This is a genomic window from Chitinimonas lacunae (assembly GCF_042650885.1).
Classification (GTDB): domain Bacteria; phylum Pseudomonadota; class Gammaproteobacteria; order Burkholderiales; family Chitinimonadaceae; genus Chitinimonas_A; species Chitinimonas_A lacunae.
In genome coordinates, this window is the sequence record NZ_JBHSBU010000001.1 from 4,562,816 (window position 1) to 4,676,700 (window position 113,885).

Annotated in this window: 105 protein-coding genes and 3 tRNA genes (2 of these 108 running past the window's edge); 77 read left to right on the forward strand and 31 right to left on the reverse strand. The window is 62.0% G+C overall.

The window, feature by feature from the left end; all coding sequences use genetic code 11:
• The 23 genes from ACFOW7_RS19550 to ACFOW7_RS19660 all read left to right on the forward strand — a co-directional run.
• Positions 1-21 carry the end of a sensor histidine kinase gene (locus ACFOW7_RS19550; protein WP_378167590.1) on the forward strand. Its footprint begins 1,671 nt before the window's first position, so only the last 21 of its 1,692 coding nucleotides appear in the window; its start codon lies off the left edge, out of view; it ends in the stop codon at positions 19-21.
• 502 nt (positions 22-523) lie between these two features.
• Entirely contained in the window at positions 524-1,069 is a 546-nt protein-coding gene (locus ACFOW7_RS19555) for a GNAT family N-acetyltransferase (protein WP_378167592.1), read from the forward strand.
• 168 nt (positions 1,070-1,237) lie between these two features.
• Positions 1,238-1,768 carry a GNAT family N-acetyltransferase gene (locus ACFOW7_RS19560; protein WP_378167594.1) on the forward strand — a complete coding sequence of 177 codons (531 nt, stop codon included), beginning with the start codon at positions 1,238-1,240 and terminating at the stop codon, positions 1,766-1,768.
• A 268-nt stretch (positions 1,769-2,036) separates the two neighbouring features.
• Positions 2,037-2,762 (forward strand): 30S ribosomal protein S2, encoded by a 726-nt coding sequence (gene rpsB, locus ACFOW7_RS19565; protein ID WP_378167596.1) that lies wholly within the window; start codon positions 2,037-2,039, stop codon positions 2,760-2,762.
• Between the two features lie 97 nt (positions 2,763-2,859).
• Positions 2,860-3,717 (forward strand): translation elongation factor Ts, encoded by an 858-nt coding sequence (gene tsf, locus ACFOW7_RS19570; protein ID WP_378167598.1) that lies wholly within the window; start codon positions 2,860-2,862, stop codon positions 3,715-3,717.
• Between the two features lie 180 nt (positions 3,718-3,897).
• Positions 3,898-4,611: a UMP kinase gene (gene pyrH, locus ACFOW7_RS19575; protein ID WP_378167601.1), complete on the forward strand. Its 714-nt coding sequence runs from the start codon at positions 3,898-3,900 to the stop codon at positions 4,609-4,611.
• 119 nt (positions 4,612-4,730) lie between these two features.
• Positions 4,731-5,288, forward strand: a complete 558-nt coding sequence (gene frr / locus ACFOW7_RS19580) for a ribosome recycling factor (RefSeq protein ID WP_378167603.1) — start codon at positions 4,731-4,733, stop codon at positions 5,286-5,288.
• 20 nt (positions 5,289-5,308) lie between these two features.
• Positions 5,309-6,070 (forward strand): polyprenyl diphosphate synthase, encoded by a 762-nt coding sequence (gene uppS / locus ACFOW7_RS19585; protein ID WP_378168070.1) that lies wholly within the window; start codon positions 5,309-5,311, stop codon positions 6,068-6,070.
• Entirely contained in the window at positions 6,064-6,879 is an 816-nt protein-coding gene (locus tag ACFOW7_RS19590) for a phosphatidate cytidylyltransferase (protein WP_378167605.1), read from the forward strand. The genes uppS and ACFOW7_RS19590 overlap by 7 nt, the downstream gene beginning before the upstream one ends.
• A 20-nt stretch (positions 6,880-6,899) precedes the next feature.
• Positions 6,900-8,084: a 1-deoxy-D-xylulose-5-phosphate reductoisomerase gene (ispC, locus tag ACFOW7_RS19595; protein ID WP_378167607.1), complete on the forward strand. Its 1,185-nt coding sequence runs from the start codon at positions 6,900-6,902 to the stop codon at positions 8,082-8,084.
• Positions 8,085-8,087: 3 nt separating this feature from the next.
• A complete protein-coding gene (rseP, locus tag ACFOW7_RS19600) occupies positions 8,088-9,440 on the forward strand; it encodes an RIP metalloprotease RseP (protein WP_378167610.1) in 1,353 nt (450 codons plus the stop codon).
• 102 nt (positions 9,441-9,542) lie between these two features.
• Positions 9,543-11,885 (forward strand): outer membrane protein assembly factor BamA, encoded by a 2,343-nt coding sequence (gene bamA / locus ACFOW7_RS19605; RefSeq protein ID WP_378167612.1) that lies wholly within the window; start codon positions 9,543-9,545, stop codon positions 11,883-11,885.
• A gap of 21 nt (positions 11,886-11,906) precedes the next feature.
• Positions 11,907-12,398, forward strand: a complete 492-nt coding sequence (locus ACFOW7_RS19610; RefSeq protein WP_378167614.1) for an OmpH family outer membrane protein — start codon at positions 11,907-11,909, stop codon at positions 12,396-12,398.
• Between the two features lie 14 nt (positions 12,399-12,412).
• Positions 12,413-13,477 (forward strand): UDP-3-O-(3-hydroxymyristoyl)glucosamine N-acyltransferase, encoded by a 1,065-nt coding sequence (gene lpxD / locus ACFOW7_RS19615; protein ID WP_378167617.1) that lies wholly within the window; start codon positions 12,413-12,415, stop codon positions 13,475-13,477.
• Complete coding sequence (fabZ, locus tag ACFOW7_RS19620) at positions 13,474-13,926, forward strand: 3-hydroxyacyl-ACP dehydratase FabZ (RefSeq protein ID WP_449252240.1); 453 nt, start codon at positions 13,474-13,476, stop codon at positions 13,924-13,926. Before lpxD ends, fabZ begins: the two co-directional genes overlap by 4 nt.
• 8 nt (positions 13,927-13,934) lie before the next feature.
• Positions 13,935-14,711: an acyl-ACP--UDP-N-acetylglucosamine O-acyltransferase gene (lpxA, locus tag ACFOW7_RS19625; protein ID WP_378167619.1), complete on the forward strand. Its 777-nt coding sequence runs from the start codon at positions 13,935-13,937 to the stop codon at positions 14,709-14,711.
• A gap of 6 nt (positions 14,712-14,717) precedes the next feature.
• Positions 14,718-15,890, forward strand: a complete 1,173-nt coding sequence (gene lpxB / locus ACFOW7_RS19630) for a lipid-A-disaccharide synthase (RefSeq protein ID WP_378167621.1) — start codon at positions 14,718-14,720, stop codon at positions 15,888-15,890.
• Positions 15,887-16,480, forward strand: a complete 594-nt coding sequence (gene rnhB, locus ACFOW7_RS19635) for a ribonuclease HII (RefSeq protein ID WP_378167623.1) — start codon at positions 15,887-15,889, stop codon at positions 16,478-16,480. Before lpxB ends, rnhB begins: the two co-directional genes overlap by 4 nt.
• A 102-nt stretch (positions 16,481-16,582) precedes the next feature.
• Positions 16,583-17,443, forward strand: coding sequence for a flagellar motor stator protein MotA (gene motA, locus ACFOW7_RS19640; RefSeq protein WP_378167625.1), 861 nt, complete (start codon positions 16,583-16,585; stop codon positions 17,441-17,443).
• Between the two features lie 9 nt (positions 17,444-17,452).
• Positions 17,453-18,352, forward strand: a complete 900-nt coding sequence (gene motB / locus ACFOW7_RS19645) for a flagellar motor protein MotB (protein ID WP_378167627.1) — start codon at positions 17,453-17,455, stop codon at positions 18,350-18,352.
• The gene (locus tag ACFOW7_RS19650) at positions 18,349-19,068 is read left to right on the forward strand and encodes a class I SAM-dependent methyltransferase (protein WP_378167629.1); all 720 of its coding nucleotides are present in this window, start codon (positions 18,349-18,351) and stop codon (positions 19,066-19,068) included. Before motB ends, ACFOW7_RS19650 begins: the two co-directional genes overlap by 4 nt.
• Positions 19,053-20,453, forward strand: a complete 1,401-nt coding sequence (locus ACFOW7_RS19655) for a hypothetical protein (RefSeq protein ID WP_378167631.1) — start codon at positions 19,053-19,055, stop codon at positions 20,451-20,453. Before ACFOW7_RS19650 ends, ACFOW7_RS19655 begins: the two co-directional genes overlap by 16 nt.
• A 209-nt stretch (positions 20,454-20,662) precedes the next feature.
• Positions 20,663-21,439 carry a TrmH family RNA methyltransferase gene (locus ACFOW7_RS19660; RefSeq protein ID WP_378167633.1) on the forward strand — a complete coding sequence of 259 codons (777 nt, stop codon included), beginning with the start codon at positions 20,663-20,665 and terminating at the stop codon, positions 21,437-21,439.
• 222 nt (positions 21,440-21,661) lie between these two features.
• On the opposite strand, the gene ACFOW7_RS19665 is transcribed toward ACFOW7_RS19660, so the two are convergent.
• The 3 genes from ACFOW7_RS19665 to ACFOW7_RS19675 all read right to left on the reverse strand — a co-directional run bounded on the left by ACFOW7_RS19665 (position 21,662) and on the right by ACFOW7_RS19675 (position 24,506).
• Positions 21,662-22,579, reverse strand: coding sequence for a DMT family transporter (locus ACFOW7_RS19665; protein WP_378167635.1), 918 nt, complete (start codon positions 22,577-22,579; stop codon positions 21,662-21,664).
• A 219-nt stretch (positions 22,580-22,798) separates the two neighbouring features.
• Positions 22,799-23,566: a phytanoyl-CoA dioxygenase family protein gene (locus ACFOW7_RS19670; RefSeq protein WP_378167637.1), complete on the reverse strand. Its 768-nt coding sequence runs from the start codon at positions 23,564-23,566 to the stop codon at positions 22,799-22,801.
• A 115-nt stretch (positions 23,567-23,681) separates the two neighbouring features.
• A complete protein-coding gene (locus tag ACFOW7_RS19675; RefSeq protein ID WP_378167639.1) occupies positions 23,682-24,506 on the reverse strand; it encodes a carbonic anhydrase in 825 nt (274 codons plus the stop codon).
• Positions 24,507-24,607: 101 nt separating this feature from the next.
• Here ACFOW7_RS19675 and ACFOW7_RS19680 point away from each other — a divergent pair, with 101 nt between their 5' ends.
• The 11 genes from ACFOW7_RS19680 (at position 24,608) to ACFOW7_RS19730 (ending at position 33,549) form a co-directional block, all read left to right on the forward strand.
• Positions 24,608-25,126 (forward strand): PilZ domain-containing protein, encoded by a 519-nt coding sequence (locus ACFOW7_RS19680; RefSeq protein WP_378167641.1) that lies wholly within the window; start codon positions 24,608-24,610, stop codon positions 25,124-25,126.
• Positions 25,107-25,778 carry a uracil-DNA glycosylase gene (gene ung, locus ACFOW7_RS19685; RefSeq protein ID WP_378167644.1) on the forward strand — a complete coding sequence of 224 codons (672 nt, stop codon included), beginning with the start codon at positions 25,107-25,109 and terminating at the stop codon, positions 25,776-25,778. The genes ACFOW7_RS19680 and ung overlap by 20 nt, the downstream gene beginning before the upstream one ends.
• 271 nt (positions 25,779-26,049) lie before the next feature.
• A complete protein-coding gene (locus ACFOW7_RS19690; protein WP_378167646.1) occupies positions 26,050-28,317 on the forward strand; it encodes a S8 family serine peptidase in 2,268 nt (755 codons plus the stop codon).
• Between the two features lie 451 nt (positions 28,318-28,768).
• Entirely contained in the window at positions 28,769-29,395 is a 627-nt protein-coding gene (locus ACFOW7_RS19695; RefSeq protein WP_378167648.1) for a DedA family protein, read from the forward strand.
• Positions 29,396-29,492: 97 nt separating this feature from the next.
• Positions 29,493-30,719, forward strand: coding sequence for an aspartate kinase (locus tag ACFOW7_RS19700; RefSeq protein WP_378167650.1), 1,227 nt, complete (start codon positions 29,493-29,495; stop codon positions 30,717-30,719).
• A 75-nt stretch (positions 30,720-30,794) separates the two neighbouring features.
• Positions 30,795-30,888, forward strand: a tRNA-Ser gene (locus ACFOW7_RS19705).
• 6 nt (positions 30,889-30,894) lie between these two features.
• A tRNA-Arg gene (locus ACFOW7_RS19710) sits at positions 30,895-30,971 on the forward strand.
• Positions 30,972-31,012: 41 nt separating this feature from the next.
• Positions 31,013-31,089: transfer RNA gene (locus ACFOW7_RS19715), tRNA-Arg, on the forward strand.
• Between the two features lie 536 nt (positions 31,090-31,625).
• A complete protein-coding gene (locus ACFOW7_RS19720; RefSeq protein ID WP_378167652.1) occupies positions 31,626-32,330 on the forward strand; it encodes a MotA/TolQ/ExbB proton channel family protein in 705 nt (234 codons plus the stop codon).
• A 2-nt stretch (positions 32,331-32,332) separates the two neighbouring features.
• A complete protein-coding gene (locus ACFOW7_RS19725; RefSeq protein WP_378167654.1) occupies positions 32,333-32,782 on the forward strand; it encodes an ExbD/TolR family protein in 450 nt (149 codons plus the stop codon).
• Positions 32,783-32,802: 20 nt separating this feature from the next.
• Positions 32,803-33,549, forward strand: a complete 747-nt coding sequence (locus ACFOW7_RS19730) for an energy transducer TonB (RefSeq protein WP_378167657.1) — start codon at positions 32,803-32,805, stop codon at positions 33,547-33,549.
• A gap of 38 nt (positions 33,550-33,587) precedes the next feature.
• Here ACFOW7_RS19730 and ACFOW7_RS19735 read toward each other — a convergent pair whose 3' ends face one another.
• Entirely contained in the window at positions 33,588-33,740 is a 153-nt protein-coding gene (locus ACFOW7_RS19735; protein ID WP_378167659.1) for a hypothetical protein, read from the reverse strand.
• Positions 33,741-33,880: 140 nt separating this feature from the next.
• Between ACFOW7_RS19735 and ACFOW7_RS19740 the strand changes: the two genes are divergently transcribed.
• The 6 genes from ACFOW7_RS19740 to ACFOW7_RS19765 all read left to right on the forward strand — a co-directional run bounded on the left by ACFOW7_RS19740 (position 33,881) and on the right by ACFOW7_RS19765 (position 42,260).
• On the forward strand, positions 33,881-35,704 hold the full coding sequence (locus ACFOW7_RS19740) for an ABC transporter substrate-binding protein (RefSeq protein ID WP_378167661.1): 1,824 nt from the start codon (positions 33,881-33,883) through the stop codon (positions 35,702-35,704).
• A 61-nt stretch (positions 35,705-35,765) separates the two neighbouring features.
• Positions 35,766-37,760 (forward strand): M3 family metallopeptidase, encoded by a 1,995-nt coding sequence (locus tag ACFOW7_RS19745; protein ID WP_378167663.1) that lies wholly within the window; start codon positions 35,766-35,768, stop codon positions 37,758-37,760.
• Positions 37,757-38,695, forward strand: coding sequence for an ABC transporter permease (locus ACFOW7_RS19750; protein WP_378167665.1), 939 nt, complete (start codon positions 37,757-37,759; stop codon positions 38,693-38,695). Before ACFOW7_RS19745 ends, ACFOW7_RS19750 begins: the two co-directional genes overlap by 4 nt.
• 11 nt (positions 38,696-38,706) lie before the next feature.
• A complete protein-coding gene (locus ACFOW7_RS19755) occupies positions 38,707-39,738 on the forward strand; it encodes an ABC transporter permease (RefSeq protein ID WP_378167668.1) in 1,032 nt (343 codons plus the stop codon).
• Between the two features lie 16 nt (positions 39,739-39,754).
• The gene (locus ACFOW7_RS19760; RefSeq protein ID WP_378167670.1) at positions 39,755-41,434 is read left to right on the forward strand and encodes an ABC transporter ATP-binding protein; all 1,680 of its coding nucleotides are present in this window, start codon (positions 39,755-39,757) and stop codon (positions 41,432-41,434) included.
• A 223-nt stretch (positions 41,435-41,657) separates the two neighbouring features.
• Positions 41,658-42,260, forward strand: coding sequence for a peroxiredoxin (locus ACFOW7_RS19765; RefSeq protein ID WP_378167672.1), 603 nt, complete (start codon positions 41,658-41,660; stop codon positions 42,258-42,260).
• A 184-nt stretch (positions 42,261-42,444) separates the two neighbouring features.
• Here the strand turns inward: ACFOW7_RS19765 and ACFOW7_RS19770 are convergent, their stop codons facing one another.
• From ACFOW7_RS19770 to ACFOW7_RS19795, 6 genes are all read right to left on the reverse strand, one after another.
• Positions 42,445-43,224, reverse strand: a complete 780-nt coding sequence (locus tag ACFOW7_RS19770) for an ABC transporter permease (protein WP_378167674.1) — start codon at positions 43,222-43,224, stop codon at positions 42,445-42,447.
• A gap of 15 nt (positions 43,225-43,239) precedes the next feature.
• Entirely contained in the window at positions 43,240-43,902 is a 663-nt protein-coding gene (locus ACFOW7_RS19775; protein WP_378167676.1) for an energy-coupling factor ABC transporter permease, read from the reverse strand.
• 310 nt (positions 43,903-44,212) lie between these two features.
• Complete coding sequence (locus ACFOW7_RS19780; protein ID WP_378167678.1) at positions 44,213-45,124, reverse strand: ATP-binding cassette domain-containing protein; 912 nt, start codon at positions 45,122-45,124, stop codon at positions 44,213-44,215.
• A 102-nt stretch (positions 45,125-45,226) separates the two neighbouring features.
• Positions 45,227-45,868 carry an alpha/beta hydrolase gene (locus ACFOW7_RS19785; protein WP_378167680.1) on the reverse strand — a complete coding sequence of 214 codons (642 nt, stop codon included), beginning with the start codon at positions 45,866-45,868 and terminating at the stop codon, positions 45,227-45,229.
• Positions 45,869-45,876: 8 nt separating this feature from the next.
• Positions 45,877-46,185: a (2Fe-2S) ferredoxin domain-containing protein gene (locus tag ACFOW7_RS19790; protein ID WP_378167683.1), complete on the reverse strand. Its 309-nt coding sequence runs from the start codon at positions 46,183-46,185 to the stop codon at positions 45,877-45,879.
• A 26-nt stretch (positions 46,186-46,211) separates the two neighbouring features.
• Positions 46,212-47,303: a hypothetical protein gene (locus tag ACFOW7_RS19795; RefSeq protein ID WP_378167685.1), complete on the reverse strand. Its 1,092-nt coding sequence runs from the start codon at positions 47,301-47,303 to the stop codon at positions 46,212-46,214.
• A 400-nt stretch (positions 47,304-47,703) separates the two neighbouring features.
• Between ACFOW7_RS19795 and ACFOW7_RS19800 the strand changes: the two genes are divergently transcribed.
• The 26 genes from ACFOW7_RS19800 to ACFOW7_RS19925 all read left to right on the forward strand — a co-directional run bounded on the left by ACFOW7_RS19800 (position 47,704) and on the right by ACFOW7_RS19925 (position 79,331).
• Positions 47,704-48,765, forward strand: a complete 1,062-nt coding sequence (locus ACFOW7_RS19800; RefSeq protein ID WP_378167687.1) for a cell division protein ZipA C-terminal FtsZ-binding domain-containing protein — start codon at positions 47,704-47,706, stop codon at positions 48,763-48,765.
• 25 nt (positions 48,766-48,790) lie between these two features.
• On the forward strand, positions 48,791-50,869 hold the full coding sequence (gene ligA / locus ACFOW7_RS19805) for an NAD-dependent DNA ligase LigA (RefSeq protein ID WP_378167689.1): 2,079 nt from the start codon (positions 48,791-48,793) through the stop codon (positions 50,867-50,869).
• Positions 50,870-50,878: 9 nt separating this feature from the next.
• On the forward strand, positions 50,879-51,760 hold the full coding sequence (galU, locus tag ACFOW7_RS19810; protein WP_378167691.1) for a UTP--glucose-1-phosphate uridylyltransferase GalU: 882 nt from the start codon (positions 50,879-50,881) through the stop codon (positions 51,758-51,760).
• The gene (locus ACFOW7_RS19815; RefSeq protein ID WP_378167693.1) at positions 51,760-52,224 is read left to right on the forward strand and encodes a GNAT family N-acetyltransferase; all 465 of its coding nucleotides are present in this window, start codon (positions 51,760-51,762) and stop codon (positions 52,222-52,224) included. The genes galU and ACFOW7_RS19815 overlap by 1 nt, the downstream gene beginning before the upstream one ends.
• A gap of 10 nt (positions 52,225-52,234) precedes the next feature.
• A complete protein-coding gene (locus ACFOW7_RS19820; RefSeq protein WP_378167695.1) occupies positions 52,235-52,981 on the forward strand; it encodes an S-methyl-5'-thioinosine phosphorylase in 747 nt (248 codons plus the stop codon).
• Entirely contained in the window at positions 52,971-53,513 is a 543-nt protein-coding gene (locus ACFOW7_RS19825; protein WP_378167697.1) for a peptide deformylase, read from the forward strand. The genes ACFOW7_RS19820 and ACFOW7_RS19825 overlap by 11 nt, the downstream gene beginning before the upstream one ends.
• A gap of 45 nt (positions 53,514-53,558) precedes the next feature.
• Entirely contained in the window at positions 53,559-54,554 is a 996-nt protein-coding gene (locus ACFOW7_RS19830; RefSeq protein ID WP_378167699.1) for an NAD-dependent 4,6-dehydratase LegB, read from the forward strand.
• 5 nt (positions 54,555-54,559) lie between these two features.
• Entirely contained in the window at positions 54,560-55,741 is a 1,182-nt protein-coding gene (locus ACFOW7_RS19835; protein WP_378167702.1) for a LegC family aminotransferase, read from the forward strand.
• The gene (gene neuC, locus ACFOW7_RS19840; protein WP_378167705.1) at positions 55,728-56,888 is read left to right on the forward strand and encodes a UDP-N-acetylglucosamine 2-epimerase; all 1,161 of its coding nucleotides are present in this window, start codon (positions 55,728-55,730) and stop codon (positions 56,886-56,888) included. The genes ACFOW7_RS19835 and neuC overlap by 14 nt, the downstream gene beginning before the upstream one ends.
• Complete coding sequence (neuB, locus tag ACFOW7_RS19845; RefSeq protein WP_378167707.1) at positions 56,860-57,954, forward strand: N-acetylneuraminate synthase; 1,095 nt, start codon at positions 56,860-56,862, stop codon at positions 57,952-57,954. The genes neuC and neuB overlap by 29 nt, the downstream gene beginning before the upstream one ends.
• Before the next feature lie 506 nt (positions 57,955-58,460).
• The gene (locus ACFOW7_RS19850) at positions 58,461-59,072 is read left to right on the forward strand and encodes a NeuD/PglB/VioB family sugar acetyltransferase (protein WP_378167709.1); all 612 of its coding nucleotides are present in this window, start codon (positions 58,461-58,463) and stop codon (positions 59,070-59,072) included.
• Positions 59,069-60,118 carry a nucleotidyltransferase family protein gene (locus tag ACFOW7_RS19855; RefSeq protein WP_378167712.1) on the forward strand — a complete coding sequence of 350 codons (1,050 nt, stop codon included), beginning with the start codon at positions 59,069-59,071 and terminating at the stop codon, positions 60,116-60,118. The genes ACFOW7_RS19850 and ACFOW7_RS19855 overlap by 4 nt, the downstream gene beginning before the upstream one ends.
• A complete protein-coding gene (locus ACFOW7_RS19860) occupies positions 60,115-61,020 on the forward strand; it encodes a Gfo/Idh/MocA family protein (RefSeq protein WP_378167714.1) in 906 nt (301 codons plus the stop codon). The genes ACFOW7_RS19855 and ACFOW7_RS19860 overlap by 4 nt, the downstream gene beginning before the upstream one ends.
• A complete protein-coding gene (locus ACFOW7_RS19865; protein WP_378167716.1) occupies positions 61,013-61,735 on the forward strand; it encodes an acylneuraminate cytidylyltransferase family protein in 723 nt (240 codons plus the stop codon). Before ACFOW7_RS19860 ends, ACFOW7_RS19865 begins: the two co-directional genes overlap by 8 nt.
• Before the next feature lie 165 nt (positions 61,736-61,900).
• Positions 61,901-62,848 carry an SDR family oxidoreductase gene (locus ACFOW7_RS19870; protein ID WP_378167718.1) on the forward strand — a complete coding sequence of 316 codons (948 nt, stop codon included), beginning with the start codon at positions 61,901-61,903 and terminating at the stop codon, positions 62,846-62,848.
• Between the two features lie 216 nt (positions 62,849-63,064).
• Positions 63,065-68,176, forward strand: a complete 5,112-nt coding sequence (locus ACFOW7_RS19875; RefSeq protein WP_378167720.1) for a glycosyltransferase — start codon at positions 63,065-63,067, stop codon at positions 68,174-68,176.
• Positions 68,177-68,560: 384 nt separating this feature from the next.
• A complete protein-coding gene (locus ACFOW7_RS19880) occupies positions 68,561-70,138 on the forward strand; it encodes a flagellin N-terminal helical domain-containing protein (RefSeq protein WP_378167722.1) in 1,578 nt (525 codons plus the stop codon).
• A gap of 80 nt (positions 70,139-70,218) precedes the next feature.
• On the forward strand, positions 70,219-70,602 hold the full coding sequence (locus ACFOW7_RS19885; protein ID WP_378167724.1) for a flagellar protein FlaG: 384 nt from the start codon (positions 70,219-70,221) through the stop codon (positions 70,600-70,602).
• A gap of 53 nt (positions 70,603-70,655) precedes the next feature.
• Positions 70,656-73,025 (forward strand): flagellar filament capping protein FliD, encoded by a 2,370-nt coding sequence (fliD, locus tag ACFOW7_RS19890; protein WP_378167726.1) that lies wholly within the window; start codon positions 70,656-70,658, stop codon positions 73,023-73,025.
• A gap of 33 nt (positions 73,026-73,058) precedes the next feature.
• Positions 73,059-73,538 carry a flagellar export chaperone FliS gene (fliS, locus tag ACFOW7_RS19895; RefSeq protein ID WP_378167729.1) on the forward strand — a complete coding sequence of 160 codons (480 nt, stop codon included), beginning with the start codon at positions 73,059-73,061 and terminating at the stop codon, positions 73,536-73,538.
• Positions 73,525-73,863 (forward strand): hypothetical protein, encoded by a 339-nt coding sequence (locus tag ACFOW7_RS19900; RefSeq protein ID WP_378167731.1) that lies wholly within the window; start codon positions 73,525-73,527, stop codon positions 73,861-73,863. The genes fliS and ACFOW7_RS19900 overlap by 14 nt, the downstream gene beginning before the upstream one ends.
• Positions 73,864-73,924: 61 nt before the next feature.
• The gene (locus ACFOW7_RS19905) at positions 73,925-74,305 is read left to right on the forward strand and encodes a DUF2802 domain-containing protein (RefSeq protein WP_378167733.1); all 381 of its coding nucleotides are present in this window, start codon (positions 73,925-73,927) and stop codon (positions 74,303-74,305) included.
• Positions 74,302-75,414 (forward strand): flagellar hook-length control protein FliK, encoded by a 1,113-nt coding sequence (gene fliK / locus ACFOW7_RS19910; protein WP_378167735.1) that lies wholly within the window; start codon positions 74,302-74,304, stop codon positions 75,412-75,414. Before ACFOW7_RS19905 ends, fliK begins: the two co-directional genes overlap by 4 nt.
• Positions 75,414-75,740: an EscU/YscU/HrcU family type III secretion system export apparatus switch protein gene (locus ACFOW7_RS19915; RefSeq protein ID WP_378167737.1), complete on the forward strand. Its 327-nt coding sequence runs from the start codon at positions 75,414-75,416 to the stop codon at positions 75,738-75,740. Before fliK ends, ACFOW7_RS19915 begins: the two co-directional genes overlap by 1 nt.
• A 516-nt stretch (positions 75,741-76,256) precedes the next feature.
• A complete protein-coding gene (locus ACFOW7_RS19920) occupies positions 76,257-77,123 on the forward strand; it encodes an NAD(P)-dependent oxidoreductase (protein ID WP_378167739.1) in 867 nt (288 codons plus the stop codon).
• Positions 77,124-77,744: 621 nt separating this feature from the next.
• On the forward strand, positions 77,745-79,331 hold the full coding sequence (locus ACFOW7_RS19925; protein ID WP_378167741.1) for a flagellin N-terminal helical domain-containing protein: 1,587 nt from the start codon (positions 77,745-77,747) through the stop codon (positions 79,329-79,331).
• A 108-nt stretch (positions 79,332-79,439) separates the two neighbouring features.
• Here ACFOW7_RS19925 and ACFOW7_RS19930 read toward each other — a convergent pair whose 3' ends face one another.
• The 5 genes from ACFOW7_RS19930 to ACFOW7_RS19950 all read right to left on the reverse strand — a co-directional run bounded on the left by ACFOW7_RS19930 (position 79,440) and on the right by ACFOW7_RS19950 (position 85,103).
• A complete protein-coding gene (locus ACFOW7_RS19930) occupies positions 79,440-79,943 on the reverse strand; it encodes a hypothetical protein (RefSeq protein ID WP_378167743.1) in 504 nt (167 codons plus the stop codon).
• A 52-nt stretch (positions 79,944-79,995) separates the two neighbouring features.
• The gene (locus ACFOW7_RS19935; RefSeq protein ID WP_378167746.1) at positions 79,996-80,655 is read right to left on the reverse strand and encodes a class I SAM-dependent methyltransferase; all 660 of its coding nucleotides are present in this window, start codon (positions 80,653-80,655) and stop codon (positions 79,996-79,998) included.
• An 88-nt stretch (positions 80,656-80,743) separates the two neighbouring features.
• A complete protein-coding gene (locus ACFOW7_RS19940) occupies positions 80,744-83,260 on the reverse strand; it encodes a tetratricopeptide repeat protein (RefSeq protein ID WP_378167748.1) in 2,517 nt (838 codons plus the stop codon).
• A gap of 19 nt (positions 83,261-83,279) precedes the next feature.
• On the reverse strand, positions 83,280-84,086 hold the full coding sequence (locus ACFOW7_RS19945) for a tetratricopeptide repeat protein (RefSeq protein WP_378167750.1): 807 nt from the start codon (positions 84,084-84,086) through the stop codon (positions 83,280-83,282).
• Positions 84,087-84,179: 93 nt separating this feature from the next.
• Positions 84,180-85,103 carry a hypothetical protein gene (locus ACFOW7_RS19950; RefSeq protein WP_378167752.1) on the reverse strand — a complete coding sequence of 308 codons (924 nt, stop codon included), beginning with the start codon at positions 85,101-85,103 and terminating at the stop codon, positions 84,180-84,182.
• A 397-nt stretch (positions 85,104-85,500) separates the two neighbouring features.
• Between ACFOW7_RS19950 and ACFOW7_RS19955 the strand changes: the two genes are divergently transcribed.
• Positions 85,501-87,837, forward strand: coding sequence for a tetratricopeptide repeat protein (locus tag ACFOW7_RS19955; RefSeq protein WP_378167754.1), 2,337 nt, complete (start codon positions 85,501-85,503; stop codon positions 87,835-87,837).
• 256 nt (positions 87,838-88,093) lie between these two features.
• Here the strand turns inward: ACFOW7_RS19955 and ACFOW7_RS19960 are convergent, their stop codons facing one another.
• Positions 88,094-88,399, reverse strand: a complete 306-nt coding sequence (locus tag ACFOW7_RS19960) for an RnfH family protein (protein ID WP_378167757.1) — start codon at positions 88,397-88,399, stop codon at positions 88,094-88,096.
• A gap of 9 nt (positions 88,400-88,408) precedes the next feature.
• The gene (locus tag ACFOW7_RS19965) at positions 88,409-88,837 is read right to left on the reverse strand and encodes a type II toxin-antitoxin system RatA family toxin (RefSeq protein WP_378167759.1); all 429 of its coding nucleotides are present in this window, start codon (positions 88,835-88,837) and stop codon (positions 88,409-88,411) included.
• 77 nt (positions 88,838-88,914) lie between these two features.
• Here ACFOW7_RS19965 and dnaB point away from each other — a divergent pair, with 77 nt between their 5' ends.
• On the forward strand, positions 88,915-90,324 hold the full coding sequence (gene dnaB, locus ACFOW7_RS19970) for a replicative DNA helicase (RefSeq protein WP_378167762.1): 1,410 nt from the start codon (positions 88,915-88,917) through the stop codon (positions 90,322-90,324).
• A 377-nt stretch (positions 90,325-90,701) separates the two neighbouring features.
• Here dnaB and ACFOW7_RS19975 read toward each other — a convergent pair whose 3' ends face one another.
• Positions 90,702-91,616, reverse strand: coding sequence for a tetratricopeptide repeat protein (locus ACFOW7_RS19975; protein WP_378167764.1), 915 nt, complete (start codon positions 91,614-91,616; stop codon positions 90,702-90,704).
• Positions 91,613-92,383, reverse strand: a complete 771-nt coding sequence (locus ACFOW7_RS19980) for a ParA family protein (protein WP_378167766.1) — start codon at positions 92,381-92,383, stop codon at positions 91,613-91,615. The genes ACFOW7_RS19975 and ACFOW7_RS19980 overlap by 4 nt, the downstream gene beginning before the upstream one ends.
• Before the next feature lie 271 nt (positions 92,384-92,654).
• Between ACFOW7_RS19980 and ACFOW7_RS19985 the strand changes: the two genes are divergently transcribed.
• Positions 92,655-94,445 (forward strand): glycerophosphodiester phosphodiesterase family protein, encoded by a 1,791-nt coding sequence (locus tag ACFOW7_RS19985; RefSeq protein WP_378167769.1) that lies wholly within the window; start codon positions 92,655-92,657, stop codon positions 94,443-94,445.
• A gap of 411 nt (positions 94,446-94,856) precedes the next feature.
• On the opposite strand, the gene nhaR is transcribed toward ACFOW7_RS19985, so the two are convergent.
• On the reverse strand, positions 94,857-95,795 hold the full coding sequence (gene nhaR / locus ACFOW7_RS19990) for a transcriptional activator NhaR (RefSeq protein ID WP_378167771.1): 939 nt from the start codon (positions 95,793-95,795) through the stop codon (positions 94,857-94,859).
• Positions 95,796-95,986: 191 nt separating this feature from the next.
• Between nhaR and ACFOW7_RS19995 the strand changes: the two genes are divergently transcribed.
• The gene (locus ACFOW7_RS19995; RefSeq protein ID WP_378168074.1) at positions 95,987-96,991 is read left to right on the forward strand and encodes a TerC family protein; all 1,005 of its coding nucleotides are present in this window, start codon (positions 95,987-95,989) and stop codon (positions 96,989-96,991) included.
• 112 nt (positions 96,992-97,103) lie between these two features.
• On the opposite strand, the gene ACFOW7_RS20000 is transcribed toward ACFOW7_RS19995, so the two are convergent.
• A complete protein-coding gene (locus ACFOW7_RS20000; protein ID WP_378167773.1) occupies positions 97,104-99,221 on the reverse strand; it encodes a putative bifunctional diguanylate cyclase/phosphodiesterase in 2,118 nt (705 codons plus the stop codon).
• A 7-nt stretch (positions 99,222-99,228) separates the two neighbouring features.
• Between ACFOW7_RS20000 and ACFOW7_RS20005 the strand changes: the two genes are divergently transcribed.
• From ACFOW7_RS20005 to yidD (ACFOW7_RS20015), 3 genes are all read left to right on the forward strand, one after another.
• Positions 99,229-99,909, forward strand: a complete 681-nt coding sequence (locus ACFOW7_RS20005) for a GNAT family N-acetyltransferase (RefSeq protein WP_378167776.1) — start codon at positions 99,229-99,231, stop codon at positions 99,907-99,909.
• The gene (yidD, locus tag ACFOW7_RS20010) at positions 99,906-100,331 is read left to right on the forward strand and encodes a membrane protein insertion efficiency factor YidD (RefSeq protein WP_378167778.1); all 426 of its coding nucleotides are present in this window, start codon (positions 99,906-99,908) and stop codon (positions 100,329-100,331) included. Before ACFOW7_RS20005 ends, yidD (ACFOW7_RS20010) begins: the two co-directional genes overlap by 4 nt.
• Before the next feature lie 219 nt (positions 100,332-100,550).
• Complete coding sequence (gene yidD / locus ACFOW7_RS20015) at positions 100,551-100,949, forward strand: membrane protein insertion efficiency factor YidD (RefSeq protein WP_378167780.1); 399 nt, start codon at positions 100,551-100,553, stop codon at positions 100,947-100,949.
• On the opposite strand, the gene ACFOW7_RS20020 is transcribed toward yidD (ACFOW7_RS20015), so the two are convergent.
• Positions 100,946-101,398 (reverse strand): GNAT family N-acetyltransferase, encoded by a 453-nt coding sequence (locus ACFOW7_RS20020; RefSeq protein ID WP_378167782.1) that lies wholly within the window; start codon positions 101,396-101,398, stop codon positions 100,946-100,948. The genes yidD (ACFOW7_RS20015) and ACFOW7_RS20020 overlap by 4 nt on opposite strands.
• Before the next feature lie 167 nt (positions 101,399-101,565).
• Positions 101,566-102,375 carry a type I methionyl aminopeptidase gene (gene map, locus ACFOW7_RS20025; protein WP_378167784.1) on the reverse strand — a complete coding sequence of 270 codons (810 nt, stop codon included), beginning with the start codon at positions 102,373-102,375 and terminating at the stop codon, positions 101,566-101,568.
• A gap of 294 nt (positions 102,376-102,669) precedes the next feature.
• Between map and ACFOW7_RS20030 the strand changes: the two genes are divergently transcribed.
• Complete coding sequence (locus ACFOW7_RS20030) at positions 102,670-103,281, forward strand: ATP-binding cassette domain-containing protein (RefSeq protein WP_378167786.1); 612 nt, start codon at positions 102,670-102,672, stop codon at positions 103,279-103,281.
• Between the two features lie 277 nt (positions 103,282-103,558).
• Here ACFOW7_RS20030 and hpnE read toward each other — a convergent pair whose 3' ends face one another.
• From hpnE to hpnD, 3 genes are read right to left on the reverse strand one after another with little or no spacing between them, the layout of a single operon-like run.
• The gene (gene hpnE, locus ACFOW7_RS20035) at positions 103,559-104,830 is read right to left on the reverse strand and encodes a hydroxysqualene dehydroxylase HpnE (RefSeq protein ID WP_378167788.1); all 1,272 of its coding nucleotides are present in this window, start codon (positions 104,828-104,830) and stop codon (positions 103,559-103,561) included.
• The gene (locus ACFOW7_RS20040) at positions 104,831-105,280 is read right to left on the reverse strand and encodes a hypothetical protein (RefSeq protein ID WP_378167790.1); all 450 of its coding nucleotides are present in this window, start codon (positions 105,278-105,280) and stop codon (positions 104,831-104,833) included.
• A gap of 19 nt (positions 105,281-105,299) precedes the next feature.
• Positions 105,300-106,136 (reverse strand): presqualene diphosphate synthase HpnD, encoded by an 837-nt coding sequence (gene hpnD / locus ACFOW7_RS20045; protein ID WP_378167793.1) that lies wholly within the window; start codon positions 106,134-106,136, stop codon positions 105,300-105,302.
• Positions 106,137-106,293: 157 nt separating this feature from the next.
• On the opposite strand from hpnD, the gene ACFOW7_RS20050 reads away from it, so the two are divergent.
• On the forward strand, positions 106,294-107,925 hold the full coding sequence (locus ACFOW7_RS20050; RefSeq protein ID WP_378167796.1) for a serine hydrolase: 1,632 nt from the start codon (positions 106,294-106,296) through the stop codon (positions 107,923-107,925).
• Between the two features lie 476 nt (positions 107,926-108,401).
• Here the strand turns inward: ACFOW7_RS20050 and ACFOW7_RS20055 are convergent, their stop codons facing one another.
• Positions 108,402-109,367 (reverse strand): DMT family transporter, encoded by a 966-nt coding sequence (locus tag ACFOW7_RS20055; RefSeq protein WP_378167798.1) that lies wholly within the window; start codon positions 109,365-109,367, stop codon positions 108,402-108,404.
• A 55-nt stretch (positions 109,368-109,422) separates the two neighbouring features.
• Here ACFOW7_RS20055 and ACFOW7_RS20060 point away from each other — a divergent pair, with 55 nt between their 5' ends.
• A complete protein-coding gene (locus tag ACFOW7_RS20060) occupies positions 109,423-110,322 on the forward strand; it encodes a LysR family transcriptional regulator (protein WP_378167800.1) in 900 nt (299 codons plus the stop codon).
• A gap of 72 nt (positions 110,323-110,394) precedes the next feature.
• Here the strand turns inward: ACFOW7_RS20060 and ACFOW7_RS20065 are convergent, their stop codons facing one another.
• The 3 genes from ACFOW7_RS20065 to ACFOW7_RS20075 all read right to left on the reverse strand — a co-directional run bounded on the left by ACFOW7_RS20065 (position 110,395) and on the right by ACFOW7_RS20075 (position 113,165).
• A complete protein-coding gene (locus tag ACFOW7_RS20065) occupies positions 110,395-110,676 on the reverse strand; it encodes a SemiSWEET family sugar transporter (RefSeq protein ID WP_378167802.1) in 282 nt (93 codons plus the stop codon).
• Between the two features lie 2 nt (positions 110,677-110,678).
• Positions 110,679-112,424, reverse strand: coding sequence for an ArnT family glycosyltransferase (locus ACFOW7_RS20070; protein WP_378167805.1), 1,746 nt, complete (start codon positions 112,422-112,424; stop codon positions 110,679-110,681).
• Between the two features lie 144 nt (positions 112,425-112,568).
• On the reverse strand, positions 112,569-113,165 hold the full coding sequence (locus ACFOW7_RS20075; RefSeq protein ID WP_378167807.1) for a CHRD domain-containing protein: 597 nt from the start codon (positions 113,163-113,165) through the stop codon (positions 112,569-112,571).
• Between the two features lie 229 nt (positions 113,166-113,394).
• Here ACFOW7_RS20075 and ACFOW7_RS20080 point away from each other — a divergent pair, with 229 nt between their 5' ends.
• Positions 113,395-113,754, forward strand: coding sequence for a hypothetical protein (locus ACFOW7_RS20080; protein WP_378167809.1), 360 nt, complete (start codon positions 113,395-113,397; stop codon positions 113,752-113,754).
• A 64-nt stretch (positions 113,755-113,818) separates the two neighbouring features.
• Here ACFOW7_RS20080 and ACFOW7_RS20085 read toward each other — a convergent pair whose 3' ends face one another.
• Positions 113,819-113,885, reverse strand: partial view of a cold-shock protein gene (locus tag ACFOW7_RS20085; RefSeq protein ID WP_378167811.1) — the end only. The gene runs 137 nt beyond the window's last position; the window shows 67 of its 204 coding nt (coding positions 138-204); the start codon falls outside the window, past its right edge — the gene reads right to left on this strand; its stop codon occupies positions 113,819-113,821.

Sequence of the window (113,885 nt, forward strand, 5' to 3'; positions counted from 1 at the left end):
ATCGAGAGCGAGCGGGGTTAGCGTTAAAAAATAAATAAATATGAAAGTTATCTGCTAGGTATTTGGTGTTATTTGTGTGAAATGGATAAATATATGCCATTTCATGGCTGTTGCTTCTCCTGACCCGTCCATGGCGCTTCCTGACAACCAATGGTGCAGGCTTGAAAGCGCTTGAGCATCCACGGCTGTTTTCCCAGGTACCGGAGGCTCAGGACACCAGGTGAGCGTGATTGGCGCTTCGGATTCAGCGTGGCGGATTGCCCGCTCATTTGCTACATCGACACTGTGGCGTCCGCCTGCACCGGATTGGGGCGGCGCGACCCATTCTTGTGCGGCCTTGGCTGCCCTGGGTTGGTGTCCATTCCCCATCTGTCTTTCCCATCAATGGTTTAAGAGCCTGGCATGGGGGTTGCTAATGCGGTCGCCGTCGTCCTGTGCGCCGGGCCTCGTTTAGGGGAACGAGCCCGGCGCCGGCGGCTTGTAAGTTTCCTGTCGCCCGCGATCGACCCCGAGGAGCCGAACCATGACCACCACCGTGTCGCTCGACCGTCTGGTCGAGTGTGTCGTGCCTGATCGCTTCAATCATCTCTTGCCCGGACTGGTCGATCTGCTGCGCCAGACGGTTGCCCAGGGCGCCAGCGTAGGATTTCTGGCCCCGCTGGCCGAAGTCGAGGCCGCTGCCTATTGGCGCGGAGTATTGCATGGCCTGGTCGAAGGCGAACGTTGGCTATGGGTCGCCTGGGAAGGCGCGAAGTTACAGGGTGCGGTGCAGCTGGAGCCATGCCGGCGCAGCAATGGCCGCCATCGGGCCGAGGTGCAGAAGCTGATGGTGCAGCCCGATTGTCGTGGCCGCGGCATCGGCCGGATGCTGATGAGCACGCTTGAGCATCACGCCCTGGCCCAGTCGATTTCGCTGCTGGTGCTCGATACCAGTGCAGGTTCGGTGGCCGAGCCGTTTTATCGGGCCAATGGCTATACCTTCGTGGGTGGCATTCCGGACTATGCGGCTGATCCCGACGGCACGCTCAGAGCCAATGCGATCTATTACAAGCCGCTGCGGCGCGACTGAATCGGCAGTACGGAAATTCCAGTTTTCTATCGGTTTTTCGATTTCCGAAAAAACTTTGCAGGAGCTTGTTCCGTAACAAAACTCAAGGGCCGGGATTTTTGTGTTCTGGTCTTTGAGTTGGTCGCAACCTAGTGTTAAGTTCGATGTTTTCGCTCAGCCCCCCTTACCATGTCCGAACTCCTGATCCGTGTCGCCAAGCCAGCTGATGCTGCGGCTTTCCGCGCCTTCTTCTCCCGGCTGGTCGCTGACAACGATTTCATGTTGCCCACGGCCGAGGAGTATTCCCATCGCAACGACCCCGAAATCGCCACCCGGCTGACCCAATTCGCCACCCAGCCCAATCACCGTTTTCTGCTGGCCTGGCTTGGCGAGCGGCTGGTGGGCTTTCTGTCGGTGGCAGGGGGTGCCGCCCACAAGAATCGCGGCTGCGGCCATGTGGTGGTGGCCGTCGATGCAGCGCAGCGTCGCCAGGGCATCGGCCGGGCCCTGTTCGATGCGGCCGAGACCTGGGCGATCAGCGCGGGGCTGTGGCGGCTCGAACTCTCGGTGATGCGCCACAATGAAGCGGCCCGTGCGCTCTACCGGGCGGTCGGCTTTGAGGAAGAGGGGATACGTCGTGCGGCGCTCTACTGGAACGGTCAGGCCGTGGACGAAGTGATGATGGCCAAGCTGCTGCCACTGCCCAAGAGCGATTGCTGAACGGCAAAGGGCAGGGAGTTTGCTGCTTGGCCGCAGGCTGTGGCTTTTCTTCCAAACAGTGTGTCTTTCTGTTTTCCATTTGGTGGCGATCAAAGGTATCGGCACCGCCGGACTTGAGTGCCACGCGCTGATGCCGCTATAATCTTTGGCTAACCCGACCGAGCCTTGGTCGGGTAATTCACACACCCGCGCAGCAAGGGTCCGGCAGGCAAGGCCTGTTCGAGTCGATCGCGGGTGGCGGTGCTAACCCTCGCTTTGGAGCAATCAAATGTCTGTCAGCATGCGCGAAATGCTGGAAGCCGGCGTTCACTTCGGCCACCAAACCCGTTACTGGAACCCGAAGATGGCCCCGTTCATCTTCGGTCATCGCAACAAGATTCATATCGTCAACCTGGAAAAGACCCTGCCGATGTTCGAGGCCGCTCTGGCCTATGTGCGTCGCCTGACCGCCAACAAAGGCACGGTTCTGTTCGTGGGCACCAAGCGCCAGGCTCGTGACATCGTGCGCGAAGAAGCCATCCGCGCCGGTATGCCGTTCGTCGATCACCGTTGGCTCGGTGGCATGCTGACCAACTACAAAACGGTCAAGCAATCGATCAAGCGCCTCAACGAACTGCAAGTTACCCTGGCTGACCCCAACAACGGCTACTCCAAGAAAGAGCTGCTGATGTTGAACCGCGAAGTCGAGAAGCTCGAACGCAGCCTCGGCGGCATCAAGGAAATGGGCGGTCTGCCCTCCGCGATGTTCGTGGTGGACGTCGGTTATCAAAAGGGTGCCATCATCGAAGCCAAGAAGCTCGGCATTCCGGTGATCGGCGTGGTGGATACCAACAACTCGCCCGAAGGCATCGACTATGTGATCCCTGGCAACGACGACTCGGCCCGCGCCATCCGTCTGTACGCCCGTGGCATCGCTGATGCCGTCCTCGAAGGCCGTGCCCAGGCCCTCCAGGAGATCGTTGCCGCGGCCAGCGCCGAGCAGCAAGCCGCCTAAGGAAAAGCGCTGTCATCGCGCTGTTACCTGGACGAGCGAAAAAGGGGCGGACAGCCCCTTTTTCATGCCCTAGCCCAAACATTCAAGGAGTATCGACATGGCGGAAATCACCGCGAAGATGGTAGCCGAGCTGCGTGAAGCCACCGGCCTCGGCATGATGGATTGCAAAAAGGCGCTGGTCGAAGCGAACGGCGATCTGAAGGCTGCTGAAGAGCTGCTGCGCATCAAGGCCGGCAAGAAGCTGGAAAAGATGGCCGGCCGTACCGCCGCTGAAGGCACCGTCGCCGTCTATATCGCCGCTGACGGCAAGTCGGGCGCCCTGGTCGAAGTCAACTGCGAGACCGACTTCGTCGGCAAGGACGCAGGTTTCGTCGCCTTCGCCAAACTGGTCGCTGAAAAGGCCGCCAGCCAGAAACCCGCCGACGTCGAAGCGCTGAACGCCCTGGTCGAAGAAGAGCGTAAGGCCATCATCGCCAAGCTCGGCGAGAACATCAGCGCCCGTCGCTTCCAGCTGTTCCAGACCGCCGGCCAACTGGCTCACTACCTGCACGGTTCCAAGATCGGTGTGGTGGTGGACCTCGAAGGCGGCGACGAGCAACTGGGCAAGGACATCGCTATGCATATCGCTGCTTCCAAGCCGGTGTGCGTGTCGAAGGACGATGTCCCGGCCGAGCTGATCGAAAACGAACGCAAGATCTTCAGCGCGCAAGCCGCTGAATCGGGCAAGCCCGCCGATATCGTCGCCAAGATGGTCGAAGGCCGGATCAGCAAGTACCTGGCCGAAGTCACCCTGCTGGGCCAGCCGTTCGTGAAGAACCCGGACCAGACCATCGAAAAGCTGCTGGCCGAGAAGAAGGCCAAGGTCAATGCGTTCACCATGTTCGTGGTGGGCGAAGGCATCGAGAAGAAAGTGGTGGATTACGCCGCTGAAGTCGCCGCTGCCGCCAAGATCTAAGCAGCACGACGCATGTACTACCGCAACCGCTCGGCCGCAAAGCCGGGCGGTTGTTTTACGCCCGGCGCGCGCATCGGCCTCTTGCGCGCACAAGCGCTTCGGCGCCCGGCGTATCGTCGCCCCTCAGCCGGGCGGCTCTATTCCAACGAGGCTTTTTCCGTATCAAAGTAAAGGTGATCCATGACCCCCATCTATACCCGCATCCTCCTCAAACTTTCGGGCGAAGCGCTGATGGGAGAGGATAGTTATGGCATCAACCGCGCCACCGTCGAGCGCATCGTCGGCGAGATCAAGGAAGTCGCCGGCCTGGGCGTACAGATCGCCGTGGTGATCGGCGGCGGTAATATCTTCCGTGGCGTCGCGCCGGCCGCTGCCGGCATGGACCGTGCCACTGCCGACTATATGGGCATGCTCGCTACCGTGATGAATGCGATGGCAGTCCAGGATGCGATGCGCCAGGCAGGCCTGGTGAGCCGGGTGCAGTCGGCCCTGACCATCCAGCAGGTGGCCGAGCCGTATATCCGTCCCAAGGCGATCCAGTACCTTGAAGAAGGCAAGATCGTGATCTTCGGCGCCGGCACCGGCAACCCCTTCTTCACCACCGATACCGCAGCAGCGCTGCGCGGGATGGAGATGAATGCCGACATCGTGCTCAAGGCCACCAAGGTGGACGGCGTCTATACCGACGATCCGAAGAAGAACCCCGATGCAGTGCGCTACCCGTCGCTGACGTTCGACGAGGCCATCCAGAAGAACCTGAAGGTGATGGATGCAACCGCCCTGGCGCTGTGCCGCGACCAGAAGATGGACATCCGCGTGTTCAGCATCTTCAAGGCTGGTGCGTTGAAGCGCGTGGTACTCGGCGAAGACGAAGGCACGCTGGTACACTGCTGAACCCGCTAAATTCCCTGCCCGGACGAAGTCGTCTTCGTCCGTGTTTCCATTGAACCGGTCGTCCGCCGGCAGGCCCCGCCGCCGGCGGTGCGACGACCCCAGCACAGGAGCGAGAACCCATGATCGCCGACGTGAAAAAGAACGCTGAACAGAAAATGCAGAAATCGGTGGAGAGCCTCAAGGCCACGCTGGGCAAGGTCCGCACCGGCCGTGCCCATACCGGCCTGCTTGACCATGTGATGGTGGAGTACTACGGCAACCCCACCCCGATCGCCCAGGTTGCCAATGTCACCCTGATCGATGCCCGTACCCTCGGTGTGTCGCCCTATGAAAAGAAGATGGCCGGCGCCATCGAAAAGGCGATCCGCGATTCTGACCTCGGCCTCAACCCTGCCTCGATGGGCGATATGGTGCGGGTGCCGATGCCCGCCCTGACCGAAGAGCGCCGGCGTGACCTGATCAAGGTGGTGCGCGGCGAAGCCGAGGATTCGCGCGTGGCAGTCCGCAATATCCGCCGCGATGCCAATACCGAACTGAAAAACCTGCTCAAGGACAAGTCGATCTCCGAAGACGACGAGCGTCGTGGTCAGGACGAGGTGCAGAAGCTGACCGACAAGTACATCGCCGAAGTCGACAAGCTGCTCGCCGCCAAGGAAACCGAGCTTCTGACCGTCTGATCGGACCCCGAGCCGTGGCCCTGTTCAAGAGTTCCACCCGCGACATCCCCGAGGCGGTGGCGGTGCCCCGCCATATCGCCATCATCATGGACGGCAACGGCCGCTGGGCCAAGAAGCGCTTCCTGCCCCGCATGGCGGGGCATAAGCAGGGCGTGGAGACGGTGCGCGAGGTGGTCAAGGCGTGCACCGGCTTCGGGGTCGAATACCTGACCCTGTTTGCCTTCTCCAGCGAAAACTGGCGCCGGCCCGAGGAGGAGGTGTCGTTTCTGATGAACCTGTTTCTCGCCGCACTCGAGCGCGAAGTGGACAAGCTGCACCAGAACGGCATCCGCCTGCGCTTGATCGGCCGGCGCGACCGTTTCTCTCCCGCCATCGTGCGGATGATCGAAAGCGCCGAAGCGCGCACCGCCGCCAATACCAAGCTGACCCTGACCATCGCCGCCGACTACGGCGGCCGCTGGGATATGCTCAACGCCACCCAGTCGCTGCTGCGCGAGCGGCCTGAGCTGGCGCAGCAGGGTTTCGGCGAGGAGGAACTGGCGCCTCATCTGGCCATGGCTTACGCGCCTGAGCCCGATCTGTTTATCCGCACCGGCGGTGAGCAGCGCATCTCGAATTTCCTGTTATGGCAGCTGGCTTATAGCGAGCTGTATTTCACCGAGCTGCTGTGGCCCGATTTCGGCCGCGATGCGCTGCTCGAAGCGATCCATTCCTATCAAAACCGTGAGCGGCGCTTTGGCCGTACCAGTGAACAACTGCGCGGGGAGTCTCCCTCATGCTGAAGACGCGGATATTGACCGCGCTGGCCCTGCTTCCGCTGGTCTTGCTGTGCCTGTTTGTGGCACCGATATGGGGTTGGGGCGCATTTGTTTTACTTGCTTTGTCATTTGGCGCCTGGGAATGGGCGCGTTTGGCACAATTCAATAAAAACGAAACCACAGTTTTTGTGGCCACCTTTGTGGGCCTGGGCGCCGCCGGTCTATGGCTGCCACAGGCGCAGATGTGGCAACTGCCCCTGGCTGGCTTGTCCCTGCTGTTCTGGCTGGCGCTGGTGCCGGCCTGGCTGTGGGGTAAATGGACCCTGCGGCGCAAATGGACCGCCGCCCTGGTCGGCTGGCTGCTGCTGCTGGCGGCACTGCTGGGCTCGGTCTGGCTGCGTCAGCTCAAGAGCGGTGCCTTGGGCCTGCTGCTGGTCCTGGGCATCGCCTGGGTCGCCGATATCGCGGCCTATTTCGCCGGTCGCCGTTTCGGTCGCCGCAAGCTCGCGCCGACTATCAGCCCGGGTAAAAGCTGGGAAGGGGTCTATGGGGCCTTGCTGGCCGTATCGGTCTATGCCCTGGCCCTGCACTATGCCAAGGCGCCGCTGTTCTCGGCGCTGACCCCGTGGTTATTGCTGCCGCTGGTCTGGGTGCTGACCGCCGTCAGCGTCATGGGCGATCTGTTCGAGTCGCTGCTCAAGCGCCAGGCCGGCCTCAAGGACAGCAGCAATCTCTTGCCTGGCCACGGCGGCGTGCTCGACCGTCTCGACAGCCTGATTGCCCTGGTGCCCGTCACCACCGCTTTCCTGCTGTTCGCTTTCTTTATCGTCTGACCGGCCGCCCTGGAGCCCGTATGACTGCTTCCCCCCGCCGCCTTACTGTCCTTGGCTCGACCGGCAGCGTCGGTATCAGCACGCTCGATGTGGTGGCGCGCCATCCCGAGCGCTACCGGATCACGGCCCTGACCGGCAATGGTCAGATCGACCGTTTGGTTGAGCAATGCCAGCGTTTCCTGCCCGCTTACGCCGTATTGGCCGACCCTGAGCGCCTGCCGCTGCTGCGCGACCGGCTGGCCAGTGCCGGACTGGAGCGTATCAAGGCGCTGGCCGGTCCTGAGGCGCTGGAAATGGTGGCCAGCCTGCCGGAGGTCGATGCCGTGATGGCGTCCATCGTCGGTGCGGCAGGAATGCGGCCCACGCTTGCCGCGGCCCGTGCCGGCAAACAGGTGCTGCTGGCCAACAAAGAAACCCTGGTAATGGCCGGCCAGCTATTTATGGATGCCGCCCGCGAAGGCGGCGCCACCTTGCTGCCGATCGACAGCGAGCACAACGCCATCTACCAATGCCTGCCGCAGCCGTTTACGGGTGAAGCCCGCCGTGGAGTGCGCCGTATCCTGTTGACCGCCTCGGGCGGCCCGTTCCGGACCTGGGAAACCGCGCAACTCCATTCGGTGACGCCCGAGCAGGCGGTGCGCCATCCCAACTGGAGCATGGGGCGCAAGATCTCGGTCGATTCGGCCACCCTGATGAACAAGGGGCTCGAAGTGATCGAGGCGCGCTGGCTGTTCGATCTCGAGCGTGAACGGATCTCGGTGGTGGTGCACCCGCAGAGCGTGATCCACTCGATGGTCGAGTATGTCGACGGCTCGGTACTGGCGCAGTTGGGCAACCCCGATATGCGCACGCCGATTGCCTATGGTCTGGCCTGGCCCGAACGCATCGATGCTGGCGTCGCGCCGCTCGATCTGTTTGCCGTGGCCCGGCTCGATTTCGAAGCCCCCGATCTGGTGCGCTTTCCCTGTCTTGGACTGGCCTTCGCCGCGCTCGAGCGCGGCGGGGTGGCGCCGGCGGTGCTCAATGCGGCCAATGAAGTGGCGGTTGAGGCATTCCTGACCGGCCGGCTGGGCTTTACCGCGATTGCCGAGCTCAACGAGGCGGTGCTGGCACGCGACTGGTCGGGCTACGACGCCCTGCAACTCGACGGCCTGGCCGCCGCTGATGCCGAGGCGCGCCGCTTGGCCCGCGCCCGGCTGGACTGATCCATGTTGTTCACCATCGCCGCTTATCTGCTGGCCATCAGCGTGCTCGTGACCATCCACGAGTACGGCCACTACTGGGTGGCCAAACACCGCAATGTCAAAGTGCTGGTGTTCAGCCTGGGGTTCGGCCGGCCCTTGCTGCGCTGGCAGCGCGGCGAAACCGAGTGGCGTCTGTCGGCGATTCCTCTGGGCGGCTATGTACGGGTGCTGGGGCGCGACGAGCAGCCCGAATCGGCGGCCGATCTCAGTCGTAGCCTCGAGCGTCAGCCTGTGCTGTGGCGCATGGCTTTCTATGCCGCGGGGCCGGCTGCCAATTTCCTGTTTGCCATCCTGGTCTATTGGGCGCTGTTCCTGCCCGGCGGCCGGATCGCCCTGCCGCAGATCGGCACGGTGATGCCGGCCAGTCTGGCGGCCCAGGCTGGCTTGGTGGCCGGCGACACCATCCTGCGGATCGACGGGGAAGACATCCGTGGCTGGAAGGACATCCACCTGGGCCTGCTCGAATGTGCCTCGCAGCGCCTGGTCTGCCGGATCGAAGTCAGCCAGGCGCGTGGTGGCACGGCCCTGCGCCAGCTCGATCTGAGCAAGTTGACCGCCGAACAGGTCGATGCCCAGTTAAGCGCCCGGATCGGTCTGAGCCAGGTGATCTATCGACCCGAGGTCGGTGGTCTGGTGGCTGATGAGGTGGCGATACGAGCCGGCCTGCGGGTGGGCGATGTATTCCAGTCGATCGCCGGCCGTCCGACCCCCGATTGGGGCTCGGTCGCCGCCGCCTTGCAGGCACGACCGGGACTACAGACGGAAATCGTGGTACGACGCGGCAAGGAGTTGGCCAATATCGTGCTCGTGCCGCGCAAGACTGCCCGACGCGAGGATGGGCGCGAAGTCGGCTATATCGGCTTCGAGCCGGTGATCGACCGCGAAGCGATGCGTGCCCGTACCCAGGCGGTGGATTTCGGCGTGCTCGGTTCACTGCGCGAGTCGTTGCGCCAGACCTGGGATACCAGCGCACTATCGCTCAAATTGATGGGGCGGATGCTGACCGGCCAGATTTCGGTCAAGCAGCTGTCCGGCCCGGTGTCGATGGCCGAAGCGGCCGGCAAGACGGCTGAACGCGGCTGGGTCGAATATATCAACTACCTGTGCCTGATCAGTATCAGCCTGGGCATTATGAACCTGCTGCCCATTCCGGTGCTGGATGGCGGGCATTTGTTGTATGATTCGGCCGAACTTTTGTCGGGTAGGCCGCTGCCGGACCGGGTCAAGGAACTCGGTTCCTATTTGGGCGTCGGAGTCCTCGCGGCGCTAATGCTGTTTGCCGTGGTGAACGACCTGATACGCCTGACCGGCGGCTGAGTGCTCGCGTCTTGCCCAGGCCGTACCGGCGTCCGGGTCGTTTCAAAGAAAACAACTTTCCAGGCGGCGGCACGGGCTGCGTCCCTACCGCCCGATTCGTTTATGAGACCGAACCACATCACGCTCGCGCTGCTGGCCGCTTTCGGCCTGATTGTTCCGGCCCACGCCTTTGAACCTTTTGTCATCAAGGAAATCCGCGTCGAGGGGATTCAGCGTACCGAAGCCGGTACGGTCTACAACTATCTGCCGGTCAAAGTGGGCGAGCGGGTCGATGACGCCAAGGTCCGCGATGCCATCAAGGCCCTGTTTGCCACGGGCTTTTACAACGATGTGCGGATCGAAGCCGACAAGGGTGTGCTGATCGTCTCGCTCGACGAGCGGCCGGTGATCGCCGAGATTCGTATCGAGGGTGCCAAGGAATTCGAAACCGACCAGTTGATGAAGGCGCTGCGCGAAAACGGTCTGGCCGAATCGCGCACCTTCGACCGCTCGATCCTTGAAGCCGCCGAGCAGGAACTGAAAAAGCAGTACTACAGCCGTGGCAAGTATTCGGTCCAGTTCAAGACCACCGTTACCCGGCTCGAACGCAACCGGGTAGCCATCAGCTTCGATATCTCCGAGGGTCTGGTGGCGCAGATTCGCCAGATCAATCTGGTCGGCAACCAGAGCTTTGGCGACAAGGAACTGCTGGACTACTTCCAGCTCACCACGCCCGGCTGGCTGACCTGGTTCACCAAGAACGACCAGTACTCCAAACCCAAGCTACAGGCCGATATCGAAGCGCTGCGCTCGTTCTACCTCGATCGCGGCTATCTCGAATTCAATATCGATTCGCAGCAGGTGGCGCTGTCGGAAGACAAGAAGGATATCTTCCTCACCGTCAATCTGAGCGAAGGCCAGAAATACACCATCACCGATATCAAGTTCGCCGGCGAACTGATCGTGGCCGAGGCCGAGCTGCGCAAGCTGGTCGATATCAAACCTGGCGACGTCTTTGCCCGCAGCAAGATCAATCAGGCCACCAAGGCGATCAATGATCGGCTGTCCGACGAGGGCTATGCGTTTGCCAACGTCAACGCCGTGCCCGAGATCAACAAGGAAAAGAACACCGCGGCCTTTACCTTCTATGTTGACCCGGGCCGCAAGACCTATGTGCGCCGGATCAATATCAACGGCAATCTGCGCACCCGCGACGAGGTGATCCGCCGTGAGATGCGTCAGCTCGAAGGTGCACCGTATTCGGGCTGGAAGCTGCGTCGCTCGAAGGAGCGGCTCGATCTGCTGGGCTTCTTCTCCGAAGTCACCATCGATACCCCGTTGGTGGCCGACAGCACCGACCAGGTCGATGTCAATGTCACCGTGACCGAAAAACAGACCGGCAATATCAATATCGGCGCCGGTTATTCTCGTGACGACGGCTTTACCATCATCGGCGGCTTCGAGCAGTCGAATATCTTCGGTACCGGCAAATACCTCAAGGTTGACCTCAATACCGGCAAGAGCCGGCAGGTCTACTCCCTGAGCTTCTCCAACCCCTATGCCACGCCCGACGGGGTGGCACGCGGTTTCAGCATCTACAAGACCCGCTACGAGCCCAATGCCACCAACGATGTGGTATCCGAATACGTGGCCAGCGTGATCGGCGGCGAGCTGAACTGGAGTGTGCCAATCAGCGAATACGATGGCATTTCGTTCTCGCTGGCAGCCGACCGCAGCAGCTACAGCATCAGCGAACGCACCAGCGCCACCCTGCGTAAGGAACTCGAACGGGTCGGCAATAACCCTAAAACCTTCCGTGCCAGCGTAGGTTGGGCGCGCGATACCCGCGACAGCGCCCTGTCGCCGACACGTGGCGTGATGCGCCGGCTCGGCGCCAGCGTGGCGGTGCCCGGCAGCGACTACAAGTACTACAAGCTGACTGCCCAGCAGCAATGGTTCTTCCCGCTGAGCAAGGACTTCACCTTCCTGTGGAATATCGAAGGCGGCTATGCCCGGGGCTATGGCGGCGAAGCGCTGCCGTTCACCCAGCGCTTCAATGCCGGCGGCGTCGGTTCGGTGCGTGGCTACGAAACCGCCTCGCTTGGTCCCAAGGAAAGAAACAGCTTCAATGACTACGTTGCCGTCGGCGGCAACCGGACGCTGATCAATAATTTCGAACTGCTGCTACCGGTGCCTGGGCTCAAGAACGACAACAGCACCCGGCTTAGCCTGTTCGTCGATGGCGGTACGGTCTGGGGCGAGGACGAGAAGTTCGACTTCAAGGCCATGCGCTATTCCGCCGGGATTGCCTTCCAGTGGATCGGTCCGCTGGGCCCGATGAAGTTCAGCCTGGCCCGGCCGCTCAATGCCAAGAAGGACTCGATCGCGATCGTCGATGGCAAGGAAACCACGATCAAGGGCGACGAGCTGCGGCGCTTCCAGTTCCAGCTGGGCCGAACTTTCTAATTACCGCGTCGAGGTACTACCGTGAAACGTCTGCTTGTCCTCGTCTTTTCGCTGCTGGCGCTGCTGCCGGTGAGTGCCAACGAACTCAAGGTCGGCTATGTCAATGTCGACCGCATCCTGCGTGAATCGGGCCCGGCGGTCAAAGCGCTGAAGAAGCTCGAAAAGGAATTCTCGATCCGCGACACCGAGCTCAAAAAGCTCGCTGAGCAGATGCGTGCCCGCCAGGCCGAACTCGACAAGGGTGGCCTGACCATGCCTGAAACCGAGCGGCGCAACAAGGAGCGCGAGCTGGTCAAGGTGCAGCAGGATCTGTCGCGTTTGCAGCGTGAATTCCGTGAAGACCTCAATGCCCGCCGCAATGAGGAGCTGGCCGGCATTCAGGAGCGGGTCTACAACACCATCCAGCAGATCGCCCAGACCGAGAAGTACGACGCGATCTTGCAGGAAGTGGTGTATATCAACCCCAAGCTCGACATCACCGAAAAAGTGCTCAAGGCCCTGGCCGACAAATAAAACACGGAGCCGTCTTGCCTTCCCGACCCATATTCCGCCTGTCCGAGCTGGTCGCCCGTCTGGGCGGCGAGCTGCGCGGCGCCGACGTGGCGGTCGGCCAGGTCGGTACGCTCGAGCGTGCCGGTCCTGAGCAGATTGCCTTTCTGGCCAATCCCAAATACCGGCGCCAACTGTCCGATTGCCGCGCCGGCGCCGTTATCCTGTCCGCTGCGGCGGTGGCGGACTGGTCGGGTCCGGCCATCGTCACCAGCGACCCCTATCTGTACTTTGCCCGTGTCTCGGCGCTGTTGAATCCGGTAGTGCGGCCGGCGCCCGGTATCGACCCGAGTGCGGTGGTGGCGGCTTCGGCCGAGGTGGCGGCGGATGCCTATATCGGCCCGCTGGTCAGTGTGGGGGAGGGGGCGCGGATCGGCCCCAGAGTGATGTTGCAGCCCGGTTGCCGCATCGGTGCCGAGGTGGAGATCGGCGCAGACAGCGTGATCCATCCCAATGCAGTGATCTACCCTGACTGCCGGATCGGCGCCCGGGTCATCATCCACGCCGGGGCGGTGATCGGCGCCGACGGCTTTGGTCTGGCCTGGAATGGTGCGGCCTGGGAGAAGATCCCGCAGATCGGCCGGGTGGTGATCGAAGATGATGTGGAAATCGGTGCCTCGACCACCATCGACCGCGGTGCGCTCGACGATACGGTGATCCGCCAGGGCGCCAAGCTCGATAACCAGATTCAGATCGGCCACAACGTGGTGGTCGGTCGCCATACTGCCATGGCCGGCTGCGTCGGCGTGGCCGGCTCGACCAAGATCGGCGACTACTGCACCTTTGGCGGCAGCGCCATGATCATCGGCCATATCGAGATCGTCGATCGGGTCAATGTGATGGCAGGGACGCTGGTCGGCAAATCGATCAAGCAGGCCGGTACCTATACCGGCTGGTATCCGATGCAGCCGCACCGCGACTGGCTGGCCAATGCCTCGCATCTGCGCCACCTCGATACCTTGGCCGGCCGGGTCAGGCAACTGGAACGAAAAATGGCGACGGGCGAGGCCCCCGTTGCTGATGAGGGAGACAGCACACCATGAACGAACTCAATGCCATGGATATCCAGGGCATACTCGAACACCTGCCGCACCGCTTCCCGTTTCTGCTGATCGACCGCATTACCGAACTGGTGCCGGGCGAGCGGGTGGTGGCGCTGAAGAATGTCTCGTTCAACGAGCCGTTCTTTGTCGGCCATTTCCCCAAGTATCCGGTGATGCCCGGGGTGCTGATCGTCGAAGCGATGGCCCAGGCAGCCGGGGTGCTCAGTTTCAAGACCACGGGCGACAAGCCCAAGGACGGCATTCTCTATCTGTTCGTCGGGATTGATAATGCCCGCTTCAAGGCGCAGGTCGTGCCGGGCGACCAGTTGGTCCTGAAGGTCAATATCGAGCGCAAGCTGCGCAATATCTGGAAGTACAAGGCAATCGCCGAGGTCAACGGTCAGCTGGTGGCCGAGGCTGACCTGATGTGCGCGCAGACGCCGCTCTGAGGTGCACTGTGGCAATTATCCATCCTTCCGCAGTGGTCCATCCGGGCGCCGAGCTCGATGAAAACGTCGAGATCGGACCGTTTTGCGTGATCGGCGCCCGGGTCCGTATCGGCGCGGGCAGCGTGGTCGGCCCGCATTGCATCATCGACGGCGTCACCCGGATCGGCCGCAACAACCGTTTCCACGGCTCCAGCCATATCGGCTGTGCCCCGCAGGACAAGAAATACCGCGACGAGCCGACCGAACTGGTGATCGGCGACGGTAATACCGTGTTCCAGTTCGTCACGATCTCGACCGGCACCACCCAGGACGGTGGCCTGACTTGCCTGGGCGACGACAACTGGATCATGGCCTATGTCCATATCGCCCATGACTGCATGGTGGGCGACCATACCATCCTGGCCAACAACACCACGCTGGCCGGCCATGTCCATGTCGGCGACTGGGTATTCCTGGGCGGCTTTACCACGGTGCATCAGTTCTGCCGTATCGGCCCGCATGCAATGACCGCCTTTACCGCCGCCGTGACCCAGGATGTGCCGCCCTATATCACTGCCGCCGGCAACCGGGCCGCACCTGCCGGTATCAATAGCGAGGGTCTGCGCCGGCGCGGCTTCGATGCCGGCCAGATCAGCGAGATCAAGCGCGCCTACAAGCTGCTGTACCGGCAAGGTCTGAGCTATGAGGAGGCGCGGGCGCAGATCACTGCCCGTGCGGCCGAGCGGCCCGAGTTGCAGCCTTTTGTCGACTTCTTCCCCCAGGCCAGTCGTGGCCTGATCCGCTAGACCGTGATGGCGCCATTGTTTCCCGAGGGCCATGGGCCCCGGATCGCCATCGTGGCCGGCGAAGCCTCGGGCGATCTGCTCGGGGCCAGCCTGATCGCCGCGATCCGGCGTCGCCTGCCTGACGCCCGCTTTGCCGGTATTGCTGGCCCCAAGATGCAGGGGCTCGGTGCCGTCAGCGCCTATCCGATGGAGCGGCTGGCCGTGCGCGGTTATGTCGAAGTGCTCAAGCACCTGCGCGGCCTGCTGGCCATGCGAGCCGAGCTGCGCCGGCGTCTGCTCGATGCCCGGCCCGACCTGTTCATCGGAATCGATGCCCCCGATTTCAATCTGGGCCTTGAGCGTCCGCTCAAGGAAGCCGGCATCCCGACCCTGCACTATGTCAGCCCGTCGATCTGGGCCTGGCGCGGCGAGCGGGTGCACAAGATCAAGGCGGCGACCGACGAGGTGTTGTGCCTGTTTCCGTTCGAGCCGCCGCTTTATGAGGCAGTGGGCGGCCGGGCCAGCTATGTCGGCCATCCGCTCGCTGACCAGATGCCCCTGCAGCCCGACCCGGCAGTGTGCCGCGAACAACTGGGTCTCGCGCCAGGGCAACTGGTGTTCGGCATGTTGCCGGGCAGCCGGATCAGCGAAATCGAATTCCACGCCGGTCTGTTTATCGAAACCGCGCGACAACTTCACGAGCGCTATCCTACGGCCCAGTTCCTGGTGCCCTTGGTGACGCGCGAAACGCGCAATCTGTTCGAAACCGAGCTATATCGACGCGATGCCCAGCATCTGCCGATCCGGCTGCTGTTTGGTCACGCCCAGGAAGCGATGACGGCGGCCGACGTCAATCTGGTGGCTTCGGGCACCGCGACCCTGGAAGCGATGTTGGCCAAGCGGCCGCTGGTGATCACCTACCGACTGTCCCAGACCACCTACCGGATGGTCAAACGCAAGATGCGTCTGCCTTATGTCGGCTTGCCCAATGTCCTGGCCGGGCGTTTTCTGGTGCCCGAGTTATTGCAGGGCGAGGCGACGCCCGACAATCTGGTCCAGGTACTCAGCAATCTGGTCGATGATCCGGCCCTGGCCAAACGGCTCGAAGCCCGCTTTGGCGAATTGCATGGCCGTCTGCGCTGCGACGCGGCCGAGCGGGCCGCCGAGGTGGCACTGGCCTGGTTGGAGCGGCGCCGATGAGTGGGCTGCTGATCTGTGGCGTGGACGAGGCTGGTCGTGGCCCGCTCGCCGGGGCGGTCTACGCGGCGGCAGTGGTGCTGGGCGACGATCACGGCATTGCAGGGCTGGCCGACTCCAAGGCGCTCAGCGCCCAGCGGCGTGAGACGCTGGCGCTGGCGATCCGGGAACGTGCCCGCGCCTGGTGCGTCGCCCTGGCCTCGGTCGAGGAAATCGAGCAGCTCAATATCCTCCATGCCACCATGCTGGCGATGCGGCGCGCCGTCGAAGGGCTGGCCGAGTCACCCGGTGAAGTTCTGATCGACGGCAACCGCGTGCCGCCGGGCCTGCGGGTGCCGGCACAGGCCATCGTCAAGGGTGACGCCAAGGTGGCCGAAATCTCGGCCGCGTCGATTCTGGCCAAAGTGGCGCGCGACCAGGAGTGTCTGACGCTCGAAGCGCGCTACCCCGGCTACGGTTTTGCCGACCATAAGGGCTATCCCACCCCTGCCCATCTGGAGGCGCTACAGCGCCTTGGTCCCTGTCCCGAACACCGACGTGGCTTTGGTCCGGTCAAAGCGGCGCTGGCGGCGACACAGGGCACACTCTGGTAATTCTCCTAGTTTGTCATTGGCATGATTTGCCATCTACACTGACCCTGGCCACGGGTTCCGTGCCTTATCGTCCACGCACAGATCCGAAGGGGACTCACATCGATGTTCGTGATCATCGGCTATATCTTCATGTGCGTTTGTATCTTCGGTGCCTATGCCGCGCACGGCGGTCATCTGGGCGTGCTGTGGCAACCTTCTGAAATCGTGATCATCTTCGGCGGCGGCCTGGGCGCACTGATCGTGGCCTACGGCGGCGCGCCGCTCAAGCAGGTGATCAAGGGGCTGCCCCTGGTGTTCAAGGGCTCGCCCTACGGCAAAGCCTTCTATATGGATCTGTTCGCCCTGATGTTCGAGATCCTGTCCAAGGTGCGCAAGGAAGGGCTGATGTCGATCGAAGGCGACGTCGAGAATCCCGAAGGCAGTCCGCTGTTCTCCAAATATCCGTCGGTGGCCCATGACCACCATGTGGTCGAGTTCATTACCGACTACCTGCGCCTGATGGTCGGCGGCAACCTCAACGCTTTTGAAATCGAAAACCTGATGGATGTCGAGATCGACACCCACCATCACGAATCCGAAGTGCCGGCCCAGGCCATCAACAAGCTCGCCGACGGCCTGCCTGCCTTCGGTATCGTGGCGGCGGTGATGGGGGTGGTGCATACCATGGGCTCACTCCATCTGCCGCCGTCTGAACTGGGCAAGCTGATCGGTGCGGCGCTGGTCGGTACGTTCATGGGGATCTTGCTGGCCTACGGTTTCGTCGGTCCGCTTGCCACGATTCTGGAAGGCCGCGCCGCCGACGGCACCCGGGTGTTCCAGACCATCAAGGTGACGCTGCTGGCCAGCCTCAACGGCTATGCGCCCCAGGTGGCGGTCGAATTCGGCCGCAAGGCGCTGCAAGGGTCGATCCGCCCGTCCTTCTCCGAGCTGGAGGAGTACGTCAAGAGCGCCAAATCCAAGTAAGGCGGCAGCATGAGCGACGATTCCCAACGCCCGATAGTCGTCAAGCGGATCAAGAAAGGCGGCCATGGCCACCACGGCGGCGCCTGGAAGATCGCCTACGCCGACTTCGTCACCGCCATGATGGCCTTCTTCCTGCTGATGTGGCTGCTGGGTTCGGTCACCAAGGGCGATCTGCGCGGAATTGCCGACTATTTCCAGAATCCGTTCAAGGTCTCGATGCAGGGCGGCTCGGGGGCTGGCGAGTCGATGAGCGTGCTGCAAGGCGGCGGGCTTGATCTGTCAAAGCAGGCCGGCGAAGTCCGCCGTGGCGTCGACGAGACCGAAAAGCGGCGTATGCGCCAGATGCAGGCCAAGATCGAAAAGATGATGGAGACCAACGGCAAGCTGGCCCAGTACAAGGACCAGATCCGGCTCGATATCACGCCCGAGGGTTTGCGGATTCAGATCGTCGATCAACAGAACCGGCCGATGTTCAAAAGTGGCAGCGCCCAGATGGAGGGTTACGCTGCTGGCATCCTGTATGAATTGGCGCAGATTCTTAACGAGGTACCCAACCGTCTGTCCTTGTCAGGCCATACCGATGCGTCGGTGTTTTCAAGCGGCGACCGTGCCTACGGCAACTGGGAACTGTCGGCCGACCGTGCCAATGCATCGCGCCGTGAGCTGGTGACAGGCGGGCTGGCCGGTCCCAAGGTACTGCGGGTGGTGGGGCTGGCCGACTCCGTCCCGTTCAATATTGAAAACCCGGCCGACCCGGTCAATCGGCGGATCAGCATCATCGTGCTGAACAAGGAAACCGAGGAGAACATCCGCAAACTCGCCGGCAAGCAGGCGGCGATCGAGGAGAACGGCGAGCAGAGTACCGCCGAGATGATCAAGTCGGCCACGACGGACGCCACCTCACCGTGAGCCCCGTTGCGCTGGCGCTGCCGGTCCAGCTCGGCGCTGCGGCGTTGGCCCTGCTGTTGGTGAAACTGTTCGGTCTGGCGCCGGCCTGGTGGCTGGCCTGGCAACCGGTGCTGGCACTGGGGCTGGCGCTCCTGGCCCGTCAGCCGCTCTGGTGGTGGCCGATCCATCTGGGCTTTGCGCCGGCGCTGGCCTGGGCCCTGGCGCGCGACTGGTCGCCCTGGTGGTATCTGACGGCCTTCGGACTGGCTTTTCTGATTTTCGGCCCGGTTGCCCGGAGCCGAGTGCCGCTCTATCTGAGTAATCGACGTGCCTTGGGCGAACTGGCCAGCCGCATACCGCCGGGTGCCCGGGTACTCGATGTGGGCGCCGGCACCGGTACGGTACTGGCGTGGCTGGCGCGGCGCGGCGTGCAGGTCGATGGCATCGAACATGCCTGGGTGCCGTGGGCCATTGGTCGTCTGCGTCTGCTTGGGCAGCGCGGGGCCCGGCTGCTTTATGGCGACTGGGGCCGTTATTCGTTTGCCGACTACGATATCGTCTATGCCTTTCTGTCGCCGGCAGCGATGGAGTCCCTGTGGCACAAGGTGCGGCGCGAGTTGCGGCCCGGTGCGCTGCTGATCAGCAACAGCTTTGCCGTGCCGGGGGTGCCGGCCGATGAGGTGATCGAACTCGACGATTGGAAAGGGGCCAGGCTCTACCTATGGCGGATGCCCTGAAAACCAAACCGGCAGGAGAAAACGAGCGCTGGTTGACCTTCTGGGCCAAGCGGCCGCTGCCTATTTTGCAATCCACCAAGGCTGGGCTGACCGAACTTGCCACCCAGGGTGAGGCGTTGCGGGCCAGCGCCATCTCCGACCTTGCCCTGCAAGACCCGCTGCTGGTCGCTCAGGCGCTGCGGGCGGTCAATCAGCGCGAGCGCACCGGTCTGGTATCCGATGTGGTGGCGATGGAGAGCGTGATTCTGCTGATGGGCGTCGATGGCTTTATCGGCCGTTTCACCAAGCTGCCGACGGTCGAGGAATCGCTGCTGCCCAAACATGCGGCTCACTATATGGCGCTGCTCAACGAAGTGGCGGTAGCTCGGCTCGGCGCCCGGCTGGCCCGGGAATTCGGCATGCTGCGCTACGATGCCCGGCTCGACGAGATCTTTATTACCGCCTTGCTGGCCCATCTGCCGCGAATGTTGCGCCGGATCGAACCAGGGCTTGGGGTGGAAGTGCCGCCGGTCGATTGGAGCCGTATCGCCCTGCCGCTGTTTGCCCGCTGGCGCCTGCCCGAGGTATTCGCCACCCTGCTCGACGACAGCGGCACCACCAATCAGCGGGCCTTGTTGCATCAGGCGGCGTTGCGGCTCGCCGAGCGGTTGCCGTTCGGTTGGTGGCAGGACGGCATCGACGAGGACATGATGCTGGCCGCCCATACCCTGAGCTGCGAACCGCGCGAGATTTCCGATCTGGTCAATCGCTGCCTGCTGTATTTCGCCCGCCATAACTGGCCCTATCCACGGATTTTCCCGGCCGCCCGCTGGCTGCCCATGTTGCCCGGACCCTGGCCCAAGCCGCAGCAGGCGGCCACGGCCCAGACCCGGCCGGGCCTGGCCGACATCCTGCGCGAGCTGCAACATGCAGGAGAGGTGGGGGCGTCGTTCAATCAGATGATGAGTCTGGCGATTCGCGCGATGACCGAGGGACTGGGCCTGCGCCGCGTGGTGTTTGGCCTGTTGCTGGCCGGGCAGAATGCCTTGCGTACCCGCTATCTGGTCGGGGTGGCGGCCGACGACCCGCTGCGCTCGTTCCAGGTCGATCTCAATCTGCCGCATCTGTTTACCCAGTTGATGCTGAAGCCCCAGTCGGTCTGGCTGGCCGAGGCCAACCGGGCAAAACTCGAATCGATGCTGCCGCGCGGCCTGCGGGCCGTGATCGGCGAAGGCGAATTCTTTGCGATGTCGCTGTTTGTCGAAGACAAGCCGGTTGGCCTGTTCTACGCCGACAACCGACGCGGCGCGGCACTCAACGACAGCCAATACGCGGCTTTCAAGCATATCTGCCAACTGACCGGGCAATGCCTGACCCGTCAAGTCAAGCGCCAGGATAATGCTTGAAGGTCGTAGGAAAATATTCTGTAAAATGCTTGCTAGATCTGTAGCCAGTTCTAAATAATTTAGAAATTTTCAGGCAAAATCTTGCGGCTCCGGCTCCGGCTCCGGCTCCGGCTCCGGCTCCGGCTCCGGCTCCGGCTCCGGCTCCGGCTCCGGCTCCGGCTCCGGCCACCCCCTCACCCCAACCCTCATCTTGCTCCGTCTGTCTTTCCATGGATCTGATTCAGTCGCGCCAAAACCCGCATCTCAAACATCTGATCAAGCTGGCCAGTCATCGCCGCGACCGGCTCAAATCGGGCCAGACCGTGCTTGATGGCCCGCATCTGCTGGCGGCGGCGCTTGATGCCGGATGGGCGCCACAGCGGCTGTTCGTCACGGCGGACGGTTGGGAGCGCGCGGAAATCCGCCAGTTGTGCGAACGGGCGGCGGCGCCTGTGGCGATGGTGGACGCGGCGCTGTTTGCAGAAGCAAGCGAGCTGGAGTCTTTAAGCGGGGTGTTGGCACTGTTGGACATGCCGCCGGGTCCGGCGCCGAGGCAGGATGGGGTGGTGCTGGTGCTCGATGGCGTGCAGGACCCGGGCAATGTCGGGTCGATCCTGCGTAGCGCCGCAGCCGCCGGGGTGGATCAGGTATGGTTGTCACCCGGCTGCGCCGATGTCTGGTCACCTAAAGTGCTGCGGGCCGGCATGGGGGCGCATTTTGTCCTGCCGCTGTGCGAGCGGCTCGATCTGGCGTTCGCCTTGCAGGCTTTTGCCGGCACGCGGGCGGTGACGGCACTTGAGCAGAGCGTCGGATTGTACCAAGCCGACCTGAGCGGCAACCTGGCCTTAGTGATGGGCAGCGAAGGACAGGGGGTATCGGCTTCCTTGCTGGCGCTGGCCGATCTGCGTCTGCGGATTCCGATGCGAGCCGGCATCGAATCGCTCAATGTGGCGGCGGCGGCAGCGGTGTGTCTGTTCGAGCGCTGGCGGCAGAGTGGGGCGGTTTAGTTGGGGAGAGTGGAAGGGAGAGGCGGACAGGTAAGCAAGGCGGCTTCGATTCTGGCTTGAGAATCCGAGTCCGGCTGTTGGGAGGGCGGATGGCCTGCCTTGCACGGTAGCGTCCTGTTCTTGCTGAGGCTCGGGTCGGACACGGTAGCGAGCCTCGGCTTCTGGTTGGACTGGTCCTGCGATAGCACTGGTTCTGGATGCCATCTTGAAAAGGAGTGGTGCTCAGGCGGCACTGCCTGCGCCGCGAATCCCACGCAGCCGCAACCACCAGCCACGCACATCGCCCAGCATTACCCAGTTACCGAATACTGCCAATACCATCCCCAGGAAGGTGGCGGGTTGCCAGACAAATCCCTCAAAAGCAGTCGAAATCAACAAGGCCACGATCGGAATCAGGATCGCCGTATAGCCAGCCCGGGCGGCGCCGATGCGGCCAAGCAGGGTCAGGTAGGCCGAAAAGGCGATGATGGAGCCAAATAGCGCCAGATAGAGCAGAGAGCCGACATAGCGCAACGAGGGATCAAAGCGCAGCGGCTGTCCGCTCAATACCGCCAGCACGAGCGACATGGCACCGCCTACCACCATGCCGTAACCGATCGACGGCAGCAGCGGCACATCGTGATTGCGGTTGCGCTGCGCCACCAGATTGCCCAGCGAGGCAAACAGTACTGCCAACAAGCCGATCAGCGCACCGTAACGGATATCAGGTCGGTTCAGTTGAGCCAGTTCAGGCCAGAACACCAACGCCACCCCGACCACGCCAAGGCCCGCTCCCCAGATCGACTTGGACTCGACCGGCTGACCGAACGCCAGCCGCAAGCCGAACAGATTGAGCGCCACCATGGTGGAATTGAGCACTGCCATCAGCCCCGACGGGATATGCCGCTCGGCCTCGTAGACGCAGACATAGTTGGCACAGAACATCAGCGCGCCTTGAAAGGCGATCCACCCCATCACTTTGGGTGGCAGCCGCAGCGGATGACCACGCCAGCCACACCACAACAGCAACAAGCTGCCGGCCAGCAGAAAACGGTAGGCCACCGAAACGGTGGCAGGGACATGGCCGAATTGGAAGGTGATCGCGATCCAGGTCGATCCCCAGATCAGCACAGCGGCCAGATAAAGAACGGAATTGGGCATGGAGCGAGGCCGGAAAGAGGAGTACAGCCATCGTAGCGGCCAGCTCGACCGCTTCACAGGGACAGCGGCGGCTGGTTGGGATTACTGTACCGGCCGAACTGGCGTGACGGTTGCGGTGGTCATTAAATAAAATATTATGAAAAACCGCTGCATGATATGCAGCGGCTTTAATAGAAAACAGAATATTTTTTGATTCCGCCCTGAATGGGCGGCACCGGTTCAGTCTATCCGCACCGAAGGCAGCGAAGCGCTGCGGGTGCCGGCAAGCGGCAGGTTGTCCTGGCGGTGGTAGCTGTAGACCAGCGAATGCTTGGTCTGGTCGGTGCGATTCCAGCCGGCCGCGTGGAAGGTCATCGCATGGAAGAACACCACATCACCGGGTTCGAGGCTGGTGAAATGCGCCTGCTCGATCAGGGCCCGGTTCTGTGGCAGATCGGTGCGCAGAAAGGCCCGTTCATCAAAGCATTCGGCTGGCAGGTCGAGCTGATTGCTGCCAGGCAGAAAGCCGAGGCTGCCGTTTTCCGGGTATTCGCGGCCCAGCGCCAGCCAGACCGAGACCAGATCGGGGGTCTCGAAAGCCCAGTAGCGGATATCGCGATGCCAGCGGGTCTCGCTCGAAAAGGCCGGCTGCTTCGACATCAGGCTGTTGTGATGGGCCTGGGTCAGGGCGATCGGTCCGCCATCCAACAGCTGGCGTACCCGCTCGGTCACGGCCCGATGGAGCGCCCAGCGCTGAAAGGCTTCGTCACGCTCGAATACCTGCAATAAGCGGCGGGCGGTGCGGCCACCTTCGGCGTCACGCGATCTGGGCGCACCGGGGTAGTTGGTGTCGGCCTCGTATTCGATCGGGGCGATATGTTGTTCGAGATGGCGGCGGGCCACCGTCAGGATATCGGCGCGCAGCGCCGGATCGGCCAAACCGCGCACGATCAGGAAACCACGCGACCGGAATTCGGCGACTTGCTCGGGAGAGAACGGAACAGACATGGCGGTCCTGCTTGGCGATGGAAAACGACACGGCCAAATGGCGACGCGGTCCGGGTGGACCGCGTCTTTGCCGAGTCGGGGCCAATTCTACTCCGCCGCTGGGCGGGCTGAAAGGCTACATGGCCTCGAAAACCATCCGGCCATTGAGCGGCTGGACCGGCCGGGCATTCATTGGGAAATGGCGGCGGAATTGGGTCAGTTGCGCCGAAGACATATCGACCGGCTGCTTCAGGATGATCCAGCGCACCCCTTCCGAGCACGGCGGCGTGGTCAGGGAACCCATCAGCGTGTAGTAGTTGAGCCGTTCGGGCAGCAGGCTCGCCGGACTGATCATCCGCTCTTCATAGATACGGCTCTCGCCATGCTCGGACGGCAGGCGCGAGAACAGGGTATCGATCAGACCGTGTTCGCGCCCCGGCTGGAACAGCACCGCCACCACTGCCAGCGCTCCCTCGGCGTTCTTGTGCACCAGATGGGCCACCATGGCGTAGTGCTTGCCACGAATCTGCTCTTCGCTCGGAGTATGGAAGTGGAACTGCTTGAGCTCGAACTTATCGCCGAACGCTTCGAGAAAGCTGCCCGGATCGATATTGACCTGGATGGTATGGCCGTTATTGATCAGTTGCAGCTTGCTCAGGCCATAGCTGAATTTCAGCGATTCGAGCTGCTGTGGCGTGGCTGAGGTGATATTGACCGGCGACTGCGCCTTGCCTTCCCGGCACAGCGAATAGGCTGGATTCATCATGCCCCATTCGTTCGGACCGGTCTTGACCCCCTGGTAGCTCCAGTGATGCGGGTCCTCCTCATGGGGGGCGGCCTTATGGCCCTTGACGGCTTTGCCGCTGGCGGGCTTGGGGACTTCGAGCGCCTGGACGGGCAGACATAGGCCAGCGAGGGTGAGGCTGGCGATCAGGGTGCGGCCTAGGGCGGAATACAGCATGGTTTGTCCTCTCTCCTTGAAATATCCCCTACTGTAGTTCGGCACCGGGTGACTGACCAGCCGACGCTATAATCGGTCCTTCTGTTCCGGGCATTCAGACCATGTCACTTGCCATCCATCAGCCGCTGCCCCTGAGCTGGTTGCCGTCCGCTACCCCCACCCTGGCTGGCGACGCCATTACCTTGTTGCGTGCCCTGGCCATTATCGACCAGCTACCCGTCCGGCATGACGATGAGCAGGATGAACGCTGGCGCGAGCTCGAGGCACGGGTCGATCTCTGCCTGTTGATGCTGGGACGGCTGCTGGCGCGCGATGGCGCGGCGCCCGAGTCGACGACCACCGCCCTGTCGGGCAGCCAGGTGAGCTGGCTCAGTGCCGACCCGCCGGCGCCGGGCAGTGTCGGCGTACTGGCCCTCTATCTGTCACAGGCATTGCCCTTGCCCCTGTATCTCGATGCCCGGGTCACGGAGGTCGCTGCCGTGGTCGAGGGCCGCTGGCAGGTCGAGGCACAGTTTCTGATCGAAGCCGAGGAGTTGCAGGATTGGCTCGACAAGACCGTCTTCCGCTACCATCGCCGCGAAATCTCACAAAGGAAAAAACATGCCGACGACGCTGCCTGAAGCCTGGCGCGACTGGCTGGCTGCCGAAACCAGTCAGGACTATTGGCGCGAACTGCACGCCTTTCTCGATAAGGAGCTGACTGCCGGGAAGACCATCTACCCGCCGCGTCCGCGCTGGTACGCTGCCCTGGAGGCGGTAGCCCCCGCTGAGGTCAAGGTGGTGATCCTGGGGCAGGACCCCTACCATGGCCCGGGCCAGGCCCATGGCCTGAGCTTTTCAGTGCCGGCTGGCGTCGCCTTGCCGCCGTCGTTGCGCAATATCTTCAAGGAAATCTCGCAGGAATTCGGCAAGGCGCCGCAAAGCGGCGACCTGAGCAATTGGGCCAAGCAAGGGGTGCTGCTGCTCAACAGCGTCCTGACCGTCGAAGCCGGCCGGGCCGGTTCGCACCAGAAGCGCGGCTGGGAGCGCTTTACCAATGCCCTGATCGCCCGGCTGGCACTGGAGCGCGAAGGGGTGGTGTTCATGCTGTGGGGCGCCTATGCCGAAGCCAAGGCCACTCTGATCGACCCGGCCCGCCATCTGGTGCTGCGCAGCCCGCATCCTTCGCCCTTGTCGGCCCATCGCGGTTTCTTCGGCAACGGTCACTTTGCTGCCGCCAATGCCTATCTGGCTGAACACGGCGTCGAACCCATTGATTGGACTGGTGTTTAGTCTTTCCGGCCGCTGTTGTTTCTGTGGCGCCACACTAACGGCCCGCTTAACTTGGCTGGACAAGAGCGGGCCGGTCTGCTTAATCTGCTAGCTCCCGATTTGGCCGAAAACAAGAAAAATCGATGCCGGTGGACCACCGGCCGGGCCTGATCGCTTCCTGTCCGGTCACGACGACCGGGATTCCCCCCGCGTTTGCTGTGTATGGAGCGGCCAATGGTGCGCCGGCCGTAGCACTGATGTGCGCACTTATTGAGAGAGAGTGATTGAAAGCATGACTGTTAAGCGCATTTCCCTGTTGATTGCCATGCTGGCTGCCAATGGCGTCTGGGCCGCTGATAAGCTGGATCTGGACCTCGGTCTGCTGGCCAACCGTGAATTCACCCAGAGCCGTGCCGCCCATAAGCTGTACGGCGACCGCGCCGAAGCCGCCCCGGTCCGCGCCATCGTCCGTGTCGAGGGCGAAGGTCTGGCGCAATTGAAGGCGCTGGGAGTCAAGGTCCGCACCGTGGTCGGCGATATCGCCACCATCGAAGTACCGGCCAACCGGGTAGCGCAACTGAACGAAGTCCCCGGCCTGGTCTACGCCGAAGCCGCCCGGCCGATGAAGGCCTCGCTGTCCGAGAGCGTGGCTGCCACCGGCGCCAGCAAGCTCTACAACTGGGACGGCACCGTCTATAGCGGCGCCACCGGTAAGAATGTGATCGTGGGCGTGGTCGATACCGGCGTCGATTACCGCCATCCGGATTTCCTCAAAGCCGACGGCACCACCCGTCTGCTGGGCCTGTGGGATATGGACGCTCAGGGTACCGGCTACGACGCGACCTTTGACTATGGCGTGTTCTGCACCCCGTCGATGCTCAACCTCGGCATTGCCGAAGGCCGCTATTCCACCAGCTGTACCCATCGCGACACCCAAGGTCACGGCACTCACGTGGTCAGCACCGCCGCCGGTAACGGCAACGCCACCCCGGCCGGTCAGCCGCGCATGGCTGGTGTCGCCCCCAATGCCGACCTGCTGGTGGCGTCGCTGGGCGCCAACCACTGGGACGACGCCAGCATTCTCGACGCTGTTGCCCTGATCAAGACCCACGCTGCCAAGCTCGGCCGTCCGGCCGTGGTCAACCTGTCGCTGGGCGGCCTGGGCGGCCCGCGCGATGGCACCTCGAATTTCGAGCGCGGTATGTCGGCCCTGACCGGCCCGGGCTTTGTGATCGTTGCCGCCGCTGGTAACGAGAGCAACGACCAGATCCGCGCCACCGCGCCGATCGCTCAAGGCGAGACTGTCACCACCGTCTATTACTCGCCGCTTGCCCGTTCGCGTATCGATATGTGGTATCCGGGCGCCAACAGCTATGCCACCAAGTTGCAGGCCAAGGTCGACGGCAAGGTGGTGTGCGAGACCGAATTCGTGCCGGCTGGTGCCACCAAGGCATTCGAGAGCACCTGCGGTACCGTGGTGATCCGTTCGGGCGGCGTGCAAGCCGGCAACGACGACCGTCAGTTGATCGTGCAGGTGCTCGACAACCGTCTGCGCGACGACAAGAAAGCCCGCTGGGAAGTGCTGCTGCGTGGCGATACGGTCGCCCCGGGCAGCCGTATCTCGCTAATCTCGCTCAGCGACGGCGCCTACTTCACCAGCAATGTGGAAGTCGGTGTACTGGCCAGCGGCCGCAAGGTGGCCCAGGCCTCGGAAGTGATCGGTAGTCCGGCTTCGGCCCATAACGTGCTGTCGGTCGCGGCCTACAACGTCAAGGCCACCAATGGCTGGGACAATGCGGTGGGTGAACTGGCCACCTTCTCCAGTCGTGGCCCGCGCCGTCAGTGCAGCAACGCCTTCAAGTGCCCGCCGGCCACCAAGCCGGAAATCTCGGCACCCGGCGTCAGCATCATGGCCGCCGGCAGCTATGACTACTCGGCCTCGGTCTCGGGCAAGTATTCCTATATCAGCATGAGCGGCACCAGCATGGCGTCGCCCCATGTGGCCGGTGCCGTGGCCCTGCTGCTGGAAAAGAACCCCGAGCTGACCCCGGCCGAAGTGCGCGAACTGCTGCTGACCAAGGCTCAGGCCAATAGCTTCACCGGCAAGCTGCCGGTCTACTCGGCCAATACCTGGCTGTCGAGCGAAGCCAGCATCGGCTTCGGCTTCGGTCTGCTCGATGTCGCCGGTTCGATGCCGGCCGTGCCGGCTCATAAGCCGATGAAGATCACGGCTGCCGCGAGCAAGACCGCCCAGGGTGATCAGCTGGTTGCCACCATCGAGCCCAAGCGCCACGATCTGGGCAAGCAGGTCAATGTCTATGTGGCCGCCCGTCTGGGCAGTGGCGAGTGGTATATGCTGGGTGCCAAGGACTGGACCCGTCTGGCCTGGCCCGTCTCGGCCGTCAAGACCGTGATCGCCGGGGAGCGGATCGAGGTGCCGGTATTCAGCGGCCTTGATCTGGCCCAGTTCAAGGGTACCGAGATCTATGTCGGCTACGGCGCGAGCTTTGACGATATGCGCGATGGCGCGAAGTTCGACAAGGTCTTCACCGCCAAGTAAGGTGAGGGCGGGTTCGCACCTTCCCCGTCTCTGACAGGGCAGAAAGCCACCTTCGGGTGGCTTTCTGCTTGTAGGGGATGGTCGAAGCTGAAAAATATCGCTTGATGGAAAATATTATGTATAAGTTGTGCTAGCCCTAGAGCGTAGAAGATATAAAAATAAACATAGTCTCCCCAAGTGCTGGCAAAGTATGGCGCTGCGGGCAGATTTTCCTGACCAGGCTGGGATTTTAATCAGCCCCAGCCGGTCTGAGGGCTGATCTGCCGATGCGCGGCGGCCGGGTGAGGTAATGCTCGGGATAGGGATTGAACGCGACCATCTATATAAATATAGGGATAGTCGTAGATGGCGGGGACGGCGGCCGTATCGCCTAAGCCCTTGGGACAAAATCCGGGTGGCCGTAGCAGCTGCTGTGCTATGATGGCCGCCCACGCATTCGAGCATCGGGTAGATGGACGTCCTGGGCTTTCTGCTGAGCTTCTTTACCGATTACGGTTATCTGGCGGTTTTCAGCGTACTTCTGATTTGTGGTTTTGGTGTTCCCATTCCGGAAGACATCAGCCTTGTCGCCGGCGGCGTGATCGCCGGTCTCGGCTATGCCGATGTGAATCTGATGTGTCTGGTCGGCTTGGCCGGCGTGCTGGTCGGCGACGGCATGATGTTTATGGCCGGCCGGCTGCTCGGCGAGCGGGTATTGAGCTGGCGTCTGGTGGCGCGGCTACTGACGCCCGAGCGCTACTGTGCAGTCCAGGACAAATTCAGCCGCTACGGCAGCCGGCTGATGTTCGTGGCCCGTTTCCTGCCGGGGCTGCGCTCCGCGATTTTCCTTACCGCCGGTGTCACCCGGCGGGTTCCATTCTGGCGTTTTCTGTTACTTGACGGTCTTGCGGCCCTGATCAGCGTGCCGGCCTGGGTCTATCTCGGCTATTTCGGCGCCTACAACCGCGATTGGCTGATGACCTGGATCGGTCGTGGCCAGACCGGCATTCTGGTGCTGCTTGGCGTACTGGCCCTGGTGATGCTGGTGACGTATCTGCGCCGGCGCAACGCCAAGTGCGCTTCCCCAGTCGACCATTGAGCGCATGGCCGGCCTTGTCCGCCGTCAGCCGTGCGGACCGCCTTGTGTTCATCACCCGCTTTCTTTAGATTCTTTTTCTTTTGCCAAAGGGAAGGCAATGGCGCTTATCGTTCAGAAATACGGTGGAACCTCGGTCGGTTCTACCGAACGGATCCGGAACGTCGCCCGCCGCGTCGCCAAGTCCAAGGCCGAAGGCCACGATCTGGTGGTGGTGGTATCGGCGATGAGCGGTGAAACCAACCGCCTGATTGCGTTATGCAAGGAAGTCCAGTCCAACCCCGACCCGCGTGAACTCGATGTGGTGGTGTCGACCGGCGAACAGGTGACGATCGGTCTGTTGGCCATGGCGCTGAAGGAGCTGGGGGTAGAGGCCCGCAGCTATACCGGGGGCCAGGTCAAGATTCTGACCGACAGCGCTTTCACCAAGGCCCGCATCCAGCATATCGACGACGCGGCCATGCGTGCCGATCTGGCGGCCGGCCGGGTGGTGATCGTTGCGGGTTTCCAGGGGGTGGACGAACTGGGCAATATCACGACGCTCGGTCGTGGCGGTTCTGATACCACGGGCGTGGCACTCGCGGCGGCGCTCAAGGCCGACGAATGTCAGATCTATACCGATGTCGACGGCGTCTATACCACCGACCCGCGCGTAGTGCCCGAAGCGCGCCGGCTCAAGACGGTCACCTTCGAGGAAATGCTGGAGATGGCAAGCCTGGGCTCCAAGGTCTTGCAGATCCGCTCGGTCGAGTTCGCCGGCAAATACAAGGTCAAGCTACGCGTATTGTCGAGCTTCCAGGAGGAAGGCGACGGCACCCTGATTACCTTCGAGGAAGACGAAAACATGGAAAAAGCCATTATCTCGGGCATCGCCTTCAACCGCGACGAAGCTCGTATCAATGTAGTCGGTGTACCCGACAAGCCCGGTATCGCTTATCAGATCCTGGGTCCGGTGGCCGATGCCAATATCGATGTCGATATGATCATCCAGAACGTCGGCACCGAAGGCACGACCGACTTCTCCTTTACCGTTCACCGTAACGACTATCAGAAAGCCCTGCGCATTCTCGAAGGCGTGCAGAGCCATATCGGCGCCAAATCGGTATCGGGCGACGACAAGATCTGCAAGGTCTCGGTGGTCGGGGTCGGGATGCGCTCGCATGTGGGCATCGCTTCGACCATGTTCCGCACGCTGGCGGAAGAGGGGATCAATATCCAGATGATTTCCACCTCCGAAATCAAGATCTCGGTTGTGCTGGACGAGAAGTATCTGGAGCTGGCGGTGCGTGTATTGCACAAGGCTTTCGGTCTCGATCAGGAGGCCTAGCCTTAAATACAAAAAAATAGCAGAGAACGCTTGACAGCTATCTAATGCATCTACATAATAGCGTTCTCTTGCAACGGAGAAATGGCCGAGTGGTCGAAGGCACTCCCCTGCTAAGGGAGCATACGGGCTAAAACTCGTATCGAGGGTTCGAATCCCTCTTTCTCCGCCAAACAGCGCACCCGTAGCTCAGCTGGATAGAGTACTTGGCTACGAACCAAGGGGTCAGGAGTTCGAATCTCTTCGGGTGCGCCAATTACAGGTTTGGTGTTGTGGTAAGTGAAGTTGCAAGGTTTGCGCCCGTAGCTCAGCTGGATAGAGTACTTGGCTACGAACCAAGGGGTCAGGAGTTCGAATCTCTTCGGGCGCGCCAGACAGCAAAAAAGCCGCACAACTGTGCGGCTTTTTTCTTGCCTGTGTTACCAAGCGAGCGCTTGGTTTTTTGCGCCATACTGGTGCATCGCTGCTCCACGATGGGGCAAGGCGCAAACATCGTGATTAGGGCAAAACCTAATAGCATAGTTGTTGGTTTTGTGCGCCGCACCACCTTAAGTGATTGAACGCTTATGGTGAAATGACTAATATCAACGAATTCCGCAGACCTGGGGATCGGTTGATCGAAGCATGGCATGTTATGTGCTGAAATCGACTGCTTAGCTAGACAGCGTGCGTGGGCGACCCTCACGCCGCAGGGTGGCTGGCCCGTTGGTAAGGGTATCCTGCCGACTTGGTGTTGTGGTAATACGCAACGACGCTTGCGTCGTTAGCTAAAAGAGAAACGGCAGATAGGGCTTTACCCTTGCCTCAGCATCGCGTCTTGCTGATAAGTGGGGCGCGATAACGTGCTACTGGTCCTTATCCGAGGACTGGTGAGTTTGTTTTCTTGCACTCGTTGGAGTTCCATTAAAAATGACCCAATCCACCAGCCTGATCGATTTTATTATCGAGATCAGCATTTTGTCGGGCGGCCTGATCCCGCTTATGTTCGTGCTGCTCTGCGGTGTGATCGCTATCGTGATCGAGCGTTTCTATTATTTCCACCGCGTCGTTAAGGCAGGTGAGGCCATGGAACACGACCTGGAGCTGGTCAAGCCCCAAAACGTCGACCAGATGACCCAGGTTGCAAAACACTACGAGAATGCTCCGCAATCGCGCATCATCACCGCAGCGGTTGCCGCCCGCGGCCAATCGCCCGAAGCGATGGATCGCCAGATCGAAGAAACCCTGCTGTGGCAGCTTCCCAAGCTCGACCGCAATATGTGGATGCTCGACACCGCCGTTACCCTGGGCCCGCTGCTTGGTCTGTTCGGTACGATTATCGGTATGGTGGAATCGTTCTCTGCCATCGGCCTGGGTGGCGCCAGCAGCACCGGTGCTGTGACCGGCGGTATCGGCCACGCCCTGATGGCTACCGCTGTGGGTCTGATGATCGCCATTATCGGCGTCTCGCTGCTCAACTACTTCAACAAGCGTATCCGTATCGCCATGCACCAGATGGAACTGATCAAGGTGATGGTGATCAACCGCCTGTGCAATACCGTTGCCCCGACCTCCGGTTCCGATCGCGCTGCCAATAACGTCAACACTGCCGCGCTGAAGCCGCAAGGGGCCTGAACATGAGTCTCAGCCACCGCTATTTCGAGCATAAGGAAGCCCGCATCGAAGTGGTGCCGATGATCGACATCATGATGTTCCTGCTGATCTTCTTTATGCTGATCATGCTGAAGATGATCGAGGCCTCCGGTATTCCGCTGACTCTGCCCAACTCCAATTCGGCTGAGAAGATCGAACAGCAGCCGGTCAAGCGCACCATCTCCATCCTGAAGGACGGTACCTTCATGCTGGAGGAGGATGTGATGAAGGGCCCGCAGATCACTGAAGAACTCAAGCGCCTCAAAGCGACCAGCAAGGATGTTCAGGTCGTGGTGGCAGCCGACAAGTCGGTGGAATACCAGCGTTTCGTCGAAGCCATGGATATGGTGCGCAACGCCGGGATCGATGCCATCGGCACTACCGCGATTGCCGGTACGGGCAGCAGCGCGCAAACCGGAGGGGCAGCTCAATGACGACTGCCGTGACGACGAATATGGCGTACACAGGCACTGGCAAGACCCTTTGGGCACATCCTTCAGTTGAAGAACCGTTCTTCTCGCTGAAAAAGGCTTTCGTACTGGCACTGGTGATCGAGGCCAGCGTATTTGCCGGACTCTATTACATCAAGGCCAGCGGCATGCTGCATATCGAGCAGAAAAAGCCGCCGATGAAGGTGGTTCCGGTGCCGCCCAAGCCACCGGAACCCGAGCCGATCATCGAGAAGCCGCCAGAGCCGATCAAGCCTAAGGTGGAGCCCAAGGTCGAGAAAATCGTCGACAAGCCGCTGCCGAAGGAGCAGGTCAAGGAACAGCCCAAGCCCGAGGACACCGCTCCGGTTCCGCTCGAGCAGCCGGCACCTGGTCCGTCGACCTCGTCCAACGCCAACTCGGTGGCGCTGCCGACCGCAGTGGGTGACAAGACCACCAACAATAATCCGGTGGCGCCCAAGGAGCCGGCCAAGGCAGGTCCCGATCGCGGTATCCGTCCGCTGAAGAAGGCGGAATGGGTATTCCCGCGCGATCTGCTGGCCGAAGATCTGAGCGGGACGGTCAAGGCTCATGTCTATATCAATCCGGACGGCACGGTGCGTGAGGTCAAGATCATTTCCTCGACCGAACCGCGCTTCAACCGTCATGTGCAGAAGACCTTGATGAAGTATGTGTTCCATCCGTCCGATATCGAGCGGATCGGCGAATACGAAATCAACTTCAAGGTGGATACGGTCGGAGAAGCCGTCTGACCCCATGCCGCAACACCTATCGCACTGGCGTTGGCCGATTACTCTTGGTCAACGCCAGTTTTTTGGCTGATGCGGCGCCACTGCGTATTTCCCTGCTCGGTTTTTCGATGAAACTCAGACAGCTTGTCTTTGTGTCGGGTGCTTGCGCCATCATGCGCCAGCCGGTCGGTCGTCCGTTTGATTTCGATCAAACGGTGCTATCGGGCCTGCCTTGGCAGCAGGTGAGGCGGACAGCCCACAGTCAGCCCGCTGCAAGCGATATGTCTCGACCTGGATAAGCGACTGCAAGCAGGATGCCGATTTTCCATTCTTTCTCTCTCCCCACCTCCAGATGAAACTCACCAAGCTCAAGCGTGTGTTGGGTATCGCCCTGGCCTTGCCTCTGGCAGCCATCAGCGTCGAAGCGCTGGCAGCTGCCGATATGAACAAGGTGCTGCGATATTATTTCGAGGCTCCCGAGTCCGGCTTCGATCCGGCCAAGTACTCCGATCACTATTCCGGCGAAATCAACAGCAGCATTTTCGAGTCGCTGCTCGATTACGACTATCTGGCCGAACCGATGACCTTGGTGCCCAACACGGCCGAGGCGCTGCCTACCGTGCTGGATGAAGGGAAGACCTTTATCTATAAGATCCGGCCCGGCATCTTCTTCGCCGACGATCCGGCTTTCGGCGGCAAGAAGCGTGAGTTGGTCGCCCAGGATTACGTCTACAGCTACCAGCGGCTGGTCGATCCGGCCAACCGTGGTGCACCGTGGGACTTTATGCTCAAGGGCAAGATCGTCGGTCTCGACGAGAAGCTCGAAGAGGCCAAGAAGACCGGCAAATTTGACTACGACAAGCCGATCGAGGGCCTGAAGGCGCTTGACCGCTATACCTTGCAGATCAAGCTCAAGCGCCCTGACTACAACATGATGTATATCACTGCCGCCGTGGCCACCGGTGCCGTGGCGCGCGAAGTGATCACCAAATACGGCGAGGACAGCGAAGCCCATCCGGTTGGCACCGGCCCCTATCGGGTCAAGAGCTGGCAGCGGCGTAACCGCATCATTCTCGAAGCCAATCCGAACTATCGCGGCAAGACCTATACCCCGACCACCGCACCCGGTGCCGAGGTCGACCAGCGTCTGGTCAAGGAACTGGCCGGCAAGACCTTCCCGCGTATCGGCATCATCGATATCAAGGTGATCAACCAGCCGCAAGCGGCCTGGCTCGCCTTCGAAAGCAAGGAAATCGATATGCTGCCGCGCATGGGTGCGAGCTACGGCAATCTGGTGGCCAAGAACGGCGTGCTCAAGCCTGAGTACGTCAAGCGCGGCTATCAGTACATGCGCGAGAGCGAAGCCTATATCGGCTACTACCAGTTCAATATGGATGACCCGGTAGTCGGTGGCTATGAGCTGCCGAAGATTGCGCTGCGCCGGGCGATTGCACTCAGCTACGACCAGGCCAAGAGCATCGCCGTGGTGCGGCTCAACCAAGCTACCGCCGCCCAGTCGCCGCTGGCGCCGCAGATCAACGGCTACGATCCCAATTTCAAGAACGTACTGGGTCGCCATAGTCCCGCCCATGGCAATGCCATGCTCGATCTGTTCGGCTACAAGGACTGCGATAACGACGGCTGGCGCGAACAGCCGGGCTGCAAGCCGCTCAAGATCAGCTTCATGATGTCGTCGGGCAAGGACAGCCGTGCCACCGAAGAGCTGCTGCAAAAAGGCTTCGATTCGATCAAGATCCGCTTCGAAGTCGTGAAGATGAACTTCTCCGACATGCTGAAGAACCGCCAGAACGGCCAGTACCAGATGGCCGAAGGCGCCTGGGGACAGGATTACCCCGATGCCGAGAACTTCATGCAACTGCTGTACGGTCCCAATGCCGGTCCGGTCAACGAAGCCCGCTTCCGCAACAAGGATTTCGACAAGCTGTACGAGGACATCGCCACTTCGCCGCCATCGCCCGAACGCAACGAAAAGCTGCGCCAGATGAGCCGCATCGTTGCTGCCTATGTGCCCTGGATCTACGACAACAACCTGCTGCGCTCGCATCTGGCCCATTCGTGGATGCGCGGCTTCCGGGTGCACCCGATCAATATGCCGTACTTCATGTACCTCGATATCGACGAGGAACAGCGTAAGGCATCGATGCAGAAGAAGTGACGAGGGGACGGCGCTGTCTGCGCCGTCATTCCAGCTCAAAGAATTTCCAAGGGAGAATCGTATGAAAAAGCTATCCCTGATGGCGCTGCTGTGCGCCGCACCGTTTACCTTCGCAGCCGAGCGCGGCGAAATCGCCATTCCGGCAGCCACCGAGGTGCCCAAGCTGTGCGAAGAAAAGCTCGGCCAGCTCAAGCAAAGCGTCAGCGCCCTGCAACGGTTGCCGCTCGATCAGGCCAAGCCCGCCACCGTGCTGGTGCCGTGGAACCGTACCCGCGCCGACCTCGATGACTTCTGGGGCGCGGTCTACCTGATGGCCAATGTCCATCCGGACGCTGCCCTGCGCCAGGCTGAAGACGATTGCAATCTGAAGATCGAAGCCACCCTCAACGAGGTGCTGCAGAACAATGCGCTGTATCAGCGCTTCAAGGCCGTCAAGCCGGCTGACGAGATCGATGCCGAGACCCTGAAGGGCATTCTGGCCGAATTTGAGAATAAGGGCGTAAATCTGGCACCAGCTGGACGGGCCAAGGCGGCTGAATTATTTAAGCGTCTGGCCAAGCTCGAACAGGACTTCCAGCGCAATCTGCGCGAAAACAAGACCAAGCTCGCTTTCAGCGCCGAACAGCTCAAGGGTGTGCCCGAAGCCAAGCTCACGGCCTACCCGCGTGACAGCCAGGGCCGCTACCAGATCGGGCTCGACTATCCCGACTATTTCGCCGTGATGGAGCAGGCCGAATCGAGCGATACCCGGCGCCAGTTCTATACCGCTTATATCAATCGCGGCGGCAAGAAGAACCTGGCTATCCTGCATGAAGTGATCAATCTGCGTAAGCAGCTGGCCACCTTGCTGGGCTACCCCTCGTTTGCCGCGTTTGCCACCCGCAACAATATGGTGGGCAAGCCCGAAGTGGTGCAGCAGTTCCTCGACAAGGTCAAGGACACCGTGACCGCCGTCGAGAAGCGCGAACTGGCCGAACTGGCCCAGGAAAAAGCCCGCCATACCGGTCAGGCCCAGGCCAAGATGCTGCGCTGGGACCTGCCGTTCTACGAGCAGCGACTGAAGAAGAGCCGCTATGCCGTCGATCAGGACGAGGTGCGCGCCCAGTTCGCCACCCAGCCCACCATCGACTGGATGATGGCGGTGACCAGCCGGCTGTATGGCGTCGAATTCCGTCCCAATCTGAAGCTGCCGGTCTGGCATGAGACGGTCAAGGGCTACGACGTCTACGACGCCGGCAGCAAGGAATACCTGTCCTCGTTCTACCTCGACCTGTTCCCGCGCGACGGCAAGTACAAGCATGCCGCTGCCTTTACCGTGCGCCAGGTCAGCACGCTCGAAGGCCGCACCCCGGTATCGGCGCTCGTGACCAACTTCAGCGACAAGGGCTTTGATCAGGGCGAACTCGATACGCTGTTCCACGAGTTCGGCCATATCATGCACGGCGTGCTGAGCCGTACCCGCTACACCCTCAACGCCGGCACCAGCACCCGCCGCGACTTTGTCGAGGCACCGTCGCAGATGTACGAGGAATGGAGCCGCCATCCCGAGTCGCTCAAGCTATGGAACGAGGTGTGCAGCAGCTGCAAGCCGATCGATCCGCAACTGATCAAGCGGATGAACGAAGCGCGCCTGTTCGGCCAGGGCACCCGCTATGCCCGCCAGTGGCTCTATGCCGCCTTTGATATGAAGCTGGCCGGTCCGATCCCGCAAGACCCGCTCAAGCAGTGGATCAAGATGGAACAGGCCACCCCGCTGGGCCATGTCGAAGGGACCCAGTTCCCGGGCAGCTTCGGTCATATCGTCGGTGGCTATGCCGCCGGTTACTACGGCTATATGTGGTCGGAAGTGCTGGCGCTCGACATGCGCTCGGCCTTCAAGGACCAGCTGATGGACCCGGCCGTCGGCCAGCGTTTCCGCAAGATCGTGCTGGAAAACGGTTCGCAGCGGCCGGAAATGGAGCTGGTGCGCAACTTCCTCGGGCGCGAGCCCAGTTCTGACGCCTTCTTCAAGGAAATCACGGGCCAGAGCGCCCTGATGGTTGGGGAGGCCAAATGAGCGCTTATTTGCTGCGTCGTATCTGGCAGATGATCCCGACCCTGATCGGGGTGATGCTGCTGGTGTTTTTCCTGTTCAATCTGTTTGGCGGCGATCCGGCCGCCGTGCTGGCGGGCAAGATCGCCAGCAAGGAAAAGATCGCGGCGATTCGAGCCCAGCTCGGGGTCGATGAGCCGATCTGGGTGCAGCTGTGGCTGTTCACCAAGCAGGTGCTGACCTTCGATTTCGGCCGTAGCTGGAGTACCAACGAGCTGGTGTCGGACATCATCATGCAAAAGGCACCGGTGTCGATGACCGTGATGTTCCAGGTCTGGCTGTTCGACGCCATCATCGCCGTGCTGCTCGCCGTGGCCGTGGCCTACCGCCGTGGTTCGCTGACCGACCGCGCCGTGGTGGCCATCTGTACCGCCGCAATGTCGATCTCGCTGCTGCTTTATGTGGTGGTGGGTCAGTATCTGTTCGGTCTGGTGTGGGGCATCTTCCCGGTGATGGGCTGGAGCGACAGCTTCTGGACCAATGTCTCCTACTACGCTCCGCTGCCGGTGCTGTTGCTGCTGTGCGTGTCGGTGGCACCGAGCCTGCGGCTGTACCGCTCCTTCGTGGTCGAGGAGATCAACCACGACTACGCCCGTACCGCTCGTGCCAAGGGCGCGTCCGAACCGCGGGTGATGCTGGTGCACGTGCTGCGCAATGCCGCCGTGCCGATCGCCACCAATATGGCCTTGCAGCTGCCCGGTCTGTTTGTCGGTTCCTTCCTGGTAGAGAAAGTGTTCGTGATCCCGGGCCTGGGCGGTGAAATCGTCGAGGCGGTGATGCGTAGCGACTTCCCGGTGATCAAAGCCATCACCATCTACCTCGCCATGATGACCATGGTGGTGACTCTGCTGGTCGATGTGCTCTATAAGCTGCTCGACCCGCGTGTGGAACTGAAGTGAGGCCGGACAAGATGACGCAACAACAACAATCGCAAGGCTACTGGAAGGCGGCGCTCAAGCGTCTGTGGGCCGACAATCTGGCCAAGGTCTGCATCGCCATTCTGGGGGTCTATTTCGTGCTGGCGTTCGGTTCTGCGCTCGGCCTGGTGGCTGCCGACTGGAATCGCGAAGTCGGTGTCACCTTCGCCAACCCGTCCTACGCGCCCGACTACCCCAATCCGGAAGCCGACAGCGCCAAGATGGTGCAGCAGGTGCTCGAAATCGACGCGGCCACCCGTGCAGTCGATCCGCTGGCGCCCTATTACGAGGAGATCGACAAGCGCGCCAAGGCCTACGTGCAAGGCCATGTCGAGCTGAAGGAAACCCTGCCGCTCGGTGGCGACAAATGGGGTCGCGATCTGGTGGCCAAGGTGATCAAGGCCGGTGAAGTGTCGATCTCGATCGGTCTGACCGCTGCGGTGATGGCCGTGATGATCGGTACGCTGCTGGGTGCCCTGGGCGGCTATTTCGGCGGCAAGGTCAGCGATATCCTCGAGTGGTTCTACAACATCTTCACTTCGGTGCCCTACATCCTGCTGGTGCTGGCCTTCGCGGCCGTGGTCAAGGACAAGGGCATTCTGACGGTGGTGCTGGTGCTGGCCCTGACCGGCTGGACCAGTGCCTACCGCCTGATCCGTGCCGAATACATGAAGCATCGCAGCAGTGACTATGTGCTGGCGGCCAATGCCCTGGGCGCCAGTCATCGTCGCATGATGTTCGTGCATATCCTGCCCAACGTTTCCCATCTGATCCTGGTGCAGCTGTCGCAACTGGTGATCGAGTTCATCAAGGCCGAAGTGGTGCTGTCCTTCCTGGGCTTTGGCGTGCCGACCGATTCGATCTCCTGGGGCATCATGATCAACGAGGTGATGCCGGAGCTGGTGCTCGGCAAGTGGTGGCAGCTGCTGACCGTGGGCGTGGTGATGTCCACCTTCGTGGTCGCCTTCGGCCTGTTTACCGATCTGCTGCGCGACGCGCTCGATCCCAAGGCCAGCCGCCGATAAACCGAGGATGGAAACGATGAGCAACAATCTTTTGGAAATCAAGAACCTGCGCGTGTCCTTCCAGATGGGCAAGCAGCAGACTTTTGAGGCGCTCAAGGGCATCAACTATGTGATTCCGCGCAATAGCACGGTGGCACTGGTGGGCGAATCCGGCTCGGGCAAGTCGGTCTCGGCGATGGCGATCATGGATCTGCTGCCGCGCCTCAATACCATCATCAATCCCGAGAGCCAGCTGCTGTTCGAAGGTCGTGACCTGCTCAAGGAAACGCCGGCCAATCGCCGTGCCCTGTGCGGTAAAGATATCTCGATGATCTTCCAGGACTCGATGAGCTCGCTCAATCCGGTCTATAAGGTCGGCGACCAGATCGTCGAGGTGCTGCGTCTGCACAAGCCGCTCAGCAAGGCCGCTGCGCGCAAGCGCGCCATCGAGCTGCTGGCCGAAGTGGGCATTCCCGACCCGCAGAGCCGGATCGACAGCTATCCGCACCAGATGTCGGGCGGCCAGCAGCAGCGCGTGATGATCGCCATGGCGATCGCCTGCGAGCCCAAGCTGCTGATTGCCGATGAGCCGACCACGGCGCTCGATGTGACGATCCAGAAACAGATCGTCGAGCTGCTGATGAAGCTCAAGGCCAGCCATGGCATGAGCATTCTGTTCATCACTCACGATCTGGAGCTGGTGCGTGAAGTGGCCGACCATGTGGTGGTGATGCACCACGGCGTGATCAAGGAGCAGGGCGCCTCGGAGCAGGTGTTCACCCAGCCGGCCGATCCGTATACCCGGGCACTGCTGGCCTGCCGTCCGACCATCGATCGTCGTCCGATCCGGCTGCCGGTGGTGGACGACTTCCTGCAAGGCCGCGAAAAGGAGCTGCCGCAGGGCGAGCGCCAGCGTGGCGTGGTGCCGGGCGACCCGATCGTGCTTGAGGTCAAGGGACTCGAAAAGAAGTTCTATGCCAAGCAGGGTCTGTTCGGCCGCCGTGAAATCCATGCGGTCAAGAACGTCAGCTTCAAGCTCGCCAAGGGCAAGACGCTCGGTATCGTGGGCGAGTCCGGTTCGGGCAAGACCACGCTTGGCAAGACCATTCTGCGGCTCAATTCCTGCGAAGGCGGCGAGGTGCTGTTCGATGGCAAGAATCTGATGGCGCTCTCGGACAAGGACTACCAGCCCTACAAGCGCCGCCTGCAGATCATTTTCCAGAACCCCTACGCCAGCCTGAATCCGCGCTTTACCGTGGGCGATATCCTGCTCGAGCCGATGCGCATCCATAATATCCACAGCAACGACCGCGAGCGCAGCGACCATGCCCGCGAGCTGCTCAAGCGGGTGGGGATGCCCGATGGTGCTTTCTTTAAATATCCGCACGAGTTTTCGGGGGGCCAGCGTCAGCGCATCAGCATTGCCCGTTGCCTGACCATGAAGCCTGAGATTATCGTGTGCGACGAGTCGGTCTCGGCGCTCGATGTGTCGGTGCAGGCTCAGGTGCTCAATCTGTTGCAGGAGTTGCAGGATGAGTACGGCATGAGTTATTTGTTTATCTCGCACGATCTGAGCGTGGTGAAATACATCTCCGACGAAGTGCTGGTGATGAACCATGGCGAGATGGTGGAATATGCCAATTCCGACCAGCTCTATCGTGATCCCAAGCATCCTTATACCCAGAAACTATTGGCCGCGATTCCCGGTCGTCACTGACCGGCGATAGGCGCCTGAGCGGACCGGCTTAAAAGGGGAGGTCGGTGCCGTTCGGCGTGAGGCGATTCAAGCCGCCCAGTCTTGGGCGGCTTTTTTCCAGGCCATTAATAGTTTTTTACTATTAATATTTTAAAAAATTTAAATTTGACTATCATGTCGCGCGCGCGTAAATTGCGCCGTCTACACTTCGACCCACCCTTCCAACACGTTTAGGAGTACGCATATGGCTGTCCTCGTCGGTAAAAAAGCCCCCGATTTCACTGCCGCCGCTGTCCTTGGCAATGGTCAGATCGTCGATCGCTACAACCTGGTCGAGGCGACCCAGGGCAAATATGCAGTCATCTTCTTCTACCCGCTGGACTTCACCTTCGTCTGCCCGTCGGAACTGATCGCCTTCGACCATCGTCTCGAAGAATTCAAGAAGCGCAATGTCGAAGTGATCGGTGTGTCGATCGACAGCCAGTTCACCCACAACGCCTGGCGTAACACCCCGGTGGAAAAGGGCGGCATCGGCCAGGTCGGTTACACCCTGGTGGCCGACGTGAAGCACGAGATCGCCAAGGCTTACGATGTCGAAGCCGAAGACGGCGTGGCCTTCCGTGGCACCTTCCTGATCGACCGTGACGGTGTGGTGCGCCACCAGCTGGTCAATGACCTGCCGCTGGGCCGCAATGTTGACGAAGCCCTGCGCATGGTCGATGCCTTGCAGTTCTTCGAAGAAAACGGTGAAGTCTGCCCGGCTGGCTGGAGCAAGGGCAAGGCCGGCATGAAGGCTTCGGCCGAAGGCGTGGCCAGCTACCTGGCCAGCAATGCCAAGGATCTGTAAGCGCAGTTTCCTCGCGTGCGAGAAAGAAAACCCTGCTTCGGCAGGGTTTTTTATTTTATTGAAATAGAGTGCAAGGAATCTTGCGATCATTTTTCGGAAAATTTCAATTTCGATGCTTTATCCCGAGCCGCAGCGAAAAGCCCAGGAAAGCCAGCGCCGGTCCGCCGTATGGCGCACGGACCGCCTAGCGCAGCAGACGCCGCCGTGCCAGCACCACGGCCAGGTAATAGCCCACCGCTGCATAGGCGGCCATCAGCGCGATCTTGCCAGCCGGATCGACCAGCGGCTGCCCCAGCAGCAGCGGCCGGGCAATATCGATCGCCTGGGTCAGCGGCAGCGCCCCGGATACCACTTGCAGCCAGCCCGGCAACTGATTGGTCGGGTAGAAGACTCCGCATAACAGCACCATCGGGCTGATCACCAGGCTGAAGTAATACATAAAGAAGTCGTAGCTCGGCGACACCGCCGTGACGGCAAGTCCCAAGGCCGAAAAGGTCAGGCCGACCAGCAGCGCCAGCGGCAGCAGCCACAGCGCCGTCAGCGGATCGGCCAGACCCAGCAGCAAGACCACCACCAGAATGGCGGCGCCCGACAGCAGACTCTTGCTCGCGGCCCACAGCCATTCGCCCATCAGCACATCATCGAGATCCATCGCGGCATTGAGGATGGCATCCCACGAACGCTGCACCTGCATGCGTGAAAATGCCGAATACAGCGCTTCGAAGGTCGCGCTGTTCATGGTCGAGTAGCACAGCGTGCCGGCCGCCAGAAAATGCAGATAAGGCACGCCGTCGATCCGCGGCAGCAAGGCACCCAGGCCATAGCCCAGCCCCAGCATATACAGCATCGGATCGGCCAGATTGCCCAGCAGCGAAGGAATGGCCAGCTTGCGCCAGACCAGGAAGTTGCGCCGCCACACCGGCCAGAAGCGCAGCGAGAAACGGGGCAGGGCATACGGGTTCATCAAGCCTCCGATGGCTCAGGCGTCATGCAGATAACGGCGGTCGTCGAAAGTCTCTACCCACTGCGGCCGGAACATCACCAGCGGTGCCAGCACCAACCCGGTCGAGAAGGCTTCCGACCAGGCGAACAGCAGATAGTAGGGCAGCACTTCTTCGAGCAGATAAGTCACGCTGTAGCTGCCCAGCACGGCGTGGGTGGCAAGACTGACCAGCACCGCCACACAGAAACACAGCGCTGCGCCAAAGAAGCCATTGACGAAAAAATAGACGAAATAGTTGGCCGGCAGTCGCCGTTCGCTCCAGCGCAGCAGCCAGCCGGCACCGCAGACGGCAGGCAGCACCTGGGTCAGCCAATTGAGGCCGAGGGCTGCCCAGTCGGCTTTGCCATTGGCGGCCTGGACCGCCAGAATGGCCGCAAAGCCGATCAGCGCCTTGTCGCGGCCGGCAATCAGGGTCAGGGCCGAGGCGCCCAGCAGATGAAAGCTCAGCCCTGGCCGGATGCCGGCCGTCACCTGCCACAGCACCGCAAGCAGCGTGGTGGCACCAAGCCAGCCGGTCAGGTGCGATTGCGACAATTCGCCCCAGTTGACCCGGCTGCCGCGCCAGATCAACAGGACAAGCGCCAGGCAATTGGCAAAAAGCATCAGCTCGGTGGGAATCTGGTCGGCTTGGAAATTCATCGGGGCAGCATCCGGTTCATGGCCGACAGAAAAGTCGGCAAGCGGTGAGGGCTGGTGCAGCAAATAGGACGCCCGCTGGACGGGCCTGCTGGGCCGGCTGAGGAGGGGGAGAACGCGGGAGAGGGCATTAAGGAAAATTTCCGGAAAAAGACTTGCAAGATCCAGTGCGGGATTCAAACAAAAATACAGATTTCTTTCTCCGTCTCTAATGCTGGTTCCGCGTCCGCCAGCCCAGTTGCGGTCATGGTGGCGTCGGACTCATGGGAGAGCCGGAGCGAGCATCCGGTGCGGACGGTGAGCGTTCGGGTCCTCAGTCGCGCAGTTCGCGGCCGGTCAGTTTCAGAAACACGTCTTCGAGATTGGCCGGTCGATGCAGATGACGCAGGGCCGGCCGCTTTTTCAGATCGGCGACCACTTCATCGAGCTCCTCGCCATAGCAGAACACCGTCTCGCCGCTGCGCTCGCAGCGTTGGCTCAGGCGGCTGCCGTGCTGGCTGGCCCATTCCTCCACCTGTTCGCCGAAGACTTCGACCACCTGTGGCTCGATATGCTGTTCGATCAAGGCGCGCGGCGGGCCTTCGGCGATCAGCCGGCCCTGATCGATCACGGCAAGCCGGCTGGCCAGCCGTTCCGCCTCTTCCATGAAATGGGTGGTCAACAGCAGGGTCTTGCCCTGGCTCAGCAGTTGGCGCAGCCGCTCCCAGATCAGGTGCCGCGCCTGCGGGTCGAGACCGGTGGTCGGCTCGTCCAGAAAAATCAGTGCCGGATCGTTGATCAGGGCGCGCGCCAGGGTCAGCCGGCGCTTCATCCCGCCCGACAGCGAGGCGACCGGTGCCTCGGCGCGGCCGGCCAGGCCGGCGAAATCGAGCAGTTCGGGAATCCGGGCGCGGATGGCCCGGTCGCTCAGGCCGAAATAGCGGCCATAGACCAGCAGGTTCTCCGCCAGGGTGAAATCGGGGTCGAGGTTGTCGAACTGCGGCACGACACCGACCTGATGACGCGCTTCCCGGGCCTGCCGGGGCAGGGTATGGCCCAGCAGCATCACCGAGCCGCCATCGGCGACCGTGAGCCCCAGCGCCAGTCGCAGCGTGGTGGTCTTGCCAGCGCCGTTGGGGCCGAGAAAGGCAAAGCATTCGCCGCGCTCGACCGTGATGTCGAGCCCGCGTACCACTTCCTGCTCGCCGTAGCGCTTGCGCAATCCGCGCAGTTCCAGGACGGCCATGCTGTTCCCCCGGGACGGGACGCGGCCGCTGGCGACCGCGTATGAATTGACTATTTATAAATAAACACGGCTACAGTACTTGTGACTGTTTTGCGGATATTTTTATTTTTGTGCCGAATCGGGTGCGGGCGACAGCCGGTTGACCCAGTCGGCCAACAAGGTCAGCTTGCCGTGGAAGAAGTGGCCGACGCCTGGCGCCACCACGACCGGCAGGTCCTGCGGCCGCGCCCAGTCGAGCACGCTGGCAAGCGGCACCACCTCGTCGGCCTCGCCGTGGATCACTAGGGTGCGCTCGACCGGCACGGCGGGCAGCGTGGCGCGCGAACAGGCCGGACCGATCAGGATCAGTCGCTCGACCTGGTCATGGCCAAGCCGCTCGGCAAGCTGGGTCTGCACATAGGTGCCAAAAGAAAAACCGGCCAGGATCAGCGGCAGCGGACCATGGCTCGCGACGGCGTAATCGAGCACGGCGGCCATATCGTCGACTTCGCCCTGGCCATGGTCGTGCTCGCCGCCACTGCGACCCACGCCACGCAGATTGGGGCAGTAGGCCACATAGCCCTGGCGTGCCAGCACCTTGGCCAGGGTATGGACGATCTTGTTGTTATGGGTGCCGCCCTGGAGCGGGTTGGGATGCGCTACCAGGGCGATGCCGCGCAAGGCGGTGGCCGGGGCGAGGCGCAGCGTGTCGAGCGGTCCGACCGGACCGGCGATGTCGATCGGTTCGAATTGCAGCGTCCTCATGGCTGTCCTCAGATCTTGAGCCGTTCCACGATACGGCCGTGGACCAGATGTTCCTGGATGATTTCCTCGACATCCTCCTGGTCGAGGTACTGGTACCACACCCCTTCGGGATAGACCACCAGCACCGGACCCTGGCTGCAACGGTCGAGACAGCCGGCCTTGTTCATCCGGATACGGCCTTCGCCGGACAGGCCGAGTTCCTTGATGCGGCGCTTGGCGTAGGCATGGACTTCGGTTGCGCCGAAATCATTGCAGCAACTCTCGCCGGCCGCACGCTGGTTGGTACAGAAAAAGACGTGATGCTGAAAATAGCCCATGACGGGTCTCCTAATGGGTGCGCGCTTCAATGCCGGGTCAGCGGCAGCGCGTCGAGTTCGGTCGGGAGGGGAAAATAGGGCAGACCTTCATGCACGGCAGGCAGCACTTCGGGCAGGATTTCGATCCGGTCGAGCCGGCATTCGCGCAGCAGCTCGACCATGGCCGCCACAATCCCTTCGACCCGGTCAAGCGGGGTCAGCGGCCAAACGAAGCCTTCCCAGACTTCGCCATTGCTGGCTGCGCCGAGCGTGACATGGAGCTCGTCGTTGTCGTGGGCCGACAGCACGGCCACCGGCTGCTCGCCGCCTTGGCGCAGTTTTCTCAGGATATTGCTGGCGTAGATCTCGAACTGGATATGCAGTCGGGCGCTGCGGCCGTCGTGCCGGGCCGGCAGCCAGGGCAGCGGAGCGCGCGGCAGCGGGAACAGGGTGAGGTTGTCGTGTTTCCACTGTTCGCTCAACAGCCGGGTCAGTGCCAGGCCCCACGGACCGGGGGTGATGCCAAGCTGCACCGCAGGCGCGGCCTGGGCCGGCTGGCGGGCCACGCCGACGATAAAGCGCAGCAGCACCGTTTCGCCATTGATCTGCAAGGGCTGCTCGGCAAAGTCGGGCAGGGTGGCGGTGGGGGCGTCGCGCCAGCGGGCCAGTTCGCTTGGGCGGATGCCAGCCAGTTGCGACTCGGTCGGTAACTGCGCAAGCAGTTCGACTTCGGCTTCGGGGTGGATGATGCCGTGTTCGCGCAGCAAGGCCAGCACGGCTGTCGGATCGGGCAGGCGACCCGGCAGGCTGAGCGGGGCGCGGCTGCCGGCCACCAGCACCAGCGGCAGCGCAAACAGCACATTGTGGCCGGCGGCATCGACCGGTGGCCGCTCGACGGCCTGGCGTAGCCGGTCGTTCAGACAGAGATAGACCTCCTGCGACGGCACCTTGCCCAGTGCCTCGCCGATGGCGGCATCGTCACCGGCGCCGAGCAGGCGGCTCAATTCGGCATCAAGATCGGCCTCTTTGCGCACCAGCGCGCCAAGGTCGCGTTCGGTCAGAAGCGACATGGCCAGACGGATCAGGCTGTCGCGGGCATCGACGCGGGGATAGCGCCGGGGATCGGGCAGATGGGACATCGGGGGTCGGGAAGGGGCAAAGCGCTGATTATAACTGCATTGCAGCACGCTCTGGGCGGCACGGATGGCCGGCTTTGTTGCAGTGCATTAGGGAAATCCTTACCGAAATCTGGAACAGGCGTTCTTGACGCTATGCTTACAGCGACGGGACAATAGCGCCGTTGAGTCGCAGTAATGCTTCTTGATAGTTTCTCCTCTATTCTCCTTTGTAGAATTTGATCGGCCCGGATCCCCTCCGGGCCGTTTTTTTTGCCTGTCGCAGTGAAAGTCGGTCGCATCGACGCCGCGCCAGCGCCGGCCGTGGCGTAAAATCTTGGCTTTGTCGGCCGCCTTCCGCTAAGCTCGCGCCTCGATAGGCGCCGCCTGGGCGCAGTCTCATTCCAAAAAATCTGGTCGAAGCATGAGCGAAATTCACTGGATCACCCTGGGTCTCGCCGTCGGCGTGGTTGCCGTCGTCTGGGGCTTCAATCTCTGGCAGGAGTACCGCTACAAGAAGCGGGCCGCTGCCGCGTTCGCCGACAACCACCCGGACGTGCTGCTCGACGCCCAGAAGAACGTGGTCCGCCCGACCGTGCCCGACCGCCGGCTCGAACCGGCGCTGGCCAATGCCCCAAGCGTACTGGGCGAGCCGGTGCCAAGCGAACCCGAGGAAGTCGAACTGAGCGAACCCGCCGCCGTGGCCATCGGTGCGCTCGACCCGGCCTATGATTTCATCGGCGAACTGCATCTCGAAGAAGCGGTGCCGGCCGAGCAGATCCCGGGCTTTGCCGTCGGCAAGCGGGTCCGCGTGCTGGGCCGCGCCGGCCGCAACTGGGAGCCGGTCACCGCAGGCGCCAGCTATGCCGAACTCAAGGTCGGCCTGCAACTGGTCGATCGGCAAGGTCCGGTCAACGATGCCCAACTGGCCAAATTCTGCGAGCAGGTCAATGGCTTTGCCCATGCCCACAACGGCCTCGCCTCCTTTCCCCGCCGTGAAGACAAACTGGCTGCCGCCGCCGATCTCGACCGCTTTGCCGCCGCTGTCGATGTGCTGATCGGCCTCAATGTCGTCGCGGCCCAGCAGCCGTTTTCCCTGGCCCAACTGGGCGAGATGCTCGACGCCGCCGGCATGACGCTCGAAGAGGACGGCACCTTCCATGCCAAGTCCGATTCGGGCAAGACCCTGTTTACCCTGGTCGATAGCCGGCAACGGCCGCTGACCGATATCGACCAGACGCCCTCGGTGACACTGCTGCTTGATCTGCCGCGCGTGGCGGGCGCCGAACATGCGTTCGACCGCATGGCCGATCTGGCCCAGCAACTGGCGCTGACCCTGGGCGGCGATCTGGTGGACGATGAAGGCCGCTCGCTCAAGCCGGGTGATCTGGCCGCGATCCGCAAGCAACTGCTACAGGTGCTGGGCATGATGGACGACCGTGGCATCCCCGCTGGTGGTGCTGCGGCGCTGCGCCTGTTCGCCTGAGTTTTCCGCCGCAGACTGATCCCCTATGCAAGCTCTTATCGAACGCGCGCAGTCCTTGCGCGAGCAACTGAACCGCTACGCCTACGAGTATTACGTCCTCGACGCGCCTAGCGTGCCCGACGCCGAATATGACCGGCTGTTCCGCGAACTCGAAGCGCTCGAAGCGGCCCATCCTGAGCTGCGCAGCCCCGATTCCCCGACCCAGCGCGTCGGCGGCGCACCGCTCGAGATGTTCGAGCCGGTGCTCCACAGCGTTCCCATGCTGTCGCTTGGCAATGCCTTCAGCGATGAGGAGGTCGAGCATTTCGACCGCCGTATCCGCGAGTCGCTGGGCTGCGAGCGGGTAGGCTACGAGGTCGGCCCCAAATTTGACGGCCTGGCCATTTCGCTGCGCTACGAGGACGGCCTGTTCGTGCTGGGTGCCACCCGGGGCGACGGCAGCCAGGGCGAGAATGTCACCGCCAATCTGCGCACCGTGCGCTCGCTGCCGCTGCGGCTGGCGCCCGGGGCGCCCAGGCTGCTCGAAGTCCGTGGCGAAGTGCTGATGCTCAAAAAGGACTTCGAGCGGCTCAACGAGGAACAGGAGTCCCGCGGCGAGAAGCGCTTTGCCAACCCGCGCAACGCCGCCGCGGGCAGCCTGCGCCAGCTCGATTCGCGGATCACCGCCGGCCGTCATCTGAACTTCTTCAGCTATGGCGTCGCCCAGTGTGAAGGCGCCGAGCTGCCGACCAGCCAGACCGGCATCATGGCCTGGCTCAAGTCACTGGGCTTTCCGGTGTGCCAGTACGGCGAGCGGGTCGAAGGGGCCGAGGGGCTGCTCGACTATTACCGCCGCATCGGCGCGCTGCGTCCGAAACTGCCGTTCGAGATCGATGGGGTGGTCTACAAGGTCGATTCGCTGGCCGATCAGGCCAGACTCGGCTTTGTCTCGCGCGCGCCGCGCTGGGCCGTGGCGCACAAATACCCGGCCGAAGAAGCGCTGACCGTGCTCGAAGCCATCGATATCCAGGTCGGCCGTACCGGCGCGCTGACCCCGGTGGCACGGTTGCAGGCCGTGGCCGTGGGTGGCGTCACCGTCACCAATGCCACGCTGCACAACCAAGACGAGATCGAGCGGCGCGATATCCGTGTCGGCGATACGGTGGTGGTCAGCCGGGCCGGCGATGTGATTCCCAAGATTTCCGCCGTGGTGCCGGAGCGTCGGCCTTACCGCGAACTGCCCGACGGCACGCGCGAGCCGCTGTATCCGCCGTTCGTCATGCCGGCTGCCTGCCCGGTGTGTGGCTCGCATGTGATGCGCGAAGAGGGCGGCGCGGTGTACCGCTGTAGCGGCGGGCTGGTCTGTTCGGCCCAGCGCAAGCAGGCGCTGCTGCATTTTGCCGGCCGGCGCGCCATGGATATCGAAGGTCTGGGCGACCGGCTGGTCGAGCAACTGGTCGATACCGGCTGGGTCCGCACACCGGCCGATCTGTACAAGCTGGGCCTGCTCAAGCTCGCCGAACTCGACCGGATGGCCGAGAAATCGGCTGCCAATATCGTGACCGCCATCGATAAAAGCCGTCAGACCACGCTGGCACGCTTTGTCTTCGCGCTCGGTATCCGCAATGTCGGCGAGAGCACGGCGCGCGATCTGGCGCGCCATTTCGGTGGACTCGACGGCCTGATCGAGGCCGCGACGCTGCCGGACTCCGCAGCGTCGCTGGCCGTGCTGCAATCGGTGCCCGATGTGGGGCCGGTGGTGGCGCAGTCGATCCGCGACTTCTTCCTTGAGCCGCATAACCGCGAAGTGGTGGAGCAACTGCGCGCGGCCGGCGTCAGTTGGAGCGAAAGCGAGCCCGGCGCCACGCTGGCGACAGTCGGCCCGCTGACCGGCAAGACCCTGGTGCTGACCGGCACGCTGCCCAGCCTGAGCCGTGATGAGGCCAAGGTGCTGATCGAGGCGGCCGGCGGCAAGGTGTCGGGTTCGGTCTCGAAGAAGACCGATTATCTGGTAGCGGGCGCCGATGCCGGCAGCAAGCTGGCCAAGGCCGAGGAGCTGGGCATCGCGGTGCTCGACGAGGAGGCGCTGCGGGCGCTGTTGGATCAAACGGCCGCGGCCGAATAAGGAATTGCGATGCGTAAAGTCACCAAAGCCATCTTCCCGGTCGCGGGCCTCGGAACCCGTTTCCTGCCGGCCACCAAGGCCAGCCCCAAGGAGATGCTCAATGTCGTCGACAAGCCGCTGATCCAGTATGCGGTCGAGGAAGCGGTCGCCGCCGGCATCACCGAGATGATCTTCGTCACCGGCCGCAACAAGCGCGCCATCGAAGACCATTTCGACAAGGCCTACGAGCTCGAGAACGAGCTGGAGCGCAAGGGCAAGCACGATCTGCTGGAACTGGTGCGCGGCATCATCCCCAAGAGCGTCACCTGCGCCTATGTGCGCCAGCCCGAGGCGCTGGGCCTGGGCCACGCCGTGCTGTGCGCCCGGCCGCTGGTCGGTGACGAGCCGTTTGCGGTGATTCTGGCCGATGACCTGCTCGACGCCGAAAAGCCGGTGCTCAAGCAGATGGTCGAGCTGTTCGACGACTGCCATAACTCGGTGATCGGGGTGGAGGAGGTGCCGCGCGAGGAGACCGGTTCCTACGGCATCGTGCTGGTCGAGGAGAACGGCAAGGGCCATCTCAAGATCACCGGCATCGTCGAAAAGCCCAAGCCCGAAGAGGCGCCTTCGACGCTGGCGGTGGTGGGGCGCTATATCCTGACGCCGCGTATCTTCCGCCATCTGGTCAATGTGGCACCGGGCAAGGGCGGCGAGATCCAGCTGACCGACGCCATCGCCGCCATGCTCGAAGAGGAGCGGGTGCTGGCTCTGTGCTTCGAGGGCACGCGCTACGACTGCGGCTCCAAGCTCGGCTATTTGCAGGCCACCCTGGCCTATGGTGCCCGCCATCCCGAGGTCGGGCCTGAATTCAGCACCTTCCTGCGTCATTTCTGCTCGCTGCGGAGCGTATGATGGCGCTGGCCATTGTCGAGCTGAAAGCCGGCGACGATCTGGAAGCGGCCACCCGGCTGTTCGACCAGTACCGTCAGTTCTATCAGCAGCCAAGCGACCCGGCAGCCGCGCGCGCCTATCTGACGCTGCGGCTGGCGGCGCGTCAGTCGGCGGTCTATCTGGCGCTGAGCGACGGGGTGGCGGTTGGCTTCATGCAGATGTATCCCGGCTTTTGTTCGCTGGCGCTGGCGCCGATCTGGACCCTGTTCGATCTCTATGTGGCGCCGGCCCACCGTGGCAGTGGCGTCGCCTCGGCCTTGCTGCGGCACGCCCGCACAGTGGGCCAGGCGAGCGGCGCTGCCTATCTGCAACTGAGCACGGCCCGCGACAACCATACCGCCCAGGCGCTCTACGAGCGCCATGGTTGGCAACTGGACCGGGTATTCCTGACCTATACCCTGCCGCTGGACGGCGGGGAATCCTGAGGAGCGAGCGATGCTTGCGATCATCGGCGGCACCGGCCTGACCCGGCTCAAGAATCTGAAGATCACCCATCGCCAGGTGGCGCGCACCCCCTACGGCGAGCCGTCGGGCGCCCTGACCTTTGGCGAGATCAACGACCATCATGTGGTGTTTCTGGCCCGGCACGGCTACGGCCACACCATTCCGCCGCACGAGATCAACTATCGCGCCAATATCTGGGCGCTGGCCGAACAGAAGGTCAAGCGGGTGATCTCGGTCTGTACCGTGGGCGGGGTGCGCGATGACCTCAAGCCGGGCACGCTGATCATTCCCGACCAGATCATCGACTACACCTCCAACCGTCGTCATACCTTCTTCGATGGCGGCGATAAGCCGGTGGTCCATATCGACTTTACCGAGCCCTATTGCAACAAGCTGCGCCGCCGCCTGCTCAAGGCAGCCAAGGAAGCGCGTCAGCCGGTGGTCGATGGCGGCATTTATGCGGCCACCCAGGGTCCCCGACTGGAAACGGCGGCCGAAATCAACCGGATCGCCCGCGACGGCGGCGATATCGTCGGCATGACCGGGATGCCCGAAGCGGGTCTTGCGCGCGAGGCCGGTCTGTCCTATGCCGCCATCGCCGTGGTGGCCAACTGGGCGGCCGGCCGTGGCGACAGCAAGAACCGGGTCGATCTGGCCGCGGCCGAGCAGGTGTTCATGGAAGCGATCGAGCATGTGCACCGGATTCTCGAAGGGGTGGTGAAAGTCGATGCCGATTAGACCCATACTGAAGATGGGCGACCCGCTGCTGTGGCAGGTCGCCGCCCCGGTGGCCGCCGAGGAATTCGGCTCGGCCGAGCTGCTGGCGCTGATCGCCGATATGGAACAGACCATGCAGGCCGCCAGCGGTGCGGGGCTCGCTGCCCCGCAGATCGGAGTGTCGAAGCAGCTGGTAATCTTCGGTGGCTTTGTCAGCCCGCGCTATCCCGATGCGGGGCCGGTGCCGTATACGGTGCTGTGCAATCCGCAGATCGAAGCGCTCGACGACGCCGAGCTGGTCGAGGATTGGGAAGGCTGTCTGTCGGTGCCGGGTCTGCGTGGCCGGGTGCCGCGGCATCCGCGCATCCGCTACCGGGGGTTCGACCCCTACGGCGAGGTGATCGAGCGGGTCGCTGCCGACTTCCATGCCCGGGTGGTGCAGCACGAATGCGATCATCTGTTCGGGGTGCTCTATCCGATGCGGATTCGCGATTTCACCAGTTTCGGCTATACCGATGTGTTGTTCCCCGGCCAATTGCCGGCGGAGGACTGAACCGAAAGCGCCGCGCGAGCGGCGCTGACCAGGGGAGGGCGGTAGGTGAACAAGGTACTTGTGACCGGCGCCGACGGCTTTATCGGCTCCCATCTGGTGGAATATCTGCTCGGGCGCGGCTATTCGGTACGCGCCATGGTGCTCTACAACGCCTTCAACAGCTGGGGCTGGCTCGACGCCCTACCGCCTGCGCTGCGCGACGCGATCGAGGTGGTGGCGGGCGATGTGCGCGATTCCCGTTCGGTGCGTGAGGCACTGCGCGGCTGCGATACCGTGTTCCATCTGGCGGCCCTGATCGCCATTCCCTATTCCTATCTGGCGCCTGCGAGCTATATCGATACCAATGTGCTGGGTACCCTCAATGTGCTCGAAGCGGCGCGTGAACTGGGGGTCCGGGTGGTGCACACCTCTACCAGCGAGGTATACGGCAGCGCCCAGCGCGTGCCGATCGATGAGGACCATCCGCTACAGGCCCAGTCGCCCTACGCTGCGAGCAAGATCGGCGCCGATCAGTTGGCCCTGTCCTACTATCGCAGCTTCGATCTGCCGGTCGCCGTGATCCGACCGTTCAATACCTACGGCCCACGTCAGTCGGCGCGGGCCTTTATTCCCACCGTGATCGGCCAGATTGCCGCCGGTGCGCGCGAGGTGCGGCTCGGGGCGGTGAGCCCGACCCGCGACCTCAACTATGTCCTCGACACGGTACGCGGCTTCGAGGCCGTGGCGCGTTGCGATGCGGCGCTGGGCCAGGTGATCAATATCGGCAGCAACTTCGAGATTAGCGTGGGCGACACCGCCCAACTGATTGCCGAGGTAATGGGGGTGGAGATCGAACTGGTCTGCGACGAGGCACGTCTGCGGCCGGCCGCGAGCGAAGTGGAGCGGCTGTGGGCCGACAACCGGCGTGCACACGAACTGACCGGCTGGCAGCCCGACTACGCCGGCGTCGACGGTCTGCGCCGTGGCCTGGCTCTGACGGCCGCCTGGTTCCGCGATCCCGCCAATCTGGCCCGCTACAAGGTCGATCGCTACAACCTGTGACCACTATGGACCGCCTCGCTCCCCTGCTTGCCGCCCTCGATCGGGTCCTGCCGTCCACCCGGCCGCTGGCGCTCCATGAGCCGGCGTTTATCGGCCGGGAGCGCGACTATCTGCTCGATTGTCTCGACAGCGGCTGGGTGTCTTCGGTCGGCCCCTATGTGGACCGCTTCGAAGGCGAGCTGGCCGATTTCACCGGCATCGGCCACGCCATCGCAGTGGTCAATGGCACGGCGGCACTGCATATCTGTCTGCTGCTGGTCGGAGTCGAGCCTGCCGATGAGGTGCTGCTGCCTGCGCTGACCTTTGTGGCGACTGCCAATGCGGTGCGTTACTGCGGGGCGATTCCGCACTTTGTCGATTGCGAACGGACCACGCTTGGCATCGACCCGCAGGCGCTCGAGCAGTATCTGCGCGAGCATGCCGAACTGCGCGGCAGTGCCTGCTATAACCGCAGCAGCGGCCGGCGTATCCGGGCCTTGCTGCCTATGCATGTGTTCGGCCACTGTTGCGATATCGAAGCGCTGGCCGAGCTGGCCTGGCGCTGGAAGCTCCAACTGGTCGAAGACGCGGCCGAGGCACTCGGCTCGCGCCGCGATGGCCGCCATTGCGGCGCCATCGGTCGAGTCTCCGCGCTGAGCTTCAACGGCAACAAGACCATCACCACCGGCGGCGGCGGGGCCATCCTGACCATGGATGTGGAGCTGGCCCGCCGCGCCAAGCACCTGACCACCACTGCCCGGGTCGGCCATCGTTGGGCCTTTGTGCACGACGAGGTCGGCTACAACTACCGTCTGCCCAATCTCAACGCGGCCCTGGGCTGCGCCCAGCTCGAACGGCTCAATCAGCTGCTCGATGACAAGCGCGCCCTGGCCGAGCGCTACCGTGAGGCGCTGGCGCCACTGTCTGGCGTGCGTTTCCTGACCGAGCCGCCGGGTTGCCGCAGCAATTACTGGCTCAATGCCGTGCTGCTCGAAGGTGAACTGGCCGGCTGCCGCGACGAGCTGCTCGAGCGCAGCAATGCCGCCGGCCTGATGACCCGGCCACTCTGGACCCCCATGCATTGGCTGCCGATGTATGCTGAGTTTCCGCGCATGGCGCTGCCCGTGACCGAGGCGGTGGCAGCGTGTCTGGTCAATCTGCCGTCGAGCGCCTGGCTCGGCCAGGGAGTGCCTTATGGCACAACGTAGCGTGTGCGTGGTCACGGGCAGCCGGGCCGAATATGGCATTCTGTATTGGCTGCTGCGCGAGATTGCCGCCGACCCGGCGCTGCAACTGCAACTGATCGTTACCGGTATGCATCTGTCGCCCGAATTCGGGATGACCTATCGGGCGATCGAAGCCGATGGTTTTGTGATCGATCGCAAGGTCGAGATGCTGCTGTCGAGCGATTCCTGTGTCGGCATGGCCAAAAGCGTCGGTCTTGGCGTGATCGGTTTTGCCGATGCCTATGCCCAGCTGCAACCCGATGTGGTGGTGGTGCTGGGCGATCGCTTCGAGATCTTTGCAGCGGTGCAGGCCGCTTATCTGTCCGATCTGCCGGTCGCCCATATCTCGGGCGGCGAAATCACCGAAGGTGCGCTCGATGACGGTATCCGCCACGCCATCAGCAAGCTGTCGCGGCTGCATTTCGTCTCGACCGAGGTGTATCGGCGCCGGGTCATTCAACTGGGTGAGTCACCCGATACGGTGTTCAATGTCGGTGCGCTCGGTCTCGACAATCTGAACCGGCTGCCGCTGCTTGATCGCACGGAGCTGTCGCTTGAGCTGGGTTTCGATCTGAGTGGTGATTTTCTGCTGGTCACCTACCATCCGGCCACCCTGGGCGACGAAGCGCCGTGCGCGGGCATGCTGGCCCTGCTCGAAGCGCTGGAGTGCTTTCCCCAGCTCAAGGTGGTGCTGACCAAGCCCAATGCCGACGCAGGCGGCCGGGCCTTGATCGAACTGGTCGACCGTTACGCGGCCGGCCACGCCGATCGGGTCTATGTCACGCCGTCGCTGGGCCAGTTGCGCTATCTGTCGGCGATGAAGCTGTGCGCGGCGGTGGTCGGCAATTCCTCGTCCGGGCTGATCGAGGCACCGACTGCCGGGAAACCGGCCGTCAATATCGGGGTGCGGCAGGCCGGCCGGATGCGCGCCGAGTCGATCATCGACTGCCCTGACCGCTGCGATGCCATCGTCGCGGCGATCACCACGGCGCTGACGCCCGAATGGCGTGCCCGGGCCGCCCTGGCCCAGTCACCCTTCGGCGACGGCCAGACCGCCCCGCGGATCAAGGACATCCTGAAAAACCGGGAGTTGCCGCGCCATGCCATCAAGCATTTCCACGACCTCTGAGCGCTGCTATCTGATCGCCGAAGCCGGCGTCAACCATAACGGCGACCCGGAACTGGCGCTGGCGCTGATCGACGCCGCCGCCAGCGCCGGCGCCGATGCGGTCAAGTTCCAGACCTTCCGGTCCGAGGCATTGAGCAGCCGCCATGCCGCCAAGGCCCGCTATCAGGTCGAGACCACCGGCGCCGATGACGGCCAGCTTGCCATGCTGCGCCGGCTCGAACTCGATGCGCCGACCCATCTGCGGCTACAGAAACACGCTGCCCTGCGCGGTATCGATTTCCTCTCCACCCCGTTTGACCTCGCCAGCGCCGAGCTGCTGTTGACCGAGCTGGCGCTGCCACGGCTCAAGATCGGTTCGGGCGACCTCGACAACGGACCGCTGCTGTGGCGCGTCGCGACGGCCGGGGTGCCACTGATCCTCTCGACCGGGATGGCCACGCTGGGCGAAATCGAAGCGGCGCTCGGGGTGATCGCCTGTGCCTATCTGGGCGCTCAGCCTGGACGCGCTGCCTTTGCCCGGGCCTATGCCGACCCGGCCGCTCAGCCATTGCTGCGCGAACGGGTGACACTGCTCCATTGCACGACCGAATATCCCGCCCCGTTCGATCAACTCGAATTGCGTGCCATGGCTACGCTCACGGCAGCATTCGGGCTGCCGGTCGGCTACTCCGACCATAGTGAAGGCACTGCGGTGGCGCCGGCGGCGGTGGCCCTGGGCGCCGTGGTGCTGGAAAAACACCTGACACTCGACCGCACCTTGCCCGGCCCCGACCATCGCGCCTCGCTCGAACCTGCCCAGTTCGCGGCGATGGTGCAGGCGGTGCGCGAAGTCGAAGCGGCGCTGGGGGCGGGGCGCAAATGCCCAGGTCCGGCCGAATGGCCCAACCGTGCCGTTGCCCGCAAAAGCCTGGTCGCTGCGCAAGCCATCACGGCGGGCGAGCTGTTCACGCCGGCCAACCTCACCACCAAACGCCCAGGCCACGGCCGCTCGCCGCTCGATTACTGGGATGTGCTGGGGTCTGGCGCGGCGCGTGACTACGGCGAGGACGAGGTGATCGACCCTTGAGGTTAAATGGAAAATTTCAGGAAAGGTCTCTGCAAGACTAATGGCTGAAATAAATAAAAATAGTCATAAATGTGCAACCGCCTCTTTAGCCTCTCCCTGCCGTCCTCGGCCATGACCCAACCATCCCGGACAGACGAACTTGGCACCAGATTTTCTCCTTAACCATGGCGTTCAATCCCACCATCCATGGAGCGTACCAGCCAGTAAGCCGCCTAAGGGATTGCTGCTGCGGTTCTGACTTCTGCTTGGGATAAAGGGTGTGGAGGGAAATGGACGCTGGGTCGGGTCCGGAGTTTTGGGCGACAGAGGGAAGAAGAATTTCTGCTGTCGCGGCTGTGATGGGGTGGTGCTGGCTGAGTTGGGCTGGACGGGGCGGGCAGCGGCGTTCCATGGAAAATTTCAGGAAAAACCACATCAAGACTGCGAAATGCTTCTATAAGAAATAGAAACCGATCTTTCCCACTTACGGTGGGTGAAGGGAGAAGCAGCCCGATGGAGCAGTCCCGATGAGCGCAAAGGCCGATCTGGTGCTGGTGGGCGGCGGTGGCCATTGTCACGCCTGTATCGACGTGGTCGAGCTGGCCGGTCATTGGCATATCGCCGGGGTGCTCGACCGCGAGTTGGCGGTCGGCACCGAGGTGCTGGGCTATCCGGTGCTGGGCGACGACGAGCGGATCGAGGAGCTGGCGGCCAAGGGCTGTGCCTTTCTGATCGCGCTGGGACAGATCCGCACTGCCAGCGTGCGCCAGTCGCTGTATCAGCGCATCGTCGCGGCGCGCGGACGGCTCGTTACCGTCGTGTCGCCGCTGGCGTACGTCTCCCGCCACGCCCGCCTGGGCGTCGGCACCATCGTGATGCATCACGCCGTGGTCAATGCCTGCGCCGAAATCGGCGCCAACACCATTATCAATACCCGTGCCCTGGTCGAACACGATGCCCGCATCGGCGACCATTGTCATATCGCCACTGCCGCCGTGGTCAACGGCGGCGCCGAAGTCGGGACCGCCAGCTTTGTCGGTAGCCAGGCCGTGCTGTTCCAGGGCGCTGTCGTGGCGCCGGGCAGCGTGGTCGGCGCCGGCACGGTGGTGCGCCCACTCCGCCCGGGAGCAGCCGTATGAACCGCGATGACTGGCGCGACAATCTGGTCGGTCCCGCCACCGACATCCTGACCGTGATGGGCGCGCTCGAATCGCGCAGCAGCAAGATCGCGCTGGTGGTCGATCATGATGGCCATCTGCTCGGTACGGTCACTGATGGCGATATCCGCCGTGGCCTGCTGCGCGGCGTCGGGGTGAGCGAGCCGGTGGAGAAGGTGATGTTCGGCCAGCCGACCACGGCTTCGGTGAACGCGCCGGAAATCGAGCTGCGGACCCTGATGCGGGCGCGGCGGCTTCTGCATATCCCGCTGCTTGACCAGGATGGCCGAGTGGCGGGCCTGCGCAGCATGGCTGAGCTCGGGCCGCGTCTGATCGATAACTGGGTGGTGCTGATGGCCGGCGGGCTCGGCAGCCGGCTGCGGCCGCTGACCGATACCGTGCCAAAGCCGCTGCTCAAGGTGGGCGACCGGCCGATTCTCGAAACCATTCTGTGCGACTTCGCCGAACAGGGCTTTCGCAAATTCTTTATCTCGGTCAACTACAAGGCCGAGATGCTGATCGCCCATTTCGGCGACGGCGCCAGATGGGGCGTCGAGATCAACTATCTGCACGAAAACGAACGGCTGGGCACGGCTGGCCCCCTGTCGCTGTTGCCGGGCAGGCCGGTCTGTCCCTTGGTGGTGATGAATGGCGACCTGCTCACCAAGGTCAATTTCCGCCAGATGCTCGATTTCCATGGTGCCCAGCAGGCGCTGGCCACCATGTGCGTGCGTGAATACGACTTTCAGGTGCCCTATGGCGTGATCCGGCTCGACGGCTCGCGCATCGTGGCGATCGATGAAAAGCCGATGCACCGCTTCTTTATCAATTCGGGCATTTATGTGCTGGCGCCCGAATGTCTCGACCTGATCCCGCCGCGCCGCTTTTTCGATATGCCGACCCTGTTTGAGCGACTGATTGCCGAAGGCCGCGATACGGCAGCTTTTCCGATCCATGAATACTGGCTCGATATCGGCCGGCTCGAAGACTTCCAGCGGGCCAATGCCGAATACGGAGAACGCTGGTGAAAGCGCTGGTGATCGGCCAGGGCTCGATTGGCCAGCGTCATGCCCGGCTGCTGGGCGAACTGGGGCTTGCGGTGGCCACGGTGAGCGGGCGGGCCGAAGTCGGGCCAGGACGCTACCGCGAGCTGTCCGCCGCGCTCGACGACTGGCAGCCCGACTATGTGGTGGTGGCCAACGACACGGCCGACCATGCCTCGACCCTGAATTCGCTGGCCGGTTTTGCCGGGCTGGTGCTGGTGGAGAAGCCGCTGTTTGCCCAGGTGGCGCCTTTGCCGACCGGGTTGCGCGGTTTCGTCGGCTATAACCTGCGTTTTCATCCGCTGCTGCGCTCCCTGCGGCAGCGGCTCGACGGCCTGCGCTTGATTTCGCTCACTGCCACGGTCGGCCAGTATCTGCCCAACTGGCGCCCCGGTTCGGACTACCGCCAAGGCAATTCGGCCAGCCGGGCCCGTGGCGGCGGCGTGCTGCGCGATCTGTCGCATGAGCTTGACTATCTGCTGTGGCTGGGCGGCGACTGGCAGGCGGTGGCGGCGTTGGGAGGGCGCTTCAGTTCGCTGGAGATCGACAGCGACGATGTGTTCCAACTGCTGCTTGCCGGGCAGCGCTGCCCGGTAGTGAGCGCGCGGCTCGACTATCTCGAGCACGACGTGCGGCGCGAACTGGCCGTGCTGGCCGATGGCTACAGTTTCCTGCTCGATTTTGTCGCCGGCCGCCTGGTGAGCAACGGGACGGTCGAGCTGTGTATGACCGGCCGCGACGATACCTATCTGGCCCAGCACCGGGCGCTGCTGGCGGGCGAGCATGCCGAGCTGTGCAGCCTGGAGCAGGGCCTATCCGTGGTGCGGCTGATCGAGGCCGCCGAAACCGCCGCGCGCGAGCGGCGCTGGGTGAACAACGATGGCTAGGCTTTGTACGATCTGTGCCCGGGGCGGCTCCAAGGGCGTTCCCAACAAGAATCTGCGCGAAGTGGCCGGACGACCGCTGCTGCTGCACAGCATCGAGGCCGCCCGCCGCTCGGGGCTGTTCGATCTGATTGCCGTGGGAAGCGATTCACCTGAAATCCTGGCGGCTGCCCGCACGGGCGGCGCCGATCTGGTGATCGAGCGGCCAGCCGAGCTGGCCAGCGACAGCGCGGCCAAACTGCCGGCAATCCGCCATTGCGCCAGCGAAGCGGCGGCGCGCAGCGGACTGGCCTTCAGCGTCACGGTCGATCTGGATGTCACCTCGCCGCTGCGTCTGCCTGACGATATCGTGGGCGCGGTTGCGCTGCTGGAGCAAAGCGGCTGCGCCAATGTGATCACCGGGGCGCCGGCGCGCCGCTCGCCGTATTTCAATCTGGTCGAAGTCGGCGTCGATGGCGTGGCCCGGCTCAGCAAGACCCTGGCACAGCCCGTGGTGCGGCGCCAGGACGCGCCGGCCTGCTTCGATATGAATGCCTCGGTCTATGTCTGGCGCTGGCCGGCGCTGTTCGACGAACAGGGGCTGTTCCGGTCCGACACCCGGCTCTATGTGATGCCCGAGGAGCGCTCGCTCGACATCGACAGCGAACTTGACCTGCGTATCGTCACTTTGCTGCTGGAAGAACGGGAGCGCCTGGCGGCCGCAAGACAGGTCGAATAAATAACCTTTTTATTGCTGGGCTGGGTGATAGAAGGGGATAGCGTCTGCCTCAGCAATAAGAAAAGGGAAAAAATGGGATGCCGTTCGGGCAAATGCAGGATGGCAGACGCGGCTTGATCGCAGGATCATGATGGACTGCAAGCAACCCAGAACGAGGAGAACACCATGAAATTCCCGATCCAACACCGTCTTATGGCCCCGGCGGATGACCCGGTGCCACCGGGCAGCGGCCTGCCTACCGGTTCGCGTCCCGAGATGGGCCGCGGCATGATGTTGCAAGCCTCATCATCGGACTGCGGTTCGAGTGGTCCATTCCGGCTCGACGGTCGCACCGCCCTGGTGACCGGTGCCGTCGGCATCCTGGGCCGCCATTTCTGCCATGGCCTGGCAGCTGCGGGCGCAGCGGTGGTGGTGACCGATCTCGATGAGTCCGAATGCGAGCGTCTGGCTGCCGAACTGCGGCGCGATCATAACGTGCCGGCGCTGGGCCTGGGCTGCGACATCACCGTGCCCGAGTCGGTCGATTCGCTGGTCGAACGTGCCACGCGCGCCTTGGGCGATATTCATATCCTGCACAACAACGCCGGCGGCAAATCGAGCAATCTCGACGCCTTCTATGCCCGCTTCGAAGACTACAGCCTCGACGAATGGCGCCGCATCATGGCGGTCAATATCGATGGCACCTTCCTGGTGACGCAGGCGGTCGGCCGCCGCATGGTGGCGCAGGGCAAGGGCGGCAGCATCATCCAGACCGCCTCGGTCTACGGCGCACTGGCGCCTGACCAGCGCATCTACGAGGGCTCGGAATACCAGGGCCGCCCCATCAGCAGTCCGGCCGTCTATGCCGCCTCCAAGGCTGCCGTGATCGGGCTGACCCGTTATCTGGCCGCCTACTGGGCCGACGCGGGCATCCGGGTCAACTGCCTGTGTCCGGGCGGGGTGGAAAGTGGCCAGAACGAGGAATTCCGCCGCCGCTATGGCCAGCGGGTGCCGCTTGGCCGGATGGCCCAGGCGGGCGAAATGGTTGGCACGCTGCTATATCTGGCATCAGACGCCTCGAGCTATGTCACCGGCCAGGTATTGATGGTCGATGGTGGCCTGAGCGCTTGGTAAGCCGACGGGCCATACGCCGGCCGGGGCCCGGCGTGTGGCCTACAATGAATTCCAGGAAATCATCGAGCAATAGGGAGGTGATACTGCGAGGTTGGCAGAGAAAGATAAATTCTTGAAAAATACAGCACCAAGTATTGCGCTTATTTTGCAGGTAATTTTCTAAAGTACAAAAATCGCCGACTTGCCCCGAGGTCGGCGGCCAACAGAGGGATTCCCATGGAGCCAACCGCCCCGGCCATCACTGGCAAGCGCGTGCTGATCTTTCGTCCTTATGGCATCTCGATCAACCATTTCGCCATCGAGCTTGCCGTGTGCGGCCAGTTGCAGCTTGCCGGTGCCGAGGTCCAATGGCTGGTGTGCGATGCGGTGTTCGAGCAATGCGACCACCATTGGCAACTGATCAATCCCGAAGACAAGGCATCGGCCTGTTCCGCCTGTTTTGGCACGGCGCAGCGCTACCGCGATGACTACGGCCTGCGGCTCGAAGGGCTGGGTACCTGGCTCGATGCCACTGACCGCGCCGAAGTAACGGAGTGGCTGGCCCAGCTCCCGGTCGATCACTATGGCGAAGCGAGCTTTCGCGGGCTGCCGCTGGGTGAGTGGGTGCGCTCCTCGGTCAATACCCAGTTGCGCTGCTGGATCATCGAACTGAACGACCCGCGCCATGCCGCGGCCTACCGCCAATACCTCTATGGTGCGGCCCTGGCGGCCATTGTGTTCGAGAAATACTTCGCAGCCAGACGTCCCGATTACATTTTCATGATGAACGGCCGCACCTTCGCCCCGCGCACCTTGCTCGAAATGGCCAAGGCGCGCGGCATCCCGGTGGCCGTGCATGAATTCGGCCGCTCCGAGGAAACCCGGATGCTGCGGGCCGACGAAAACTGCCACTCACTCGAAGGCTTCAACCGCGCCTGGACCAGCTGGGCCGAATTGCCGCTCACCCCGACCGAAGCGGCCGAAGTGGCTGAACATCTGAAACGCCGCATCGGCGGCTCGGTCGATTTTGCCTACAACAAGCACAACGACAGCTCCCTGGCGGCGTTTGTCACGCCAGGCGAAACCCGGCGCATCGTTACCCTGTTCACCTCGTCCACCGATGAGATTGCCTCGGCCAAGGGCTGGGGCTGGCATTACGACCAGCTGCAATGGCTGGCCGAGGTGATCGCGTATTTCCGCCATCATCCCGAATATCTGCTGGTGATCCGCTGTCACCCCAACCACCGCCATGCCCTGATGGGCGACGATTACCAGTTCCTGGGCGGGCTGGAGCGGCTGCTGGCCGATATGCCGGACAATGTGCGGCTGATCAGGCCATCCGATAAATGCAATTCCTATGAATTGCTGGCACTGGCCCATGCGGTGCTGGTGTATTCCTCGACCGTGGCGATGGAGGCCGCACTGTTGGGCTGCCGCGTGCTGCTCGCCGGCGGTGGCCTCTATCGTGGCCGGCGCTTCGCCTATGAATACGAGGGACCGCTCGCTGACTTTCAGTTGGCGCTCGATGCTTTCCTTTCTTCCGATGTTGACCAGCGTTGGCGCACGGCTGCTGCACGTTTTTTTCATTTTCTCTATTACAAGCAGGTCTACGACGTGCCGCTGGTCGAGCGGGTGGAAGGCCGTTTCCTGGTCTGCCGACGCGAAGCCTTCAGCCAGCCCGTGCTGGACTGGCCGCTGTTCAACGATCTGCTGCGCTTTTATCGTGAAGGCGGCGATTTCTTCCCCGACCCGAGCGGACGGCCGCGCGACGCGGCGGCCGCTGCGGTCGAGTCGACGGCGCTGGCACTGGAGCTGACGCCACAGCGGCTCGGTTGGGGTGGCGGGGCGGGGACTGCGGCACCGTGTTTCTCGGTGGTGCTGACCACCTATAACCGGGCCGAATTGCTGGGCGATGCAGTGAGAAGCGTGCTGGAGCAGAGCTGCGGCGATTTCGAGCTGATCGTGGTCAATGACGCCGGCGCGCCGGTCGAAGCCACGCTGGCGCCCTTCCTTGACGACGGCCGGATACTCTATCTGCGCCATGCGGTCAACCGTGGCCTGTCGGCGGCGCGCAATACCGCGCTGGCCCTGGTCCGGGGGCGTTATATCTGTTATCTCGACGACGACGATCTGATGCGGCCCGAGCATCTGGCCACCATCAAGGCGGCGCTCGACCGCGATGACGTGGTGCTGGTCTATACCGACGCCGAATATGTGGCCGAACGGATCGAAGGCGGCCAGCGGGTGGCGGTCGAGCGGGCCACGCCTTACGCAGCGATCGAATACAGCCGCGAGCGCTTGCAGGTCGAGAACTTTATCGCCGTCAACGCCTGGGGCCATCGGCGCGAACTGATCGAGCGCATCGGCGGTTTCGATCCGGCCCTGCCGGCACTCGAAGATTGGGAATTCCTGCTGCGGGTGCTGAAAGTCGGCGAAATTCGGCATCTGCCGGTGGTAACGGTCGAGGTCCATCTGCGGCCCGAGCAGGATGCCGACCGGATGTCCAAGCGCCAGCGCAAGAATTTCCCGCGGCTGTTCCGCGATATCTACGCCCGCTATCCGGTCGAGTCCGCGGCGGTACAGGAAGGCCGCCGTGCCCGCTTGGCCAGCCTCGATGCCGAATTCCAAGGCAAGGCCACACCGCCCGTCAAAGCGCTGGCCGCCCCCAGCGCCTACGATATCTACCGCGCCTCGCGCCGCTTCGGCCCGCGCGACGGCCGACTGTTCGAACAGCGTCTGCAAAGCTGGGAGCGTCTGCCGGTATTCCAGGTGGTGGTGCTGCATCCCGATACGCGGCGCAGTGAAGCACTGTCGCGCACGGTGGGGGCGCTGGCCCGCCAGTACTATCCCGAACTGCGGCTGACCGTGGTCGCCCGCGAGCCGGCTCCGCAGGGTTGGCAGGGCGAGCGGCTATGCTGGATCGAAACCGATGGCGCGCTCTATGGCGGGGTCAATCGGGCGCTCAACGAGATCGAGGCCGACTGGCTGATGGTGATCCATGCCGGCGATACGCTGGCGGCCCACGGCCTGTTGCTGGCAGCCGAACTGGGCCAGTGCCGGCCTGAGCTGGTGGCGATCTATGGCGACGAGGACAGGCTCGATGGCGAGCGGCACGACAGTCCGCAATTCAAACCCGATTTCAATCTGGAGTTTCTGCGCAGCGGCGCCTATATCGGCCAGCCGCTGCTGGTGCGGGTCGGGCGTCTGCGCGAACTGGGCGGCTTTGATGCGGTGCTGTCCGGGGTCGAAACCTTCGATCTGGCCCTTAAACTGGCCGAACACTCGCATGAGGCACCGATCGGCCATTTGGCCGAGGTGATCTACCACGCCGACCCGATCGGCGAACCGGCCCTACCGCCTGGCGAGGCGCGCGCCCATGCCCGGCGTGCCCTGGTCCAACATTTTGCCCGGCTGGGAGTGGCGGTGGAGGTCGGGGATGGCTTGCTGCCCGGCAGCCAGCGCGTGCGTTATCTGCACGATGCGCGGCCCTTGGTCTCGATCGTGATCCCGACGCGCGACCAGCTGAACTTCCTGCAACGCTGCCTCGAAACCATCGTCGAGCGCACCAGCTACAACCGCTACGAGGTGCTGGTGGTCGATAACGGCAGCGAGACACCCGAAGCGCGGGCTTTCCTCGATGGCATCGAGGCGATGGGGGAGGAGCGGCTGCGCGTGCTGCGCTACCCGCATCCGTTCAACTTTTCGGCCATGAACAATCTGGCCGCCCGGCATGCCCAGGGCGACTATCTGCTTTTGCTCAACAACGATACCGCCGTGGTCCAGAACGACTGGATCGAAGCACTGCTCAACCATGCCCAGCGACCCGAAGTCGGCATCGTCGGTGCCAAGCTGCTGTTCCCCGATGGCCGGGTCCAGCACGCCGGCGTGGTGCTGGGCATGCTCGGCCCGGCCGAACATCCTTTCCTGGGCGCTTCGCTGCGCGAGCCGGGCTATATGGGACGGCTACAGGTCGACCAGGAGTATTCAGCCGTGACGGCGGCTTGCCTGATGATCCGTAAATCGATCTACGAGGAGGTCGGCGGGCTCGACGAGTCGGACTTCAAGGTGTCGTACAACGACGTCGATCTATGCCTCAAGGTACGCGAGCGTGGCTACCGGATCGTCTGGACTCCTTACGCCACCTTGCTGCACGAAGGCTCGGCCAGCCAGCGCAACGCGGTGGAAGGCCGGCCCGACGAGGCGCGGCAGGCGCGCTTTGCCGGCGAACAGCGCGCCTTCTATCGTAAGTGGCTGCCGCAACTGGTACGCGATCCGGCCTACAACCCGAATCTGAGCCTGCGCCAGCGCGACTGCGCCATCGAGACCAACCCGGTGCTGACCCGGCGCTTTGTCGATTGGCAGCCGGCGCCGAGCATTCTGGTCCATCCGGCCGACCAGACCGGTTGCGGTCACTACCGCATTCTGGCGCCGGGCGAACGGCTGCTGGAGACCGGGCGCGCACTGGTGCAGCCGAGCTACGAGCTGTTCATGCTGCCGGCCGAGATTGCCAGGATCAAGGCCGACGCCATCGTGTTGCAGCGCCAGCTCACCCCGGTCCAGCTCGAAGCGATGGCACGCTATCGCGACTATTCGGGCGCCTTTATGGTGTATGAGCTGGACGACTACCTGCCCAATCTGCCGGTCAAGAGCGTGCACCGCGAGCATATGCCCAAGGATCTGGTCAAATCGCTGCGCAAGGCCCTGGGCTATGTCGATCGCTTTGTGGTATCGACCGAGCCGCTTGCCGAGGCGCTAGAAGGCTTCCATCCGAATCTGCGCGTGGTGCACAACTATCTGCATCCCGACTGGTGGCAAGCCACCCCGCGCCGCCGAGTCGGCCCGCGTCCGCGCGTGGGCTGGGCCGGCGGTATCGGCCATAGCGGCGACCTGGCGCTGATCGTCGAAGTGGTGCGCGACTTGGCCCCCGAAGTCGATTGGGTGTTCTTTGGCATGATGCCCAAGGAGATCGAGCCGTTCGTGGCCGAATATCATGCAGGTGTCCCGACCGGCGACTATCCGGCAAAACTTGCCGCCCTCGACTTGGATCTCGCGCTGGCTCCGCTCGAGATCAATACCTTTAATCTGTGCAAGAGCAATCTGCGGCTGCTTGAGTATGGGATCAACGGCTACCCGGTGATCGCTACCGATATCGCCCCCTATCGCTGTGGTCTGCCCGTGACGCTGGTCAAGAACAAATACAAGGATTGGATGGAGGCGATCCGCGCCCATCTGGCCGATCTGGACGCTGCGGCCCGGCAAGGCGATGAATTGCGCGAAGCGGTACGGCGAGACTGGATGCTCGATGGGGACAACCTGGACCGCTGGCTCAAGGCCTGGCTGCCCGACTAAGCGGCTCAGACCAGGCAAAGCTCAGCAATAAATTGGAATTTTTTTGTCTTATCACCTGATCTGGTACTTGTTGCTTGGGAGTTGAGCAGACGGTTTGCGTAGTGGGAAGCCATATCCAGAAGGGTATGGCTTTTTTGTTTTTGCTTTTAAAAGACAAAATGTATAGCAATCTCTTTGCATGATTTTTGTATGTCAGTGTTTTGTCAAGTTTGACTAAAGTATTCCGGCATGAGGTCGATAAGGCATCCGTGGTTGGCACGGCCGTAGCGTGAGCGACAAAGTCATTAAAGTCCCCGGACGACCTGCCGATATAGACAGCAAGAGGATTCAGGACTGCGTACAGGAACGGCCTGACTGACCTGACCCAAACCGGAGATCGAGATCATGCAAGTCATCCAAACAAATATTCAGTCGCTCAATGCGCAACGCAACCTGGGCACCTCGTCGGCGTCGCTGGCGACTTCGCTGCAACGCCTGTCCTCGGGCCTGCGCATCAACAGCGCCAAGGACGACGCCGCCGGTCTCGCGATCTCCGAGCGCTTTTCGGCTCAGATCCGCGGTATGGACCAAGCCGGCCGCAACGCCAACGATGGTGTCTCGCTGTCGCAGACCGCCGAAGGCGCGTTGCAGCAGATGGGCAATATTTTGCAGCGTGTGCGTGAACTGGCTGTGCAGTCGGGCAATGCCACCAACTCGGCAACCGACCGCAGCGCCCTGAATGCTGAAGTAAACCAGCTGGTTTCCGAACTGGAGCGCTTCTCGCTGTCGACAGAGTTCAACGGCCAGAAGCTGTTCGACGGTAGTTTCACTTCCTCGACCTTCCAGATTGGCGCCAACGCTAACCAGACCATCACGGCCACCACCAACAACTTCCGCACTACTCAGTACGGTTCGTATCAGCTGGGTGTGGGTAACGGGACTGGCACGTCGTCGGTATCGAATTCGGTATCCGGCACCTTTACTGGCGGCGCCTCTGCCCTGACTGCGCAAACCCTGACCACTTCGGGTGCAGTGGTGAGTACGGCTGGCGATTTCTCGATCAACGGCACCACGATCTCGGTCGATACCTCAGGTTCGGCCAAGACCATCGCCGACAAGATCAACGCCGCCAATGTGGGCGTGACTGCCACGGCCCGGACCGAGACCACGCTGTCGTTCAGTGGCACGGCCACCAACAGTGCCGGTAGCGGTGCCTACAACCTGCATGTGATCGGTCGCAACAGCACTGCCCAACTGGTGTCGTTCAACGTCACTGACCTCGACAATGACGGAACGGTCGAGAAGGAAGACTTGCAGCAGGCGGTCGACGCTTTCAACAAGCAGTCCTCGAAGACCGGTATCTCGGCCCGGGTGTATGACAAGGATGGTCAGTTCGGTGTCACCCTGACTGCGGAAGATGGCGCCAATATCAATATCGCGGCCGATGGCGGTAGTGCGGCAGGTGTGATCAATGTCCTGTCCAGTGGTACTGCGACGGTGGCTTCGCTTGATGCGACCACGACCGCCGGGGTGATGACGATCGGTGGTCAGGTAGTACTCAACTCGTCGAGTTCTTACGCCATCAAGACCACGACCGCCGAGTTTGCTGCTGGTGTGGTGGACGACGAAGCCCTGGCCGCTAATACCACTCTTGCAGGCTCTCTCAAGACGGTTCAGGATCTCGATATCTCGACCGCGGAAAAGGCCTCGCAAGCACTGCGGGTGGTTGATGACGCACTCACCCTGGTCAACGACCAACGCGCCAAGTTCGGTGCACTGCAAAGCCGGTTCGAAGCGACGATCTCGAATCTGAAGATCACTTCCGAGAACCTGTCTTCCGCCCGGTCGCGCATCCGCGATGCGGACTTTGCCCAGGAAACGGCCAACCTGACTCGGGCACAGATCTTGCAACAAGCAGGTACGGCGATGCTGGCTCAAGCCAATGCGCTGCCGAACCAAGTATTGAGCCTGTTGCGTGGATAATCTCCGAGTGATTGACTAAGGTCTAAGCATTGCCCCGGTTGCTGGCAGGCGGCCGGGGCATCTGTCCAGGAGATGCCATCATGCAAGTGCAATCGGTAAATACGGCGTTGACCCCTCCGCTGCAAAACGAATCGGCGCCGCAACAGCGTGCCCAACTCGCCGCAGCAGAAACGAGCAAAGTCAGTGCTGAAGCGGTCAAGGTGTCGAGTGATGCGGTTCAAGCGTCTCGCGCCACGGCAGATTCCGGCGATGTCAAAAAGGCGGTCGAGAAGTTGAACCAGACGGTGACTTCGTTCAATCGCTCCTTGCAGTTTTCGGTCGATGAAGACACCAAGATGAACATTGTCAAATTGGTCGACGTCGATTCCAAGGAAGTGATTCGCCAGATTCCATCTGAGGAGGTTTTGTCGATTGCCAAGGCCATCGACAAGCTCCAAGGAATGTTGATTGAAGAAAAAGCGTAGCGAAGCTGGTCGGCGCCCGGATGCGTCGGCCGGCCTGGCGAGAGGAGTCCATCATGGCACTGTCTTCGTTGGGTATCGGCTCCGGCCTGAATCTGAGCGGTATGGTCACGGATTTGATGAAGCTGGAGCGCCAACCCCGGGCCCAGCTTGATGTCAAGGAAGCGACTTTCCAAGCCAAGCTGTCTGCGATCGGCACGATCAAGGGAGGGCTGGCCAGTTTGCAGTCTGCGGCGCGCAGCTTGGGTTCCTATACCCAGTTTCTCCAGACGACTGCCTCGGTCACCGATGGCAATTCGCTGGCCGCTAGCACCACCAGTGTCGCTCAGACCGGCACTCATACTTACGAAGTCTTCCAACTGGCCCAGGCACAACGGCTTAAATCCGATGCTTACAGCAGTGTCGACAAAACCATCGGCACCGGCAAAATCACCATTCAGTTCGGCGAGATTAACGGAACCGTCAATAACGATGGCCAATACGATCCGGGTGCTACCTTTACGCCGAACGGTGATAAAGGCTCGGTGACGATCGATATCGACTCCAGCAAGAACACCCTCACCGGCGTGCGTGATGCAATCAATGCCGCCAAGGCTGGTGTAACGGCCTCGATCGTCAACGACGGCAACGGTTTCCGCCTGGTGTTGGCCTCCGATAGCACGGGGGCAAAAAACGCCATGCGCATCAGTGTTGATGACGCCGATGGCAATTCCAACGATGGCGGCGCCAATGCCGGGCTTTCCCAGTTGGCCTTCGACCCGACCCTGCTGGCGGGCAGTGGCCAGAATATAAGTCAGGCTGCCGTTGCCAAAAGCGCTTCGGTCAAGATCGATGGAATCTCCATTACCTCGCAGACCAATACGCTGACTGACGCCATCTCAGGTGTCACCCTGACACTCAAAGCTACCACGACAGCGACCCAATCCCTGACCATCGGTCGGGACTCCAGTGGCGCGGCCAAGCAGATCGAAGGTTTCGTGAAGGCCTACAACGAGCTGAACAAGCAGTTGGGCGATCTCAGCTCTTACGACCCACAGTCCAAGAAAGCCGCAGTCTTGCAGGGCGAAACCGTGGTGCGTAGCGTCCAGTTCCAGCTCAAGAGCATCATGAATGGCGTGTTGCCCGGCGGGAGCTTTACCCGACTGGCTGATGCCGGGATCAGCTTCGATAAAAGCGGCACGATGACTTTCGATTCTGCCAAGTTCGCCGCCAATGCCAGCAGCAACGCCGAAGGGATGGCTAGCCTGTTTGCGGCCTATGGCACTACCAATGATGCCCAGGTCCGCTATATCAGCGCCGGCTCGGCCACCCGACCCGGCAGTTACAGCGTCGACGTGGAGCGTCTGGCCAGTCAGGCCACGTATATAGGACGGACCGCCAGTAGTCTGACCATCGACGACGACAACGATACCTTCTCGATCAAAGTCGATGGAGTCAGCTCCGGCTCGATCAAATTGACCCACGCCACTTATGCCAGCGAGGCCGATCTGGCCGTCGAGCTGCAAAGCCGTATCAACGGAGATGCTTCGCTCAAGTCGGCGGGGGCTTCGGTATCGGTGGCTTACGATGCGGCACAAGGTGCCTATGTCATCAAGTCCAACCGCTATGCATCGAGTTCCAAGATCGAGCTCGGTGCCGTCGATACCAACAGTGAAGCCACACTGGGCCTGGCGACAGGTACCCGCTTCGGCTACGCCGGTACCACCATCAATAGTCTGGTCATCGACGACAGCAACGACAATTTCTCTGTCACCGTTGATGGCGTGAGCAGCGGCACCATCAACCTGACCCATGGCACCTACAACAGCAAGGCCGATCTGGCAACGGAGATCCAGACCCAGATCAATGCCAACCTGGGTGGGTCTGCATCGGTCCGGGTCCGCTTTGATGAGGCTGCTAACCGCTTCGATATCATGTCGGAGAAGCTCGACGCCTCTGCCGGTTTTTCGATTGACTCGGCCGACAGCGGTATGGGGCTGACGCTGGGGATCGCCACTGCCGCTGGCCGTAATACCGGTTATGATGTCGAAGGTACGATAGGCGGCCGGACGGCCACAGGCGTGGGGCAGTTCCTGACCGGCCAGGGCGATGCGCTCGATCTCAAGATCCAGATCACCGGCGGCAGCGCCTCCCCCAGCGGACTCAGCCGTGGGGCGGTCAGTTATAACCAGGGTTTTGCCTATCAGCTCGACAAGGCGATCGAGCAGATGGTGTCGGCGACCGGAACGCTATCTAGCCGTATCAACGGTATCAACCGTGCCGTGCAGGATATCGGCAAGCAACGGGTGGCATTCGATGCCCGGCTCGAAACCGTGGAAAAACGCTACCGCGACCAGTTCACAGCGCTCGATACGCTGGTGGCCCGGATGCAGCAGACCAGTTCTTATTTATCCCAACAGCTCGCCAATTTGCCGAAGGTCGGCTGAAGGCGATAGGGCGTAGCTAGCGAGTCCAAGTAGATGGTTGCCAAAATCAGGAGTGCACTGAATGCCTACGGGCAGAGCAGCGTCGAACTGGATGTTCAGGGCGCTAGCCCCCATCGTCTGGTCTGCCTGCTCTATGAAGGGGCGATCAAAGCGGTGGCGCTGGCCAAGGTCCATATGCAGGCGGGTGCGATTGCAGATAAAGGCGCCTCCATCTCCAAGGCGATCGCCATTATCGAAGAGGGGCTGCGTCTTAGCCTCGACAAAGAGGGCGCTGGTGCCGAGCTGGCCCAGAATCTCGACGCCCTCTACGAATACATGACGTTGCGACTATTAACAGCTAATCTGAAGAACGACGTCGAGGCGCTCGACGAAGTCTACGGTCTGTTGGTGCCTTTGCGTGAAGCCTGGGAAGCCATCGACAAGCAACACACTGCATCCCCTGGCGGCAGTCCATCGCCGTCGGGGGATCAAAATGCGCCGCCACGAGGATCGTTGAGCTATGGTCGAGCCTGAGATCGTCGAGCTGTATTCGTTGTTGCGCCAGCATACCCTGGCTTTGCTCGAACTCAGCCGACTGGAGCGCTGGGACCAGGTGGCAGCTCAGGCAGCCGCCCAGGCTGCCGTGGTCGAGGCTTTGCAGCGCGCTGGCGCCAGTCCCGAGCGACTGTCGCCCACGGCGCAGGCCCAGGTGATCAGTTGGTTGGCCGAGGCCGACGCAGCCCAGCGCGAAGCGATGGAGCGGGCGGAAGCCGGCCGGCGTGAGCTGTCTGATACGATCGTTGAACTGGAGGGGACGAGGGTCGTCAGCGGCAGGCTTGCCAAAGCCTACGGTAGCTGACGGTGAAACCGCGCATCTTATCGCCCCGGAAACAGGACTCCCGCGGCGCGAAGGAGGGACGATGAACGGTATTTCGATCACCTGGACCCAGCTCCTATTCGCAGCGGGCGTGGTAATCGCGATCTATGTCGCGGAATTGCTATTGTTTCTGACCAAGTCGCGCCGACGTCCGGCTGAAGACAACGCCGACCTGCTGGCCGATCTCGACACCTTGCGCGACGAGGTGGCCGTACTACGACGTGAGTTGGCGGCCTTGCGTGCCCGGGTCGAGGAACAGGCTGGCGACAGCCGACAGACCGAGCCAGAATCGGCCTATAGCCAGGCGATCCGTCTGGCACGTCAGGGACTCGATTCGGCGGCTGTGGCGGCGGGGTGCGGCATTTCGCGTGGTGAGGCGGAGCTGATCGTCGCCCTCTACCGCGCTTCCAATCGTTCCCTATGATTCCCTCCAATGCGGTCGCTGCCCAGCTCCAGGCCTATCTAAAAACTCCGGATCTTCCCCTGGTCCGCGTCGTCGATGCGGTCGAGGGGATCCAGCGGCTGTTCACCGTGGGCGAACAGCTCAGGGCGCAAGTCGCCACACCTTTGCAGAATGGCCGCTTTGCCGTGATGGTGAAGGACCAATTGCTTGACCTCAATCTGCCCCGCAATACCGAGCCTGGTCAGGAGCTTGATTTACGGGTGCTGTCCAATAGCCCCAGACTGGTTTTTCTGTTGCAACGGCCGCCTGCGACCACTGACACGGCCGTTCCACTTCCTACCGCCGAGCCGGAACCTGGGGTACAGATCAGCGATACGGCCCGTTTCCTGGCCAGCCTGCTAGGGCGGGAAATTGCCAATAAACCCGGGACGGGTACAGCGCAGACTGCCATCATCGGTAATCTGGCGCTGGCAGAAGCCCTGCCCGATACGCCAGAGCTGGCTACCAAACTGGAACAGGCGATCAGCCGCAGCGGCCTGTTCTATGAATCGCATCAGGCCGATTGGGTTGCCGGCCGGCAGACGCTCGATCAATTGCTCAAGGAGCCCCAAGCACGCCTGATCCGCCCGCCGGAACAGGCTCCTACTGCGCCGCTCCAGCCTCGTGCGACCGAGGAGACGCCACGCAGCCCCGTTGCCGCCGCCAGCGAGGCTCTGGCCGAGGCGACCGCCAATACCGAACTTGACGCCATGCCACCGCTTGCCCGTCAGATGGTGCAACAGCAACTGGGCGTGCTCGATCAGCGTATGGTGGTATGGCAAGGCCAGGTCTGGCCTGGTCAGACCATGCGCTGGGAAATCGAGGAAGAACCCGAACATGGTCCTGAACGTCAGCAGGATGAGGCTACTTCCAGCTGGCGTACTCGCCTGAGCCTGGATTTGCCGCATCTGGGCCATGTAGGGGTCGATATCGGCCTGGCCGCCGGTGGCCGGATCAGTGTGCGTTTCCTGGTGACTGAAGCGGCCACGGCCGAACGTATCCGTGCCGAGCAGGCCGCGCTCGACCAGAGGCTCGATGCCGCCGGGCTGGAGCTGGTATCTCTGGCACTTGATCGCGAGCAGGTCGAATAATGGCGCGTCGTTCAGGTGCTTCGGTCGAGGCTTTACAAGAAGCGGTGGCTTTGGCCTACGGAGAAGGCTCCGGCGCGCCGAAAGTCGTGGCCAAAGGTCGTGGCTTGATTGCCCAGGCAATCGTCGACAAGGCCCATGAGGCAGGAGTCTATGTCCATGAGTCGCCTGAGCTGGTGGCCTTGCTGATGCAGGTCGATCTGGACCGTCATATCCCGCCTGAACTCTACCGCGCCGTAGCCGAGTTGCTTGCCTTTATCTATATGCTTGAACACGGCGGTAGCGATACGCCCACAGCGCCGCCAAAACTGACGCTACCTGCGGAATAGGAAAATATTCAGACAAATGTCTGCTAGAGATATGGCAAATTGTAAAAATAAATAAATTAATAAAGCCAATACTCTGTTTTCTGCATCTCCTCCTCTCCACACGGCAGATTCCTTTTGTCGAGCCTATTTCACTGCCCCGTCCGCAGCCATCTCTGATAGAGGCTTGGGCTTCAGGCTGGATGGCAAACCCCGCCCCCTGAGCTAGGGCCAGTTGTGGAGCCTGCTGCTAGAGCATTTCCAGACAATTCGGAGTCAGTGTGTCCGGACCTCAAAGCGCAGGTCGTGGCATTCAACCAGGCTTGGCGGTGACTCCGATTTAAACGGATATGCACTAGCGACAATCGGCATGAAGCTGCCGGCCTCATTTTTCGCGAGCCACCGATCGGCTTTTTCGGGCTAACCATGGCGGTTGCTACCCCTGGTCGCATGCTTTAGATTGCGCCCGGGAGTGCCGATCGGTTCAGTTGCCATCGGCCGTATTCCACTGACCACCATTGATGAGAGAGGAATAGTCCTATGGCTCAATTGGGCTTGATTGGCCTCGGTATCATGGGGCGCCCGATGGCGCTCAATCTTTTGGCTGCCGGGCATACTGTGCATGTCTACGCCCGTCGTGAAGCAGCACTGGCACCATTTCGCGACCATCCTCAGGCGGTGATTCATGCCTCGCCCGCCGAAGTTGCGCGTCAGGCTGAAGTGGTGTTTACCGTTGTGTCCGACACACCCGATGTCGAAGCCGTACTGTTCGGCCCTCAGGGTCTGGCTGAAGGGCTGCGCGCCGGGGCTACGGTGATCGATATGAGCACCATTTCAGCAACGGCCACCCGTGAGTTCGCCAGCCGCTTGGCCGCACAGGGGGTGGATATGCTCGATGCGCCCGTGTCAGGCGGCGAGGTCGGGGCCATCCAAGGCACCCTGTCGATCATGGTGGGCGGTCGTGTCGAGGTATTCGAGCGGGTCAAGCCTTGGTTGGAAATTTTGGGCAAGAATATCGTCCACGTCGGCGAACAGGGGGCCGGGCAAGTCGCTAAAGCCTGCAATCAGGTGGTGGTGGCTGTCACCATCGAGGCAGTCGCCGAAGCCCTGACCTTTGCTGCCGCTCATGGCGTCGACGGCAACCGGGTCCGCGAAGCGCTGCTGGGCGGGTTTGCTGGTAGCCGGATTTTGGAAATCCACGGCAAGCGAATGCTGAGCGGCGACTACACCCCAGGCTTCAAGACCAGTCTGCATGCCAAGGATATGCGTATCGTTGCGGCGGGTATTACCGAGCAGGGCCTGCGTCTGCCCTGTGCCAGTCTGGTGGGCGAGCGATTACAGGCTCTGGCGGAAACCTCCGATGCCGAATCGGATTCGTCGGTGTTGTTCAAGCTGCTGTCCCATTGAACAAATCTGCCGGTTGCTGGTGCAGAAGGTGCACCGGCGCAGTCACTGGATGGCAAAACCCATCTTCGGGTGGGTTTTATAAAAAAATGAAGAAAGAGTACAAGACAGGATAATAAAATATTAATAAAATGAGTGATTTCGGACAAATAGACTTATCTGCATCTTTCTTCTTCCCCGCGTTCCCCCCGCTAAGTCTCTCCGTCGAATTTGCCGGTCTACCCTTGCCGCCTCAGCGGCAAAAAACGCCGCTTCTCTCTTGGGTAAAGCGGGTTTTTCCTAAAATCTTTGAAAAATCAAATAAATACGGCTGGCACACCCTTTGCTCAAAGAGCCTCGACCTAATCTTCCGGCTCATGTAGTGACCGGGATGCGTCGGCCTCAGCCGGTGCAACGCAACCACTGAAACAGGCAGTGGTGCGGGAGGTGGTCGCGACGTGAACGGGAAGTGTGTCTTCCCATAGCGGCCAGGCCGCCGTCGCTGGAGAGTCGGTTTGTTGCCCGGGGGCATGGGTAGCAACCGTGGGGAAGCGTAAAGACGTATTTGAAGCGCAACGTTTCCATTCGGTGATTCGACACTGACCGCGTCCCGCTACCCAGGGCACACGGCGTAGGAGAGTAATCATGCAGGTGATCAACACCAATATCCCCTCGCTGAATGCGCAGCGGAATCTGGATACATCGGCTAACGGCCTGGCCGTTTCGCTGCAACGACTGTCATCCGGCCTGCGCATCAATTCAGCGCGCGACGATGCTGCCGGTTTGGCGATTTCGGAGCGTTTCACTTCACAGATTCGCGGTAGCGAGCAGGCCAAGCGCAATGCCAATGACGGTGTTTCGCTATCGCAGGTGGCGGAAGGTGCCCTCAACCAGATGGGCAATATCCTGCAACGGGTTCGCGAGCTGGCAGTTCAGTCGGTCAATGCCACCAACTCGCAATCCGATCGCCAGGCACTCAATGCTGAGGTAAACCAGCTTGTTTCCGAGCTGGAACGTTTCTCCCTCAGCACTGAATTCAATGGGCAGAAACTGTTCGACGGCAGTTTTTCCTATGCCTTGTTCCAGGTTGGCGCCAATGCCAACCAGACTATCTCGGCGACCACATCGAGTTTCCGTACCAATCAATACGGGACTTTCCAGCTCGGGGTAGGTAACGGAACGGGGACCTCCTCCGTATCCAACTCCGTCTCGGGAACCGGCTTTACCGGGGGTGCAAGCGGCCTCACGGCGCAGACCATCTCCAGCATGATTTCCGGGGCGACAATCACCAGTTCCGGCACTTTCTCGATCAATGGCACGACCATCTCGGTCGATGTATCGGGTTCGGCTAAGACCATTGCCGACAAGATCAATGCTGCCAATGTAGGCGTGAATGCCATGGCTCGAACCGAGGCCGTGCTGGCCTTCTCGGGAACGGCAGCTAACCAGGCGGGGAGTGGGGCCTACAATCTCTATGTGGTGGGACGCAATATCCAGCCGCAACTAGTGGCATTCAATGTGTCGGACCAGGATGACGATGGGGTGATCGAGAAGGAAGACTTGCAGCAATCGGTCGAAGCCTTCAATAAGATCGCAGCGAAGACTGGGGTGTCGGCACGCATCTACGACAATGATCCGGACTTCGGCGTCACCCTGGTGGCCGAGGATGGCTCGAACATCTCCATGGCGTCCGATTCAAGCGGTAACGCCGGGGTGGTACGGGTACTCAATGCCAGCGGTACGGCGGCACGCCTTGATGCAACCGGACCCAATAATGGGGTGATTACCATCGGGGGCCAGGTGGTGCTCAATTCGCCTTCCTCCTATGCAATTACCACCAGTGGGGCTTCCTTTGCAGCCGGGGTTTTCTCAGGCACGGCGCTGAGCAGCAACAACACCTTGGCGTCGTCCTTGAAGACGGTGCAGGATCTCGATATCAGTACCATGGAGAAGGCGACCCAGGCTCTTCGGGTCGTCGATGATGCCCTGACCCTGGTCAACGATCAGCGTGCCAAGTTCGGTGCTTTGCAGGCGCGCTTCGAAGCCAGTATTGCCAATCTACAGATCACCACAGAAAACCTGTCAGCGTCGCGTTCACGGATTCGAGATGCCGACTTTGCTCAGGAAACAGCCAATCTGACCAGGTCGCAGATCCTGCAGCAGGCTGGTACTGCTATGTTGGCGCAGGCCAATGCCCTGCCCAATCAGGTCCTGTCACTGCTGCGAGGTTAAGCCCCCGGATACCCAGCGGCAGTATTCTTGGCCGGCGGATAGCATCCGCCGGCTTTTTTGTATTGTTGAGAATCGATAAGAGGACAGCTGCCTGATAAGGGCTACGGCTCAGGGCTTCTTGCTCGGGTTGTCGGAGGAAGGCGTATCGGTTCTGGCAGCAGGGGCCGACTCGTCCGGGCAAAGCCCGATAGGCTCGCCTTCATACTGATAGACGATCTTGGAATTGTCGACCTTGGAGAACAATTCGAAACTGCCGTTGATTTTGTGGCTGCTGTAGTTGGCCTCGAGCTTGGCCAGGGTTTCGGGCGTTTCGTTGCAGCGATAATCGATGATCAGCTTACTGTCCTTGTCGCTACGCTTGATCTCCTGGCAAGGTTCGAAACGCGGCATCAGCTTGATCGGAGTGAGCGCCACCACTTCCTTGGCCTGGGCTGAGCTGAGACAAAGTCGGGCGACCTTGGGCAAGGCTGGAATGGGCAGGCCCGATTGCTGCAATTTCACGGTGACTTGCCAGACCCCTTGGACGGGTTTGGCTGGCTTGGCGGGTTTATCGTCGGCCAGTGCGGTGACAAGCAGCGCCGCGCTGAGCAGAGCGAGGGCAGGGGAGGTCATCAGGTCTTTCCTCCAGTTCGTTGGTGGGCTGTCTCCGGGCAGAGGCAGGTCATCAGAACGAAGGCGTTCCGGTCGCGCGCGAAATCGGCGGGGTGATCACCCGTTTCTCGATGGCCAGAATGCTGTCGTAGAAATGCAGACCAAAGGCCGAGCGGGTAAACGGCGTCACCTGGAACGATTCGTTGTCATGGCTGTGCCAGGCATGAATCTCGTCAATCAGGGTCTTGGCAAACTCGATAAAGGAAAAAGGATTGCGATAACCGCCGCCAAAGCTGCGCCAATACGAGGTGTGCAGGTCTTCACACATATAAATACCGTTATCTTTGACATGGCCATAGAGCTCCTGTAGCGATACGACTTGCTGAGTCATGGTATGCCCCCCATCGTCGAGCACGATATCGAACGGTCCGTATTTATCGCGCAACTCGCGTAGAAACTCACGATCTTCCTGGCTGCCGATTTCAATATGGATATTTTCTTCCTCATAGGTCTTGCAGAACGGGTTGATATCGACGCCGACAATACGGGCCTTGGGCCCGAAATAGTTCTTCCACATCTGTAGTGAGCCGCCATGGAACACCCCGATTTCGAGAAAGGTGATCTCCTTATCGCGATAGGGGCTGAAGTGACGTTCGTAGATTTCGAAGTAGTGCAGCCATTTGAAGATCAGCCGTCCTTCGTTCTCGCTGAAATAATCGAATAGATCGCTCATCTGTAGTCCCTCTCTTGCGTCGGTTTATCGGGATGACCGGCTTTTGCCTGAGGTGCCCGACCTGCAATACGGCGGCTTGTTCTGATCATCACCCGTTTGCAGATTCAGGGGCATCCTGCCGTTCGCACCATTCGCGCCAGACCTGGCGCATTGCGGCTTCCAGATCGCGTGTCACCAGTTCGGCATCCATCAAGGGCGAGGCCAGCATGGTGGGGCGCAGGGTACGGCGGATTTCGGCAAGCCTCGGCAGATCATTGGCAAAACTGGCTGCAATATCTATGTAGTCTTGCTCATCTTTGGCAAGAAATTCTTCTAGGCCAACACTGCCCAACATGCTGGCACCCATGCGCTGGATGGGCTTGCGACCGGGGAGCGACAGGACCGGGACGCCCATCCATAAGGCATGCGCTGTTACCGTACCGCCGTTGTAGGGAAATGGATCGAGGGCGATATCGATCTCATTGTGGAACACCAGATAATCGTGCAGCTCTTTGCGGCCAAACAGCCGCAGCCGTTCGACTGGAAAGCCGCAGTTGGCAAAGACGGCCCTGACCTTATCGTTGAGGTCTTTGTCGTCATCCTTGCCACCCGTTGCCATATACAGTACGGCGTTGTCCACATGCTGGAACAACCGTGCCCACAGGCTGATTACCAGGGTGTTGATCTTGCCGAAGGCATTGAAGGAGGCGAGGGTCAGATAGCCGTTGCGCAAGGCGGGCAGTTCACCGATCTCAAGATCCTGCCCTTCTTTGGGCGGGCGGTAACACCAGCCCGACACCAAGCGCAACAGTTGCTCGGCATGCAGATGTTCGGTCATGCCGGGCGGGTCCATCCGGGCATCGGTAATACGGTAATCGATGGCCGAGACGCCGGTTGTGGTGGGCATGCCGATCCAGGTCATCTGTATCGGTGCGCCCCGGCGGGCGAACATATGCAGCCGGTTATAGGCGGTATGGTTGGAGAGGTCGATCAGGATATCGATCTCATCGAGCCGGATCATTTCGAGGACCGCGTCGTCCGATAGCTGATGGGTCCAACGCCAGTGGTCGGCCATCTGCATAAAGCGGGCGGTCAGACGGTCGGTGTAGTTGTGGTTGGCATAGCAGAAGATTTCAAACTGCTCGTGGTTATGGGTTTCCAGGATCGGTTCGGCAAAAAAGCCCACCGAATGACCACGGAAGTCTCCCGATACATAACCGATACGCAGACGACGCTCGGGCGAGGGATCGTTGCGGAAGGTCGGCATCTGGGCACGCCAATGGGCGTTGAAGCGGCGGTCCCAGTCCTTGTAGGCATCGGCTAATTGTTCGGGCGTCATGGTGGCGTCGTAGTTCATACAGAACAACATGCCCGACATGGCATCCGGGTTGCGCGGCTGTTCGGCCAGAATCTGCCGGTAGATGGCCATGGCACCTTCGATATCACCGCGTTTCAGGCAGAGGTCGGCATGGGTGGCACGGACCTCCTGGACGGTCGACCAGCGCTCGTCTGCCTTGGTCAGCACTTCGAGTGCTTCATCGAACTGGTCGGACTCCTTCAAGAAGCCGATCAGATTGAGATAAGGCTGTAGCCAGTCGGGATTAAGCTCGATGGCCTTGCGCAATAGCTCTTTTGCCTCTTCCAGCCTTCCCGACTCTTTGCGCCGGGAGGCAAGCCGCGCCATCGCCTCGGCGTGCTTGGGGTCGATTTCCAGCGCTTTCTCGTAACTTTCCACCGCTTTGGCAAAGTCGCGCACGCTTTCATAGATCGTGCCGGCGTGGCAGTAGGCGTCGGCGCAGTCATCAACCAGCTCGGTGGCTTTCTTGAAGTAGAACAGCGCCTCGCCCGGGTTGCCGAAGGCGCGCATGGTCAAGCCCAGATTGACACAGACGCTGACGTTTTCGGGATGGTAGTGGTAGGCCTTGCGGAAATATTCGAGCGCGGCGTGCGGCGAACCCTGTTCCTGACACTCGAAACCCAGATTGAGTAGCTGTTCGGCATCAGGTGGCATCGATTCGACCAACTGGACGATGCGGCGAAAGCCATCCTGGAAGTTGCCGGACCGGATCAGACACAGGGCAATGCAATTGCGCAGCCAAGGATCATCGGGAATCTTGGCGATGGCGCGGCTGCAAGTCGTGATTGCTTCGCTGAAGCGGCCGATGTCGCGCAGGCAGGAAGCCATCAGCCGCAGCACTTCCACTTCGTCGGGGAAGATACGGTCAGCCGCAGCAAGACGTACCAACGCTTCGTGGTAGCGGCCTTCAGCCATTTCTAGCCGGCCGAGCTGGAAGTTGACTACAAAGTCTTCGGGGGCAAGTTCCAGCGCCCGCTCCAGGTAGGGACGGGCGTCGACCAGGTGGCGGGCACCGAGCAGCGCAATACCGGCATTGAGCTGATAGCGTGCCACCTCGGGAGCGAAGGTGATGGCTTCACGGAAATAATCGGCGGCCTGTTCGGGTTGCTCGTCGACCAGGGCCAGGATGCCCAGATAGTTGAGCGCTTCGGTATCGTCGGCCCGCTCGCTAAGCCGGGCATTGGCTGCTTCCCGGGCCTGTTGCCAGTGGCCCTGCTGTAGCCAGTCTTCGATGGTTTGATCGTCGGCAAGAGAAATGGAGTCGGCCATGGGCAAGCATCGAGTGAGATCAGTCGGGCAGAACTTCGCGCAATTCCGGGCGTAGCGACAAGGCCCGATCGAGCAGTGCCTTGCTTTCATCGAGCCGTTCCTGGCTACGCAGCAAGAGTCCTAGATTGGCCATGGCTTCGGGGTAGTCGGGTGACAGCTCGAGGGCGCGCCGGAAGGCGGTTTCGGCCGCATCGAGATGACCGGCCGCTTGATGCGCCAGGGCCAGATTGTTGGGAATCTCGGCTGCGTCAGGCATCAGCTTGGCAGCCTTCTCAAAAGCACGTACCGCTTCATCGAAGCGGTTGTCCATCAAGGTGACATTGCCCAGTTCATACCAGGCTGGCGCGAATTCAGGGTTGAGCAGGGTGGCACGACGCAGATAGCTGCGGGCCTCAGTCAGCTCGTTTTTCATCTTCAGGCCGAAGCCGATCCAGTATTGGGCTTCGGCGTTATCGGGTTGGAAGTCGAGGGCTTGCCTCATGCGATGGATGGCATCGTCAGTGGCGCCTTGTGCTATCAGACTGCGCCCTTCGGCGATCAGGCGCGGCACGATCAGATCGGGGGCGGCTGAAGACTTTTGCAGAAAATCGAGCGCCTCATCATGGCGGCCTTCGGCTTGGGCGACCAGTCCTCGGAAGAACCAGGCTGGCGCGTGCTCTTCATTCCAGGCCAGTAGCTTGAGGCATAGTTTTTCCGTATCGATCAGCTTGCCTTGGGTGTAGTTCTGCGCCACCAATTCCATCATCTGTGCGGCGTTGACGTAGATCTTCTCTTCATCGTTTTCACTGGCGGAGACGGGAGCTTGATTGGGATCGGAGGGGAGCATGGGCCGGCTCTCTAAGTGTTGATAGGCTAGATCAATCATATGAAAAAAAAAGCCACCTCGCGGTGGCTTTCATATCGGATGGAGTCAAGCGGCTTACCAGAGTCGGAACAGACCTTGTTTGCCGCCGACCACCAGGCCGGAGCTGTTGAGGGCCAGGCGGTTGCTGGCAACCTGCGAGCAGGTGCTGTTGCCTTTGAGGACCGAGCTGGCGATGGTGCCCGAAGTCGAGGCCGCGCCAGTGGTGATCGAGTAGGCAAAGTAGGTGTAGGTCTTGATCGAGGCAAGCGATACACCGGTACGCACGGCTGCCGGGGCGATGAAGGCATCGGCGAAGTGGGTGCCAGAAACGGTATCGCTGGTGGCGCCGCCCGATTTGGTGGTGATGGTGTAGCTACCGGTACTCCAGTTCGCGGCCGGCAGATTGGCGGTACCCACGCCGTCGGCATTGGACCAGCTGCTGATCTGGTATTGCAGATAGTCATCCGGACCGACATAGGCGTTGAAGGTCAGGCTACAGGTAGCGCCCGAGGCCGTGGTCGAGTAGGAGAACGGCAGACGGATTTCACCGTTGGAGGTGATGTTGGTACCCGAACTTGGGACCGAGGTCGAACCGTTACCGACCGGACCATACCACGTTGAAGTGATATGTGCGCTGAACCCCACGGTGGAGTTGGTAATGCTCCAGACGCTCCCATCCGTGGACGTGATCGGGACTGAGTACTTCATCCCCGGAACGTGAGCACCAGCACCCGCAGACAGAACGGAGCTGGAGACGAAGTATGTCCAGGTTTGCTGAGCGGCAGTAGCGCCTTGATTCATCTCCAGCAGGATCACCGCATCGCTGCTTTGATTGCCGCTGGGAACGAAGACGGCGTACATCGGGGTGGAGCCGCTCTTGGCGTAGATCAGCGGGTCACCGAAGGTGTGAAGACCAAGGCTACCGCCGCCTGCCATCGCCCCGAGCGAAGTCGCCATCAAGCCGATGCCCAGACCGACCTTTTGCATTACGTGTTTCATATTGCTTCTCCTTGCAAGGAAGAATTGTTGAGCGCATGCGTAACCCGTCAAAGGGTCTACTGACGGAGTCGGCAGGCTTGGTTGCGACGGAGCTCTAACGTCGCGCCCCACAAGCGCCCGGTCGTCGGGTTACTTACCTGATATCGGTAAAGTGCCCCCACACTTGAGTGTTTGTTTATTATTTTTTTCTCATTTTGTGGTCCCCGAAGTCGCCTGATCAATTTAGGATCATGGACTTAGGAAAGTCAATTTACCGAATGCTTATAGGTAATTTGCACAAATGTTCAAGTCTTGTCAAAGGTCAATAGGGGGTTGTACGTACAAGTTGCTGCTATCGCTATCGGCGATTTGATTGCATAACATGAAGCATCGACCACCCTAGCCGAGCGGGAGAGCCATGACCGAGCCCAACGACACTTCCGATGCCGCTGCCGATTCCCAGCCGACCGCCCCACCGCATGATCCGGTCCTGCAAGCGCTGCTCGAAGCGCAGGCTGGCCAGGTCGACACGGCACTGCCTGTCCTCGAACAGGCCCTGGTGCAGAATCCCGATCATGTGCCGGTGCTGATGGTGCTGGGTACGGTATATGGCCAGCGTGGCGAGATCGAACGGGCGCGTGATTGCTTTGTTCACGCCATCGAGATCGACCCTAAACTCGCGCCGGCCCATTCCAATCTGGGTAATGTCTGCAAGCTCCTCGGCGACTTCGTGGGCGCTGCCGCGGCCTATCGCAAGGCCATCGTCCTGCAGCCGGGGTTTGCCGATGCCCACTACAACCTGGGCACCGTGCTGCTGGAAACTGGCGAGTGGGAAGAAGCCCAGAAAGCCTTTGAGCGCGCCCTGCTGTTCAAGCCTGATTACGCCGAAGTCCACAACAATCTGGGCGATCTGTTGATGCGTCAGTCCAAGTGCGAAGCTGCGCTCTCGCACTTTCGCCAGGCACTGGTGTGGAATCCCAACCTGCTGCCGGCCCAGAACAACCTTGTCCTCGCGCTCTACCGGCTCGGCCTCTACCAGGAAGGCGAAGCATTCGCCGAGCGTTTTCTGCACGAGCGGCCCGATGACCGCTCGATCCTGATCAATCAGGCCCAGGGCCTGGTTGCGCAGGGTAAATTCGATCAGGCGGAAGTCATCTATCGCCGCCTGGTCGAGCTGGATGGCCACTATCCCGGGCCCTGGATCAACCTTGGCAATCTGCTGCAACTGCGTCAGCACTACGAAGCCTCGATCGACTGTTATCGCCATGCCATGAGCCTCGAAGGAGCCGATCAGGCGCTCTGTCTGAGCGGGATTGCCTCGACATTGCTGGCCCAGGGCCAGCCCGGTCGGGCAGCCGCCGAGCTGAAGCACGCAGCGATGCTCGATTCACGCCATGCCGGGGTGGTGGCCAATCTGGGGCGGGCATTGCTGGCGGTGGGGGAGGTGGCACTGGCGATCGAAACGGTACGGCGTGCCATCTCGATGGCTCCCGCGATTCCCGAGCTGCATTCCAATCTGCTGTATGCCTTGCATTTCGACCACAAACTGAGCCCGGCCGAGCGCTTTGCCGCGGCACGCGACTGGAACCAGCGTTTTGGCCACCCGTCCGATGCCCCTGAGCGGCCACCGCTGCGCCAGCTTGGTCAGGGTGACCGGCTGCGGGTGGGCATGGTCTCGGGGGATTTCCGCCATCATTCGGTCGCCAGTTGCCTGGAGCCGGTGCTGGCGGCGCTCGACCATGAGCGGATCGAGCTGACCCTCTACTATGTGGCCAATGAGGAGGACGAGGTCACCCGGCGCTTTCGCGGCTATGCCGACCTCTGGCGGCCGGTGGCGCCGCTGTCGGCAGGTGATCTGGCCAATCGGATCCGCAACGATGGCATCGATATCCTGATCGATCTGTCCTGGCATACCGCCGGCAACCGGCTGTCGATGTTTGCCCGGCGGCCGGCGCCGGTGCAGGTCAGTTGGCTGGGTTTTTTTGCCAGTACCGGGCTCGATGTGATCGATTATCGACTGACGGACGGCGTGATGGACCCGATCGATGGTCCCTCGGCAGACTGGCATAGCGAGCGACTGCTACGGCTGCCGGTGGCCATGGCTTACCGGCCCGACCCGGAAATGCCCGAGGTCGCCCCCTTGCCGATGGCCTCGCGCGGCCATCCCACCTTTGCCAGCATTACCCGGATCAACCGCACCAACCGGCTGGTGCTGGAGTACTGGTCAAAACTGCTGCACGCCGTGCCCGATGCCCATCTGATCGTCTTCAGCGGCCTCAATGCCGACGACGAGTTGTCGCTCGAGCGCTTGCGTCGTCTGCTGCTGGTGCACAATATCGACGAGGAGAGATTCGAAATCCGGCCCAAGCTCGCGCTGGCCGATTACCTGACGGCGCTGACCAGCGAAGTTGATATGGTGCTCGATTCCTTCCCCTACTGCGGTGGGGTCAGTACGGCCCAGGCGTTATGGCTTGGCGTACCCACGCTGACCATGGCCGGTCCCAGCGCGTTCGAGCGCACCGGAGCCTCGTTGCTGAGCATGGCAGGTTTGGAGCGTTTCATTGCAGCGAGCCCAGAAGACTTTGTGAGTAAAGGTCAGGTTTTATGCCGGGATGTCGCTGGACTCACCAAACTGCGGCACAGTCTGCGCCAGACCCTGGCGGCCACCCCCTTGTTTGACGGCGCCCAACTGGCGCGCGCCTTCGAGCAATTGATGGCCGATGCCTGGAATGGCGTGGCGTTGGACCATGCTTGAGCGGCTTGATCAGAAAAAGAAGGATTTGCCCGCCAGACATTGGCAGCAGTTGAGAGCGGCCAGCACGACTATTCAATAGATAGGGTGATGTGGCGGCGCGGACTTGGACAGGGCGTGGTGGCTGATAAGAAGGCGGAGTGCCATAAGGTGGCTCCGCCTTTATCTATGTTTTGGCAGGAAATATGGCAATCTATCTATAATGGTGAATTGTCATGGCAACTATTTGGCAGAAAAATTGATATTTAACTATGCTGTGCTATTCGCTGCCCCGGCGCATCGTCCGGCCTTCGGCAACGCGGCGGCGGCGGACTTCCTTGGGGTCGGCGATCAAGGGCCGGTAGATTTCGACCCGGTCGTTGGGGCGCAGCACGGTGTCGAGTTTGCAGGCGCGGCTGAAGATGCCGACCTTGTTGACCGCCAGATCAATCTCGGGAAATTCCTCCAGCAGGCCCGAGCGGCGGATGGCGCTTTCGGCGGTACAGCCTGCTTCGACCTGAAGCGAGATCAGCCGCTGGGCCCGGGGGGTGGCGTAGGCGACTTCGACTTTGAATTGATCGCTCATCGTGCCACCTCAGCCGTAGATGCGGTCGGCTTGTTTGACGAAGGCGTCGACGAAGGTGGCGGCGATCTTGCCAAACACCGGGCCGACCAGGCTTTCGAGGGTGCGGCTGGAGAATTCGTATTCCAGTTCGAATTCGACCTTGCATGCCTGTTCGTCCAGCACGATAAAACGCCAGCCGCCGGTCAGGTTGCGAAACGGGCCGTCCTTGAGTTCGAGCGTGATCGAATCGGGTCGTTTGCGGTTTTCGGTGGTGAAGGCCGAGCGCAGGCCAAGGTAGTCGATGCCCAGCGTGGCGACTGTCCATTCGTCGTCGCGACTATGGACCTGGCTCATGCCGCACCATGGCAGAAAACGAGGATATTCTTCGATATTCTCGACCAAGTCGAACATCTGCTTGACAGAATATGGTACGAGTACGGACTTGCGGATCTGCGGCATAGAAACTGGACTGCGGGCGCGACGACGGGCGATGCTAGAATAGCCGCCCCCTAGGCTGACCCCAATACCCGGCGAAAATGACCGACGATGCTAACCTGAGCCACCCGGATGCGCAACTCGACGCCATCCGTATGCCGCCCCACTCGCTAGAAGCGGAACAGTCGGTACTGGGCGGTCTGCTGATCGACAACAATGCCTGGGACCGGATCGCCGATCTGGTGCATGAATCCGATTTCTACCGTGACGACCACCGGGTGCTGTACCGGCATATCGCCAAACTGGTCGAATCGGGCCGACCGGCCGATGCGGTGACACTGGCCGAATCTCTCGAAAACGCCAATCAACTGCTCTATGTGGGCGGTATGAGTTATCTGGCCAGCCTTGCGCAGAACGTGCCGAGTGCGGCCAATATCCGTCGCTATGGCGAGATCGTGCGCGAGCGCTCGGTCATGCGTCAGTTGGCAGCCGTGGGGACGGAAATCGTCGATTCGGCCTATAACCCGGCCGGTCGCGATGCAGCGGCGCTGCTCGATACGGCGGAAACCAAGGTCTTCGAGATCGCCGAACAATCGGCCCGGGGCAAGCAGGGCTTTCTCGATATGCCCTCGCTGCTCAAGGAAGTGGTCGAGCGGATCGACACGCTGTACAGCCAGGACAACGAGAGCGGCGTTACCGGTGTCTCCTCGGGCTTTGTCGATCTCGATCGGATGACCTCGGGTCTGCAGGCGGGCGATCTGATCATCGTGGCTGGCCGACCTTCGATGGGTAAGACCGCTTTTGCAGTCAATGTGGCCGAGAATGTGGCGGTCGATGCCCGGCTGCCGGTGGCGATCTTTTCGATGGAAATGGGCGGCGCCCAGCTGGTGATGCGGATGATCGGTTCGGTGGGCCGGCTCGACCAGCACAAGATCAAGACCGGCAGGCTCGAAGACGAGGATTGGCAGAAGCTCACCTATGCCGTGGGCAAGCTGTCGGAAGCACAGATCTTCATCGACGAGACCGCTGGCCTCACCGCGCTCGAACTGCGCACCCGGGCGCGCCGGCTGGCCCGTCAGTTCGGCGGCCAGCTTGGTCTGATCGTCATCGACTATATCCAACTGATGCAGGGCTCGGGCCGCGACCAGAACCGGGCGACCGAGCTGGGCGAAATCTCGCGCGCACTCAAGAGCCTGGCCAAGGAGTTGAAGGTGCCGGTGATCGCGCTGTCGCAGTTGTCGCGTAGCGTGGAGCAGCGGCCCAACAAGCGGCCGATGATGTCCGACCTGCGCGAATCGGGCGCCATCGAACAGGACGCCGACCTGATCCTGTTCATGTACCGTGACGAATACTACAACCCCGATTCGCCCGACAAAGGGCTGGCCGAGGTCATCGTCGGCAAGCATCGTAACGGTCCGACCGGGGTGGTGCGGATGGCCTTCCTCGGCCACTACTCGCGCTTCGAGAATGCGGCCATGCCGGCGGGCGGGTGGGCTGATCACGGCGACTGATCGGGCAGCCTGCGCTCACCGTCCGTCATGAACCGCCGCGAAGGCCGCAACCGGGTGTGCGACGACTTTGCGGCACTTGCCGCTATGCCTGACCTCCTGTCCGACGGGCACGGCTGGAGGTCCCGACCGCTATCGTTCTCCCTCACACCATCCTTCATTGGCCTCTCCACCGACCGTCCAGTCGCATTGCAGGCCATGTCACGTCACTGCAGGGCGGCAGATGGGCTGGGAGGAAAGGGGACGGTGGGAAGGGAGGAAATCCGTGGTCAATAGATATTTATTTTCTCTTCCGCTCGGCTATCTATCTTGCAGACGTTTTTCCTGAATTTTTATTCTGGCGGCTCCAGCCACTCCTGACCCGTCCTCTAAGCCAGCCCTCAACCCGACAACTGTTTCAGCCGTGCAACGCGGCCCGGTTCCTGCCGTAGCAGCCAGGTGTCCTTGGACAGCAGGTGATAGGCGCGGGCGAAGTAAGGTCGGGCTTCCTTGTTGCGGCCGAGTTCGCGCAGGTTTTCTGCAATCTCTTCGTAGACGTAGCCGTCTTCTTCCTTGAGTCTGGCCCAGGCGCTTTCGAGATCGAACAGCATGCGCAGGGCGTTTTCGTTTTCGCCCGACAGGCGCAGCAGCTTGGCGACCGACCAGCGGGCGATCAGCAACTGCTTGCCGGTCTGACGCGCCTCGTGCCAGGCGAGGGCACGGCGCAGGAAGTCGAGGGCCTTGGGGTAATCCTTGAGGTCGTGGTAGGTCCAGCCAATGTTGTTGTAGAGCGAGCCGAACCATTCCTTGGCGCGTGGCGAGCTGCTCTGCTCGGCCATGGCGAGGGCTTTGAGATTCCAGTCGAGCGAGGCCTTGCCCGTTTCGGCGATGGCCAGCATATGGGCGGCATCGATGGCGTGGAAGTCGAGTTCGTGTTTCTGTGCCAGCAGCAGGGCGTTGCGGAACCAGCGTTGAGCGCGTTTGGGTTCGCCACGGCTGTTGATCAGGCGGCCGCGTTCGAGCAGATAGCGCACGCTGACCACGGCGGGGAGTTGCGGCAGTTCGGGTTGGAGTTCGTCGAGGACCAGATTGGCGGCGTCGTACTTTTCTTGCAGACCGAGCGCCCGGGCCAGTTGGGTCTGGACTTCGCCACGGCGAGCAGGCTGGTCGCGCGCCTGCTGAGCCGCTTCGCGGAAGCGGGCTTCGGAGAGGGCTGGCTGGTCGTAATCCCACAGCTTGTCGATATCGACTTCCTGGGCCGGGACCGTGACGCTGAGCAGCATAACGAGGGCGAGAAGCAGGTGGCGCAACATCATTTGGCGATTTTGATAAAGCCAGTTTCGATTAGTTCGTCGAGCAGATAACTGAAATCTTCCGCCCCTTCCGAGTCGGGCGCGTAGCTGAACACATCCTGGTTATGGCCGATGCCTTCGAGCACGCTCTGGCTCTCGAATACCCGGGTGCGGCAGAAATCGCGGCCGTAACGGCGCGTCAGTTCGGCTGCCACCTTTTCCGAGGTCGGATGGCCGCGCTGGTAGCGGTTGAGGAAGGTCCGGCGCGGCCGGTACAGGCCCTGGCTGGTCAGGCCGGACAAGGTCTGATCGAGCTGATGCGCCCCGTTCATCGCCAGATATTCGGCCGTCACGGGCACCAGCACCGCATCGGCGGCGATCAGTGCCGACAGGGACAGTACCCCCAGCATCGGGCAGCAGTCGATCAGAATCGGCGTGCCGGAATCGGTCAGCATTTCTTCGGCCATCGCCTTTTTAAGCCGGCGCAGATCGCGCCGGTTCTGGGTCAGCAGCATATCGACCCGGGCCAGTTCCATATGCGATGGAATCAGATTGACGCCGTTAGGAAGTCGATGCACCAGTTCCGACAGCGGGGTCTGGGCCTGGAAGAAACCGTAGATGGTACGGCGCGCTTCGGGATGCAGGCCCGACATGGCGGTCAGGTGGGCTTGCGGGTCGAGATCGATCACCAGCGGATCGAAACCATTGCGCGCCATCGCGGCAGCGAGGTTGGCGGTGGCGGTGGTCTTGCCTACGCCGCCTTTCTGATTGAACACAGCGATAACGGTCATTTTATCCTGTTCTTTGATTTCTTGTTCAAGAGCGTTGCTGTGTATGGCAAGCTCTTGGCTTGAAAGAAGAATTTCTGATTTGGAAACGCCGTCGCCCGCAGTTTGGAGGCCGACAGGAGCGGCACCGGGCGCAATCGGCTTCAGTGTAGTCGTTCCGACGCGGCTGTGCCGGATCGGCCGTCGTCACTGAATCGTCATATGGCGGTCAAGGCGCTGTCATGGCGCAGGGCTAGGCTGGCGGCCCTCGACCGAACCGGAGTCTTCGCCTGCCATGTTCCGCCACTTCCGTTCCGCTTTGTGTGTTTCCGCATTGGCCGCTGTCGCGGCCGAGCCGCTGCCGGCTGAGCTGATGCTGGCTAATCAACGTTTCCAGCCGCTGGCGCGGCAGGCTGATGGCAGCCTGCTTGCCCTTGCCCTGACGCCTGGTGGCGACCCGACCCGGCAGCCGCTCAGGCTGCATACCCTGCGTCGTGACGGCAGCGCCTGGCGCGATGCCGCCATGATCGAGCTGCGTGACCCGGCCCGACGAGTGCCGTTTTCCCTGGTCGGGCATTTCAGTCCGGAACGGGTGCTGACAGCCGCCGATTTTGCCTTGACCGCCGCGCGGCAGGATGCCGACGGCAGTTGGTGGCTCAACGAGCGGCTCGGGCCTTTTGTGCTGCACATCGACCGCGATGGTCGTCTGCTCGACGTGCCGCAGGCCGTGGCCGATCCGCAGCGGCCTGGCGCCGAGCTGCGCAGTCCCGACCATCCGGGCTTTGAAACCGCTGCCGCACTGCACAGCATGAATGCGCTGCGTGCCCATGCCCGGCAGCATGGGGCTGCCCGTCCGCCGGTGTTTTCGCCGCATGAGGCGATGCTCAAATATGCCACCTCGGGCCTTGCCTCCAACCCCGACGCCCACTATGCCCGTGGCCGGAAAACCCCGGCCGGGCTTGCCGTGGCGGCGTCCGATGTGTTCGATCTCGCTGCAATGCGCCAAGCCGGCTACCCGGTAGTGAGCTGGACGGTCAACGATAAGCCGCGCATGGTCGAGTTGCTGCGCGCCGGCGTCTCCGGCCTGATCTCCGACCGACCCGACCTGCTGCGTGAAGCGGTGGCCGGTTTCGATGCCGACGGTGACGGCCGGCCTGGCGACTATCTCGATCAGCAGGGCCTGATCGATCCGGCCCGCTTCGACGCCCAGGGCCACCGTGGCGCGCGCAATCTGCGGCCCGAGAATACCCTGCCGGCGCTCGAAGCAGCGCTCGATCATCTGATGACCACCCTGGAATTCGATATCGGTGTCAGCCGCGACGGCGTGGCGGTGCTCAAGCACGATCCGTATATCGAAGCGCAGAAATGCCGTCGCCACGATGGTCGCGAATACCGGCGGGAGGACGAGCGCTTGATTGCCGAACTCGATCTGCGCCAGATCCAGCAGGAATTCGTCTGCGACCGGCTGTTCCGTGGTCCGAGCCAGCGTAACGAGCTGTCGCTGTCGCCGGTCTCGGTCCGATTGGCGGCAAGCCGCGGTTATCTGAGCCCCTATGTGATGCCGACCTTGCAGGATGCCTTTGATCTGGTCACGGCCTATATCGATCATTACGAGCGTGGTGCCGGTCGTGGCGAGCCGGAAGCTGGGCAGCGGGCAGCCAATGCGCGGCGGGTGCGGTTCAATATCGAAACCAAGCTCAACCCGCGCAGTGACCGCGACGGTCATGGCCGGGTCTATCGTGAACGCACGGTGAGTTTCGACAAGATGGCCGACGCCGTGGCCGAACGTATCGTTGCCAATGGCCTGACGGAGCGCGCTGATATTCAGAGCTTCGATTTCCGTACCTTGCTGCGCGTGCAGGAGAAATATCCTGCCATCCGCACCGTCTATCTTTTCGGTGACTTCCCGATCTACGCCGGGGCCGAGTCTGACGACGGCACCAATCTGCAAGATGAGCATGGCCGTCCCAGCCCATGGCTGGTTGGTCTGCCGTGGCCTTATCGCCGAACGGAGCGGACAGGCACAACGTCCGTCACAGCAGGTACAGCGCCCTCGGACGGCCGGGTAAGCGCCGCCGCCAATTAATACAGATTCGCTTTCAATCAGGCGTCCAACTCCTCTGAACCCCAGCGTGCCTCAGACCACAGCGCCGCTCTTGTCGATGCATCCAGGACAAGCGGAGCAAAGAGCAAAAATGTGCTATTCAACTCTGTGGCTGGTGTCTTGCGAGAAGTCGTGGGTATGGACGCCTTTCCTAACGAAAATCGAAATAAGCCGCTATCGCGTCCGACATCGTCCCGCCCGCACCTCCGCCCTGGGTATCGTGCTTGCTGGGTTCGAGCGGGCTGATTGGGGTGGTTGGGGAGGCGAAGGGTGAGCGGGAGGCTTGGGTTGTCTGCTGAGGGGATCCATGGGTTATTTATGGTGAATTTTTGTTTTTTTTGAAACGTCTCTACTTGCCTTGCAGATGATTTTCCGAAAATTTTCTATTTCATGCTATTGCCGGATCGACGGATCGTTGCTGGCCAGTGCATTGTCTGCTTCGATAAACAGCAATTGGCGGGCGGTCCGGCTGACTGCCACGACGGCCGGGTGGGTCAGGCGCCGCTCGATTGAGATGGCGTAGTAGCGCACCACGACATCGCGGGCATAGCCGATCAGCTCGGCGCCGTGTTCGGTACGGATTTCCTCTTTAAGAATGGAAGGCGCTGGAAAGACGCCGACACCGGCCTTGCCAAACGCTTTCATCAATGCGCTGTCGTCGAATTTACCGACCACCTGCGGGTGAATCTGTTGCTCGGTGAACCAGCGCAGCAGCAGACCGTGCGCGCTGGCCTTGTCAGCGGGCAGCAGGATCGGCGCCTGATCGAGCGAATGGGGAAAGTCGGGGCGATAGCGGGCCGCCAGTTCCGGTACGCCATAGAAGGCCATGGTACAGCGGCCCAGAGCGTGGTTATAGCCTTTGATGCCAAGCTCAGGCGGCAACGGCCGGTCGGCGATCACCAGATCGAGCTTATGGATGGCCAATTCGGCAAACAGTCGCTCAAGTTTGTCTTCATGGCAGACCAGACGCATCGGTTCAGGCAGATGCAGCGCCGGAGCGAGCAGTTGATAGGCAATCGATTTGGGCACGGCGTCGGCGACACCGACCAGAAACGAGCGCGCGCCACTGGCGGCGCCGCTGCGCAGCGACTGTTCCAGTTCGTTGCCGATCTGAAAAATCTCCTCGGCATGCGACAGGGCGGTCTTGCCGGCCGGGGTCAGTTCGAGCCGGCGGCCGATGCGGCGGAACAGTTCGGTATCAAGACTACGTTCGAGTTCGGCCAGTTGGCCGCTGATGGTCTGTGGCGTCAGATGCAGCCTTTCGGCCGCCCGGGTGATGCTGCCGATCCTGGCGACATGCCAGAAATAATAAAGCTGCTTATAGTTCAACATGATCTTTGCCGCGCTATCAGTTTTTTCCGAATGATGAGGCAAGAATAATCTGCTTTTCTCGAAAAGAAAGCAAAACTACGCTAGCAGGGATTTCTAGTGATGGCGCGGCTTCTAGCCAGATGTCCTTCATGGGAAGAAATAACCTGAGAATTTCCGATGACTTCATCCATCCGGACGATGGCCCTGAGCGGATGGGCAGGAGTGTGCGGGCAAGTGAACAAAGGAGTATCGATGTGAATTCCCCTGTAACGATTGGCGAACCCTGGATGTGGGGTGCCTTTTCCGTCTTTGTGCTGGTGATGCTGGCGCTTGACCTGTTCGTGTTCGGCGGCCGGCGCGCGCATAAGGTCAGCGTCAAGGAGGCGGCGACCTGGTCGCTGGTCTGGGTCGGATTGGCGCTGCTGTTCAACGCTGGCCTGTGGTGGCATCTCAAGGGGACGGTGGGCGCCGAGATCGCCGACCAGAAGGCGCTGGAGTTCTTCACCGGCTATCTGATCGAAAAATCGTTGTCGGTGGATAACGTCTTCGTGTTCCTGCTGATCTTCTCGGCCTTCCATGTGCCGCCCGAGTATCAGCGCCGGGTGCTGATATATGGCGTGCTCGGTGCCATCGTGATGCGGGCGGTGATGATTCTGGCCGGTGCCTGGCTGGTGCGGGAATTCAACTGGGTGCTGTACCTGTTCGGCTTCTTCCTGGTGGTGACGGGTATCCGCATGCTGGTGATGGCCGAGAAGGAACCCGATCTGCAAAAGAACCCGGTATTGAAGTTCGCCCGCCGCTATCTGCGGGTGGCTGAGGATCATCATGGCGAGCAGTTCACCGTGATGCGCAACGGGGTGCGTTACTTCACGCCACTGTTCCTGGTGCTGCTGCTGATCGAAGCATCCGACCTGATCTTTGCTGTCGATTCGATCCCGGCGATTTTCGCGATCACGACCGACCCGTTTATCGTGTTCACCTCGAATATCTTCGCGATCATGGGTCTGCGGGCACTGTACTTCCTGCTGGCGGACATGGCTGACCGCTTCCACCTGCTCAAGTACGGTCTGGCGATGGTGCTGACCTTTATCGGTACCAAGATGCTGATCATGCCCTGGTATCACGTGCCGATGGCCGCCTCGCTGTCGATCGTGGCGGTGCTGATCGGCGCCAGCGTGGTAGCCAGCCTGATGGTGCCGCACAAAGAGAAAAGCTAAGGACTGCTGATCCGAAGGTCACGCCTTCGGATCATGCGAAGTGCCCCGCTGCCAAGGAAAGGGCCGGTGCCCCCGCACCGGCCTGATCTTTTTTGCGGCGTCGGATTGGCCGTCAACCGTCGATGCTGTCAGCCACGGGGATCGACCAGCCCTGTTCAAGCCATGTCTCGAATTCCTCGATAGGCATGGGCTTCGCCACCAGAAAACCCTGCACCAGATCGCAATCAAGCCGGCGCAGATAGTGCCAGGCGGCTTCGGTCTCCACGCCTTCGGCCACCACGGCGAGCCGCAGCACATGACCCAGCTCGACTACTGCGCCCACGATGCCTTCGCCATGGGCCTGTTCGAGTTCATTGATAAAGCTGCGGTCGATCTTGAGTTCGTCCACCGGGAGCTTGGACAGATAAGCCAGCGAGGAATAACCGGTGCCGAAATCGTCGATGGACAGCCGGAAACCCAACTGGCGCAGTCGCTCCAGTGCCGGCAATACGCTGCTTGGGGCCGACATCACGCCCGATTCGGTCAGCTCGAGCGTCATGCCATGCGGCTGGCCATGACGGGCGAGCAGCGACTCGACCTGGCCGACGAACTGCGGGTCTTCCAAATCGTTGATCGAGACATTGACCGCAATGCCGATCTCGCGGCCGCGTGCCAGCCACTGGGCGTGCAGTTCGAGGCAGCGCCGCAGCATCCACAGCGTCAGGCCGCGGATCCGGCCGCTTTGCTCGGCAAACGGGATGAACTGCCCCGGTGGAATCCAGCCGCGTTCGGGATGGCACCAGCGCACCAGTGCCTCGGCCCCGACAACATGGCCAGCTCGCAGCGACACCTTGGGTTGCAGGAAGACCGCCAACTGGTCGTGATCGACCGCCGTCTTCAATTCACCCAGCAGCGATAGCACGCTCTTGCGGTTTTCCTCCTGCTGCGGGTCGTAGACCACAAACGGCAAATGGGTACGCTTGGCGATATACATGGCGGTTTCGGCGTGATGGAGCAGGGTATTGGCCGCGTTGCCATGCTGGGGATAGAGCGCAACGCCGGTGCTGCCTGCCACATCGACGGTCTGGCCGGCGATGGCAAGCGGATTCTCCAGCACCCGATGAAAGCGGCTGACGACGCGCTCAAGCGTATCGGGCCCGACACCGCGCAGCACCAGCACGAATTCATCGCCCGACAGCCGCGCCAGATGGTCGCCCGGCCGCAGCACCTCGCGCAGCCGTGCCGCGATGCTCTTGAGTGCGCTGTCGCCCGCGCCATAGCCCAGATAATCATTGATGTACTTGAAGCGATCGATATCGATCATCACCACTGCAAACGGCTCGGCGTGGCCGATTTCCTGGCTAAGGCTCTGATTGAGCCGCAACCGGTTGGGCAGGCCGGTCAATTGATCGTCGAAGGCCAGGCTGGCGATCTGTTTTTCGCGGCTGGCGATGGCCTGGCTCATGCGGGAGAAGGCCTGTGCCAGCGTGCCCAATTCGTCGTGATGGCTGGGCTCGATCAAGGTGGCATAGTCGCCCTGGGCAATCCGATGGGCGGCCTCGGTCAGCACCAGCAGCGGCCGGGCGATCAGCCGGGCCAGCCACAGGGAGAGCAGGGCGCCCAGCAGGAAGATAAGGGCGCCGATGGCCAGCGACTGGCGCAAGGCGCTGTTGAGTTCGGATTCGACGTACTGGATATCGATATCGGCGCCGATCACCAGCACCGAGCCGTCACGGCGGATCAGCGGCAGGAAGATCGAGCGGAAATGGCCATAGCGGTCACGGTATTCGGCGTAGTGCGGTCGGCGGCTGCGGAAGGTTTCCCACAGATAAGGCGTGGGATCGTCGTACAAACCCCAATAGTGCCCGTAGTTGCCAGCGCGTATTTCTTGGTCCGAGGCCGAATCCATCACATAGATCACCCGGCCTTTCTGTTCGGTGAATACATAGAGATAGCGCAGGCCGATGGTCTGGCAGTAGTCGTATAGCATCCGTACCAGCGGCAGATAGTCGGCTTCCGTGACCGACTGCGGGCCCCGGGCGCGTTCGAGGTAGTCGGCGCCGATCATCCGGGGCGCGGCGTGGGCGGCTGATTTGAGACGGGCGTCGATCTCGGCGGTGATCGCTCCCGCTTTCAGGGCATACAGGTAGCCCGTATAGGCGCTCGTCGCAACCAGATTGATCGCCATAAACATCAATAGGATCTTGGCACGCACCGACTTCGGCGCGAGCCGGGCGAGAAGCGAAGGCATGGAGAGAATGACTACACCCGAACGATTGGCTCAGCCCAGTATGGTCGGCCCGCAAAAGCCGTTCAAGCGCGCCGCCACGCGCTTTGCATTACGTGCTGCCACTGCCGCCGATCTGCCGGCGCTCTACCAGATCTGTCTGGCGACGGCGCTGGCCGGTCATGATGGCAGCGGCCACTACCGCGACCCCGAACTGCCCGGCCATCTGTATGCCGCGCCCTACCTGGTGCTGGCGCCCGAAAGCTGTCTGGTATTGGAGGATGAAGCGGGCGTCTGCGGCTATGCGCTGGGCTGTGCCGATTCGGCCGCTTTCCATGCTCGGCTCGAACAGCAATGGCTGCCGCCCTTGCGTCAGCGTTATCCGCTCAGTGAGGCGAGCGCCGATGCCGATGGTCAACTGATCCATCGGCTTCATCAGCCACCACAGTGGCTGCCGGCCTTGCTGCCGTTTCCGGCCCATCTCCACCTCGATCTGTTGCCGCGCGCCCAGGGCTGCGGTCAGGGTCGGCGCTTGTTGGAAGCGTTGCTGGAAACCCTGGCCCGGCAAGGAGCTGCTGGGGTGCATTGGGGCGTCGATCCGGCCAATGGGCGGGCGGTCGGTTTCTATCGGCGACTTGGTTTTGAGGTGGTATGGCAACAGCCGGGCTGTTTATGGTTCGCCACCCGGTTTTCGGCAGGAGAAGGTTTATGAGTGCCTGGTTCTGGCGCACGTCGATCGGTTTTTATCAGCGCTGGATTTCGCCCTACAAAGGCTATCGCTGCGCCCATGCCACCTACCATGGCGGGCATAGCTGCTCACATGTGATCCGCGACATTCTGGTCGATCAGGGGCTGATACGCGGCTGGCCGCAGGTGCGGCAGCGTTTTGCCGACTGTCGCTCGGCCTATGAGGCGCTGAAGCAGCGGCGCTTGGCGATGGCAGCGCAGCAGGGCCAAGGCCCGCAATCGAAGCAATCCAGGCGGCGCGACGCTGGCGGCAGCGAGGGCTCGTCCGCCTGCTGCGACCTGGGCTGCCTACCGGACAATGCCTGCGAGACATTCAATTGCTGCCGTGGCGGCAGCCGTTTCTGTGATGGTGGCCCTGGCTGTGACTGCGATCTGCCATGTATCTAGGCAATGTTCTCTTTAGCAGTGGCGTCCAAGAAACAAAAGCCACCCGTCGTGCCAACAGCCAGGTGGCAGTGCATCTACCGTGTGTCCATCCACACCGCAGCTTGAAATGGACAAAAGGTTAGCAGCTCGCCCATCGCCTGAATTGTCCGAGAGATAGGCTGGGTTGGACGCCATATTGAAGGTGAATGGTTATCAGGCTGGTGTAACAGGAGAAAGTCGATGGCTGCTTGGTTCTGGCGTAGCTCGATCGGTTTCTATCAGCGCTGGATTTCCCCTTACAAGGGCTATCGCTGCGCCCATGCCGCTTACCATGGTGGGCATAGCTGTTCGCATGTGGTGCGCGACATCCTGGTCGAGCATGGTCTATGGCGTGGCTGGCATCTGGTCAAGCGTCGGTTTGCCGAGTGCGGTGCGGCCGGCATGGCCTTGCAGCGTCCAAGGCCGGCGCTGGCGGCCTTGCCGCCCAACGAGCACGAAGACGCGGAACAGCGTCGAAAGCGGCAGCAGCGCGAGGAAGTCCGGGCCGAGGCGGAAGATTGCGCGTTCGAATCGCTGGGTGACTGTGCATTGCCCTGTTGCAGCCGGGTTGGTCGCTGCGCGTTCTGGGACGGCAACTAGGCCGGCATTCGCACCAGGCCGACCAGGGCCAGGCCGTCGGGGGTCTGCCACTCGCGGTCGGGTTCGAAGCCGTGGTGGCAGTAGAGGTAGATCGCCGGCAGATTGGCCGCTGCCGTGGCAACCCGGATCGGCTGCTGGCCGGCGGCGGCGATCACCGCATCGAGCAGCCGACGGGCGATGCCCTGGCGCTGGGCCTGGGGTGCCACCGCGAGCCGGCAGATCAGCACGCCTTCGCTATCGACGCTGTAGCCCAATACCCCCAGCAGCTCGCCCTCGGCTTTCCAGCCCAGCACGGTTTCGCCGCAGTCCATCAGTTCGGGCAGCGATTCGTGCAGCGGCGGCAGATCGTGATAGCCGATCAGCTCGGCTTCCTGACGATACGCCTGGCGTTGCAGGGTCAGCAGTTCGGCGGCGATCAGGGCGTTGTCGAGGTCGAGATGGGTCAACATAGGGCGGAATTCCCGGAGACGGCGCGGAAAGGACTTACCAGGAAAATAATCTGCAAAAGTCTTGCAAGACCTAACGCGATATTAAAGAAATTCTAATAAAAATACGACTGGTCAGCATGTCTGCTCGATACGGCACCATCGACACGATGGTGCCGCCTCGTGCGTCCTTAAGCGTGAGCGACTGGCAGATCAGGGCGGGCCGGGCTGCCGGCCGAGACGGTCAGGACTTCGTAACCGGTCTCCGTGACCAGCACCGTATGCTCCCACTGTGCCGACAGCGAGCGGTCCTTGGTCACGACGGTCCAGCCGTCGGGCATGGTGTGGATATGGCGCTTGCCAGCGTTGATCATCGGCTCGATGGTGAAGATCATGCCCGGGCGCAGTTCGACGCCGGTGCCGGGGGTGCCGTAGTGGACCACCTGCGGCTCTTCATGAAAGCGCTTGCCGATGCCATGGCCGCAGAATTCGCGCACTACCGAGTAGCCGGCGTTTTCGGCGTGGCGCTGGATGGCGGCGCCGATATCGCCAAGCCGGGTGCCCGGACGGACCAGATCGATGCCGAGCCACATGCATTCATAGGTGATCTGGCTCAGGCGGCGGGCGTGCGGGGCGACTTCGCCCACGGCAAACATCCGGCTGGTGTCGCCGTGGTAGCCATCCTTGATCACGGTGATGTCGAGATTGACCACATCACCTTTTTTCAGCGGTTTGTCGTTGGGGATGCCGTGGCAGATCACCTGATTGACCGAGGTGCAGATCGACTTCGGAAACGGGATGTAGCCAGGCGGGCAGTAATTGAGGGGGGCCGGGATCGTGCCTTGGACATTGACCATATAGTCGTGGCACAGCCGGTTGAGTTCGTCGGTGGTGACGCCGGGCTTGACGTAGGGGGTGATATAGTCAAGCACCTCGCTGGCCAGGCGGCCGGCGATGCGCATTTTCTCGATATCCTCTGCGGTCTTGATAACGATCGACATTTCGTTGAGCGATGAGATAACTGGGTAAAACGCCAGAATATAGCGGGATCGCCTTCCGGGCAATTGAAAACATCCTATCTGAATGATTTTAAAAGCTATTTCTCGGGGTGCCTCCCTTTCCCTCGCCTGGCGTCGCCGGGGCTTCCGGCTGGCCTGCCGCCAAGCGCTGGTCAGTCAGGGACATGCCCTGCTTGCGCTTTCCCTGTTTCTGCTCGAAGTACTGCGCGGCGCCCCTGAATTACTGGGGCAGCCTCGGTGGCTGGGCCATGGCCGCGACGTTTGCGAGGTGAATCCATGTTGCAGTGCAGGAATCTGACTTTCCACTACCAGGGCCGTGCCGTGCTCGACGGCATCAACTTCGACCTTCCCGCCGGCCGCTGGAATCTGACCGGTGCCAACGGCAGCGGCAAATCGACGCTGCTCAAGCTCTTGGCCGGGGTGCTCGAGCCCGATGCCGGGCAGATCGAGCTTGCCGGGGTGAATCTGTCCAGCGATCCCGAAGCGGCAAAACGGCGAATCGGCTATCTACCCGATCAGGCCCGGGCCTATCCCGGCATGACGCCGTGCGAGCTGTGGCGCATGGTGGCCGAGTTGCGCGGCGGCGATGCGCAAGCGGCCGTGGCCCATGCGCTGCGTTATGGTCTGGCGGATTTCATCGACCGGCCGCTCGACAAGCTGTCGTTCGGGACCGGCCGTAAGTGCTTTCTGGTCGCGGCCTGGATCGGCGACCCGCTGGTGCTGCTGCTCGATGAACCCAGCGACGGCCTCGATGCGGCGTCGGTCCGCCAACTCAAGGCCGATCTGGCTGCCCTGCCCGAAGACCGGCTTGCCCTGGTCGCCAATCATGATCAGAGCCTCGCTGCGGTGTTGCAGCCGCTGTCTTGGCCTGTGGGAGTGGGAGCGTAGGACCTGGAAAAAAACAGGAAAATTGTCTGCAAGACTTATTAACGTATTCAAAGAAAAATAAATATCTTCCGATCCACTGCTCACGCAGACCCTACCTCGCAGCGTCCGTCCCACAAACCTTGTGGTGTGCCTGATCTTTCTGTCCGGTCCAGTGGCTACTGATGAAGCGCGGTACGCCTGCGCTTTGAGGTCCGGCCACCCTGACGCCGGATAGGCCGGCAATGTGCCAGGTCGCAGAGGTCGGTGGCATCGCTGGACGTAAGGTGTCCACGGCCGATCAAAGCAGCGCCGCAGCCTGCACACCGCTTCTGACTGCACCTTCGAGCGTGGCGGGATAGTCACCAGCCGTGTAGTCGCCCGCAAGCAGGAGGCCGGGGGCGTCGGTGCGGTTGGCGGGACGGCGCAGATCGGGCGTGCAGGCGAAGGTGGCGCGCTTTTCGGCGATGACCCGGCTTGCCAGCGGCGCGGGCAGCGCCAGCGTGCGGGTCAGTTCCTCGGCCACGGCCTGGGCGAGTGCGGTCTGATCGAGCGTTTGATGCGGACCTTCGGCGCTGACCACCACCGCGATCAGGCCATGCTGACCATGGGTGGCGCCGCGATCGAATGCCCACTGGGCGATGCCGCCGACCAGACCCAGCATCGGCTTGGCGAGTCGGGTAGTGGGCGGATAGCGCAGATAAACCGTATAGATCGGCTGGTATTCCCAGTCAGCCAGCGAGGCGGCGGCGGTGGCGAGCGCCGGATGGCTGTCGGCCAGCATCGAGAGTCGGTGAGGGGGCAGGGCGACGATCAGGGCGTCGAAGGTCTGCTCCGGCAGGCGATCGACCTGCCAGCCGTGTGGCTGCTGACTGATCCGTCGCACTAGAGCGCCGGTCAGGACACGACCGCCGCGTTGCGCGATATGGCGAGCGGCGGCTTCGGGGAAGGCGGTGGACAGGTCGATGCGAGGCAGCAGGAAATCGCTGTCGGCGCGCCGGCCGGCCAGACTGTCGCGCAGCACATTGAGCAGCACCTGGGCCGACGCGGTGGCGATCGGGGTGTTGAGGGCGGCCAGGGTGAGCGGCTCCCACAGGCAGCGCACCAGGATTTCGGGTTGACGCTGGCTGGCGAGCCAATCGGCCACCGTGGTATCGCGCCGCAGCCGATGGCCGGCGAGCCGGGCCAGCGTCATGGTGCGAATCGCGGCCCAGCGTGCCCCGGCGTCGAGGCCACGGGCGCCCAGCAGTCCGACCAGCGCATGCCAGGGAGCGGGGAGCCGCGGACAAGCGAGACGGAAATGGCCGGGCAGATCGAGGTCGAGCGGCTGGCGCACAAAGGCCGTCCGTTCCGCCACGCCGACTTCGGCCATCAGCCGCAGCAGCTCGCGGTAGGCGCCCACCACCAGATGCTGGCCATTGTCGAGCGCCAGACCATCGAGTTCGACCCGGCGTGCGCGTCCGCCCAGCACCGGTCCGGCTTCGAGCACCGTCACCTGCGCCCCGCGCGCGCTGGCCGCCACGGCGGCCGCCATGCCGGCGTAACCGCCGCCGACAATCGCTACCTGCTTCATTCAAATATCCTCACCGAAAATCTGTCGGTAGGTTTCCGGATAGCGCGCCAACACCTGGCGGGCACGGTCGGGTTTGATCGGATGGATGGTCTCGATAAAGTGCAGATTGCGCTCAGGTTCGATGGCTACCAGTTCCAGAATGAAAAACAGCTTTCGTTCGGGCATGAAATACAGCCACTGCGCCGAGCCGTGGCCGTATTTGATGATCTGGTTATCGAGTTCGAGCAGCCGCACGCTGTTGTCGTGGGCATAGAGGAACAGTTCCTGACCGCCATCGGACGGATAGCGGCGGGCGATGCGAAAGCTCGCCAGCGCTTCGCGAATCTTGCGCCGCCGCACGGCGATCAGATCGGCGCGGCGCATTTCGAACCAGGCAGTCACCAGGATGGCGACGATGACCGCCACCGCAGCCACCAGCAACCAGGGCGAGAACGGCAGCTTGTCGGTCATCGGCCCCTCCCGTCATCGTTCAGGCGAACCACCAGGTCTTCCAGGCCAGCCATAGCTTGCGGATCGGCGTCAGGCTGAGCCGCTGGTTCAGTACCTTCTGCGGCCCGTCGCGCTTGATTTCCTCGAGCGTGGCGCGATAGATCGCCGCCATCACCAGTCCCGCGCGCTGCGGTTTGCGATCGGCCGGCGGCAGTTGCGCCAGCGCCTGCTCATAGTAGCGCTCGGCCCGTTCGATCTGGAACTCCATCAGCCGGCGGAAATTATCGGTTTCGCGATAATGGAGTATGTCGCTTGCTGGCACCTCGAAGCGCTGCAACTCTTCCACCGGCAGATAGATGCGGCCACGGCGGGCATCTTCGCCCACGTCGCGGATGATATTGGTGAGCTGGAAAGCCAGCCCCAGATCATGGGCGTACTTGATGGTACTGCGGTCGGAATAGCCGAAGATCTGGGCCGACAACTGACCCACCACTGAGGCCACGCGATAGCAATAGAGCTGGAGATCCTTGAACGAGTTGTAGCGGGCATGGACCAGGTCCATCTCCATGCCGTCGATCACTTCGTTGAACAGCTCGCGTTGCAGGTCGAGCCGCTTGACATGGGGCAGCAGGGCGCGGGTGACCGGATGTTGGGGCGTACCGGCGTAGAGATTGTCGATTTCGCTGCGCCACCAGTTGAGGGTGGTACGGGCGACGTTCTCGTCCTCGGTTTCGTCCACCACGTCGTCCACTTCGCGGCAGAAGGCATAGAGCGCGGTAATGCCGCGCCGGACTTCCAAAGGCAGGAAGCGGAAGCTGTAGTAGAAACTGGAGCCGCTTTTGGCGGCCTTGTCTTCGCAATATTGATCGGGCGTCACGCAGGATTCTCGGCGGTGCGGCGCAGGTGGCCGCAGACGGGCCGAATTGTAGCGGGTTGCCGCGCTCGCTGCTGCGCTGCACCGTGTGGTCTGTGGTAAACGGCGCTACATTTCCGACGGTTTCTGATAGCCGTTGTCAATCGAGGAGGTGGATGACATGAAGCAAACAATTGTGTCCGTCGCACTCGCGACGTTGGGCCTAGGCGCTGTCGCTGCCGAGTTCGATCCAGCGCTGCAAGTGCTGTTGGAAAGCCGGCTGCGGGCAGAGGAACAGCCTTTCTGCCTCGGGGCCGTGGTGGTGGAAAATCAGGTAAGCCGCTATGGCATGGTCTGCCCCGAAGGCAGCCGGGCAGATATTGACCGTTCGCTGTTCGAGATCGGCTCGGTATCCAAGGTCTACACCGGGGCGCTGCTGGCGCTGGCGATCGAGCGCGGTGAACTGCTGATCGACGACAAGCTGGCGGCGCGCGTGCCGCCCGGTACGGCGCTCGGGTCATGGGGCGGCGTGACCTTGCGCCAGTTGCTGACCCATACGGCGGGCTTGCCGCGTCTGCCCGGCAATCTGACCATCACCAATCCACGCGACCCCTATGCCGATTTCTCGGCGACCCGGCTCTACGCCGGCTTGGCCGACACCCAGCCGCTTGCCGTGCCTGGGGCGCGCTATGAGTATTCCAACCTCGGTTATATGTTGCTGGGTGATCTGCTCGCCCGGCGGGCGGGGCAGAGTTTCCCGACGCTGTTGCAGAGCCGACTGGCCACGCCGCTTGGCCTGGGCTCGACCTTTGTCGAGGTGCCGTCGCAGCGGGCGGCCGATTATCTGAGTGGCCACGATTACCGCAGCAGCCAGGGCACGCGCTGGCGCATGGACCCGGCCCTCGCCGGTGCCGGTGGCATCAAGAGTTCGCTCGCCGACCTTGGCCGCTTTATGGCGGCCCAGCTCGAGGCCGAACGCGGTGAGCCGAGCACGCCACTACTCAAGGCATTGCGGCGCAGCCATAGCGAATTGTGGGCCGGGGTCAGCGCTCGGCTGGCCTATGGTTGGCATCGGGCCGAGAGCGCCAAGGCCGGGACGGTGTGGTGGCATAACGGCCAGACCGGCGGCTTCAATGCCTATGTGGCCTTTGCACCCGGGGCGCGGCGGGCCGTGGCGGTGGTGGCCAATGCCGACAGCGATATCGCCGATGTGGGCCGACATCTGCTCGACCCGACCGTGCCGATGCGCGAGCCGCGCCCCGATGAGCCGATTCCCCAGGCCAAGCTCCAGCAATATGTCGGGGAATACATGATCAGTCCGGGCCTGATGTTGACCGTTTCAGGCGGCAACGGTCGTCTGTTTGCCCAGGCCACCGGCCAGCCTGGATTCGAGCTGTTCGAGATCGCCCCCGATCGGCTGCGCGCCGATACGGCCGATGTGCAGATCGTGTTCCGGCGCGGCGCCGATGACCGGATCGACGGTCTGATGCTGACCCAGGGCGGCCGCGACACGGCGGCGCGCCGCGTCGGCGAGGGCCGGCTGACCGATATTGCCGTCTCCCAGGCCGGCAGCTACGTCGGCCGCTATCAGCTGTCGCCCACGGTGATTGCCACCGTCAGCGCCGATAAGGGTCGGGTCAAGGTCGGCCTGACCGGCCAGCCGACGTTCGAGGTTTATGCCGAAGCGCCTGACCGCTTTTTCTACCGGGTGGTGCCGGCCAAACTCGAATTCCGGCGCGATGCCAATGGCCGGGTGGTAGCGCTGACGCTGGTGCAGAACGGGCAGATGATGGAAGGAAAGCGGATGCCATAACGCCGGCCTCGCGCTGGACCGTCCGAGCTGTTGACAGCTCCGGTGCGTCCGCCGGTCCCGACGCCTTTGCCGCCACCCCCTTTGAGTCAGCCCCAAAGCTTCGCCACATGCCTCCTGCTTTGCGGCGGGCAGCCAACTGGCCAGCGCCGTCAGGTGATGCCGGCCGAAGCTGGCAAGTCGCCCCGCGTTCTTCTGTGCAAACAGTCGTCATCGATCCTTATGCTGCTGAGCTGGTTTGCGGTGGGGTGAAGGTGGACGCTATGGGGAGCGCATTTCCGTTTGAAGCGGCGTCGCTGGCATTTCCGCCAATTCGGCGTCAGCGTGTCCGGACCTCACAGCGCAGCCGTACAGCGCTCCCTCAGGCTTGGTGGTGAATCCGACTTAAATGGAAATGCTCTGGTTGCTCGGCCGAAACGGTAGGCTTGGTGTCCGGACCCGCTGACGCCGAGAGGTCTGGCAGTGTGCCGGACAGGCCATCAGTGGCGTCCGGTCTTGCCCAACTGCCATACGCCGCCGATCACCAGGGCCATCCCGAGCATCTGCCACGACGATACGGCTTCCCCGAGCAGCAGGCCGCCGAAAACGATGGTGAGCGCCGGGCCCAGTGCGCTGATGCTGGCGGTGGGGCCGGCACCCAGCTTGGCGACGGCGCGGGCATTGAGCCAGATCGGGAAGACGGTCGAGACCAGGGCCATCGCAAGCGACCAGAGCCAGACAGCCGGCGGCAGGACGGCCAATTCGGCCATCGAACCGGCAAGGCCGAAATGGCCCAGGGCCAGCCCCGAAGCAATGGCGCCCGATGCGCCGGCCAAGCGGGTCGAACCGATGCGGCCGACCAGCCGGCCGGTGCCGAGGTAGTAGCAGGAGAAGGTCAGGCTGCTCAGAAATACCCAGGCGCCGCCGATCAATACCGCCTCATGGCTGGGCAGATGGGTCAGGTCGTGCCAGAACGCAGCCAGCAATCCCAGATAGATCACGCCTTGCAGCAGCCATACCCGCCCCGGCACCGTTTGCCGGCGCAGCGCCGCTTCGACCAGCCAGACGATGGCCGGATAGGTGAACAGGATCAGTCGCTCCAGTCCCGCGCTGATGTATTGCAGGCCGATAAAGTCAAACAGGCTGGACAGGTAATAACCCACCAGCCCCAGCACGAACAGGCCGGCCCAATCGCGCCGGCTGAGCGGTTCTGCCCCGGCCTGGCGGGCCAGCCAGAGAAAGGCCGGCAGCGACAGGGCCATCCGTAGCGCCAGCAAGGTGCTGGGGGCCACCGGATGGGCAGCATAGGCGAGCTTGACCCAGATGGCTTTGAGCGAGAAACAGGCGGCGGCGATCACCGCGAGGATACGGCCATCCTGCCACCAGGGCAGGCTTTCTGGTTTGGCGAAGGGAAGCTGGCTGGCGCGGTCCATGGCATCGTGCGGTGGCGGTCGAAGATGGGCCATTGTTGCGTTATCCTCGGCCTTGTCCAATGCGCCATTTCTCCACAGGACTTCGCCAATGACGAAACCCCCTCGGTTCGATTTACCCGATCTGCGCCTGTTCGTTGCCGTGGCTGACGCGGGTTCCTTGTCGCGCGGTGCGGCCAGTCTGCCGCTGGCCCTGTCGGCCGCCAGCGCCCGGCTGCGGGCGCTTGAGGACAGGCTGGGTCTGGCGCTGTTCGAGCGGCACCCAAGCGGCGTCTGTCCGACCGAGGCGGGTCTGGTGCTGCTCGACCACGCCCGCCGCGTCTGCCGCGCCGCCGATGAGGCACAGAGCGCGATGGACCGACTGGTCGCCAGCCAGCGTGAAACCCTGACGCTCTATACCAATACCACCGGCAACAGCACGTTTCTGCCACCCGCCATCGGCCAGTTCCTGGCGCGCTATCCGATGGTCGATGTCCGGCTTGAGGAATGCGCCAGCCGCGATGTGATCCGCGCCGTCACCGAAGGCCGGGCCGATCTGGGGGTCATCGACGACGATTACCGGCCGGAAGCGCTGCTGACCTATCCATTCCGGCGCGACCGCCTGGTGGTGATTGCTCCGCGCGACCATCCATTGGCCGAACGGCAGGCCGTGTCATTGGCCGAGGTGGCGGCCGAACCGTTGGTGGGCCTGCCGCAGCGCAGCGGGATGCAACTGTTTCTCGACAAGATGGCGACGCTGGCCGGTCTGACGCTGCGGCCGCGTGCCCAGGCCACCAGTTTCTCGGCCGTGGCGCAGTTGGTGGAGCAGGGTGCCGGATTGGGCATCCTGCCTGAAGTGGCCGCCCGGCAGTATCAGGCGGCGATGGCGCTGGCGGTGCTGCCGCTCGATGAGCGATGGGCGGTGCGTGAACTACAGGTGTGCGTGCGACGCGAGAACTTGCCGTTCCATGTCGATCAACTGGTGCGTCATTTGGCGGGGATAGGCCGGTAGCAGGTGGTTTTCCTGCAAAGGAAAATATTCTGCAAAATGCTTGCAAGAAGCAGAAGTCTATTTAAAGGAAATTTAATGATTTCCGCTTAAATGATTGGTGCGGCCGAAATGCAGTTTCATCGCCACGATCGATCCGGCCAGTAGACAGCTGATGCCGTTGTAGAGGATGACCGGCAGCGAATCGATGGCGAGTCCGTAGCCGAACCACAGCCCCAGTCCCACGGTGGTCAGGCCATAGGAACGGGCGGAGATGGCCCTGACATGACGCGTCCTGGCAATCCGCCAAACTTGAGGCACCAGTCCTATCGTGGTGCAAAAGCCTGCTGTCATGCCAAGTACGGTCTCCAGGTCCATGGCTACTCCCTTTGATACAAGTAATAGCGCTCGTTGCGATCCCCCGGTCGGCCTCCCTGCCAGACTTCACGCCAGCCGGTCGGCGGCGACAGGCGCTCGCGGCCACCCTGGCGCAACAACCAGTCGCACCCCGACTGCGGTCGCCGCTCACGCCGGATGGTGGCGACGTCGAGGTAATAATCGAGCACGGCACGTTGGCTCGGGCCCAGATTCTCGCTGGTGATGCAAGCCTGTCGCGGCAGATGCGGTGCCAGCGCCCGGGCGAAATCGCGGTAGCTGGTACGGGCATCGACCCAGCCGGTGACGATGGCAATCGCCAGTCCCCAGCCCAGGGTGGCGCCGGCGGCCCAGTTGGTGACCGCCTGCCGCCCCATCGGCCTCCGCCGCGAAACCGCCCATAACCAGGCCAGCGTCATCGCCACGGCCACCAGACTGGCCATGAGCGAGAATTCGGCCACGAAGCTCGGACTGAGTTCATGGACCCGCTCGGCCATCCGCCGTGGCCAGCCGAAATGGATCGCGCCCCAGTTGAGCCACAGAAACACGGCAATCACCCCGAAGGTCATGATGCCGAACCAGTTCAGAAAAGCTGCGGCGCCACGTCGCATCACATCGAGCCCGGCTGCTCCGATCAGGGCAAGCGGCGGCAGCAGCAGCAGCGCGTAGCCCATCTTTTCGGTGTCGGACAGCAACAGCATCGCCAGCACCAGTCCTGCGGCACCTAGCGGCAACTGGAACCGTGGCTCGGCCAGCCGCTGCCTTTGCATCCATAGCGTGGCGGCGGCGATCAGCCAGGCTGGCCAGGCGAACCAGGGCAGCAGTTGCAGGTAGTAGCCGAAAGGATGAAAGACCCGCAGATCGGCAAACCCACCAAGTGGCCCTAGGGCAAAGTGCTCCCACCACAGCGCAAAACTCGCCCGGTCGGCCAGCCATAGCGCCAGCGGCCAGGCGGTCAGCAAGGGCAAGGACAAGCCCAGCGCCAACAGCAGGGCGCCGCGCAGCCGCGAACCATGCCAGTGCGGAAAGCGGCGCAGACCGATGGCCAGCGTCAGCAGCAGGACCGGTTCGAGCAGGCTGCCCGCCAGACCGAGCAGCGTCAGCGCCACCGCCAGCACCACCCCGGCCGGCGCCGCCCGCCGCGCCGCCAGCGTCAGACCGTAGAGGCCGATGCACCAGCCGGCCAGCACCGCACTATCGGACGAGGCGGCATGGCCCGGCAGCAGCAGGCCGAGCGAACCCACCAGTATCAACACCGCACTGCGGCCATGGCGCCGCCCCAGCAGCGCCCGGCCGGTGAGGCCGGTGGCCCACAAGGCCGTGCCGGTAAAGAGGCCGGCGGCGATCCGGGCGCCGTCGTGGATCGGCAGACCGAACCATTGGCCCATGCCCGCCACCAGCGCCGCCGCCCAGTAGTAGAGCGGGCCGTGTTCCACCCATGCTTCTGCTCCCAGCAAGGGCAATGCCCAGGACTGGCCGGCCAGAAACTGGCGTACCACGGCGGCACTGACGATTTCATCGGGTTTAAGCGGCTGATGGCCGATCAGGCCGGGCAGCAGCCAAGCCAGGCAGAGCAGGATCAGCAGCCACGGCTTTTCGGTGGCAGGAGGCAGGGTCTGTTCGGACGGGTCGGTGTAGGTCAGCATGGCAGGCCGAGCGGTCGGTTCGCCCGGCAAGGTCCGGGCCAAGGGGCGATTGTAGCGCGGCCGATGGGCACGGGTCGCGTCTGCCGTGACGACCTGGGTGGACACGGACCAGTTCCGCTTGGGACAACCAGCCACCGCGGGCTGTCGCGTGAACGGGGGGTGTCTCGATTGGAAAAAAAGAAGAAATACCGTCTCTAGCTAAGAGGCGGTATTTATTGTTTTTGGAATAAAAATTTAGCTGGAACCGGCTCAGGGTCGCTTATCGGCCTTGATCAGGGTAAAGGTGATGGTGGGCGAGACGCTACTGAGTTGCATCTCGACATCGTAGACGCCAAAGCCGGGAATCCCGACATTGGGCAAGACGGCCCGGCCGCTGTTCACCGCAAAGCTGTTTCCGTGCTGGCCGGTGTTGGCGATCATCTGGGCGCGCAATTCTCCGCCCGGAAAGCTCGTGCTGTGCAGATTGAAATACCATTTGCCGGCCAGCAGATCGGCTTCCTGGGCGGCAGTCAGAGTGACCGAGCCGCCGGCGCTGCCGGCATTGCTGAGGTTGCCAAGCTGCACATCGATTACCACCGGCGCCGAGACCCCGGCGACGGCCGGGCCGTGGAAGTGGGCCATGGTGGCGGTGGAGCCGGCACTGAGGGTCCAGTTGTAGCTGTAGGTCAGGATACGGCTGGTGGTGTCGTAAGTGGCGGTCAGCCAGCCCTGGCCTGAGCTTTTGCTGGGCGGGACTTCCTGTTCGCCACTGAGGTTCAACATCGAAAAGGCATGGACTTCGGCCAGTGCTCCCGCCGACAGCACGGCGGCGAGCGAGGCGGCAAGGCAGGAGACGAGGGGGCGCATGGCAGATTCCTTCCTGATAAGGATGGAATTTCAGCCTAGTCCGCAGCGGGGGTCAGGAAAATGCTGTCACTGCTGCGCCGACGGACGGCGTGCCGCGCTGCAACATCTGCGCCAGCCGAGCCGATGGGTTTGGGCAAGACGACGGACGGCGATTGAACGGCCGTGCAGAGCGGCGTCGGATAAGCCATGTTGATAGGGTGATGTGCCCAGTCGATGGAGGAGCGTTGCGATGGCCAGCCATTCCACCGCCGAGACCGTATCCCTGTCTCACCTGTTGTATCTCTATCTATGGCCGTTCTGGATGTTCCAGGACGTCAATAGCGGCACCCAGCTCGAACGGGCGGCTGCCTATCGCCATAACCGGGAGAAGCGGGTGTATCTGCCCGGTTATATCTGCAAATGGTCGATCCTGTTCGGCCTGGCTACTCAATTGATTGCCGCCAGCGAGGCACTGGCCGAGGCGGGCCTGCTGTCCCCGTTTTTGAGCGTGGCCTTCGAGGGACTGATCGGGGTGTTTGCCAGCGTGGCGTTTGTCGTGCTGCTACAGACCGGTGTGGTGTATGTGTTCTTGTGCCGTTGGCGTCAGTAGTGAGGCGGCCGGGCAATAAAAAACCCGGCCGAAGCCGGGTTTTTCTTACTTCAAGCGGGGCTGATTAGGCCGGCTTGATGTTCGACGCTTGCTTGCCTTTCGGGCCAGTCGTCACGTCGAAGGTCACGCGT

Coding starts and splice junctions, on each gene's coding strand:
- ACFOW7_RS20065 (WP_378167802.1), bottom strand. CDS start 110,676: ATGGACCTGGAGACCGTACTTGGCATGACAGCAGGCTTTTGCACCACG.
- fliS (WP_378167729.1), top strand. CDS start 73,059: ATGGTTGCCAAAATCAGGAGTGCACTGAATGCCTACGGGCAGAGCAGC.
- ACFOW7_RS19995 (WP_378168074.1), top strand. CDS start 95,987: ATGGGCAGGAGTGTGCGGGCAAGTGAACAAAGGAGTATCGATGTGAAT.
- hpnE (WP_378167788.1), bottom strand. CDS start 104,830: ATGAAGCAGGTAGCGATTGTCGGCGGCGGTTACGCCGGCATGGCGGCC.
- lpxB (WP_378167621.1), top strand. CDS start 14,718: ATGGCGCCATTGTTTCCCGAGGGCCATGGGCCCCGGATCGCCATCGTG.
- ACFOW7_RS20000 (WP_378167773.1), bottom strand. CDS start 99,221: ATGCCTTCGCTTCTCGCCCGGCTCGCGCCGAAGTCGGTGCGTGCCAAG.
- ACFOW7_RS19825 (WP_378167697.1), top strand. CDS start 52,971: ATGCCGATTAGACCCATACTGAAGATGGGCGACCCGCTGCTGTGGCAG.
- ACFOW7_RS19695 (WP_378167648.1), top strand. CDS start 28,769: ATGGACGTCCTGGGCTTTCTGCTGAGCTTCTTTACCGATTACGGTTAT.
- ACFOW7_RS19925 (WP_378167741.1), top strand. CDS start 77,745: ATGCAGGTGATCAACACCAATATCCCCTCGCTGAATGCGCAGCGGAAT.
- ACFOW7_RS19980 (WP_378167766.1), bottom strand. CDS start 92,383: ATGACCGTTATCGCTGTGTTCAATCAGAAAGGCGGCGTAGGCAAGACC.
- ACFOW7_RS19865 (WP_378167716.1), top strand. CDS start 61,013: ATGGCTAGGCTTTGTACGATCTGTGCCCGGGGCGGCTCCAAGGGCGTT.
- ung (WP_378167644.1), top strand. CDS start 25,107: ATGCCGACGACGCTGCCTGAAGCCTGGCGCGACTGGCTGGCTGCCGAA.
- ACFOW7_RS19670 (WP_378167637.1), bottom strand. CDS start 23,566: ATGTCTGTTCCGTTCTCTCCCGAGCAAGTCGCCGAATTCCGGTCGCGT.
- ACFOW7_RS19785 (WP_378167680.1), bottom strand. CDS start 45,868: ATGAGGACGCTGCAATTCGAACCGATCGACATCGCCGGTCCGGTCGGA.
- neuB (WP_378167707.1), top strand. CDS start 56,860: ATGCCATCAAGCATTTCCACGACCTCTGAGCGCTGCTATCTGATCGCC.
- ACFOW7_RS19955 (WP_378167754.1), top strand. CDS start 85,501: ATGACCGAGCCCAACGACACTTCCGATGCCGCTGCCGATTCCCAGCCG.
- ACFOW7_RS19755 (WP_378167668.1), top strand. CDS start 38,707: ATGACGCAACAACAACAATCGCAAGGCTACTGGAAGGCGGCGCTCAAG.
- frr (WP_378167603.1), top strand. CDS start 4,731: ATGATCGCCGACGTGAAAAAGAACGCTGAACAGAAAATGCAGAAATCG.
- ACFOW7_RS20030 (WP_378167786.1), top strand. CDS start 102,670: ATGTTGCAGTGCAGGAATCTGACTTTCCACTACCAGGGCCGTGCCGTG.
- ACFOW7_RS19900 (WP_378167731.1), top strand. CDS start 73,525: ATGGTCGAGCCTGAGATCGTCGAGCTGTATTCGTTGTTGCGCCAGCAT.
- pyrH (WP_378167601.1), top strand. CDS start 3,898: ATGACCCCCATCTATACCCGCATCCTCCTCAAACTTTCGGGCGAAGCG.
- ACFOW7_RS20060 (WP_378167800.1), top strand. CDS start 109,423: ATGACGAAACCCCCTCGGTTCGATTTACCCGATCTGCGCCTGTTCGTT.
- ACFOW7_RS19745 (WP_378167663.1), top strand. CDS start 35,766: ATGAAAAAGCTATCCCTGATGGCGCTGCTGTGCGCCGCACCGTTTACC.
- ACFOW7_RS19940 (WP_378167748.1), bottom strand. CDS start 83,260: ATGGCCGACTCCATTTCTCTTGCCGACGATCAAACCATCGAAGACTGG.
- ACFOW7_RS19700 (WP_378167650.1), top strand. CDS start 29,493: ATGGCGCTTATCGTTCAGAAATACGGTGGAACCTCGGTCGGTTCTACC.
- ACFOW7_RS19780 (WP_378167678.1), bottom strand. CDS start 45,124: ATGGCCGTCCTGGAACTGCGCGGATTGCGCAAGCGCTACGGCGAGCAG.
- ACFOW7_RS19690 (WP_378167646.1), top strand. CDS start 26,050: ATGACTGTTAAGCGCATTTCCCTGTTGATTGCCATGCTGGCTGCCAAT.
- ACFOW7_RS19870 (WP_378167718.1), top strand. CDS start 61,901: ATGAAATTCCCGATCCAACACCGTCTTATGGCCCCGGCGGATGACCCG.
- dnaB (WP_378167762.1), top strand. CDS start 88,915: ATGACCGACGATGCTAACCTGAGCCACCCGGATGCGCAACTCGACGCC.
- ACFOW7_RS19885 (WP_378167724.1), top strand. CDS start 70,219: ATGCAAGTGCAATCGGTAAATACGGCGTTGACCCCTCCGCTGCAAAAC.
- ACFOW7_RS19815 (WP_378167693.1), top strand. CDS start 51,760: ATGGCGCTGGCCATTGTCGAGCTGAAAGCCGGCGACGATCTGGAAGCG.
- ACFOW7_RS19730 (WP_378167657.1), top strand. CDS start 32,803: ATGGCGTACACAGGCACTGGCAAGACCCTTTGGGCACATCCTTCAGTT.
- ACFOW7_RS19905 (WP_378167733.1), top strand. CDS start 73,925: ATGAACGGTATTTCGATCACCTGGACCCAGCTCCTATTCGCAGCGGGC.
- ACFOW7_RS19740 (WP_378167661.1), top strand. CDS start 33,881: ATGAAACTCACCAAGCTCAAGCGTGTGTTGGGTATCGCCCTGGCCTTG.
- ACFOW7_RS19795 (WP_378167685.1), bottom strand. CDS start 47,303: ATGTCCCATCTGCCCGATCCCCGGCGCTATCCCCGCGTCGATGCCCGC.
- ACFOW7_RS19675 (WP_378167639.1), bottom strand. CDS start 24,506: ATGCTGTATTCCGCCCTAGGCCGCACCCTGATCGCCAGCCTCACCCTC.
- ACFOW7_RS19945 (WP_378167750.1), bottom strand. CDS start 84,086: ATGCTCCCCTCCGATCCCAATCAAGCTCCCGTCTCCGCCAGTGAAAAC.
- ACFOW7_RS19590 (WP_378167605.1), top strand. CDS start 6,064: ATGCTGAAGACGCGGATATTGACCGCGCTGGCCCTGCTTCCGCTGGTC.
- ACFOW7_RS20050 (WP_378167796.1), top strand. CDS start 106,294: ATGAAGCAAACAATTGTGTCCGTCGCACTCGCGACGTTGGGCCTAGGC.
- nhaR (WP_378167771.1), bottom strand. CDS start 95,795: ATGTTGAACTATAAGCAGCTTTATTATTTCTGGCATGTCGCCAGGATC.
- ACFOW7_RS19725 (WP_378167654.1), top strand. CDS start 32,333: ATGAGTCTCAGCCACCGCTATTTCGAGCATAAGGAAGCCCGCATCGAA.
- ACFOW7_RS19800 (WP_378167687.1), top strand. CDS start 47,704: ATGAGCGAAATTCACTGGATCACCCTGGGTCTCGCCGTCGGCGTGGTT.
- motA (WP_378167625.1), top strand. CDS start 16,583: ATGTTCGTGATCATCGGCTATATCTTCATGTGCGTTTGTATCTTCGGT.
- ACFOW7_RS19680 (WP_378167641.1), top strand. CDS start 24,608: ATGTCACTTGCCATCCATCAGCCGCTGCCCCTGAGCTGGTTGCCGTCC.
- ACFOW7_RS19775 (WP_378167676.1), bottom strand. CDS start 43,902: ATGAATTTCCAAGCCGACCAGATTCCCACCGAGCTGATGCTTTTTGCC.
- yidD (WP_378167778.1), top strand. CDS start 99,906: ATGAGTGCCTGGTTCTGGCGCACGTCGATCGGTTTTTATCAGCGCTGG.
- ACFOW7_RS19835 (WP_378167702.1), top strand. CDS start 54,560: ATGGACCGCCTCGCTCCCCTGCTTGCCGCCCTCGATCGGGTCCTGCCG.
- ACFOW7_RS19975 (WP_378167764.1), bottom strand. CDS start 91,616: ATGATGTTGCGCCACCTGCTTCTCGCCCTCGTTATGCTGCTCAGCGTC.
- ACFOW7_RS19665 (WP_378167635.1), bottom strand. CDS start 22,579: ATGCCCAATTCCGTTCTTTATCTGGCCGCTGTGCTGATCTGGGGATCG.
- fliD (WP_378167726.1), top strand. CDS start 70,656: ATGGCACTGTCTTCGTTGGGTATCGGCTCCGGCCTGAATCTGAGCGGT.
- yidD (WP_378167780.1), top strand. CDS start 100,551: ATGGCTGCTTGGTTCTGGCGTAGCTCGATCGGTTTCTATCAGCGCTGG.
- fabZ (WP_449252240.1), top strand. CDS start 13,474: ATGAACGAACTCAATGCCATGGATATCCAGGGCATACTCGAACACCTG.
- galU (WP_378167691.1), top strand. CDS start 50,879: ATGCGTAAAGTCACCAAAGCCATCTTCCCGGTCGCGGGCCTCGGAACC.
- ACFOW7_RS19930 (WP_378167743.1), bottom strand. CDS start 79,943: ATGACCTCCCCTGCCCTCGCTCTGCTCAGCGCGGCGCTGCTTGTCACC.
- ACFOW7_RS19820 (WP_378167695.1), top strand. CDS start 52,235: ATGCTTGCGATCATCGGCGGCACCGGCCTGACCCGGCTCAAGAATCTG.
- ACFOW7_RS19720 (WP_378167652.1), top strand. CDS start 31,626: ATGACCCAATCCACCAGCCTGATCGATTTTATTATCGAGATCAGCATT.
- ACFOW7_RS19850 (WP_378167709.1), top strand. CDS start 58,461: ATGAGCGCAAAGGCCGATCTGGTGCTGGTGGGCGGCGGTGGCCATTGT.
- rnhB (WP_378167623.1), top strand. CDS start 15,887: ATGAGTGGGCTGCTGATCTGTGGCGTGGACGAGGCTGGTCGTGGCCCG.
- ispC (WP_378167607.1), top strand. CDS start 6,900: ATGACTGCTTCCCCCCGCCGCCTTACTGTCCTTGGCTCGACCGGCAGC.
- ACFOW7_RS19790 (WP_378167683.1), bottom strand. CDS start 46,185: ATGGGCTATTTTCAGCATCACGTCTTTTTCTGTACCAACCAGCGTGCG.
- ACFOW7_RS19855 (WP_378167712.1), top strand. CDS start 59,069: ATGAACCGCGATGACTGGCGCGACAATCTGGTCGGTCCCGCCACCGAC.
- ACFOW7_RS19555 (WP_378167592.1), top strand. CDS start 524: ATGACCACCACCGTGTCGCTCGACCGTCTGGTCGAGTGTGTCGTGCCT.
- map (WP_378167784.1), bottom strand. CDS start 102,375: ATGTCGATCGTTATCAAGACCGCAGAGGATATCGAGAAAATGCGCATC.
- ACFOW7_RS19875 (WP_378167720.1), top strand. CDS start 63,065: ATGGAGCCAACCGCCCCGGCCATCACTGGCAAGCGCGTGCTGATCTTT.
- ACFOW7_RS19770 (WP_378167674.1), bottom strand. CDS start 43,224: ATGAACCCGTATGCCCTGCCCCGTTTCTCGCTGCGCTTCTGGCCGGTG.
- fliK (WP_378167735.1), top strand. CDS start 74,302: ATGATTCCCTCCAATGCGGTCGCTGCCCAGCTCCAGGCCTATCTAAAA.
- neuC (WP_378167705.1), top strand. CDS start 55,728: ATGGCACAACGTAGCGTGTGCGTGGTCACGGGCAGCCGGGCCGAATAT.
- ACFOW7_RS19920 (WP_378167739.1), top strand. CDS start 76,257: ATGGCTCAATTGGGCTTGATTGGCCTCGGTATCATGGGGCGCCCGATG.
- ACFOW7_RS19950 (WP_378167752.1), bottom strand. CDS start 85,103: ATGAAACACGTAATGCAAAAGGTCGGTCTGGGCATCGGCTTGATGGCG.
- ACFOW7_RS20020 (WP_378167782.1), bottom strand. CDS start 101,398: ATGTTGACCCATCTCGACCTCGACAACGCCCTGATCGCCGCCGAACTG.
- bamA (WP_378167612.1), top strand. CDS start 9,543: ATGAGACCGAACCACATCACGCTCGCGCTGCTGGCCGCTTTCGGCCTG.
- ACFOW7_RS19765 (WP_378167672.1), top strand. CDS start 41,658: ATGGCTGTCCTCGTCGGTAAAAAAGCCCCCGATTTCACTGCCGCCGCT.
- motB (WP_378167627.1), top strand. CDS start 17,453: ATGAGCGACGATTCCCAACGCCCGATAGTCGTCAAGCGGATCAAGAAA.
- rseP (WP_378167610.1), top strand. CDS start 8,088: ATGTTGTTCACCATCGCCGCTTATCTGCTGGCCATCAGCGTGCTCGTG.
- ACFOW7_RS19915 (WP_378167737.1), top strand. CDS start 75,414: ATGGCGCGTCGTTCAGGTGCTTCGGTCGAGGCTTTACAAGAAGCGGTG.
- ACFOW7_RS20080 (WP_378167809.1), top strand. CDS start 113,395: ATGGCCAGCCATTCCACCGCCGAGACCGTATCCCTGTCTCACCTGTTG.
- ACFOW7_RS20075 (WP_378167807.1), bottom strand. CDS start 113,165: ATGCGCCCCCTCGTCTCCTGCCTTGCCGCCTCGCTCGCCGCCGTGCTG.
- ACFOW7_RS20005 (WP_378167776.1), top strand. CDS start 99,229: ATGACTACACCCGAACGATTGGCTCAGCCCAGTATGGTCGGCCCGCAA.
- ligA (WP_378167689.1), top strand. CDS start 48,791: ATGCAAGCTCTTATCGAACGCGCGCAGTCCTTGCGCGAGCAACTGAAC.
- ACFOW7_RS19985 (WP_378167769.1), top strand. CDS start 92,655: ATGTTCCGCCACTTCCGTTCCGCTTTGTGTGTTTCCGCATTGGCCGCT.
- ACFOW7_RS19880 (WP_378167722.1), top strand. CDS start 68,561: ATGCAAGTCATCCAAACAAATATTCAGTCGCTCAATGCGCAACGCAAC.
- ACFOW7_RS19655 (WP_378167631.1), top strand. CDS start 19,053: ATGGCGGATGCCCTGAAAACCAAACCGGCAGGAGAAAACGAGCGCTGG.
- ACFOW7_RS19965 (WP_378167759.1), bottom strand. CDS start 88,837: ATGCCGCAGATCCGCAAGTCCGTACTCGTACCATATTCTGTCAAGCAG.
- ACFOW7_RS20040 (WP_378167790.1), bottom strand. CDS start 105,280: ATGACCGACAAGCTGCCGTTCTCGCCCTGGTTGCTGGTGGCTGCGGTG.
- ACFOW7_RS19960 (WP_378167757.1), bottom strand. CDS start 88,399: ATGAGCGATCAATTCAAAGTCGAAGTCGCCTACGCCACCCCCCGGGCC.
- ACFOW7_RS19750 (WP_378167665.1), top strand. CDS start 37,757: ATGAGCGCTTATTTGCTGCGTCGTATCTGGCAGATGATCCCGACCCTG.
- ACFOW7_RS19560 (WP_378167594.1), top strand. CDS start 1,238: ATGTCCGAACTCCTGATCCGTGTCGCCAAGCCAGCTGATGCTGCGGCT.
- ACFOW7_RS19660 (WP_378167633.1), top strand. CDS start 20,663: ATGGATCTGATTCAGTCGCGCCAAAACCCGCATCTCAAACATCTGATC.
- ACFOW7_RS20055 (WP_378167798.1), bottom strand. CDS start 109,367: ATGGCCCATCTTCGACCGCCACCGCACGATGCCATGGACCGCGCCAGC.
- rpsB (WP_378167596.1), top strand. CDS start 2,037: ATGTCTGTCAGCATGCGCGAAATGCTGGAAGCCGGCGTTCACTTCGGC.
- ACFOW7_RS19935 (WP_378167746.1), bottom strand. CDS start 80,655: ATGAGCGATCTATTCGATTATTTCAGCGAGAACGAAGGACGGCTGATC.
- ACFOW7_RS19760 (WP_378167670.1), top strand. CDS start 39,755: ATGAGCAACAATCTTTTGGAAATCAAGAACCTGCGCGTGTCCTTCCAG.
- tsf (WP_378167598.1), top strand. CDS start 2,860: ATGGCGGAAATCACCGCGAAGATGGTAGCCGAGCTGCGTGAAGCCACC.